This is a genomic window from Burkholderia catarinensis, from assembly GCF_001883705.2.
Classification (GTDB): Bacteria; Pseudomonadota; Gammaproteobacteria; order Burkholderiales; family Burkholderiaceae; genus Burkholderia; species Burkholderia catarinensis.
Genome location: NZ_MDEQ02000004.1, coordinates 56,987 through 170,436, shown reverse-complemented (window position 1 = coordinate 170,436; position 113,450 = coordinate 56,987). Strand labels below are relative to the sequence as shown.

At 66.6% G+C, this 113,450-nt stretch carries 104 protein-coding genes and 8 tRNA genes (2 of these 112 running past the window's edge); 34 read left to right on the top strand and 78 right to left on the bottom strand.

The window, feature by feature from the left end; genetic code table 11:
* A protein-coding gene (gene alr, locus BFF94_RS08000) for an alanine racemase (RefSeq protein WP_128850765.1) crosses the window boundary here: on the bottom strand, window positions 1-734 show its 5' portion. Its footprint begins 337 nt before the window's first position; the window shows 734 of its 1,071 coding nt (coding positions 1-734); the start codon lies at window positions 732-734; its stop codon lies off the left edge, out of view.
* A 218-nt stretch (window positions 735-952) separates the two neighbouring features.
* Between alr and lplT the strand changes: the two genes are divergently transcribed.
* Window positions 953-2,260 (top strand): lysophospholipid transporter LplT, encoded by a 1,308-nt coding sequence (gene lplT / locus BFF94_RS07995; RefSeq protein WP_219139192.1) that lies wholly within the window; start codon window positions 953-955, stop codon window positions 2,258-2,260.
* Between the two features lie 58 nt (window positions 2,261-2,318).
* Complete coding sequence (thiD, locus tag BFF94_RS07990; protein ID WP_128850767.1) at window positions 2,319-3,128, top strand: bifunctional hydroxymethylpyrimidine kinase/phosphomethylpyrimidine kinase; 810 nt, start codon at window positions 2,319-2,321, stop codon at window positions 3,126-3,128.
* A gap of 18 nt (window positions 3,129-3,146) precedes the next feature.
* Here thiD and BFF94_RS07985 read toward each other — a convergent pair whose 3' ends face one another.
* Genes BFF94_RS07985 through tsaB form a run of 4 tightly spaced genes read right to left on the bottom strand, consistent with a single transcriptional unit; the run spans window position 3,147 to window position 6,361 of the window.
* Window positions 3,147-4,112, bottom strand: coding sequence for a DUF1853 family protein (locus BFF94_RS07985; RefSeq protein ID WP_219139191.1), 966 nt, complete (start codon window positions 4,110-4,112; stop codon window positions 3,147-3,149).
* Window positions 4,109-5,110, bottom strand: a complete 1,002-nt coding sequence (locus tag BFF94_RS07980; protein WP_219139190.1) for a uracil-DNA glycosylase — start codon at window positions 5,108-5,110, stop codon at window positions 4,109-4,111. The genes BFF94_RS07985 and BFF94_RS07980 overlap by 4 nt, the downstream gene beginning before the upstream one ends.
* On the bottom strand, window positions 5,097-5,597 hold the full coding sequence (gene rimI / locus BFF94_RS07975; RefSeq protein WP_128850772.1) for a ribosomal protein S18-alanine N-acetyltransferase: 501 nt from the start codon (window positions 5,595-5,597) through the stop codon (window positions 5,097-5,099). The genes BFF94_RS07980 and rimI overlap by 14 nt, the downstream gene beginning before the upstream one ends.
* Entirely contained in the window at window positions 5,594-6,361 is a 768-nt protein-coding gene (gene tsaB, locus BFF94_RS07970) for a tRNA (adenosine(37)-N6)-threonylcarbamoyltransferase complex dimerization subunit type 1 TsaB (RefSeq protein ID WP_219139228.1), read from the bottom strand. The genes rimI and tsaB overlap by 4 nt, the downstream gene beginning before the upstream one ends.
* A gap of 147 nt (window positions 6,362-6,508) precedes the next feature.
* On the opposite strand from tsaB, the gene BFF94_RS07965 reads away from it, so the two are divergent.
* The 3 genes from BFF94_RS07965 to aceA all read left to right on the top strand — a co-directional run bounded on the left by BFF94_RS07965 (window position 6,509) and on the right by aceA (window position 10,382).
* Window positions 6,509-6,778, top strand: a complete 270-nt coding sequence (locus tag BFF94_RS07965) for an acyl-CoA-binding protein (protein ID WP_128850775.1) — start codon at window positions 6,509-6,511, stop codon at window positions 6,776-6,778.
* 361 nt (window positions 6,779-7,139) lie between these two features.
* Window positions 7,140-8,684, top strand: a complete 1,545-nt coding sequence (locus BFF94_RS07960; RefSeq protein ID WP_219139189.1) for a DEAD/DEAH box helicase — start codon at window positions 7,140-7,142, stop codon at window positions 8,682-8,684.
* A 387-nt stretch (window positions 8,685-9,071) separates the two neighbouring features.
* The gene (gene aceA, locus BFF94_RS07955) at window positions 9,072-10,382 is read left to right on the top strand and encodes an isocitrate lyase (protein ID WP_128843954.1); all 1,311 of its coding nucleotides are present in this window, start codon (window positions 9,072-9,074) and stop codon (window positions 10,380-10,382) included.
* A gap of 180 nt (window positions 10,383-10,562) precedes the next feature.
* On the opposite strand, the gene BFF94_RS07950 is transcribed toward aceA, so the two are convergent.
* Both BFF94_RS07950 and BFF94_RS07945 read right to left on the bottom strand, forming a co-directional pair.
* Window positions 10,563-10,997: a universal stress protein gene (locus BFF94_RS07950; RefSeq protein WP_128843955.1), complete on the bottom strand. Its 435-nt coding sequence runs from the start codon at window positions 10,995-10,997 to the stop codon at window positions 10,563-10,565.
* Window positions 10,998-11,156: 159 nt separating this feature from the next.
* Window positions 11,157-12,062 (bottom strand): LysR family transcriptional regulator, encoded by a 906-nt coding sequence (locus BFF94_RS07945; protein WP_128843956.1) that lies wholly within the window; start codon window positions 12,060-12,062, stop codon window positions 11,157-11,159.
* A 155-nt stretch (window positions 12,063-12,217) separates the two neighbouring features.
* On the opposite strand from BFF94_RS07945, the gene BFF94_RS07940 reads away from it, so the two are divergent.
* Together BFF94_RS07940 and aceB are read left to right on the top strand one after the other, a co-directional pair.
* Entirely contained in the window at window positions 12,218-12,979 is a 762-nt protein-coding gene (locus tag BFF94_RS07940; protein ID WP_128843957.1) for a haloacid dehalogenase type II, read from the top strand.
* A gap of 67 nt (window positions 12,980-13,046) precedes the next feature.
* On the top strand, window positions 13,047-14,639 hold the full coding sequence (gene aceB / locus BFF94_RS07935) for a malate synthase A (RefSeq protein ID WP_128843958.1): 1,593 nt from the start codon (window positions 13,047-13,049) through the stop codon (window positions 14,637-14,639).
* A 126-nt stretch (window positions 14,640-14,765) separates the two neighbouring features.
* On the opposite strand, the gene BFF94_RS07930 is transcribed toward aceB, so the two are convergent.
* Complete coding sequence (locus BFF94_RS07930; RefSeq protein ID WP_128843959.1) at window positions 14,766-15,179, bottom strand: gamma-glutamylcyclotransferase family protein; 414 nt, start codon at window positions 15,177-15,179, stop codon at window positions 14,766-14,768.
* 256 nt (window positions 15,180-15,435) lie between these two features.
* Here BFF94_RS07930 and BFF94_RS07925 point away from each other — a divergent pair, with 256 nt between their 5' ends.
* Complete coding sequence (locus BFF94_RS07925; protein ID WP_128843960.1) at window positions 15,436-16,314, top strand: AraC family transcriptional regulator; 879 nt, start codon at window positions 15,436-15,438, stop codon at window positions 16,312-16,314.
* An 18-nt stretch (window positions 16,315-16,332) separates the two neighbouring features.
* Here BFF94_RS07925 and BFF94_RS07920 read toward each other — a convergent pair whose 3' ends face one another.
* The 9 genes from BFF94_RS07920 to gltX form a co-directional block, all read right to left on the bottom strand.
* Window positions 16,333-16,797, bottom strand: coding sequence for a GNAT family N-acetyltransferase (locus BFF94_RS07920; RefSeq protein WP_128843961.1), 465 nt, complete (start codon window positions 16,795-16,797; stop codon window positions 16,333-16,335).
* Window positions 16,798-16,968: 171 nt separating this feature from the next.
* Window positions 16,969-17,045, bottom strand: a tRNA-Asp gene (locus tag BFF94_RS07915).
* Between the two features lie 73 nt (window positions 17,046-17,118).
* Window positions 17,119-17,194, bottom strand: a tRNA-Glu gene (locus BFF94_RS07910).
* A 65-nt stretch (window positions 17,195-17,259) separates the two neighbouring features.
* Window positions 17,260-17,336 (bottom strand) — tRNA-Asp (locus BFF94_RS07905).
* A 79-nt stretch (window positions 17,337-17,415) separates the two neighbouring features.
* A tRNA-Glu gene (locus BFF94_RS07900) sits at window positions 17,416-17,491 on the bottom strand.
* 63 nt (window positions 17,492-17,554) lie between these two features.
* Window positions 17,555-17,631: transfer RNA gene (locus BFF94_RS07895), tRNA-Asp, on the bottom strand.
* Window positions 17,632-17,710: 79 nt separating this feature from the next.
* A tRNA-Glu gene (locus BFF94_RS07890) sits at window positions 17,711-17,786 on the bottom strand.
* Between the two features lie 137 nt (window positions 17,787-17,923).
* Window positions 17,924-17,999, bottom strand: a tRNA-Ala gene (locus tag BFF94_RS07885).
* 128 nt (window positions 18,000-18,127) lie between these two features.
* The gene (gene gltX / locus BFF94_RS07880) at window positions 18,128-19,537 is read right to left on the bottom strand and encodes a glutamate--tRNA ligase (RefSeq protein WP_128842468.1); all 1,410 of its coding nucleotides are present in this window, start codon (window positions 19,535-19,537) and stop codon (window positions 18,128-18,130) included.
* A 275-nt stretch (window positions 19,538-19,812) separates the two neighbouring features.
* Between gltX and BFF94_RS07875 the strand changes: the two genes are divergently transcribed.
* Window positions 19,813-20,736 (top strand): patatin-like phospholipase family protein, encoded by a 924-nt coding sequence (locus BFF94_RS07875; protein ID WP_128842467.1) that lies wholly within the window; start codon window positions 19,813-19,815, stop codon window positions 20,734-20,736.
* A 153-nt stretch (window positions 20,737-20,889) separates the two neighbouring features.
* On the opposite strand, the gene BFF94_RS07870 is transcribed toward BFF94_RS07875, so the two are convergent.
* From BFF94_RS07870 to BFF94_RS07845, 6 genes are all read right to left on the bottom strand, one after another.
* On the bottom strand, window positions 20,890-21,564 hold the full coding sequence (locus BFF94_RS07870; RefSeq protein ID WP_128842466.1) for a C40 family peptidase: 675 nt from the start codon (window positions 21,562-21,564) through the stop codon (window positions 20,890-20,892).
* Between the two features lie 128 nt (window positions 21,565-21,692).
* Window positions 21,693-23,315, bottom strand: a complete 1,623-nt coding sequence (locus tag BFF94_RS07865) for an ABC transporter ATP-binding protein (RefSeq protein WP_128842465.1) — start codon at window positions 23,313-23,315, stop codon at window positions 21,693-21,695.
* Window positions 23,312-24,409, bottom strand: a complete 1,098-nt coding sequence (locus tag BFF94_RS07860; protein ID WP_128842464.1) for an ABC transporter permease — start codon at window positions 24,407-24,409, stop codon at window positions 23,312-23,314. The genes BFF94_RS07865 and BFF94_RS07860 overlap by 4 nt, the downstream gene beginning before the upstream one ends.
* A 48-nt stretch (window positions 24,410-24,457) precedes the next feature.
* On the bottom strand, window positions 24,458-25,501 hold the full coding sequence (locus BFF94_RS07855; RefSeq protein WP_128842463.1) for a microcin C ABC transporter permease YejB: 1,044 nt from the start codon (window positions 25,499-25,501) through the stop codon (window positions 24,458-24,460).
* 52 nt (window positions 25,502-25,553) lie between these two features.
* The gene (locus BFF94_RS07850; protein ID WP_128842462.1) at window positions 25,554-27,434 is read right to left on the bottom strand and encodes an extracellular solute-binding protein; all 1,881 of its coding nucleotides are present in this window, start codon (window positions 27,432-27,434) and stop codon (window positions 25,554-25,556) included.
* A 206-nt stretch (window positions 27,435-27,640) separates the two neighbouring features.
* Window positions 27,641-27,994, bottom strand: a complete 354-nt coding sequence (locus BFF94_RS07845; protein ID WP_128842461.1) for a hypothetical protein — start codon at window positions 27,992-27,994, stop codon at window positions 27,641-27,643.
* A gap of 296 nt (window positions 27,995-28,290) precedes the next feature.
* Here BFF94_RS07845 and BFF94_RS07840 point away from each other — a divergent pair, with 296 nt between their 5' ends.
* The 4 genes from BFF94_RS07840 to BFF94_RS07825 all read left to right on the top strand — a co-directional run bounded on the left by BFF94_RS07840 (window position 28,291) and on the right by BFF94_RS07825 (window position 34,450).
* Window positions 28,291-31,509, top strand: a complete 3,219-nt coding sequence (locus tag BFF94_RS07840; protein WP_128842460.1) for an efflux RND transporter permease subunit — start codon at window positions 28,291-28,293, stop codon at window positions 31,507-31,509.
* Complete coding sequence (locus BFF94_RS07835; protein ID WP_219139188.1) at window positions 31,499-32,674, top strand: efflux RND transporter periplasmic adaptor subunit; 1,176 nt, start codon at window positions 31,499-31,501, stop codon at window positions 32,672-32,674. The genes BFF94_RS07840 and BFF94_RS07835 overlap by 11 nt, the downstream gene beginning before the upstream one ends.
* Window positions 32,667-34,082, top strand: coding sequence for an efflux transporter outer membrane subunit (locus BFF94_RS07830; protein WP_219139187.1), 1,416 nt, complete (start codon window positions 32,667-32,669; stop codon window positions 34,080-34,082). The genes BFF94_RS07835 and BFF94_RS07830 overlap by 8 nt, the downstream gene beginning before the upstream one ends.
* 110 nt (window positions 34,083-34,192) lie before the next feature.
* Window positions 34,193-34,450 carry a DUF4148 domain-containing protein gene (locus BFF94_RS07825; RefSeq protein ID WP_128842277.1) on the top strand — a complete coding sequence of 86 codons (258 nt, stop codon included), beginning with the start codon at window positions 34,193-34,195 and terminating at the stop codon, window positions 34,448-34,450.
* 73 nt (window positions 34,451-34,523) lie between these two features.
* Here BFF94_RS07825 and BFF94_RS07820 read toward each other — a convergent pair whose 3' ends face one another.
* From BFF94_RS07820 to BFF94_RS07810, 3 genes are read right to left on the bottom strand one after another with little or no spacing between them, the layout of a single operon-like run.
* On the bottom strand, window positions 34,524-35,189 hold the full coding sequence (locus BFF94_RS07820; protein ID WP_128842276.1) for a response regulator transcription factor: 666 nt from the start codon (window positions 35,187-35,189) through the stop codon (window positions 34,524-34,526).
* 19 nt (window positions 35,190-35,208) lie between these two features.
* Entirely contained in the window at window positions 35,209-36,600 is a 1,392-nt protein-coding gene (locus tag BFF94_RS07815) for a sensor histidine kinase (RefSeq protein ID WP_128842275.1), read from the bottom strand.
* An 11-nt stretch (window positions 36,601-36,611) separates the two neighbouring features.
* Window positions 36,612-37,286 carry a response regulator transcription factor gene (locus tag BFF94_RS07810; protein ID WP_128842274.1) on the bottom strand — a complete coding sequence of 225 codons (675 nt, stop codon included), beginning with the start codon at window positions 37,284-37,286 and terminating at the stop codon, window positions 36,612-36,614.
* A gap of 218 nt (window positions 37,287-37,504) precedes the next feature.
* On the opposite strand from BFF94_RS07810, the gene BFF94_RS07805 reads away from it, so the two are divergent.
* The gene (locus BFF94_RS07805) at window positions 37,505-37,804 is read left to right on the top strand and encodes a DUF4148 domain-containing protein (RefSeq protein ID WP_128842273.1); all 300 of its coding nucleotides are present in this window, start codon (window positions 37,505-37,507) and stop codon (window positions 37,802-37,804) included.
* A 104-nt stretch (window positions 37,805-37,908) separates the two neighbouring features.
* Here BFF94_RS07805 and cyoD read toward each other — a convergent pair whose 3' ends face one another.
* The 13 genes from cyoD to cysS form a co-directional block, all read right to left on the bottom strand.
* Window positions 37,909-38,241 (bottom strand): cytochrome o ubiquinol oxidase subunit IV, encoded by a 333-nt coding sequence (cyoD, locus tag BFF94_RS07800; protein ID WP_011352504.1) that lies wholly within the window; start codon window positions 38,239-38,241, stop codon window positions 37,909-37,911.
* Window positions 38,242-38,850, bottom strand: coding sequence for a cytochrome o ubiquinol oxidase subunit III (gene cyoC, locus BFF94_RS07795; protein WP_128842272.1), 609 nt, complete (start codon window positions 38,848-38,850; stop codon window positions 38,242-38,244).
* Window positions 38,850-40,856, bottom strand: coding sequence for a cytochrome o ubiquinol oxidase subunit I (cyoB, locus tag BFF94_RS07790; protein WP_128842271.1), 2,007 nt, complete (start codon window positions 40,854-40,856; stop codon window positions 38,850-38,852). Before cyoB ends, cyoC begins: the two co-directional genes overlap by 1 nt.
* A 3-nt stretch (window positions 40,857-40,859) precedes the next feature.
* The gene (gene cyoA / locus BFF94_RS07785; RefSeq protein ID WP_128842270.1) at window positions 40,860-41,747 is read right to left on the bottom strand and encodes a ubiquinol oxidase subunit II; all 888 of its coding nucleotides are present in this window, start codon (window positions 41,745-41,747) and stop codon (window positions 40,860-40,862) included.
* Window positions 41,748-42,015: 268 nt separating this feature from the next.
* The gene (locus BFF94_RS07780) at window positions 42,016-43,545 is read right to left on the bottom strand and encodes an NADH-quinone oxidoreductase subunit M (RefSeq protein ID WP_128842269.1); all 1,530 of its coding nucleotides are present in this window, start codon (window positions 43,543-43,545) and stop codon (window positions 42,016-42,018) included.
* Window positions 43,524-43,913, bottom strand: coding sequence for a hypothetical protein (locus BFF94_RS07775; protein ID WP_158061903.1), 390 nt, complete (start codon window positions 43,911-43,913; stop codon window positions 43,524-43,526). The genes BFF94_RS07780 and BFF94_RS07775 overlap by 22 nt, the downstream gene beginning before the upstream one ends.
* 128 nt (window positions 43,914-44,041) lie before the next feature.
* Window positions 44,042-45,430: a glycosyltransferase family protein gene (locus BFF94_RS07770; protein WP_128842278.1), complete on the bottom strand. Its 1,389-nt coding sequence runs from the start codon at window positions 45,428-45,430 to the stop codon at window positions 44,042-44,044.
* Window positions 45,431-45,629: 199 nt separating this feature from the next.
* Window positions 45,630-45,723 (bottom strand) — tRNA-Ser (locus BFF94_RS07765).
* A 110-nt stretch (window positions 45,724-45,833) separates the two neighbouring features.
* The gene (locus BFF94_RS07760; RefSeq protein ID WP_011352511.1) at window positions 45,834-47,087 is read right to left on the bottom strand and encodes an aspartate kinase; all 1,254 of its coding nucleotides are present in this window, start codon (window positions 47,085-47,087) and stop codon (window positions 45,834-45,836) included.
* 343 nt (window positions 47,088-47,430) lie between these two features.
* A complete protein-coding gene (tilS, locus tag BFF94_RS07755) occupies window positions 47,431-48,837 on the bottom strand; it encodes a tRNA lysidine(34) synthetase TilS (protein WP_219139186.1) in 1,407 nt (468 codons plus the stop codon).
* A gap of 46 nt (window positions 48,838-48,883) precedes the next feature.
* Window positions 48,884-49,855, bottom strand: a complete 972-nt coding sequence (locus tag BFF94_RS07750; protein WP_128845238.1) for an acetyl-CoA carboxylase carboxyltransferase subunit alpha — start codon at window positions 49,853-49,855, stop codon at window positions 48,884-48,886.
* A 103-nt stretch (window positions 49,856-49,958) separates the two neighbouring features.
* Window positions 49,959-50,786 (bottom strand): DNA-3-methyladenine glycosylase family protein, encoded by an 828-nt coding sequence (locus BFF94_RS07745; RefSeq protein WP_219139185.1) that lies wholly within the window; start codon window positions 50,784-50,786, stop codon window positions 49,959-49,961.
* Window positions 50,787-50,829: 43 nt separating this feature from the next.
* Window positions 50,830-52,227 (bottom strand): cysteine--tRNA ligase, encoded by a 1,398-nt coding sequence (gene cysS, locus BFF94_RS07740; protein ID WP_128845240.1) that lies wholly within the window; start codon window positions 52,225-52,227, stop codon window positions 50,830-50,832.
* Window positions 52,228-52,461: 234 nt separating this feature from the next.
* Between cysS and BFF94_RS07735 the strand changes: the two genes are divergently transcribed.
* The 4 genes from BFF94_RS07735 to BFF94_RS07720 all read left to right on the top strand — a co-directional run bounded on the left by BFF94_RS07735 (window position 52,462) and on the right by BFF94_RS07720 (window position 55,203).
* Window positions 52,462-53,184 (top strand): tetratricopeptide repeat protein, encoded by a 723-nt coding sequence (locus BFF94_RS07735; protein ID WP_219139184.1) that lies wholly within the window; start codon window positions 52,462-52,464, stop codon window positions 53,182-53,184.
* Window positions 53,185-53,223: 39 nt separating this feature from the next.
* Complete coding sequence (locus tag BFF94_RS07730) at window positions 53,224-53,799, top strand: peptidylprolyl isomerase (protein ID WP_128845245.1); 576 nt, start codon at window positions 53,224-53,226, stop codon at window positions 53,797-53,799.
* 88 nt (window positions 53,800-53,887) lie between these two features.
* A complete protein-coding gene (locus tag BFF94_RS07725) occupies window positions 53,888-54,379 on the top strand; it encodes a peptidylprolyl isomerase (protein WP_128845247.1) in 492 nt (163 codons plus the stop codon).
* A gap of 23 nt (window positions 54,380-54,402) precedes the next feature.
* Entirely contained in the window at window positions 54,403-55,203 is an 801-nt protein-coding gene (locus BFF94_RS07720; protein WP_128845250.1) for a UDP-2,3-diacylglucosamine diphosphatase, read from the top strand.
* Between the two features lie 48 nt (window positions 55,204-55,251).
* Here the strand turns inward: BFF94_RS07720 and cysE are convergent, their stop codons facing one another.
* Window positions 55,252-56,025 (bottom strand): serine O-acetyltransferase, encoded by a 774-nt coding sequence (cysE, locus tag BFF94_RS07715; protein WP_048248916.1) that lies wholly within the window; start codon window positions 56,023-56,025, stop codon window positions 55,252-55,254.
* A gap of 311 nt (window positions 56,026-56,336) precedes the next feature.
* Window positions 56,337-57,161 carry an RNA methyltransferase gene (locus BFF94_RS07710; RefSeq protein ID WP_128845252.1) on the bottom strand — a complete coding sequence of 275 codons (825 nt, stop codon included), beginning with the start codon at window positions 57,159-57,161 and terminating at the stop codon, window positions 56,337-56,339.
* Window positions 57,162-57,441: 280 nt separating this feature from the next.
* Between BFF94_RS07710 and BFF94_RS07705 the strand changes: the two genes are divergently transcribed.
* From BFF94_RS07705 to BFF94_RS07690, 4 genes are all read left to right on the top strand, one after another.
* Window positions 57,442-58,245: an inositol monophosphatase family protein gene (locus tag BFF94_RS07705; RefSeq protein WP_128845254.1), complete on the top strand. Its 804-nt coding sequence runs from the start codon at window positions 57,442-57,444 to the stop codon at window positions 58,243-58,245.
* A 318-nt stretch (window positions 58,246-58,563) separates the two neighbouring features.
* Entirely contained in the window at window positions 58,564-60,186 is a 1,623-nt protein-coding gene (locus BFF94_RS07700) for an NAD(P)/FAD-dependent oxidoreductase (protein ID WP_128845256.1), read from the top strand.
* Window positions 60,187-60,395: 209 nt separating this feature from the next.
* Window positions 60,396-63,053 (top strand): DNA mismatch repair protein MutS, encoded by a 2,658-nt coding sequence (mutS, locus tag BFF94_RS07695; RefSeq protein WP_219139183.1) that lies wholly within the window; start codon window positions 60,396-60,398, stop codon window positions 63,051-63,053.
* Complete coding sequence (locus BFF94_RS07690; protein WP_128845258.1) at window positions 63,034-64,305, top strand: hypothetical protein; 1,272 nt, start codon at window positions 63,034-63,036, stop codon at window positions 64,303-64,305. Before mutS ends, BFF94_RS07690 begins: the two co-directional genes overlap by 20 nt.
* Here BFF94_RS07690 and BFF94_RS07685 read toward each other — a convergent pair.
* Window positions 64,285-64,827, bottom strand: a complete 543-nt coding sequence (locus BFF94_RS07685; protein WP_128845260.1) for an FKBP-type peptidyl-prolyl cis-trans isomerase — start codon at window positions 64,825-64,827, stop codon at window positions 64,285-64,287. The genes BFF94_RS07690 and BFF94_RS07685 overlap by 21 nt on opposite strands.
* Before the next feature lie 32 nt (window positions 64,828-64,859).
* Between BFF94_RS07685 and BFF94_RS07680 the strand changes: the two genes are divergently transcribed.
* On the top strand, window positions 64,860-66,080 hold the full coding sequence (locus BFF94_RS07680) for a cupin domain-containing protein (RefSeq protein ID WP_128845262.1): 1,221 nt from the start codon (window positions 64,860-64,862) through the stop codon (window positions 66,078-66,080).
* 57 nt (window positions 66,081-66,137) lie between these two features.
* Window positions 66,138-66,383, top strand: coding sequence for a hypothetical protein (locus BFF94_RS38295; RefSeq protein ID WP_075122947.1), 246 nt, complete (start codon window positions 66,138-66,140; stop codon window positions 66,381-66,383).
* Here BFF94_RS38295 and BFF94_RS07675 read toward each other — a convergent pair.
* The 11 genes from BFF94_RS07675 to BFF94_RS07625 form a co-directional block, all read right to left on the bottom strand.
* Window positions 66,311-66,646, bottom strand: coding sequence for a hypothetical protein (locus BFF94_RS07675; RefSeq protein ID WP_162285559.1), 336 nt, complete (start codon window positions 66,644-66,646; stop codon window positions 66,311-66,313). The genes BFF94_RS38295 and BFF94_RS07675 overlap by 73 nt on opposite strands.
* Before the next feature lie 49 nt (window positions 66,647-66,695).
* Window positions 66,696-67,472, bottom strand: a complete 777-nt coding sequence (locus BFF94_RS07670; protein ID WP_128845264.1) for an MBL fold metallo-hydrolase — start codon at window positions 67,470-67,472, stop codon at window positions 66,696-66,698.
* Between the two features lie 4 nt (window positions 67,473-67,476).
* Window positions 67,477-68,622, bottom strand: coding sequence for an NlpB/DapX family lipoprotein (gene bamC / locus BFF94_RS07665; protein WP_128845266.1), 1,146 nt, complete (start codon window positions 68,620-68,622; stop codon window positions 67,477-67,479).
* Window positions 68,623-68,733: 111 nt separating this feature from the next.
* The gene (gene dapA / locus BFF94_RS07660) at window positions 68,734-69,639 is read right to left on the bottom strand and encodes a 4-hydroxy-tetrahydrodipicolinate synthase (protein ID WP_128845268.1); all 906 of its coding nucleotides are present in this window, start codon (window positions 69,637-69,639) and stop codon (window positions 68,734-68,736) included.
* A 46-nt stretch (window positions 69,640-69,685) separates the two neighbouring features.
* Window positions 69,686-70,288, bottom strand: a complete 603-nt coding sequence (locus tag BFF94_RS07655) for a class I SAM-dependent methyltransferase (RefSeq protein ID WP_219139182.1) — start codon at window positions 70,286-70,288, stop codon at window positions 69,686-69,688.
* Window positions 70,289-70,297: 9 nt separating this feature from the next.
* Window positions 70,298-71,500 carry a tryptophan--tRNA ligase gene (locus tag BFF94_RS07650; protein WP_047898472.1) on the bottom strand — a complete coding sequence of 401 codons (1,203 nt, stop codon included), beginning with the start codon at window positions 71,498-71,500 and terminating at the stop codon, window positions 70,298-70,300.
* A gap of 8 nt (window positions 71,501-71,508) precedes the next feature.
* On the bottom strand, window positions 71,509-72,171 hold the full coding sequence (locus tag BFF94_RS07645) for a site-2 protease family protein (RefSeq protein WP_128845270.1): 663 nt from the start codon (window positions 72,169-72,171) through the stop codon (window positions 71,509-71,511).
* Window positions 72,172-72,220: 49 nt separating this feature from the next.
* The gene (locus BFF94_RS07640; protein WP_128845272.1) at window positions 72,221-72,853 is read right to left on the bottom strand and encodes an L-threonylcarbamoyladenylate synthase; all 633 of its coding nucleotides are present in this window, start codon (window positions 72,851-72,853) and stop codon (window positions 72,221-72,223) included.
* A gap of 70 nt (window positions 72,854-72,923) precedes the next feature.
* The gene (locus BFF94_RS07635; protein ID WP_219139181.1) at window positions 72,924-73,754 is read right to left on the bottom strand and encodes a 3',5'-nucleoside bisphosphate phosphatase; all 831 of its coding nucleotides are present in this window, start codon (window positions 73,752-73,754) and stop codon (window positions 72,924-72,926) included.
* Window positions 73,755-73,835: 81 nt separating this feature from the next.
* A complete protein-coding gene (locus BFF94_RS07630; protein WP_219139180.1) occupies window positions 73,836-74,726 on the bottom strand; it encodes an alpha/beta fold hydrolase in 891 nt (296 codons plus the stop codon).
* A gap of 187 nt (window positions 74,727-74,913) precedes the next feature.
* Window positions 74,914-75,765: a ferritin-like domain-containing protein gene (locus tag BFF94_RS07625; RefSeq protein ID WP_128845276.1), complete on the bottom strand. Its 852-nt coding sequence runs from the start codon at window positions 75,763-75,765 to the stop codon at window positions 74,914-74,916.
* A 149-nt stretch (window positions 75,766-75,914) separates the two neighbouring features.
* Here BFF94_RS07625 and BFF94_RS07620 point away from each other — a divergent pair, with 149 nt between their 5' ends.
* The 3 genes from BFF94_RS07620 to BFF94_RS07610 all read left to right on the top strand — a co-directional run bounded on the left by BFF94_RS07620 (window position 75,915) and on the right by BFF94_RS07610 (window position 77,899).
* Window positions 75,915-76,439: a gamma carbonic anhydrase family protein gene (locus BFF94_RS07620; protein ID WP_128845278.1), complete on the top strand. Its 525-nt coding sequence runs from the start codon at window positions 75,915-75,917 to the stop codon at window positions 76,437-76,439.
* A gap of 25 nt (window positions 76,440-76,464) precedes the next feature.
* Window positions 76,465-77,415 (top strand): Hsp33 family molecular chaperone HslO, encoded by a 951-nt coding sequence (gene hslO, locus BFF94_RS07615; protein WP_128845280.1) that lies wholly within the window; start codon window positions 76,465-76,467, stop codon window positions 77,413-77,415.
* A 130-nt stretch (window positions 77,416-77,545) separates the two neighbouring features.
* Window positions 77,546-77,899 (top strand): hypothetical protein, encoded by a 354-nt coding sequence (locus BFF94_RS07610; RefSeq protein WP_128845282.1) that lies wholly within the window; start codon window positions 77,546-77,548, stop codon window positions 77,897-77,899.
* A gap of 89 nt (window positions 77,900-77,988) precedes the next feature.
* On the opposite strand, the gene ftsB is transcribed toward BFF94_RS07610, so the two are convergent.
* From ftsB to BFF94_RS07565, 9 genes are all read right to left on the bottom strand, one after another.
* On the bottom strand, window positions 77,989-78,414 hold the full coding sequence (ftsB, locus tag BFF94_RS07605) for a cell division protein FtsB (protein ID WP_128845284.1): 426 nt from the start codon (window positions 78,412-78,414) through the stop codon (window positions 77,989-77,991).
* An 81-nt stretch (window positions 78,415-78,495) separates the two neighbouring features.
* Window positions 78,496-79,779 (bottom strand): phosphopyruvate hydratase, encoded by a 1,284-nt coding sequence (gene eno / locus BFF94_RS07600; RefSeq protein ID WP_128845287.1) that lies wholly within the window; start codon window positions 79,777-79,779, stop codon window positions 78,496-78,498.
* 106 nt (window positions 79,780-79,885) lie between these two features.
* Window positions 79,886-80,740 (bottom strand): 3-deoxy-8-phosphooctulonate synthase, encoded by an 855-nt coding sequence (gene kdsA / locus BFF94_RS07595; RefSeq protein WP_128845289.1) that lies wholly within the window; start codon window positions 80,738-80,740, stop codon window positions 79,886-79,888.
* Window positions 80,737-82,395 (bottom strand): CTP synthase, encoded by a 1,659-nt coding sequence (pyrG, locus tag BFF94_RS07590; RefSeq protein ID WP_128845291.1) that lies wholly within the window; start codon window positions 82,393-82,395, stop codon window positions 80,737-80,739. The genes kdsA and pyrG overlap by 4 nt, the downstream gene beginning before the upstream one ends.
* Before the next feature lie 168 nt (window positions 82,396-82,563).
* Complete coding sequence (locus tag BFF94_RS07585) at window positions 82,564-83,409, bottom strand: alpha/beta fold hydrolase (protein ID WP_128845293.1); 846 nt, start codon at window positions 83,407-83,409, stop codon at window positions 82,564-82,566.
* 171 nt (window positions 83,410-83,580) lie between these two features.
* Window positions 83,581-86,073, bottom strand: coding sequence for a DNA internalization-related competence protein ComEC/Rec2 (locus BFF94_RS07580; protein WP_219139179.1), 2,493 nt, complete (start codon window positions 86,071-86,073; stop codon window positions 83,581-83,583).
* Window positions 86,074-86,130: 57 nt separating this feature from the next.
* The gene (locus BFF94_RS07575) at window positions 86,131-86,919 is read right to left on the bottom strand and encodes a TatD family hydrolase (RefSeq protein ID WP_128846300.1); all 789 of its coding nucleotides are present in this window, start codon (window positions 86,917-86,919) and stop codon (window positions 86,131-86,133) included.
* Between the two features lie 65 nt (window positions 86,920-86,984).
* Window positions 86,985-87,743: a lipoprotein-releasing ABC transporter ATP-binding protein LolD gene (gene lolD, locus BFF94_RS07570; protein ID WP_372454156.1), complete on the bottom strand. Its 759-nt coding sequence runs from the start codon at window positions 87,741-87,743 to the stop codon at window positions 86,985-86,987.
* Complete coding sequence (locus BFF94_RS07565) at window positions 87,736-88,989, bottom strand: lipoprotein-releasing ABC transporter permease subunit (protein ID WP_128846305.1); 1,254 nt, start codon at window positions 88,987-88,989, stop codon at window positions 87,736-87,738. The genes lolD and BFF94_RS07565 overlap by 8 nt, the downstream gene beginning before the upstream one ends.
* Window positions 88,990-89,151: 162 nt before the next feature.
* Here BFF94_RS07565 and BFF94_RS07560 point away from each other — a divergent pair, with 162 nt between their 5' ends.
* The 5 genes from BFF94_RS07560 to BFF94_RS07540 all read left to right on the top strand — a co-directional run bounded on the left by BFF94_RS07560 (window position 89,152) and on the right by BFF94_RS07540 (window position 95,878).
* Window positions 89,152-90,216 (top strand): regulator, encoded by a 1,065-nt coding sequence (locus tag BFF94_RS07560; protein WP_246637247.1) that lies wholly within the window; start codon window positions 89,152-89,154, stop codon window positions 90,214-90,216.
* A gap of 14 nt (window positions 90,217-90,230) precedes the next feature.
* Window positions 90,231-91,928 carry a single-stranded-DNA-specific exonuclease RecJ gene (gene recJ / locus BFF94_RS07555; protein WP_128851186.1) on the top strand — a complete coding sequence of 566 codons (1,698 nt, stop codon included), beginning with the start codon at window positions 90,231-90,233 and terminating at the stop codon, window positions 91,926-91,928.
* Window positions 91,929-92,080: 152 nt separating this feature from the next.
* A protein-coding gene (gene prfB / locus BFF94_RS07550) for a peptide chain release factor 2 (RefSeq protein ID WP_128851183.1) occupies window positions 92,081-93,185 on the top strand; the annotation gives its coding sequence in 2 pieces (ribosomal slippage) (window positions 92,081-92,161 and window positions 92,163-93,185; 1,104 coding nt in all).
* Between the two features lie 83 nt (window positions 93,186-93,268).
* Window positions 93,269-94,795 carry a lysine--tRNA ligase gene (gene lysS / locus BFF94_RS07545; protein ID WP_128851180.1) on the top strand — a complete coding sequence of 509 codons (1,527 nt, stop codon included), beginning with the start codon at window positions 93,269-93,271 and terminating at the stop codon, window positions 94,793-94,795.
* 348 nt (window positions 94,796-95,143) lie between these two features.
* Window positions 95,144-95,878 (top strand): glycine zipper 2TM domain-containing protein, encoded by a 735-nt coding sequence (locus BFF94_RS07540; protein ID WP_219139176.1) that lies wholly within the window; start codon window positions 95,144-95,146, stop codon window positions 95,876-95,878.
* A gap of 131 nt (window positions 95,879-96,009) precedes the next feature.
* On the opposite strand, the gene iscX is transcribed toward BFF94_RS07540, so the two are convergent.
* From iscX to BFF94_RS07480, 12 genes are all read right to left on the bottom strand, one after another.
* The gene (gene iscX, locus BFF94_RS07535; protein ID WP_128851175.1) at window positions 96,010-96,219 is read right to left on the bottom strand and encodes a Fe-S cluster assembly protein IscX; all 210 of its coding nucleotides are present in this window, start codon (window positions 96,217-96,219) and stop codon (window positions 96,010-96,012) included.
* 19 nt (window positions 96,220-96,238) lie between these two features.
* The gene (gene fdx, locus BFF94_RS07530) at window positions 96,239-96,580 is read right to left on the bottom strand and encodes an ISC system 2Fe-2S type ferredoxin (RefSeq protein ID WP_006478392.1); all 342 of its coding nucleotides are present in this window, start codon (window positions 96,578-96,580) and stop codon (window positions 96,239-96,241) included.
* A gap of 88 nt (window positions 96,581-96,668) precedes the next feature.
* A complete protein-coding gene (gene hscA, locus BFF94_RS07525) occupies window positions 96,669-98,537 on the bottom strand; it encodes a Fe-S protein assembly chaperone HscA (RefSeq protein ID WP_128851173.1) in 1,869 nt (622 codons plus the stop codon).
* 54 nt (window positions 98,538-98,591) lie between these two features.
* Entirely contained in the window at window positions 98,592-99,119 is a 528-nt protein-coding gene (gene hscB / locus BFF94_RS07520) for a Fe-S protein assembly co-chaperone HscB (protein WP_128851170.1), read from the bottom strand.
* A gap of 97 nt (window positions 99,120-99,216) precedes the next feature.
* Complete coding sequence (iscA, locus tag BFF94_RS07515; RefSeq protein WP_014896627.1) at window positions 99,217-99,540, bottom strand: iron-sulfur cluster assembly protein IscA; 324 nt, start codon at window positions 99,538-99,540, stop codon at window positions 99,217-99,219.
* A gap of 62 nt (window positions 99,541-99,602) precedes the next feature.
* Window positions 99,603-100,010, bottom strand: a complete 408-nt coding sequence (gene iscU / locus BFF94_RS07510; protein ID WP_128851167.1) for a Fe-S cluster assembly scaffold IscU — start codon at window positions 100,008-100,010, stop codon at window positions 99,603-99,605.
* A gap of 67 nt (window positions 100,011-100,077) precedes the next feature.
* The gene (locus tag BFF94_RS07505; RefSeq protein ID WP_128851164.1) at window positions 100,078-101,301 is read right to left on the bottom strand and encodes an IscS subfamily cysteine desulfurase; all 1,224 of its coding nucleotides are present in this window, start codon (window positions 101,299-101,301) and stop codon (window positions 100,078-100,080) included.
* 65 nt (window positions 101,302-101,366) lie between these two features.
* On the bottom strand, window positions 101,367-101,906 hold the full coding sequence (gene iscR / locus BFF94_RS07500; protein ID WP_122945788.1) for a Fe-S cluster assembly transcriptional regulator IscR: 540 nt from the start codon (window positions 101,904-101,906) through the stop codon (window positions 101,367-101,369).
* A gap of 114 nt (window positions 101,907-102,020) precedes the next feature.
* Window positions 102,021-102,503, bottom strand: a complete 483-nt coding sequence (locus BFF94_RS07495; protein WP_128851161.1) for a low molecular weight protein-tyrosine-phosphatase — start codon at window positions 102,501-102,503, stop codon at window positions 102,021-102,023.
* A 101-nt stretch (window positions 102,504-102,604) separates the two neighbouring features.
* Window positions 102,605-102,832 (bottom strand): hypothetical protein, encoded by a 228-nt coding sequence (locus BFF94_RS07490; RefSeq protein WP_128851158.1) that lies wholly within the window; start codon window positions 102,830-102,832, stop codon window positions 102,605-102,607.
* A gap of 128 nt (window positions 102,833-102,960) precedes the next feature.
* Window positions 102,961-104,373, bottom strand: coding sequence for a lactate utilization protein B (locus BFF94_RS07485; protein ID WP_219139175.1), 1,413 nt, complete (start codon window positions 104,371-104,373; stop codon window positions 102,961-102,963).
* Window positions 104,374-104,408: 35 nt separating this feature from the next.
* The gene (locus BFF94_RS07480; RefSeq protein ID WP_128851155.1) at window positions 104,409-105,131 is read right to left on the bottom strand and encodes a (Fe-S)-binding protein; all 723 of its coding nucleotides are present in this window, start codon (window positions 105,129-105,131) and stop codon (window positions 104,409-104,411) included.
* Between the two features lie 183 nt (window positions 105,132-105,314).
* Here BFF94_RS07480 and BFF94_RS07475 point away from each other — a divergent pair, with 183 nt between their 5' ends.
* Window positions 105,315-106,124 (top strand): IclR family transcriptional regulator, encoded by an 810-nt coding sequence (locus BFF94_RS07475; RefSeq protein WP_128851150.1) that lies wholly within the window; start codon window positions 105,315-105,317, stop codon window positions 106,122-106,124.
* A gap of 101 nt (window positions 106,125-106,225) precedes the next feature.
* On the opposite strand, the gene pbpG is transcribed toward BFF94_RS07475, so the two are convergent.
* Entirely contained in the window at window positions 106,226-107,392 is a 1,167-nt protein-coding gene (pbpG, locus tag BFF94_RS07470; protein ID WP_128851147.1) for a D-alanyl-D-alanine endopeptidase, read from the bottom strand.
* A 654-nt stretch (window positions 107,393-108,046) separates the two neighbouring features.
* Between pbpG and BFF94_RS07465 the strand changes: the two genes are divergently transcribed.
* Window positions 108,047-108,613 carry a phasin family protein gene (locus tag BFF94_RS07465; RefSeq protein ID WP_128851145.1) on the top strand — a complete coding sequence of 189 codons (567 nt, stop codon included), beginning with the start codon at window positions 108,047-108,049 and terminating at the stop codon, window positions 108,611-108,613.
* Between the two features lie 201 nt (window positions 108,614-108,814).
* Here BFF94_RS07465 and lpdA read toward each other — a convergent pair whose 3' ends face one another.
* From lpdA to aceE, 3 genes are all read right to left on the bottom strand, one after another.
* Window positions 108,815-110,581, bottom strand: a complete 1,767-nt coding sequence (lpdA, locus tag BFF94_RS07460; RefSeq protein WP_128851142.1) for a dihydrolipoyl dehydrogenase — start codon at window positions 110,579-110,581, stop codon at window positions 108,815-108,817.
* A 278-nt stretch (window positions 110,582-110,859) separates the two neighbouring features.
* Window positions 110,860-112,479, bottom strand: coding sequence for a dihydrolipoyllysine-residue acetyltransferase (aceF, locus tag BFF94_RS07455; RefSeq protein WP_219139174.1), 1,620 nt, complete (start codon window positions 112,477-112,479; stop codon window positions 110,860-110,862).
* 70 nt (window positions 112,480-112,549) lie between these two features.
* A protein-coding gene (gene aceE, locus BFF94_RS07450; RefSeq protein WP_128844688.1) for a pyruvate dehydrogenase (acetyl-transferring), homodimeric type crosses the window boundary here: on the bottom strand, window positions 112,550-113,450 show its 3' portion. 1,796 nt of this gene lie beyond the right edge of the window; the window shows 901 of its 2,697 coding nt (coding positions 1,797-2,697); its start codon lies off the right edge, out of view — the gene reads right to left on this strand; the stop codon is at window positions 112,550-112,552.

Sequence of the window (113,450 nt, the reverse complement as noted above, 5' to 3'; positions counted from 1 at the left end):
ATCGTTTGCACCGCGATCAGCTCGGACGCGAGCGTCATCGCGGGCTTCAGACCCGTGTCGGCAATATCGGACGACAGCCCGGACGGCGACGCGCCATACAGCACGATCCCCGGCCGCACCCAGTCGAAATGCGTATCCGGATGCCACAGCACGGCAGCCGAGTTCGCAAGACTGCGCGCGCCGGCGATGCTTGCCGCGCCGCGCTCGAACGTCGCGAGCTGCTCGGCGACGCCGCGCTCGTTGTCCGCATCCGAAAAATGGGTCATCAACGTGATCTGGCCGATGCCGGGGCACGCGCGGGCGCGCTCCCATGCGGCGCGGTATTTTTCCGGCACGTAGCCGAGCCGGTTCATCCCGCTGTTCATCTTGAGCTGCACGTTGACGGGCTTCGACAGCCTCGCCGTCTCCAGCATCCGCATCTGCTCGTCGTTGTGGACGGTCGTCGTCAGGCTGTAGCGGTCGATCACGTCGATGTCGGTCGAGCGGAAGAACCCTTCGAGCAACAGGATCGGGCCGGCCCAGCCGAGCTCGCGCAGCTTCACGGCCTCGTCGATGTCGAGCAGGCCGAAGCCGTCGGTGCCGCGCAAGCCGGGAAACGCACGGGCGAGACCGTGGCCGTACGCGTTGGCCTTGACGACCGCCCAGACCTTGGACGGGCCGGCAAAGCGGCGGACGACGGAGAGATTGTTCGCGAGAGCGGCGGTGTGGATGGTGGCGGAGATCGGGCGCGGCATGGGAAATTTACGTAAAGACGCTTGCGAATCATCAGCTTACCGCGCCTTTTGAGCACCGAAGCCGACAATTTGCGGAACGATCGGGGAATCTTGCTAGTCCGAATTGGCGTATTTTCATGTTATAAAGCCGTGCGCACAACCCATTTCGAACGGAATAAGCCGATCGCATATCAGGCGGCCTACGCGGCCCTGCCGCAGCGACGAAAGCATCGCATCAGATGAAAAAAGGTTTTTACACCATCATGGCCGCGCAGTTTTTCTCGTCGCTGGCCGACAATGCGCTCCTCATCGCCGCCATCGCCCTGCTGAAAGACCTCCACGCTCCCAACTGGATGACACCGCTGCTGAAGCTGTTCTTCGTGTTGTCGTACGTGGTGTTGGCAGCGTATGTCGGTGCTTTCGCAGATTCGCGCCCGAAGGGTCGCGTGATGTTCATCACCAACTCGATCAAGGTGGTCGGCTGCATGATCATGCTGCTCGGCGCCCACCCGCTGATCGCGTACGGGATCGTCGGGTTTGGCGCTGCGGCCTACTCGCCCGCCAAATACGGGATACTCACCGAGCTGCTGCCGGCCGACCGGCTGGTCGCCGCGAACGGCTGGATCGAAGGCACGACCGTCAGCTCGATCATCCTCGGCACCGTGCTCGGCGGCGCGCTGATCAGCCCGCATATCGCGTCGCACGTGATCGCACACACGCCCGCCTGGATCGGCACGCCCGCCGAAGCAGCGATGGCGATCATCATGGCGATCTACGTGATCGCCGCGCTGTTCAACCTGCGCATTCCCGATACGGGTGCCCGCTACCCGAAGCAGGAGCGCGGCCCGGTCAAGCTCCTGACGGATTTCGCCGACTGCTTCATGGTGCTGTGGCGCGACAAGCTCGGCCAGATTTCGCTGGCGGTCACGACGCTGTTCTGGGGCGCAGGCGCGACGCTGCAGTTCATCGTGCTGAAGTGGGCCGAAGTATCGCTCGGCATGTCGCTGTCGGAAGGCGCGATCCTGCAGGCCGTGGTTGCGGTCGGCGTCGCGGCCGGCGCAATCGCCGCCGCGGCCCGGATCCCGCTGAAGAAGTCGCTGACCGTACTGCCCGTCGGCATCATCATGGGCATCGCGGTCATGCTGATGGCGTTCTACACGCGCAACCTGTTCCCGTCGAATTGGGCCGTGCACTTCGGCCACCTGCGCATGCCCGTGTACCTGATCGTCGCTTACATCTTCCTGATCGGTGTCGGCGCGCTGTCCGGCTACTTCGTTGTTCCGATGAACGCACTGCTGCAGCATCGCGGCCACGTGCTGCTGTCGGCCGGCCACTCGATCGCGGTGCAGAACTTCAACGAGAACCTGTCGGTGCTCGTGATGCTGTGTCTCTATGCGGTGCTCGTGTGGCTCGACGTGCCGGTCGGCGTCGTGATCGTGCTGTTCGGCACGTTCGTCTGCCTGACGATGTGGCTCGTGATGCGCCGCCACCAGGCGAACCAGCGTCAGTTCGACTCGGTCGCGCTGATCGGCGAATCGCGGCACTGACGCTACACTTGCCGTTTCCGTCCGCCGGCGCCGGTCTTCGAACCGGCGCGTTGCCCTCATGACGCATCCGATACCCAACATCCTGACGATCGCCGGCTCCGATTCGGGCGGCGGCGCAGGCATCCAGGCCGACCTGAAGACGTTTTCCGCGCTCGGCACGTATGGCGCCAGCGTGATCACCGCGCTGACCGCGCAGAACACGCGCGGCGTGACGGGCGTGCATGCGCCGGACGCCGCGTTCGTGACCGCGCAGCTCGACGCGGTGTTCGACGACATCCGCATCGATGCGGTCAAGATCGGGATGCTCGCGAACGCGGCGATCGTCCACGCGGTTGCCGACGCGCTGCGACGTTACGCGCCGCGCTTCGTCGTGCTCGACACGGTGATGATCTCGAAGAGCTCGCACGCGCTGCTCGCGCCCGACGCGGTCGATGCGTTGCGCGATGCACTGCTGCCGCTGGCGACCGTCGTCACGCCGAACCTGCCCGAAGCCGCCGCGCTGCTCGGCGATACACCCGCGACCACCGAAGACGACATGGTCCGGCAAGGCCGGGCCTTGCTGCAGACGGGTGCGCACGCCGTGCTGATGAAAGGCGGCCACCTGCCCGATGCGGCCGCGAGCCCCGACTGGCTCGTCGATGCGGCGCGCAGCGTGCGGCTCGACGGCCCACGCGTGCCGGTCAGCAACACGCACGGCACGGGTTGTACGCTGTCGTCGGCGATCGCCGCGTTGCTGCCGCAGCAGCCCGACCTCGAAAGCGCGGTGCGCGAAGCGAAGGCCTACCTGACCGGCGCGATCGCCGCGAGCGGCCACCTCGACGTCGGCCACGGCGTCGGCCCCGTCCATCACTTCCATCGCTGGTGGTAAGCGCCGGCTGACCCGGCGTCAGTCGTCCCGGGCCGCGAACGCCTCGGCGCGCGCCGGCCAGTCGTCGGCCACGACGAAGCCGCGTGCCGTCTCGCGCCACGTGCCGTCGTCGCCCTTTTCATGAATGCCGATCAGCGCGGGGGCCTCGCGCGTCGTCAACACGGACGGCAGCTCGAGAGCGGCCGCCAGCGGGTCGGGTTCGAAGCCGACATCGGCGGCAACACGCCGCGGCGCGAGCCACGCAAGCCGAGGCAACACGCTCCATGCGACGCCGGCACGCTGCGCGGCCGCCCACGCCGGCCACTGCGCGTGCGTCAGCCAGAAACCGCGCGGGTGATCCGGCGCGATTTCCGCGGACACCGGCGGCAACGGCGCCCCGTGCGGATAGAACAGCCAGCCCTTGATGAACATCTGCGCGTCGGACGGCGCGCCGTAGCCGAGCCGCGCAAACCCGTCGCGATCGCCGAGTCGCAGCTGGTGGTCGAGCAGCCGGCGGCGCTTGCGGTCAAAGCGGTCGACGAGATTGGGGCCGACGAAATCGGCGAGCGATGCGCCGGCGTGCACCGGCGCGCACAGATAGCACTTCACCGCGAGCTCCCAGTGCAGGCGCTGCCCGTCCGGCGCATCGACGAGAAAATCGACTTCGCCGAGCGTCTTGCCGTTGCTGCGCAGCGGGAGATTCGCCGCGACGAGCCGCAGCGACGGCCCGTGCGTGAGGAAATACTCGAGCAGGCATTCCGCGTAACGGCCGAGCCGTACGGGCCGCAACCCGTCGAGCGCGCGGTGCAGCGGCTCGGGCTCCGCATCGAGCGCGGCGAGCCACGCTTCGACAGCCGACTGTCCGGCCGGATCCGGCCACGGGTGCGCGAGCGGCGCGCCCGGCACCGCGGTCAGCAGGCTCGGGCTCGCGAGCAGCCAGCCCAGATCGCGAACCGCCGTGTCACGCAGCGTATCGACGAATGCGAACGCCGCGCCGGTCGTCATTGCCCGGCCGGGCCGTTCGCGTCGGCACCCTCGGCGCGCTGGAACGTGTCGCGCGCGAGGCACAGGTCGGCCCATGCCTTCGACTTGTCCTGCAGGCTGCGCAACAGGTACGCCGGGTGGTAGGTGACGATCACCGGCACGCCTTCGTACGCATGCACGCGGCCGCGCAGCGACGCAATGCTCGCGTCCGTCTTCAGCAACGTCTGCGCGGCGAAACGTCCGAGCGCGACGATCAGCTTCGGCTTCACGAGCGCAACCTGACGCTGCAGATAAGGCTCGCAGCTTGCGACCTCGTCCGGCTCCGGGTTGCGGTTGCCGGGCGGCCGGCACTTGATCACGTTAGCGATGTACACGTTGTCGCCGCGCTTGAGCGACAGCGACTGCAGCATGTTGTCGAGCAGCTTGCCGGCCTGGCCGACGAACGGCTCGCCCTGCTTGTCCTCGTTCTCGCCCGGCGCCTCGCCGATCAGCATCCAGTCCGCTTCGCGGTCGCCGACGCCGAATACGGTGTTGGTCCGCTTCTCGCACAGCCGGCAGAGCGTGCAGTCGGCCACGCGCGCGGCCAGCGCATCCCAGTCGAGCACGGCAACCGGCGTGGCGGCGGGACGCGATTCGGCAGCCGGCACGGGATCGCCCGGCGGCGTCGCGTCGAACCACGCGAAATCGTCCGCTCCGGCAGGCGGTGCGTCGTCCATCGGCGGCATCGCATCGGCCGATGCGGCCGGCGCGGGCGCGCGATCGCCATCGACGACACGGCGCGCCGGTGCACCCGGCTCGCGAGCCGGCGAGGCATCGATGGCCTGCGGCACCTCGTCTCGCACCGGTACACGCGCCGCGCGCGCCGGTCGATCGGCCGCGATCGCGGAAGCGCTGTCCGCCGCACCGACTTGCGCCGCGGCAGGCACTTCTGCTGCCGCGCCTTCGTCCGCGCGCTGCCCTCGCCGCACCCAGATCTGCGCGAGGCCCATTTCCTCGAGCGCCGCTTCAGCCCATGCCATGCGCGTCCCCCTCGTCCTTGTTCAGCGTCAGACGCATCACGATCGCGTCCTCCCGGCTGCGATGCTTCGCCGGATAGTAGTTCTTGCGCCGGCCGATCGTCACGAAGCCGAAACGCTCGTACAGATGGACCGCGCGCGGATTGGACGGCCGCACCTCGAGCAGCATGCCGTCGAGCCGCTCCGCGCGCGAAATGCGCACCGCCTCGCGCAGCAGCGCAAGGCCCGCGCCCGCGTGCTGCGCGGCCGGCGCGACACACAGGTTCAGCAGGTGCATCTCGTCGACCACGGGCATCAGCACGCAATAGCCGACGAGCGAACCCGTCACGTGCCGCAGGCACACGCCCAGATAACCGTTGCGCAACGAATCCTCGAAGTTGCCGCGGCTCCACGGGAATTCATAGGCGACCTGCTCGATCGCGACGACCTCGTCGAGATCGGCATCCGTCATCGGCGCCAGATAGCGGTCGCTCAGCAGTACACCCGTCATCCCTTCGCTCCGCCCGTCTGCGCGGCCCGTGCCGCGACGCGCTCGGCGGTCGTCTGCGCGACCTTGTCGCGCACGTATTCAGGCGCGGCCTGATCGGCCGGTACCGCCCGCCCGGCGCGGAACGCGCGCAGCGCGGCATGCGCGACCGCCAGCGCATGCGGCATCGCTTCGCCGTCGATCACCGCCGCCCGCGCCGCGGCCGGCAACTGCTCGCCGAACGCGGCGGCCGCATTGCCCGCGAGCGTAAACGGCGCGTCGGGCACGCCGACGACGTCCGGCGCATCGAGCGAAGCCGGATGCAGCGTGCGCCAGTCGCCGGCGCTGTCGTCCCAGACGAAGTCCGCCCAGTAGGCTTCGTCCATCCGCGCGTCCAGCGCGGCAAGCACGCGAGTCGTAGCGGGCGCGCGCAGCCGCGCGTGCTCCGCGCACGCGAGCAGCGTGCCGATCGGCACGACCGGCAGCCCGAGTCCGAACGCGAGGCCCTGGGTAATGCCCGTCGCGGTGCGCAGGCCCGTGAACGAGCCGGGGCCCGCGCCGAACGCGATCGCGTCGCAATCGGCGAGCGTCAGCCCCGATTCGGCGAAGAGTTCCTGGATCGCCGGCAGCACGCGCGTGCTCGACACGGCGCCTGTCGGCTCGTGGCGGACCCAGGTTTGCGGGGTGGAAACGGCGTCATCGGCATGAGCCGAGCGCAGCAGCGCGACCGAGCAGTATTCGGTCGACGTATCGATGGCGAGGAGCACTGTTTGCGTCATGGCCGATATTGTAATGCGGCGCCCCGCTCCCACGGGCGATCGGGCCCGATCTGTGCGTGCGCGCGGCGCCGGCGGCGGTTTGGAAGGATCGCTCGACCCCGCGCGGCGGCCCGCTTGTTAAGATCGCCCGACCTGAAACCCTTACGGAGACACCCGATGAGCGAACTCACCGCCCAATTCGACCAGGCCCAGATCGACGTCAAGCAACTGACGGAACGGCCGGGCAACCTGACCCTGCTGCGCCTGTACGCGCTCTTCAAGCAGGCGACCGACGGCGATGCCCATGGCGACAAGCCGGGCTTCACCGACATCGTCGGCAAATACAAGTACGACGCATGGGACGCGCTGAAGGGCACGTCGCAGGATGCGGCGAAGCAGCAGTACGTCGAACTCGTCGAATCGCTGAAAAACGGCACGGCATCCTGACCGGATCGTCCCCGCCGCAATAGGCAATCAAATCAGTGGCGCAGCGCAGCAAATTTCTTTATAATGCGGCCTGCGTCACCCCCGCGCTCGGCTCGAAAGCCGTTCCGGCCAGACGCCTCGTAGCGTTATGCTCCAATCCGGTTTAGAACCTGTCCCCTCCTGCTTCGACCCTCGCGGTCGTCACTTATCAGGCTGGCGGCCCCGCTCCTGAAGCGCGCCGCACCCAAAACAGCTTCTAATGCCTCATCCGCCGACGGTTCGGCGGATTGCACCCCCGTTTCCCGATTTGCTCGCTGAATCCGACGACTTGGGTATGCGCGATTGGCGCCGACGTTTCACCCACTGTGTTTCAAGGATTGTTATGACTTCGAGCATCAACTCCAGCCCGCTCAACGCGATCGCCGACCAGGCGCTCGGTCTCGACGACGCCGCCGTACCGGCCGCGGTCGAACCGGCGTCGGACGAGCCGAGCTTCGCGTCGCTCGGGTTGTCGCCGGAGATCGTCTCCGCGCTGCAGGCCGCCGGCTATGTGAAGCCGACGCCGGTCCAGCAGCGCGCGATTCCGGCCGGCATCGCCGGCCGCGACCTGCTGGTGTCGAGCCCGACCGGTTCGGGCAAGACCGCCGCATTCATGCTGCCCGCGATCGAACGTTTCGCGCAGCTCCAGAAGGCGCAGGCGCAGGAACCGCGCGCGCCGCGTGAACCGAACCAGGGCGACCGCCGCGCGCGCCGCCCGCAACCCGTCGCGCGCCCGGGCCTGCTCGTGCTGACGCCGACCCGTGAACTCGCGATGCAGGTCACCACGGCCGCAACGACCTACGGCAAGCACCTGAAGCGCCTGCGCACGGTCAGCATCCTCGGCGGCGTCGCCTACGGCCAGCAGCTGATGCTGCTCGCGAAGAACCCGGAAATCCTGGTCGCCACGCCGGGCCGTCTGCTCGATCACCTCGAGCGCGGCCGCATCGACCTGTCCGAGCTGAAGATGCTCGTGCTCGACGAAGCCGACCGCATGCTCGACATGGGCTTCATCGACGACATCGAGACCATCGTCGCGGCAACGCCCGCGTCGCGCCAGACGATGCTGTTCTCGGCCACGCTCGACGGCAAGATCGGTTCGCTGACGGGCCGCCTGCTGAAGGACCCCGAGCGCATCGAGATCCAGCAGCGCCTCGAGTCGCGCACGAACATCGCGCAGACCGTGCACTACGTCGACGACCGCGACCACAAGGATCGTCTGCTCGATCACCTGCTGCGCGACGACGCGCTCGACCAGGCGATCATCTTCACGGCGACCAAGATCGACGCCGACCAGCTCGCCGGCCGTCTCGCCGACGCAGGCTTCGAATCGGCCGCGCTGCACGGCGACCTGCCGCAGGGCGCGCGTAACCGCACGATCCGTGCGCTGCGCGAGCGCCGTGTGCGCGTGCTGGTTGCCACCGACGTCGCGGCACGCGGCATCGACATCCCGGGCATCACGCACGTGTTCAACTACGACCTGCCGAAGTTCGCGGAAGACTACGTGCACCGTATCGGCCGTACGGGCCGCGCGGGCCGTTCGGGCACCGCGGTGAGCCTCGTGCACCACGCCGAGCAGGGCGCGCTCAAGCGCATCGAGCGCTTCGTGCGCTCGCCGCTTCCGGTCAACGTGATCGAAGGTTTCGAGCCGCGCAAGACCCCTGCGCGCAACGGCGGCACCGGTGGCCGCGGCCGTCCGGGCGGCGGTAACGGCGGCGGTCGACGCTTCGGCGGCAAGCCGGGCGGCGGCCATGGCGGCACCGGCCGCAGCTACGGCGGCGGCGGCAACGGCGGCGGCTGGAGCGGCAAGCCGGGCGGCAGCCGTGACGGCGGCCCGCGTCGCGACGGCCAGCGTAGCAGCGGCCCGCGTCGCAGCAATTCCGCGTCGTAAGCACGCACGGGCGGCCCTCGGCCGCCCCACGGATGGCCCGCCCATCCAGCCGACCGGCGCACCTGCGCCGGTTTTTTTTCGTCCCGACGCAAATTTCACGATACGGAAAAATTTTTTGTGTCGTAAAAAATCATGCTGCGCGGCACAATCCATGCGATTGCGGGATGGGAAAAAGCATTTCTCATCTCGAAATTCAATATCCAATCCGTTGATTTAAAACAATTAAAAATTTACGCACGTCCCGAGAAAGTTCCTGCTTCGCTTCCGGCGATTTGTCTAGACTCTTATACAAGACTTCACGAAACGGAACGCATCACTTCCGGCTTCGAGAACAGCCTCACGTCAGATTCGCCCCATTCGGCATCACACCGCATCAAGGAGCTCATCATGTCGCGTCAGCAACAGACACAGGAACTGCAACAGCAATGGGAAACCGATTCGCGCTGGAAGGGTATCAAGCGCGGCTACTCGGCCGAGGACGTGATCCGCCTGCGCGGCTCGATCCCGATCGAGCACACGCTGGCCAAGCGCGGCGCGGAAAAGCTGTGGAGCCTCATCAACAACGAGCCGTTCGTCAACGCGCTCGGCGCGCTGACCGGCAACCAGGCGATGCAGCAGGTGAAGGCCGGCCTGAAGGCCATCTACCTGTCCGGCTGGCAAGTCGCCGGCGACGCGAACGTCGCGGGCGAAATGTACCCGGACCAGTCGCTGTACCCGGCGAACTCGGTGCCGCTCGTCGTGAAGCGCATCAACAACACGCTGACGCGCGCCGACCAGATCCAGTGGTCGGAAGGCAAGAACCCGGGCGATGAAGGCTATGTCGACTTCTTCGCGCCGATCGTGGCTGACGCGGAAGCCGGTTTCGGCGGCGTGCTGAACGCATTCGAACTGATGAAGGCGATGATCGAGGCAGGCGCGTCGGGCGTTCACTTCGAGGATCAGCTCGCTTCGGTAAAGAAGTGCGGCCACATGGGCGGCAAGGTGCTCGTGCCGACGCGCGAAGCCGTCGCGAAGCTGTCGGCGGCGCGTCTCGCGGCTGACGTGATGGGCACGCCGACCGTGCTGGTTGCCCGTACCGACGCTGAAGCGGCCGACCTGATCACGTCCGACGTCGACGACAACGACAAGCCGTTCCTGACGGGCGAGCGCACGGTGGAAGGCTTCTTCCGCACGAAGCCGGGCCTCGAGCAGGCGATCTCGCGCGGTCTCGCCTACGCGCCGTATGCCGACCTGATCTGGTGCGAAACTGGCAAGCCGGATCTCGAGTACGCGAAGAAATTCGCGGAAGCGATCCACCGGCAGTTCCCGGGCAAGCTGCTGTCGTACAACTGCTCGCCGTCGTTCAACTGGAAGAAGAACCTCGACGACGCGACGATCGCGAAGTTCCAGAAGGAGCTCGGCGCGATGGGCTACAAGTTCCAGTTCATCACGCTGGCCGGCTTCCACGCGCTGAACTACTCGATGTTCAACCTCGCTCACGGCTATGCCCGCACGCAGATGAGCGCGTTCGTCGAACTGCAGCAGGCCGAGTTCGCGGCAGCCGACAAGGGCTTCACGGCCGTCAAGCACCAGCGCGAAGTCGGCACGGGCTACTTTGACGCCGTGACGCAGACGGTCGAGCGCGAAGCATCGACGACCGCGCTGCACGGCTCGACCGAAGACGAACAGTTCTTCGACGGCAGCAAGAAGGTCGCCTGACGCGCGCAAGCGGCGCGGCATCGGCAACAGTACAAAAATCAGGGAGGAGACGGCAGGCGCGCGACGCTGATCGCGCGACCGGCCGCGCGGCCTGCGGGCCGCCAGCAACGACGCGCGCCGGCTCTGTCCGGCGCGCCCTTTTTCCAACGCGCCGCCCGCGCGGCTACGGCCGGCGACGCCCTACCGATAGACGATCACCGGAATTTTCGTATGGGTCAGCACGCGCTGCGTCTCGCTGCCGATCAGCAGGCTACCGAGCCCGCGGCGTCCGTGGGACGCCATGAAGATCACGTCGCAGCCGCCGCGTTCGGCCGCCTCGATGATGCCGAGATACGGCGACGGATGCACGCTCGTCCACGTGTCGCAGGCGACGCCCGCCGCCTTCGCGGCTGCTTCCACGTCGTCGAGGTGCGCGCGTGCCTCGCGCTCGCTGCGCGCCCGGAAATCGGCGGGCGGCTCGATGATCACTTCGGAAAACGGCGAGTACGGATATTGCGGCAGGCACGCGTAGGCCGTCACGCGAGCGCTGACCGCGCGAGCGAGGTCGATCGCACCGTCGATCGCCTTCTGCGACAGTTCGGAACCGTCGGTTGGAACGAGGATGTGCCGGAACATCGCGCCCTCCTTCGTCAATCGCACTCCGCGCGCCGCGATCCCATCCTGGCCGGCCGCGACGCGTCGGACATGCCTCTTACGATTGTAGTGTGCGAAACCGCCCGGCCGGCACCGGAAGCGGGTTCGCCCTCATATCGGAAACGCGCGGGCGCGCACCGCCTACTCGCCCCAATAGCCGGGCCGTTCGTACGTATGCTTCAGGTAATCGAGAAACAGGCGCACGCGCAGCGGCAGATGCCGGCGCTGCGGAAACACCGCGTGGATGCCGATCGGCGGCGCGGCGAATGCGTCGAGCACGCTGACGAGCCGGCCGGCCGCGATGTCCTCGCCAACCTCCCACCACGAGCGCCACGCGAAGCCGTGGCCGGCGAGGCACCACTCGTGCAGCACCGCGCCGTCCGAGCATTCCATCGTGCCGTTCACGCGGATCGCCACGACCTTGTCGTCCTCCTGGAACGCCCAGCCGCGTTGCTGGTTCGCGTTCGCCGCAAGCGCGAGGCAGTTGTGCCGCGCCAGCTCCGCGAGCGTGACCGGCGTGCCGCGCCGCGCGAGATACGCGGGGGAAGCGACGCACACACGGCGATTCTCGCCGAGCTTCAGCGACACGAGCGACGAATCGGGCAGTTCGCCGAGCCGCACTGCGCAATCGAACCCCTCGTTGACGAGGTCGACCATCCGGTCGGACAGGTCGAGCGTGACCGACACGTCCGGATGCCCGACGCTGAATTCGGGCACGAGCGGCGCGACGTGCCGCCGGCCGAAACCGGCCGGTGCGGAAATGCGCAGGTGGCCGCTCGCCTTGACGCCGCCGGCGGACACGCTCGCCTCCGCGTTCTGCATGTCGTTGATGATCCGCTGGCAATCCTCGAGGAACGCCGAACCCTCGAACGTCAGCGTGAGCTTGCGCGTGGTGCGCACCAGCAGCTTGACGCCGAGCCGCTCCTCGAGCGCGTCGAGGCGGCGGCCGATGATCGCCGGCGCGACGCCCTCCGCGTGCGCGGCTGCCGACAGGCTGCCTTTTGCCGCGACCGCGGCGAACGTCTCGATCTGTTTGAACCGGTCCATGACTCGCAAGGACGGCGCTGCCGCCCTTCAAATAGCTTAAGCCGCTCAAGATTAGGTATATGAAAGTAAAAGATCAAGTGATGATTAGCGTCTTTTTTAGCACCTACGATCACGAATAGAATCGATCTCGACCTCTGAAACTGGAGCGCAAGGCTATGTCGGCCACAACGACACTCTCCTCTCCCGACGCAATCCTCTTCGACGCATTCGGCACGTTGTTCGACGTGCACGCGGTCGTGGCCGCGGCAGAGCAGATGTTTCCCGGTCACGGGGAACGGTTGTCGCAGCTGTGGCGACGCAAGCAAATCGAATACTCGCAGCTGCGCACGCTCGCCGATCCGGCCGGTGCCCGCTATCGCCCGTTCCGGGACATCACGCTCGACGCGCTGAGGTTCGCCGCGCGCGCGCTCGGCCTCGCGCTGAACAGCGCGGCCGAGAAGCGGCTGATGGACGAATACGCGTGCCTGTCCACCTATCCCGATACGGTGCCCGCGCTGCGCCAGCTGCGCGCGCTCGAACCACGCCCGCCGCTGGCGATCCTGTCGAACGGCAACCCGCAGATGCTCGACATCGCGATCAAGAGCGCCGGCATGTCCGGGCTGTTCGATCGCGTGCTGTCGGCCGACACCGTGCGCGCCTACAAGCCGAGTCCGGCCGTCTACGCGCTCGGCACCGCCGCGTTCGGGCCGAACCCGCGCGGCATCGTGTTCGTGTCGTCGAACGCCTGGGACGTCGCCGGGGCCGCGTGGTTCGGCTACACGACGTTCTGGCTCAACCGCACGGGCGCGCCCGCCGAGGAACTCGGCGCGCCGCCCGACGGCACGGGCACCGGCATGGCCGACCTGCTCGCATTCCTCGCCACCCCGGCTCCGTCCGGCAAGCCCGCAAACCGCACGCGCCCCGGCCCGGGTGCATGACGTTCGCAGCGCTGCCGCCTTCCCCCTTCACCGAAACCGCAACTGACCGACCAAGGAGATGAGACTCATGAGCACCCCGATCACGCTGCCGCAAGGCATGACGATCACCGGCGAAATCAAGCCGGGTTACGAAGCGATCCTGACGCCCGAAGCGCTCGCACTCGTCGCAGCGCTGCACCGCACGTTCGAACCGCGCCGCCAGGCGCTGCTGCAGGCGCGCGTCGAGCGCACGAATCGCCTCGACGCGGGCGAGCGCCCCGATTTCCTGGCCGATACCAAGGCGATCCGCGAAGGCGACTGGAAGGTTGCGCCGCTGCCGGCCGACCTGCAATGCCGCCGTGTCGAGATCACGGGCCCCGTCGAGCGCAAGATGATCATCAACGCGCTGAACTCGGGCGCCGATTCGTACATGACGGACTTCGAGGATTCGAACGCACCGAACTGGACGAACCAGATCGACGGCCAGATCAACCTGAAGGACGCGGTGCGCCGCACGATCTCGCTCGATCAGAACGGCAAGTCGTACCGGTTGAACGACAAGGTCGCGACGCTGATCGTGCGTCCGCGCGGCTGGCACCTCGACGAGAAGCACGTGACGGTCGACGGCCAGCGCGTGTCCGGCGGCCTCTTCGATTTCGCGCTGTTCCTGTTCCACAACGCGAAGGAACTGATCGCGCGCGGCTCGGGCCCGTACTTCTACCTGCCGAAGATGGAAAGCCATCTCGAGGCGCGCCTGTGGAACGACATCTTCGTCGCCGCGCAGGAGGCGGTCGGCGTGCCGCGCGGCACGATCCGCGCGACGGTGCTGATCGAGACGATCCTCGCCGCGTTCGAGATGGACGAGATCCTGTATGAACTGCGCGAACACAGCTCGGGCCTGAACGCCGGCCGCTGGGACTACATCTTCTCGGCGATCAAGAAGTTCAAGAACGACCGCGATTTCTGCCTGGCGGAGCGTTCGAAGATCACGATGACGGTGCCGTTCATGCGCGCGTATGCGCTGCTGCTGCTGAAGACCTGCCACAAGCGCAACGCGCCGGCGATCGGCGGGATGAGCGCGCTGATCCCGATCAAGAACGATCCGGAGGCGAACGACAAGGCGATGGGCGGCGTGCGCTCGGACAAGCAGCGCGACGCGACCGACGGCTACGACGGCGGCTGGGTTGCGCACCCGGGCCTCGTGCCGATCGCGATGGAAGAGTTCGTCAAGGTGCTCGGCGACAAGCCGAACCAGATCGCGAAGCAGCGCGACGACGTGCAGGTCGAAGGCAAGAACCTGCTCGACTTCCAGCCGGAAGCGCCGATCACCGAGGCCGGCCTGCGCAACAATATCAACGTCGGCATCCATTACCTCGGCGCCTGGCTCGACGGCAACGGCTGCGTGCCGATCCACAACCTGATGGAAGACGCGGCCACGGCCGAGATCTCCCGTTCGCAGGTGTGGCAATGGATCCGCTCGCCGAAGGGCGTGCTCGACGACGGCCGCAAGGTCACGGCCGAACTGGTGCGCGAATTCGCGAAGATCGAGCTCGACAACGTGAAGCGCTCGGTCGGCGGCAACACGCAGCCGTACGAACGCGCCGCGGCAATCTTCGAGCAGATGTCGACGTCGGAAGGCTTCACTGAATTCCTGACGCTGCCGCTGTACGAGGAAATCTGACGACGCTGCCCGCTGCGAAAGGCGGCCGGCCACGCGCCGCCGCCGGTCGCAAGCGATGCCGGCATGAAAAAAGCGCCCCGCGGGGCGCTTTTCCTTTTGCGGCAAGACCGGCAGCCGCGCGATCGGTCAGGCGGCTTCCCGCTCGCGCCGGTGCTGGACCCAGTCGCCCGACGCAATGCGCGGACGTTCGGCAACCGCGTGCGCGGCGACCGGATAATACAGGCATGCGTACTGCCGCCCGCCGAGCTCGACTGTCACCTCTTCCGGCCTGAACAACGAGTCGACGCCCGGATAGACGCGCTCGATCTCGTCGAGCACGGGGACGAGCTGATCGTCGACCTCGTAGACGTCGCCCCAGACCAGCGATTTGCCGGCCGGCCCGGCGATCATCCCCGGATACGTGCCGAAATCGTACAGTTCGCCCGGCAGCGCGACCGCACCCAGCAGCGTCGGCGGGACAATCCCGTGTCGCGCGGCCGCATGGCCGATGTCGTTGGCCTCCCCGGCTCTCAAGGTGCCGTAGACGAATACATGGCGCATCCTGGTTCTCCTCTTCGATTCGTTATTGCCGTGTTCGCGCGCGATTCATGCGAAATCGCTCACGCATCGATAGACCACGATATCGGCCCGATGGTTCGAACCCGCAGACGCGCGCGGCCCCGGGCGGCCGCCCGAATTCGCCGGGGTCCATACAAAGTTCATTTGAACGCGGCATGATCGCCCGAAAAACCGCCGCATGCGCTTGCGCGGCGCCTTCTAAAATAACGGCATCGCCGCCGCGCTGTCCGAACCGTCCATGAATCCGCCCGTCCAAGCCGACGTATCGAGCCCATTCGACGTCATCGACATCCCGCCCGAATTCGCGCCGACCGCCGTCCATCCGATGCGCGTGCGCGCACGGCAGGTCGACGCCGGCCGCCGCATTCCGCTGCACACGCATGCGTGGGCGCAGCTCGCGTACGCATCGCGCGGCGTGCTGCGCGTCGCGACGACCGGCACGACCTGGATGGTGCCGCCGTCCCGCGCGATCTGGGTGCCGCCGCGTGTAACGCACGAGGTCGTGATCGTCGAAGAAGCGTATTTGCGCACGCTGTATATCGACGAGTCGGTCGTGCCGGGCGGGCTCGACGCGTGCCGCGTCGTCGAAGTGACGGGGCTCCTGCGCGAACTGATCGTCGCACTCGACGCGCGCGACCTGAGCAGCGCGCGCGAGCGCCTGCTGTGCGGACTCGTGCTCGACGAGCTGAGTCACGCCGAACCGCTGCCGCTCGCGGTGCCGATGCCCGACGAGAAACGCCTGCGCATGCTGTGCGAATCGGTACTCGCGCACCCGGCGCATGCGGAGTCGCTCGAACACTGGGCGAGCGAGGTGGGCGCGAGCACGCGCACGATTTCGCGGCTCTTCAAGCAGGAACTGGGCGTGAGCTTTTCGCAGTGGCGCCAGCAGGCGCTGCTGGCACGGGCGATCCCGCTGCTGAACCAGGGACGCCCGCTGTCGCATATCGCGCGCGAACTCGGCTACCAGAGCCAGAGCGCCTTCTCGGCGATGTTCCGCCGTGCATTCGGCCAAAGCCCGCGCGCGTTCATGCTGCGCGGCTACGAGCACCGCGGCCCGGAAGGCAGCCTTGCGGACGACGAAATACCGGACGACGACGCGATCGGCGCTATCCGTTGACCGCCTCACTCCAGGTCGTCAGACCGGCCGCACCATGTGGCGGATCGAGCCAAGTTGCGCGAGCCGCGGCCCGGATACCCGATAGCCCATGCGCAGGTAGAGACGTGCCGCGGGATTGTCGACGAACACGCGCAATTGCAGTTCGTGCAGCCCGCGCGCACGCGCCCAGCGGTGCGACATGTCGAGCATGTAGGTGCCGGCACCCTGCCCGCGATGGCCGGCCGCGATCTGTACGTCGCGGATATGCAGCGAGTCGCCTTCCTCGGTCACGCGCAGCACGCCGATGCGCTCGCCGTCGGCCTCGAGGATGAAGTTCTCGGATTCGCGCCAGCTCGCATAGAACAGGTCGCTGCGCCACACAAGCCCATGGCGCTTGTAGTAGCCGCCCATGTTGCCGTGCGTCAGCGCTTCGGCAAACGGGAAATCGCCGGGCTCCGCGGGACGGAGCTGATACAGGAGTCGCAGGTCGGTCGGATCGAGCATCGCGCAGGGGTCAAGAACGCATCCCGCCACGATAGCGCAGTCGCGTGCGGATGCAATCGCGAATTTCTCGTAGCAGCTCGGCGCGTGACACCCGGATGCCGCGCGCCCGCCAGCGGGCGCAATCGACGATACAAATGAAGAAGCCCGCACAAGGCGGGCTTCTTCATTTTCTGGCGGAGCGGACGGGACTCGAACCCGCGACCCCCGGCGTGACAGGCCGGTATTCTAACCAACTGAACTACCGCTCCAGTGTTGCTGCTTGCCTGGCAGGCGTCGGTTGCTTCCTGCCGGCGCATCGTTTGTTCGAACGACGCCGAAATCTGGCGTCCCCTAGGGGATTCGAACCCCTGTACTCACCGTGAAAGGGTGATGTCCTAGGCCTCTAGACGAAGGGGACAACGTACTGCTTACATCTTTAACTAAAAAGCCCGTTCAAAAACGTTTTTTGAACGGGCTTCGTTCTGGCGGAGCGGACGGGGCTCGAACCCGCGACCCCCGGCGTGACAGGCCGGTATTCTAACCAACTGAACTACCGCTCCAGCTTTCTGCGCTACCGCCTGCAGGACATCGTCACGTTCCTGCACGCGCTGCGACACTTCTACGAAACGCCGCTGAATCTGGCGTCCCCTAGGGGATTCGAACCCCTGTACTCACCGTGAAAGGGTGATGTCCTAGGCCTCTAGACGAAGGGGACAACGTACTGCTTACATCCTTAATACAAAAGCCCGCTCAAAAACGTCTTGAACGGGCTTCGTTCTGGCGGAGCGGACGGGGCTCGAACCCGCGACCCCCGGCGTGACAGGCCGGTATTCTAACCAACTGAACTACCGCTCCAGCTTTCTGCACTATCGCCTGCAGGACATCGTCACGTTCCTGCACGCGTTGCGGCACTTCTACGAAACGCCGCTGAATCTGGCGTCCCCTAGGGGATTCGAACCCCTGTACTCACCGTGAAAGGGTGATGTCCTAGGCCTCTAGACGAAGGGGACAAAATCTTTTCAGATCTGTCTGACTTTCGCTATTCACTTCTGGTCAACAGCGAAGGCCGGAATTCTAACTGCTTTGAATCATTTTGTGAAGCATTTATTACCACCGCTGCTTCGCAAATCAATCCAGTTCGTTCTGTTGGTGGAGGTAAGCGGGATCGAACCGCTGACCTCTTGCATGCCATGCAAGCGCTCTCCCAGCTGAGCTATACCCCCTTGCAGAACAGAAATGAGATTATATGGACCGACTTTGAACTTGTAAATACCCTTTTTGCGATTCGCGCGAAATTTTTTGCGAAGCTGCCTCGATGTGACGCGCAAACAGCTTCGCTCGCGCACGAACCTCAGACCAGCGCGGCCTCGATGCGAGACACCACCACGTCGCGACCGAACAGCACGAGCACCGCGTCGATCGACGGCGTGTGCGTCGTCCCTGCCACCAGCAGACGCACCGGCATCGCGAGTTGCGGCATCTTCAGCTTGTGCGTGCCGAGCGTCGCCTTCAGCGCAGCGGACACGGCCTCCTTCGTCCAGTCGGCCGCCTTCAGCGCGACGACGAGATCGGCCAGCGCCGGCCGCACCGCATCGGTCACGTGCTGCGCGAGCGCATCGGCTTCCGGCACGGGCACACGGTAGAACATCGCGGCGCCTTCGGCGATCTCCTTGATCGTCGTCGCGCGATCCTTCATCAGCCCGACCACCGCGTCGAGCGCCGGGCCCGTCGCGATCGCCGCGTCGTCGATGCCGAGCGCATCGAGGAACGGCTTTGCGAGCGCGGCGAGGCGCGCGTTGTCGGCTTCCTTGATGTAATGCGCGTTCAGCCAGCTCAGCTTGCTGTGGTCGTACTGCGCGGGCGACTTGCCGAGATGCTCGAGATCGAACCATTCGACGAACTGCTCGCGCGAGAAGATCTCGGCGTCGCCGTGCGACCAGCCGAGGCGCGCGAGATAGTTGACGACCGCTTCGGGCAGGAAGCCCGCGTCGCGGTACGCCATCACGCTCATCGCGCCATGCCGCTTGCTCATCTTCTCGCCCTGCTCGTTCAGCACGGTCGGCAGGTGCGCGTAGACGGGCGCCTCGCCGCCGAGCGCATTCAGGATGTTGATCTGGCGCGGCGTGTTGTTCACGTGGTCGTCGCCACGGATCACGTGCGTGATGCCCATGTCCATGTCGTCCACCACCACGCAGAAGTTGTAGATCGGCGTGCCGTCCGGACGCGCGATCACGAGGTCGTCGAGCTCCTCGTTCGAGATCTCGACACGCCCCTTCACGGCGTCGTCCCACACGACCGTGCCCGTCAGCGGATTGCGGAAGCGCAGCACGGGCTTCACGCCCGCCGGCGGCTCCGGCAGCACCTTGCCGGGCTCCGGACGCCACGTGCCGTCGTAGCGCGGCTTCAGACCGGCCTCGCGCTGGCGTTCGCGCAGCGCATCGAGTTCCTCGGCCGACATGTAGCACGGATATGCGAGACCCTTCTCCAGCATCTGCGCGAGCACCTCGCGATAGCGGTCCATCCGCTGCATCTGGTAGATCGGGCCTTCATCGAAATCCAGGCCGAGCCATTGCATCCCTTCGAGGATCGCATCGACCGCTTCCTGCGACGAGCGCTCGACGTCGGTATCCTCGATGCGCAGCACGAACGTGCCGTTCATCTTGCGGGCGAACGCCCACGGATAGAGCGCGGAGCGGATGTTGCCGAGGTGGATGAAGCCGGTGGGACTCGGCGCGAAGCGGGTACGGACAGGACGGGTCATAAACGGTAACTCGAACGCCTGGGGCGCATGAATGATTCGACGCGGGATCGACGGCGGCAGCCCGGACAGCAACGGGGCCGGCGACGCCCGGAACGGGAAAGAAGCCGGAATTATACTCGCGCCGGACATCGCGCCAAGCGCACCGCTTGCTTTATGATGTGCGCGCCGCGGCCGCCAGCCGACGCGGCGCCGGCCGCACGGAACCCGCCGCGCGGCTGCTCGGAACCTATCGCCGCCGCGGGCCATGTAACCCGCCGCCGCCGGAGAACCATTCGATGTCGTCCCCTCGCCTGTCGCGCCGCCACTTCACGATCGCTTGCGCGTCCGCCGGCCTCGCCGCCTGTACGTCGTTCGGCGGCAAGTCCCGCTCCGACAACGCATCCAGCCCCGCCCCGCACGAGAAGCCCGTGAAGATCGGCATCGCGCTCGGCGGCGGCGCCGCGCGCGGCTTCTCGCACATCGGCGTGCTGAAGGCGCTCGAAGCGCGCGGCATCCCGGTCGAAATCGTCGCGGGCACGAGCGCGGGCTCGGTGGTCGGTGCGCTCTATGCGTCCGGCATGAGCGCATTGCAGATCAACAAGATCGCGCTCGACATGGACCAGGCGTCGATCAGCGACTGGGCACTGCCGTTCCGCTCGCGCGGCCTGCTGCAAGGCGTCGCGCTGCAGAACTTCCTGAACAAGACGCTCAACAACCGGCCGATCGAGAAGATGGCGAAGCCGCTCGGCATCGTCGCGACGGATCTGCAGAGCGGTCAGCCGATCCTGTTCCAGCAGGGCAACACGGGGCTCGCGGTGCGCGCGTCGTGCAGCGTGCCGTCGGTGTTCGAACCGGTGAAGATCGGCAACCGCGAATACGTCGACGGCGGCCTCGTGAGCCCGGTGCCCGCGTCGTACGCGCGCAAGATGGGCGCGAGCTTCGTGATCGCGGTCGACATCTCGGCCCGGCCGGACGGCGCAGCGACCAACAACCCGATCGAGATGCTGCTGCAGACCTTCACGATCATGGGCCAGACGATCAAGACCTACGAACTCGACAAATACGCGGACGTCGTGATCCGACCGAACCTCGCGGCCATGGGCGGCAGCGACTTCAACCAGCGCAACGCGGCGATCCTCGCCGGCGAGGAAGCAGTCGCGCGCATCATGCCGGAACTGCAGCGCAAGCTTGCGGAAGCGCGCGGCACGGCTGCCGCGTAAGCACGTCATTCGCGGGAAGGGGCGGTACGCGCCGCCGCCCCGCGACCGGCGGAACGACTTCCGCCTCGCTGCCCGCGCCGGCCCCAAAACAAAAAACCCTGCCGCCTTTCGGTGACAGGGTTTTTTCGATCCGGCCCGACTGACCGGCGAACGTCAGTTGTTGCCGTTCGCGGAATCGTCGCCGAGCGTCGCGCGCACGCGCTGACGCAGATCCTCGGCCTTCATCGGGAACTCCGACTCGATCCGGCGCGCGCCGGTGAAACGCTTTTCCCAGTAGCCGTTGTCGAGATCGTCGACGCGGACGGTGCTGCCCGTCGACGGCGAGTGCACGAACTTGTTGTCGCCGATGTAGATGCCGACGTGCGAGAACGTGCGGCGCATCGTGTTGAAGAACACGAGGTCGCCCGGCTTCAGGTTGCTCATGCTCACCTTCTCGCCGACACGGCTCATTTCTTCCGCACGACGCGGCAGCGACATGCCGAGCGTGTCCTGGAACACATAACGCACGAAGCCGCTGCAGTCGAGGCCCGAATCCGGCGAGTTGCCGCCCCAGCGATATCGCACGCCGATCATGTTCAGCGCGCCGACGACCACGTCGCCCGCCTTGCCCGCCATGCCGGCAAGGAACGACTTCGCACCGCCGCTCGACGGCTGCGCGCTGGTCTGCTGGAGGGAGGAAGTCGACCCGATTTGAGTCGAATTCGTGACATTCTGGTTAAAACTGCTGACTTCGTCGGCGAACGCGCCGGGAGCTGCTGCGAACAGGGCGCCGATGAACAGCCCGGCGATGGTGCGCGCGCATGCCTGGGTCAGGGATCGATGCTGCATTGGTCGATGGAATTTGCTTAAAAATCAGCTGATTGGCGGAAAATTTCGGTCGATACTAGCCAGCGCGTAATCGTTTGTCAAAACAAATTAATAAATACAATCGAGATGATCAGACCATTGGCGGCTTATCACGCTTTCCAGACCGCTTTCAACAGCTTTTGTGTGTAAGGATGTGACGGTCTGGTGAGGATGTCGGCCACGTCTCCCGACTCGACGACGGCACCGTCCTGCATCACCGCGACACGGTGCGCCATCGCGCCGATCACCTCCAGGTCGTGGCTGATGAATACATAGCCGAGGTTGTATTTCTGTTGCAAATTCGCGAGCAGTTTCAGCACCTGCTGCTGGATCGACACGTCGAGCGCGGAAGTCGGCTCGTCGAGGATCAGGATGCGCGGCTCCAGCACCAGCGCGCGCGCGATCGCGATCCGCTGGCGCTGCCCGCCCGAGAATTCGTGCGGATAACGATGCAGCACCGTGCGGTCGAGGCCCACTTCGCGCAGCACCGCGAGCGACTTCGCGCGGCGCGCATCGGGCGTCATTTCCGGGTGATGCAGCTCGAGCCCCTCGCCGACGATCCGCTCGATCGTGTGACGCGGCGAAAGTGAACTGAACGGATCCTGAAAGACGACCTGCATGTTCGAGCGCAGCGCGGTCTGTTCGCGGCCGCGATAGGTCGACAGCGCGCGCCCCTGGAATTCGATCTCGCCGCCGGCCGTCTTCTGCAGCCCGAGCAGCGCCATCGCGAGCGTCGACTTCCCGGAACCCGATTCGCCGACGATGCCGAGCGTCTCGCCCTGCCGCACCGACACCGATACGTCCGCGACGGCCGTCACGGGCACCGTGCCGAACCAGCCCGCGAAACCCGGCCGCTTGCGCGCGAACTGCACGCTTACGTGGCGCGCGTCGAGCACGACCGGCGCGATCGGCATCACGGGCGCGATCACGCGTTGCGGCCGGCTGTTCAGCAGGCGTTGCGTGTACGGATGCTCGGGTTCGGCGAAAATCCGCTCGACGGCCCCGCTCTCGACGAGCCGGCCGCGCTCCATCACCGCGACGCGATCGGCGAAATGCCGTACGAGATTCAGGTCGTGCGTGATCAGCAGGATCGCCATCCCGCGCTTTTCCGCTTCCTCGCGCTGCAACTCCAGCAGCAGGTCGACGATCTGCGCGCGGATCGTCACGTCGAGCGCGGTGGTCGGCTCGTCGGCGAGCAACAGGCGCGGCCGGCACGCGAGCGCCATCGCGATCATCGCGCGTTGCCGCTGGCCGCCCGACAACTGGTGCGGGTAGCTGTCGACCCGCTTCTCGGGCTCCGCGATGCCGGTGCGCGCGAGCAATGCGATCGCGCGCTTGCGCGCCTCGACGGCCGATACGCCGTCGTGCAGCACGATCGTCTCGCCGATCTGCACGCCGATCGTATACAGCGGGTTGAGCGCCGTCATCGGTTCCTGGAAGATCATCGCGATGTCCGAGCCGCGCAGCCCGCGCATCTCGCGCTCGCTCTTGACGGCCAGGTCCTGCCCCGCGAAGCGGATCGCGCCGCTCATGTCGGCGTCGCGCAGCAACCGCAGGATCGACAGCGCGGTCACGCTCTTGCCCGAACCCGACTCGCCGACGAGCGCGACGCGCTCGCCGCGTCCGATCGCGAGCGTCACGTCGTCCACCGCGACCGTATCGCCGAAACGCACATGCAGACGTTCGAGCGACAGCAGCGGCTCATGCTGTGCCGATACAACCGGTTCGCTCATCGCTGACCTCCCGCCGCGCGCACCGAATCGGCAATCCGCGTATCGAGCGCGTTGCGCAGCGCGTCGCCCATGAAGGTCAGCAGCAGCAGCGTCGTGACCAGCACGCCGAACGTCGACAGCGAGATCCACCAGGCGTCGAGGTTGCCCTTGCCCTGCGCGAGCAGCTCGCCGAGGCTCGGCGTCGGCGGCGGCACGCCGAGGCCGAGGAAGTCGAGGCTCGTGAGCGCGAGGATCGAGCCGCTCATCCGGAACGGCAGGAACGTGATCACCGGCGTGAGACTGTTCGGCAGCACGTGGCGCCAGATGATCTGCCAGTTCGTGAGCCCCATCGCGCGCGCGGCGCGCACGTAGTCCTGCGTGCGGTTGCGCAGGAATTCCGCGCGCACGTAGTCGGCGAGCCCGATCCAGCCGAACAGCGACAGCAGCACGATCAGCAGCAGGAAGCTCGGCTCGAAGATCGACGCGAAGATGATCAGCAGGTACAGCTCGGGCAGCGAGCTCCAGATCTCGATCAGCCGCTGCCCGACGATGTCGATGCGCCCGCCGAAGAAGCCCTGCACGGCGCCCGCGGCGATCCCGAGCAGCGTGCCGATCACGGTCAGGATCAGCCCGAACTCGACCGACACGCGGAACCCGTACACGAGCCGCGCGAGCAGGTCGCGCCCCTGCGCGTCGGTGCCGAGCCAGTTCGCGCGCGACGGCGGCGCAGGGTTCGGCACGTTCGAGAAGTAGTTCAGCGTGTCGTAGTAGTAGCGGTTCGGCGGGTAGACGACGAAGTTGCCGGGCGCCTCGAGCCGCTTGCGCACATACGGATCGAGATAGTCGGCCGGCGTCGGGAAATCGCCGCCGAAGGTCGTCTCCGGATACGCATGGAACAGCGGGAAATAGTATTGGCCGTCGTAGCGCACGACGAGCGGCTTGTCGTTCGACCACAGCGGCGCCGCGAGGCTCGCGGCGAACGCGACGACGAAGATCACGAAGCTCCAGTAGCCGAGCCGCTGCTGCCTGAAGCGCTGCCACACGCGACGCGCGGGCGACGGCGACACGCGCGCGCGCGCCGCGTCGATGCGGGACGACACGACGGCCCGGTTCATCGCGGCCCTCGCCCGGTAACGCCGGACAGGCGGACGGATCGTTTCATGTCAGCGCTCCAGGTTGTCGAATTGAATGCGCGGATCGACCCACACATAGCAGAGATCGGAGATCAGCTTGGTCGCGAGCCCGATCAGCGTGAACAGGTACAGCGTGCCGAGCACGACCGGATAATCGCGCCGCACGACCGACTCGTACGACAGCAGCCCGAGGCCGTCGAGCGAGAACAGCGTCTCGATCAGCAGGCTGCCCGTGAAGAACGCGCCGATGAACGCGGCCGGAAAGCCGACGATCAGAGGCAGCATCGCATTGCGGAACACGTGCTTCCACAGCACGTTGCGCTCGGAGAGCCCCTTCGCACGCGCGGTCAGCACGTATTGCCGGCGGATCTGGTCGAGGAACGCATTCTTCGTGAGCATCGTGATGACCGCGAAGCTGCCGACGACCGACGCGGTGATCGGCAGCGCGATATGCCACAGGTAGTCGAGCACCTTGCCGACGAGCGACAGCTGCGCGAAGTTGTCCGACGTGAGGCCGCGCAGCGGAAAGAGCTGCCAGAACGAGCCGCCGCCGAACAGCACGAGCAGCAGCACGCCGAGCACGAAGCCCGGAATCGCGTAGCCGACGAGCACGACGAGGCTCGTCGCGACGTCGAACGGCGAACCGTTGCGCACGGCCTTCGCGATGCCGAGCGGCACCGAGATCAGGTACGTGAGGAAGAACGTCCACAGCCCGATGCTGATCGACACGGGCAGCTTCTGCACGATCAGCGACCACACGCTCTGGTGGCGGAAATAGCTGTCGCCGAGATCGAAGCGCGCGAAGCGCTTCAGCATCAGCCAGTAGCGTTCGAGCGGCGGCTTGTCGAAGCCGTACAGCGCCTTGAGCTGCGCGAGCTGCTGCGCGTCGACGCCGGTGTGCGCACGCATCCCGAACGGCACCCCGCCCTGCTCCGTCGCGCCCTTGCGCAGCTCGAGCACGGCCTGTTCGACCGGGCCGCCCGGCACGAACTGGATCACGGCGAACGTGAGGGTCAGCACGCCGATGAGCGTCGGGATCATCAGCAGCAGGCGTTTGAGGATGTAGCTCCACATAGGGCGTCGACTCGCGATCGGTAGGCTGGATTGGACGAAGGGCCGGCTCGGTTCAGTGATCGGGCCTGGCCCACCAGGTCGATACGACCCAACCCTCGGCCGAATAGTACAGCGGCAGTGTTTGCGGATACGCGAGCGTGCGCTTGTACGCGATCCGGTGCGTCGCGCTGTACCACTGCGGGACCGTGTAGTAGCCGTGCATCAGCACGCGGTCGAGCGCGTGCGTCGCGTCGAGCAGTTCGTCGCGCGTCTGCGCGGTGCCGAGCGCGTGCAGCAGTGTGTCGACGGCCGGCGACTTCAGCCCGAGGACGTTGTCGGAGCCCGGTTCGTCGGCGAACTTGCTGCCGTAACGCGAGAACTGCTCGGCGCCCGGCACCTGCACGCCCGGCCAGCGGATCGTCGTCATGTCGTAGTCGAACGCATCGAGGCGCTTTTGCAGCAGCGCGTAATCGGCGGTGCGAAAGCGTGCGTCGATGCCGAGCTTTGTCAGATTGCGCTGATAGGCGGCCACCACACCTGTCATCGAAGCGCCCGAATCGTCGAGGATCTCGAACGTGAACGGCTCGCCGTTCGCGTTGCGCAGCGCGCCGTCGCGATAGGTCCAGCCGGCCTGCGCAAGCAGCGCGCGCGCCTTCAGCAGGTTCGCGCGCAGCGAGCCCGGCGGGTTCGTGACCGGCTGCGAGACCATCGGGCCGAACACGGCCGGGTCGAGCTGCGCGCGCAGCGGCTCCAGCAGCTTCAGCTCGCCTGCGCCCGGCATGCCGGTCGCCTGCAGGTCGGTGTCGGCGAAATAGCTGTCGAGGCGCGTGTAGGCGCTGTAGAACAGTTGCCGGTTCAGCCATTCGAAGTCGAACGCGAGGTCGAGCGCCTGGCGCACGCGCACGTCTCGAAACAGCGGCCGGCGCAGATTCATGAAGAAGCCCTGCATGCCGGCGCCGTTGTGCTGGCGGAATTCGCGCTTGACGAGCTCACCGTTGTCGAAACGCTTGCCGACGTCGCGCCGCGCCCAGTTGCGCGCGATGTACTCGACGAGCACATCGTATTCGCCGGCCTTGAACGCCTCGAGCCGCGCAACACCGTCGCCGTACAGCTTGTAGACGATCCGCTCGAAGTTGTTGGTGCCGACTCGCACCGGCAGGTCGGCGCCCCAGTACGCGGGGTTGCGCCGGTAGGTAATCGTGCGGCCATTGTCGTAGCGCTCGATCAGGTACGGGCCGCTGCCGATCGGCTGCTCGAACGCGAGCTGGTCGAACGGGATGCGCGAGCCGTCCGCGCGCAATCCCCACTTGCGCGAGAACACGGGCACGCCGCCGGCGATCAGCGGCAGTTCGCGATTCGCGCTGCGGAACTCGAAACGCACGGTAGCCGGATCGACCACCACGGCCTTCGCGATCTCCGCGAAATACGCGCCGAACTGCGGCGCGGCCAGCTTGCTCTTCAGCGTGTCGAACGAGAACTTGACGTCGTCGGCCGTGACGCGATCGCCGTTCGAGAAGCGCGCGCGAGGATTCAGGTGGAACGTGACCGAACGGCGGTCGGGCGCGATGTCGATGTCGTCGGCCAGCAGCCCGTACGCAGAGGCCGGTTCGTCCGAGCTGCCCGTCGCGAGACTCTCGAACAGCATGTCGATGCCCGGCGCCGAGTTGCCGCGCATCGTGAACGGATTGAACTTGTCGAACGACGTCAGCCGGCTCGGGTTCGCGAGCACGAGCGTGCCGCCCTTCGGTGCGTCGGGGTTGACGTAGTCGAAATGCGTGAAGCCCGGCGGATACTTCGGCTCGCCGTACTGCGCAATGGCGTAGGCCGCGTGCGCGGCCGTGGCAAGCACCGCCTGCATCGCGAACACCGCGGCAATGCGGCCGGCGGCCCGTACGGCATGCAGCGCGCCGAAGCGGACGCGCGCGGCGGCGGCCCGGGGCGAACCCTTCGTCATAGAGGCCCTGTCGGTCGAATGGGGGTAGTAACGTGGGACGATTCTACCCATTCAAACCGGCTTCGAGCCATCCGGCGGCCTTTCGTGCGCGATTTCATGCCGGAAATCGGGGCGACGACCGCCCTCATGCACAAAAGAAAACCGCCTCGAGGGCGGTTTCTTCGCGAACGCGAACGCGCACGCAAGCGGCGTGCGCGGCGCATCGATCAATGCCAGCCGTTGTGGCGGCCGCGATCGTGATCCCAGTGGTCCCGATCGCCGCCCCAGCCGCGGCCATGGCGGCGATACCACTCGTCACGGCCCCAGTAGCGGCGGCCGTCCCAGTAGCGGTCGCCATGCCAGCCGATCACGACCGCAGGCGCATACACGGGTGCCGGTGCATAGACGGGCGCCGGCTGGTAGACGACCGGCGGCGGCGGCGCATACACGGGCGCGGGCGCGACGTAGACCGGTGCCGGCACGCCGACGTTGATCCCGACATTGACTCCCGCCATTGCTGCGCCCGACACGAGCAAGGCCGTCATACCGGTCAAGAGCGAGGCAACACGCAAGGTCTTCATGGATTCCTCTTCTGGTTGTGTCATGTGTGATTCGACTATAACGGCAGGCACCCTCTCCGCATATTTCAAGTTTGTAAGAACTGATGCGCGGCATCGCAACGGAAGCCCGCACTTACGTCTTGTAACAATCGACGCCTGCCGGCCCTCGTCCCGCCCGTTCCTAAAACATCTTTCATCCTGGCCCGCGCCCGGCGTTAAGCGGTGCCACGCACACTGCGCGAGCCGAACCGGGCTCCCGCCGCGTTTCGGCAATTTGCTGACAGGCTGGCGCCCCCGCGCCGGCGGAGACCTCGCCGATGCTGAAACTCGTCCGACTCGCGCTCGCGCGCCCCTACACGTTCATCGTCCTCGCGCTGCTGATCCTGATCGCGGGGCCGCTCGCGGCGCTGCGCACGCCGACCGACATCTTCCCCGACATCCGGATTCCGGTCATCAGTGTCGTGTGGAATTACGCAGGCCTGCAGCCGGCCGACATGGCCGGGCGCATCGTCACCTATTACGAGCGCACGCTCGGCACGACGGTCAACGACGTCGCGCACATCGAGTCGCAATCGTTCCGCAGCTTCGGGATCGTCAAGATCTTCTTCCAGCCGAGCGTCGACATCCGCACCGCGACCGCCCAGGTCACGTCGATCTCGCAAACCGTGCTCAAGCAGATGCCGCCCGGCACCACACCACCGCAGATCCTCAACTACAACGCGTCGACCGTGCCCGTGCTGCAGCTTGCGCTGACGAGCGACACACTGAACGAGCAGCAGCTCGGCGACTACGCAACCAACGTGATCCGGCCGCAGCTGCTGTCCGTCGCGGGTGTCGCGATTCCATCGCCGTATGGCGGCAAGGTACGCCAGGTGCAGATCGACCTGGATCCGCAGGCGCTGCAGGCCAAGGGGCTGTCCGCACAGGACGTCGCAACCGCGCTGGCGCAGCAGAACCAGATCATCCCGGCCGGCACGCAAAAGATCGGCGGCTTCGAATACAACATCCGGCTCAACGACAGCCCGCTGACCATCGACCAGCTCAATGCGCTGCCGATCCGGACCGTGAACGGCGCGGTGATCTTCATGCGCGACGTCGCGCACGTACGCGACGGTTATCCGCCGCAGGGCAACATCGTGCGCGTCGACGGCCGCCGCGCGGTGCTGATGAGCGTGCTGAAAAGCGGTTCGGCATCGACGCTCGACATCATCGCTGGCGTGAAGGCACAGCTGCCGCGCATCGAGGCGACGCTGCCGCCTTCGCTCAGGCTCGTCGTGATGGGCGACCAGTCCGTATTCGTCAAGGGCGCCGTGAGCGGCGTGGCGCGCGAAGGCCTGATCGCCGCCGCGCTCACGTCCGCGATGATCCTGCTGTTCCTCGGCAGCTGGCGCTCGACGCTGATCATCGCCGCGTCCATCCCGCTCGCGGTGCTGGCCGCGATCGCCGCGCTCGCGGCCGCGGGCGAGACGCTCAACGTGATGACGCTCGGCGGGCTTGCACTCGCGGTCGGCATTCTCGTCGACGACGCGACCGTCACGATCGAGAACGTCAACTGGCATCTCGAGCAAGGCAAGGACGTGCGCGGCGCGATCCTCGACGGCGCGTCGCAGATCGTCGCGCCGGCCTTCGTGTCGCTGCTGTGCATCTGCATCGTGTTCGTGCCGATGCTGCTGCTCGATGGCGTGGCCCGCTTCCTGTTCGTGCCGATGGCCGAAGCGGTGATCTTCGCGATGATCGCGTCGTTCGTGCTGTCCCGCACGTTCGTGCCGATGATGGCCCGTTACCTGTTGAAACCGCATGCCGCGCATCCGGCGGCCGTGCTCGCGCCGCACGGCGCGCCGTTCCCGCCGCCACGCGCCCGCAATCCGCTCGTCGCGTTCCAGCAGGGATTCGAACGCCGTTTCGCGGCGCTGCGCGCCGGCTACCGCTCCGTGCTCGGCCTCGCGCTCGTGCATCGCGCGCGCTTCGTCGCGCTGTTCCTGGCCGTCGTTACGCTGTCGTTCGTGCTGGTGCCATGGCTCGGCCGTAATTTCTTCCCGTCGGTCGACGCGGGAGAAATCGCGATTCACGTGCGCGCACCGATCGGCACGCGCATCGAGGAAACGGCCGCGCTGTTCGACCACGTCGAGCACACGGTGCGCGGCGTCGTGCCGCCTCGCTCGCTCGCGAGCATCGTCGACAACATGGGCCTACCGAACAGCGGGATCAACCTCACTTACAGCAACAGCGGCACGATCGGCCCGCAGGACGGCGACATCCTCGTGTCGCTCACGGGCGACCACGCACCGACGGCCGGCTACGTGAAGCAATTGCGTACCGTGCTGCCGCGCGCGTTTCCGGGTGTGACGTTCTCGTTCCTGCCCGCCGACATCGTGAGCCAGATCCTCAACTTCGGCGCGCCCGCGCCGATCGACGTACAGGTGACAGGCCCCGACCAGGCCGCCAACCGCGCCTATGCGACCGATCTGCTGCGGCGCATCCGCACGGTGCCGGGGGTTGCCGACCCGCGCGTACAGCAGGCGTCGACCTATCCGCAGTTCACGGTGTCGGTCGACCGCGCGCGTGCCGCGCAGCTCGGCATCACCGAGCAGGATGTCACCAATGCCGTGGTGGCAAGCCTGTCCGGCACGAGCCAGGTGTCGCCGACCTACTGGCTCGATCCGCACAACGGCGTGTCGTATCCGATCGTCGCGCAGACGCCCCAGTACCGGATGACATCGCTGTCGGACCTGCGCGCGCTGCCCGTCACCGGCCACGCGGGCGCCCCGCAATTGCTCGGCGGCCTGGCGACGATCGTGCGCGGTCAGACCGACGCGGTCGTGTCGCACTACGACATCGCGCCGCTGTACGACATCTTCGCGACGACGCAGGACCGCGATCTCGGCGCGGTCAGCGCCGACATCGACCGCGTGCTGCGCGCGAGCGCTGCCGACCTGCCGAAGGGATCGCGCGTGACCGTGCGCGGCCAGGTGCAGACCATGAACAGCGCATTCGGCGGGCTGCTCGCCGGCCTCGCCGGCGCGGTCCTGCTGATCTACCTGCTGATCGTCGTCAACTTCCATTCGTGGCGCGACGCGTTCGTGATCGTGAGCGGCCTGCCCGCCGCGCTCGCCGGCATCGTATGGATGCTGTTCATCACGCGCACGCCGCTGTCGGTGCCGGCGTTGACGGGCGCGATCCTGTGCATGGGTGTCGCGACCGCGAACAGCATCCTCGTCGTCACCTTCGCGCGCGAACGGCTCGCACATACCGCCGACGCGGCCGTCGCCGCGCTCGAGGCAGGCTTCACGCGCTTTCGGCCCGTGATGATGACCGCGCTCGCGATGATCATCGGCATGGCGCCGATGGCGCTCGGTCTCGGCGACGGCGGGGAACAGAACGCCCCGCTCGGCCGTGCGGTCATCGGCGGCCTGCTATGCGCGACCGTCGCGACGCTGGTGTTCGTGCCCGTCGTATTCAGCCTCGTCCACCGGCGCGATCGCGCGCCTCGTTCCGAATCCCTGTCCCTCACTCCGGGAGAACAGCATGTCCACTGAATTCGAAGTCCGTCCCCCTGGCACGCCGCGTTACCTGAAGCCGCTCGCGATCGCGGGCGCCGTCGCCGCGCTCGCCGTCGCTGCAGCCGGCCTCGTCGCCCGCCTGCACGACGCGCGCGCGGTCGCCGCCTGGACCGTGCAGCAGGCGATCCCGACCGTCGCGACGGTCGCGCCGCAGCCGGCCGCAGCCGATGCGCTCATGCTGCCAGGCCGGCTCGACGCGTACGTCGACGCGCCGATCTACGCACGCGTGCCCGGCTACCTGCATGCGTGGTACGTCGACATCGGCGCGCACGTGAAGGCCGGCCAGTTGCTTGCGTCGATCGACACGCCCGATCTCGACCAGCAGTTGCAGCAGGCGCGCGCCGACCTGCAGAGCGCGAGCGCGAACGAGCGGCTTGCGGCCGTCACGGCCGCACGCTGGGCCGAGATGCTCACGCAGGATTCCGTTTCGCAGCAGGAGGCCGACGAGAAACGCAGCGACCTCGACGCGAAACTCGCGGCCGTCGCGGCGAGCACCGCCAACGTGCGGCGCCTCGAAGCACTCGAATCGTTCAAGCGGCTCACCGCGCCGTTCGACGGCGTCGTGACCGCCCGCAAGACCGATGTCGGCGCACTGATCGACGCGGGCAGCGGCCACGGCGCCGAACTCTTCACCGTCTCGGACGCGCGGCGGCTGCGGCTGTACGTCCATGTCCCGCAAGACGATGCGGCCGCGATCCGGGCGGGCATGCAGGTCGCGCTGACCGTCCCCGAGCGCCCCGGCGCGACATTCGACGCCACGCTCGCGGATTCCGCGCAGTCGATCGACCCGGCTTCCGGCACGCTGCTCGCGCAGTTCTCGATCGCCAACCCGGCCGGCACGCTGTTCCCGGGCGAATACGCGCAAGTGCGGATCGCGATGCGCGGCGCCGCGCATGCACTGACGATTCCGGCCAGCACGCTGATCTTCCGCCACGACGGGTTGCAAGTCGCCGTGCTCGATGCGAACGGGCACGCGCGGCTGCGCAATGTCTCGATCGCGACCGATCTCGGCACGCGCGTCGAGATCGCGTCGGGGCTCGCGGCTGGCGATCGCGTGATCGACAATCCGCCCGATTCGCTCGCGGACGGAGACCCCGTGCGTATCGCCGGCGCCACGACGACGGAGCGTGCGCATGGCTGACCGTCTGCTCGCTGCGTTGCTGGGCAGCGTCGCGCTGCTCGCCGGCTGTTCGTTGGCGCCGACGTATCGCGCGCCGGCGGTGCCGGTGCCGGCCGCCTTTCGCGAAACGGGCCCATGGATCGACGCCGCGCCCGCCGACCGCCTGCCGCGCGACGGCTGGTGGCGCGTGTACGGCGACGCGACGCTCGACCGGCTCGAGCCGCTCGTCGCGCGCGCGAATCCCGATCTCGCCGCCGCCGTCGCGCGGCACGACGAAGCCGCCGCGCTGTTCGACGAGGCCCACGCGGCATTGCTGCCGACCCTCGGCATCGATGCCGAGACCGACCGCGACCGGCAGTCGGCGCGCCGGCCGTTGCGCGGCAGCGGCCAGCCCGACGTCTATGAGTCGAACACGCTCGAAGCAGGATTCGGCTACGACGTCGATCTGTGGGGCAAGGTCCGCAACACGGTCGCGGCCGGCCGCGACGACGCGCAGGCGGCCGGCGACGACCTCGCGTCGGTCCGGCTCAGCCTGGAGGCCGGCGTCGCCAGCACCTACTTCGATCTCGCGGGACTCGACCGCGAAGCGGACACGCTCGCGCAAACGATCGACACCTACCGCCGTGCGTGGCAACTGACGGTCAGCCGCCATCGCGGCGGCCTCGCGTCGGGGCTCGACGTATCGCGTGCGCAAACGCAACTCGCGCTTGCACAAGCTCGCGCGTCCGACATCGCCGCGCGCCGCGCGCTCGACGAGCACGCGATCGCGGCGCTCGTCGGGGCGTCCGCGTCGACGTTCTCGCTGCCGCCCGTCGCTGCGCTGCCGGGCGTGCCGTCGATTCCGACCGGGCTCGCGTCGACGCTGCTCGAACGCCGCCCGGACGTCGCCGCCGCCGAACGCCGCGTCGCGGCCGCGAACGCGCGGATCGGCGTCGCACGCGCCGCCTACTTTCCCGACCTGCAGCTCGGCCTCGACGCGGGGTTCCAGAGCGATACGTTTTCGCCGTGGCTCGCCGCACCGAACGAGATCTGGTCGATCGGGCCGCGTCTCGCGATGACGCTGTTCGACGGTGGCCTGCGCGCCGCCGGCGTACGCAAGGCGCGCGCGCAGTTCGCCGAACAGGGCGCGCGCTACCGGGCCGTCGTGCTGCAGGCGTTCCGTGAAGTCGAGGACGATCTCGCGCAACTGCACCGCCTCGGCGACGAATCGGACCAGGACGACGCGGCGCTCGTCGCGGCGCGGCATTCACTGGCGCTCGCGATGTCGCGCTATCGCGACGGTGCCGTCAGTTATCTCGACGTGGTCACCGCGCAGACGACCGAACTCGATACGCAGATCGCGTCGCTCGACGCTAATGCGCGGCGCCTGCAAGCATCCGTCGGGCTCGTGCGCGCGCTCGGCGGCGGCTGGCACGACGCGCGTTCATGAACGTTTCTTCATCGGCGCGCCGGACGCCCGCACGGGTGCACCCGATAACGTGTTTCCGGCCGGCATCGCACCCGCGACACCGGTCTCCGCCATTCGACCAGGATCACGCCATGAAGACATTGATGTTCGCTACCCTCCTCTGCGCCCTCTGCGTCGTGCTACCCGGCCGAGCCAGCGCAACGCAGCCCGCAACGGCGACCGGGCCGCAGACCTTCGCATCGACCGCGCCCGCACCGTTGTCATCGCAACAGGCATGGAATGCGCCGCAGGCAACGCCGCTGACACGTGCGCAGGTCTATCGCGAACTCGTCCGCGCAGAACACGACGGCCAGCTCGTGCAGCTCAATCGCGAACTCTATTCGCACTGACCGCACGCAATCGAACCTGCCGCGCGACGCGCGGCATCCCTGCCGTCCGCAAGCGTGGCGCGATACCGCACCGTCATCCGCCCGTGTCGAACCTGAACCCGAATCGCGCGACCGTTTCGATGCGCGCGGAAAAAGCGTGCGCGGCCAGCTTGCGCCGCAACCGCACGACCAGCGCATTGACCGTTTCGGGCTCGACATCGGCATCGCCCCATGCATAACGCAACACGGCATCACGCCCGACCGGTCGCCCCGATTCGCGCAGCAGGCATTCGACGAGACGGAATTCCCGTGCGCTGAGCGCCAACCTCCGGCCACGCTCTTCGAGTGCGCGCGTGGCCGTGTCGAGCCGGACCGACTCACGCATCGCGCCGACGCCCGCGCGGCGCCACAGCGCGCGCAACCGCTCGTGCAGTTCCACGAACGAACACGGATGGGCAAGACACACGTCGCAGCCGGCCTGGAGCATCCGCGCACGCTGCGCGGGTGTCGCACCGGCGACGATCGCGGCAATCGTCGCGCCTCCGGCCGATACGGCGAGTCGCGGCAATGCATCGAGGATCGACGTGCCGGCGGCGGCGTCGGGCGCAACGATCACGATTGCATCGAACCGGTCCTGGGTCGCCACGAAGCAGCCGTCGCGCCATCCGTCGACGCGCTCGACGCCGTGCGTGCTCTCGCGAAACGCCTTGTCCAGCCATGCCGCCTCCGGATTCGGCGGGGAAATCAGCAGGATGCGCATCGACCGTTCCCCGGCGCCGTCATGCGAGCGAGCGCGGCCAGCATTCGACCGTGATCGCCGCGCCGGCCAGCGGTGCATCGCCGATCCGCAGCGCGAAGCCGTGCACGCGCATCACCGCCGAGACGATACTCAAGCCGAGCCCCGAGCCGTTCACATGGCGCGTGCGCGCGCCGCGATAGAAGCGTTCGAGCACCGCGTCGCGTTCGCCGGGAGGGATGCCGGGGCCGGTGTCCTCGAACCGGACGAGCGGGCCGCTCGGCGTCGCGTGGAGTGCGACGTGCACGCGACCGCCCGGCGGCGTGAACTTGATTGCGTTGTCCGCGAGATTGCTGAACGCCTCGAACAGCAACGCGCGATCGCCATGAATGCCGTCGACCGGTGCCGCGTCGAGCTCGAACGACACGTCGACGGCTTCGGCCAGCGGCTCGTAGAGCTCGCAGACGCTGCGCAGCAATGCCGCGACGTCGACCGCGGCAAAGCCGCCGCGCCGGCTCAGCGTACCGATCTCGGAGATGCGCAGCATCGCGCGAAAGCGCTCGAGCAGCCGGTCGGTCTCGTCGCGCGCCGACGCCAGCAGTGCCGACGACGCAGGGTCGTCCGCGCAAAACGGCTGCTCCGCGAGCCGAGCCAGCATCGTGTGCACGCGTGCGAGCGGCGTGCGCAGATCGTGCGCGATACCGTCGCAGGTATGACGCACCTCGCCCATCAGCCGCTCGACTTCGTCGAGCATATGGTTCACGAGATGCGCGAGCAGGTCGAGTTCGTCGTAGCGGCCGACCGGCAGCCGCTTGCCGAGATCGCCCTCGGCGATCTGCCGCGTGACGCGCCGGATCGCGGCGACGCGGCGCATCTGCCGCATGCCGAGCATGCTGCCGCCCGCGATGCCCGCGATCAGGATCATCACGCCACCGATCACGAGCCCGCGGATCGCGACATCGCGGATCTGGATGAAATGCGACAGGTCGCGTGCGACAACCAGCGTCATCCCGTTGTCGCGGCGCACGGCCATCGCACGCGTGATCGGCGCGGGTTGACCGTCGAGCGGCACAAGCGTGCGTTGCAGCGTGCGCCCGTGGCGATCCGTGCGCAGCGCGGGCGGCGTCGCGATGTCGCCGGCCACGCGGCGCCCGTTCGCGTCGAACAGCCCGTAGAAACTCGTATGCATGTGCTCGTGCTCGAGCCGCCGGTGGATCGCGAGCGGCAGCTCGGCATCGGGAATCGAATCGAAATAGATCAGTTGCCACGCGAGCACCTCGTCGGTGTCGCGCGTCATCGTGTGCGTCGCGGCAGCGCTGATCACGCCCGCGAGCAGCAGCAGCGAAACCGAGAAGATCGCCGCATAGGCGCACAGCCAGCGAAACGTCGTCGTGTGCCAGCGGCGCGTGAAGTTCGCCGCGCGAGCCGCATCCATCCCCGCCTCCGTCATGCGAGCATGTAGCCCGAGCCGCGCACCGTCTGGATCATCGGGTTCGCGCCGGGCGGATCGATCTTCTTGCGCAACCGGCCCATGTGGACGTCGATCAGGTTGGTGCCGGGATCGAAGTGATAGCCCCATACGGTCTCGAACAGCATCGTGCGCGTGATCGTCTGGCCCGCGTTGCGCATCATGAATTCGAGCACGCGGAATTCGGTCGGCAATAGCGCAATCTCGTCGACGCCACGGCGCGCGCGGCGCGAAATGAGGTCGAGCTCGAGCGCACCGACCTTCAACAGCGTCTGCTGTGGTACGCCCGATGCCTGCCGGCGACGCAGCAGCACCTCGATGCGGGCGCTCAGCTCGCCGGAATCGAACGGCTTCGTCAGGTAATCGTCGCCGCCCGCGCGCAGCCCGCGGATGCGCTCGTCGACATCGCCGAGCGCGCTCAGCATCAGCACCGGCGTATCGATGCCGACCGTGCGCATCGCGGTCAGGATCGCGAGGCCGTCCGCGCCCGGCAGCATCCGGTCGAGCGTGATCGCGTCGTACGATGCGCTCATCGCGCGCAGCATGCCTTCGCGGCCGTTGTCGATCCAGTCGACCTCGAACCCGCGCGCAGTCAGTTCGCCGACGATTTCGTTCGCGGTCACCGCATCGTCCTCGACCGTCAGTACTCGCATGGCTGTCCTCGCAATGAACTTCATGACGGGCACACACGATGCGCCCGCGACTATCGTAGACGCCCCGACCGACGTCCGGCGTTACATGAAAATTGCTTCATCCGGCGCCCTGGCGAGCGCGCGTGAAACATGTTTCATCCGTGCGTCGCCCGCCTCGTCGTGCGCTCCGCCTACGCTGACGTCATGCGGCATCGGGCCGCGAAACCAGGAGCCACCGGATGAAACTGTCGACTACCGTCGCCTGCATGCTGCTCGCATGCGCCAGCACCGCCGCGTTCGCGGCACCGCACCTGACACCGCAGGAATGCAACGCCTATCCGTTCGTCCACACCGGTCACGAGGTCACGCATGCGGACCTCGTGCGCGAGCTGACCGAACTCGAACAGGTCGGCTACGAGCCGGCGCACGCGAGCCCTTACTACCCCGACGATCTGGACGGCGCGAAGCATCGGCTTGCCGCCGAGTACCGTGCGGATTGCACGCATGCGCTGACGGCCGACGCGGGCGCGCAGCACTGACCGCGTCGCGTCGCGCGCCGGGAAAAAGCAAAAAAGGCGGCACTCGCGTGCCGCCTTTTCTTCATGAACGCGCATGGATATCGATCGCTGCGCCGCGATACCGCTCAGCGCGACATCATGTTCATGCTGACGTTGTGCATGACCCACAGCGTGCCGACGATCAGGATCGCCGCGGTCAGCACCGTATAGCTGAATGCCATCACGTTCCAGCGCTGGCCCGACGAACCGTTCATGTGCAGGAAGTACACGAGGTGCACGACGATCTGCACGAATGCGAGCACCGCGAGCGCGATCAGCGACGCATGCGGCGACAGCACGCCGCCCATCACGAGGCCGAACGACGCAGCCGTGAGCAGCACCGACAGGATGAAACCGGCGACATAGCCGCCGACACTGCCGTGCCCTTCTTCGAGTTGAGACGAATGCGAATGGGCCATTTAGATCACGCTCGCGAGATAGACAAAGGAAAACACGCAGATCCATACGATGTCGAGGAAGTGCCAGAAGAGGCTCAGGCACGTCAGGCGTCGCAGGTCGCGATCGGTCAGGTCGCCGCCGCGGAACACGATCTGCCCGGCGAGCACGATCATCCACAGCAGGCCGGCCGTCACGTGCAGCCCGTGCGTGCCGACCAGCGTGAAGAACGCCGACAGGAACGCGCTGCGCTGCGGGCCGGCGCCGTCCGCGATCAGGTGCGAGAACTCGCGCAGCTCCATCGCGAGGAACGCCGCACCGAGCACGAACGTCACCGCAAGCCACGCGAGCAGCGCACCGCGCCGCTGCTTGTAGGCAGCCAGCATCGCGAAACCGTACGTGATGCTCGACAGCAGCAGCGCGGCGGTTTCCACCGCGACGCCCGGAATGTCGAACAGGTCCTTTGCGGTCGGCCCGCCCGCATACTGGTGGCCGAGCACCGCGAACGTCGCGAACAGCGCCGCGAAGATCACGCAGTCGGTCATCAGGTACAGCCAGAAACCGAACACCGAATGCGACGGCGGATGGTCGTCGTGCTCGAGCAGGGTTGCGCTCAAGGTTTTCTGCAACATCAGTTGGCCTCCAGTTCCACGTCGTCGACGCGCGCGGCCACGCGCTTCGTCGGCTGCTTGTCTTCGATCTTCCGCACTGTCGACGCGGGGATGTAATAGCCGTCGTTATTGCGCGAGCTGTAGATCACGAGCGTCGCGACGATCCCGACGAGACCGGTGATCGCCATCCACCAGATGTGCCACACCAGCGCGAAGCCGAGCACCAGGCTGAAAATCGCGACCACAAGGCCCGCGCAGGTATTCGACGGCATGTGAATGTCGCGGATCGCCGCCGGGTTCGGCCGGCCTTCGCCGTGCGCCTTCATGTCCGCGTACGCGTCGAGCGTGCGCACCTGCGGGATCACCGCGAAGTTGTAGTCGGCCGGCGGCGACGTAGTCGCCCACTCCAGCGTGCGGCCGCCCCACGGATCGCCCGTCGTGTCGCGGTATTCGGGCAGGTTGCGGTTGCGGATGCTGACCACCAGCTGCAGCAGCTGGCACGCGATGCCGATCGCGATCAGCACGGCGCCGAACGCGGCGACCAGCAGCCACGGATGCCATGCCGGGTTGTCGTAGTGATTCAGCCGGCGCGTCATGCCCATGAAGCCGAGCACGTAGAGCGGCACGAACGCGACGTAGAAGCCGATCTGCCAGAACCAGAACGCGGCCTTGCCGAGCTTCTCGTTCAGCTTGAAGCCGAACGCCTTCGGGAACCAGTAGTTGAAGCCAGCGAGATAGCCGAACAGCACGCCGCCGATGATCACGTTGTGGAAGTGCGCGATCAGGAACAGGCTGTTGTGCAGCACGAAGTCCGCGCCGGGAATCGCCATCATCACGCCGGTCATGCCGCCGAGCGTGAACGTGACCATGAAGCCGATCGTCCACAGCACGGGCGTCGTGAATTCGATCCGGCCGCGGTACATCGTAAACAGCCAGTTGAAAACCTTCACGCCGGTCGGGATCGCGATGATCATGGTCATGATGCCGAAGAACGCGTTCACGTTCGCACCCGAGCCCATCGTGAAGAAGTGATGCAGCCACACGAGGAACGACAGCACCATGATCGCGCAGGTTGCGTACACCATCGTCTTGTAGCCGAACAGCGGCTTCTTCGCGAACGTCGCGATGACTTCCGAGAAGATGCCGAACGCCGGCAGGATCAGGATGTACACCTCCGGATGGCCCCACGCCCAGATCAGGTTCAGGTACAGCATCGCGTTGCCGCCGGCTTCGTTCGTGAAGAAGTGCATGCCGAGGTAACGGTCGAGGCCGAGCAGCGCGAGCGTCGCGGTCAGGATCGGGAACGACGCCATGATCAGCACGTTCGTGCAGAGCGCGGTCCACGTGAACACGGGCATCTTCATCAGCGTCATGCCCGGCGCGCGCATCTTGATGATCGTCACGAAGAAGTTCACGCCGGTCAGCAGCGTGCCGACGCCCGAGATCTGCAGCGCCCACAGGTAATAATCGACCCCTACCCCCGGGCTGAATTGCAGCTCCGACAGCGGCGGGTACGCGAGCCAGCCCGTCTGCGCGAATTCGCCGATCACGAGCGAGACGTTGATCAGGATCGCGCTGACGGCCGTCATCCAGAAGCTCAGCGAGTTGATGAACGGGAATGCGACGTCGCGCGCGCCGATCTGCAGCGGCACGATCAGGTTCATCAGGCCGACCATGAACACCATCGCCATGAAGAAGATCATGATCACGCCGTGTGCCGTGAAGATCTGGTCATAGTGGTGCGGCGGCAGGTAGCCGGGCGCGTTGTACGCGAGCGCAAGCTGCATGCGCATCATGATCGCGTCCGCGAAGCCGCGCAGCAGCATGATCAGCGCGACGATGATGTACATCACGCCGAGTTTCTTGTGGTCGACCGTCGTCAACCATTCCGTCCACAGCCATTTCCACCGGCCGGTGATCGTCAGCGCGGCGAGAATGCCCAGCACGGCCAGCCCCATGAAGGCGCCGGCCACCATGATGATGGGCTGATCGAACGGGATCGCCGATAGTGTGAGTTTGCCGAACATGCGTTACCCCTTCGTGCCGCAGGCGGCGTCCTTCAGGTCGAGGACGTGGCCATCGTTGTATTTCGCGATGATGTTGTGGAAGAGCCGCGGATCGATCGACGAGAAGTAGCGCACGGGCGCCTTCTCGCTCGGCTGCGCGACGGTGCCGTACACGGTCGCGTCGAGCCGGTCCGGCGACGCCTTCACCTTCTGCACCCATGCGTCGAACTGTTCGCGCGGCTCGGCGAGCGTACGGAACTTCATGTCGGAGAAGCCGCGGCCGCTGAAGTTGGCGGACGTGCCCGCGTAGTTGCCGGGCTCGTCCGCGATCAGATGCAGACGCGTCTGCATGCCGGCCATCGCGTAGACCTGGCCGCCGAGTTGCGGGATGAAGAACGAGTTCATCACCGAATCCGACGTGATGCGGAAGTTCACCGGCGTGCCCACCGGGATCGCGAGCTGGTTCACCGACGCGATGCCGAGTTCCGGATAGATGAACAGCCACTTCCAGTCGAGCGCGACGACCTCGACGTCGATCGGCTTCACCGACGACTCGAGCGGCTTGTACGGGTCGAGCTCGTGCGTGGTCTTCCACGTGAGCACGCCGAGGAACAGGATGATCAGCGTCGGCACCGTCCAGATCACGACTTCGATCGCGGTCGAATGCGACCAGTTCGGCGCGTAGGTTGCGTTGCGGTTCGATGCGCGGTAACGCCACGCAAACCACAGCGTGAGCAGGATCACCGGCACGACGACGACCAGCATCGCCCATGTGGACGTCGCGATCAGTGCCTTTTCGGCAGCCCCCACGCTTCCTTTCGGATTTAGTACATCTAAATTACAACCTGACAGGCTCAGCGCCGCGCCGATTGAAATCAGCGCCGACCGGCCTCTTGAAGCTCTTCTTTTCATCACACAGCCCGAGGGTCATTAAATCCGTTGCGTATGCCTGATGCGCATTCGATCCACGAAAGTGAGCGAATCATACGTCGCGCGAGTGCAATGAAAAACCGATGGATGCGGCAAATCATCATTGCAGAATCCGCTGTGAGACACATTGTCGCGGGGCAATTTCACGCAGCCGAAAGCCGGCCCGGCGCCGCCGGCACCGGACCTCGATCGATGTGTGCGCAACGGGTGTGCGCCGTGCGACGCGGCCTGCTCGCACGGCATACGGCGATCAGTCGTGCGTCGATGCCATGTACGACGGCTGCGGCTGCACGGGACCATCCCCCGCCGGCACCTTCGACCGGCTGGCGTCCTCGATCAGACGTGCGACGGTCGGATCGATCGCGTCGGTAAACGGCTTCGGGTAGACGCCGACCACCAGCACGACCAGCGCGAGCGACGCGAACATCACGATCTCGCGGCGGTTCAGGTCGGCGAGCTTCGCGACACGCTGGCTCGCAACCTTGCCGAACACGACGCGCTTGAGCATCCACAGCGTGTACGACGCGCTGAGGATCAGCGTCAGCGCCGCGATGGCGCCGACCCAGAAGTTGAAACGGATCGCGCCCATGATGACCATGAACTCGCCGACGAATCCCGACGTGCCGGGCAGCCCGACGTTTGCCATGGCGAACAGCAGCGTGAAGGTCGCGAAACGCGGCATCACGCCCGCGACACCGCCGTATGCGGCGATCTCGCGCTGCTGCGTGCGATCGACGAGCACGTTCACGCAAAGCAGCATCGCGCCCGCGACGAAGCCGTACGACACGAGCTGCACGATCGCGCCTTCGACGCCGATCCGGTTGAACAGGAACAGCCCGAGCGTGACGATCCCCATGTGCGCGACCGTCGAATACGCGAGCAGCTTGCCGAGATCGGTCTGTGCGAGCGCGATCAGGCTCGCGTAAACGATCGCGAACAGCGACAGCGCGATCACGGCCGGCGCAAAGAAGTGGCTCGCATCCGGTGTAATCGGCAACGCGAAGCGCAGGAACCCGTAGCCGCCGAGCTTGAGCATCGCGAGCATCAGCGCGGCACCCGTCGGGCCGTCCGTGTAGACGTCGCTCAGCCACGTGTGGACCGGCCACATCGGCACCTTGACCGCGAACGCGGCAAAGAAGCCGAGAAACACCAGCAACTGCGGCGCAAAGCCGAGCTGCAGCGTACGCCACACGGCCATGTCGAACGTATGCGACTGCGCGTACAGGTACAGCATCGCCATCAGCAGCAGCAACGAACCGGCGAACGAGATGAAGAAGAACTTCACGGCCGCGTACACGCGGCGCTCCCGCCCCCACGTGCCGATCAGCAGGTAAAGCGGGATCAGCGTCGCCTCGAAGAAGATGAAGAACAGCAGCCCGTCCTGTGCGGCGAACACGCCGACCATCAGCCCCGACAGGATCAGGAACGACGCGTAGTACTGCGCGACACGCACCGTGACCGACTCCCACGACGCGATCACCACCACGAGCGTCGTGAATGCGGTCAGCACGACCAGCCATAGCGACGCGCCATCGATGCCGACGCGCCATCCGGAACTGAACGCCGCCAGCCAGTCGCGGTTTTCGACAAACTGCATCGCGGCCGAATGCGAATCGAAACCGGCGACAAGCGGAACGACGGCGGCCAGCCCCGCCAGCGCGCCGGCAAGCGCGATCAGTCGGGTCCGGCGCGGATGTTGGTCGGAACCGGCACGCAGCAGGCATGCGCCAACCAGGATCGGAACCCAGATGGCCAGGCTCAGGAAAGGGAAATCATGCATGTCAACAAGACCTTGAGATAGTCGCGCGCTGCGTCGGGGACAGGCGAAACGAAAGGAACGAAATCAAATCGAAAGATAGATTTCGCGAACCGCCAATGTTGGCAAAATGTAAAGTGGCATCCGGGGAAAACTTGACGCCGCTCAATCGCAATCGGGTTAACGAGCATAAAGCGATTGACAATTTTTTGCATCGCACCAGAATCTCGATCTCTGGAATCGAAGCAAGCTGTTGTTTTTGATGGGTAATTTTTCGCATCCGTGATGCCGGACCCCACGAAAAACGACGCAGCGCCGCAATTTTGATGTCGACGGGTCGTTACGGCGGGCAGGAATGTGATGATGGTCGTCGCGACGAGCGGCGATCGCACGGCGCCTGAATCCTTACATCGATACTTTCATTTTTATTTCAATCGATGCGGCTTTGATGTGGCCGGAGCGAATGGCCGCCCCGCCGTTCGGCTTCGCGGCGGGTACGGCACGTTTCACGTCCGTGCCGCTAACGCAGGTGACTCAGACGGTCCCATATGCGCATCGTCACCGCGCGGTAGTGGTTGTGTTGCGCGGGAAAATGGACAAAGCGGCTGTCGCGCGTGGCATAGACCGGCGACGACGCGAGCGTCATCGCATCGACGATATGGCGCGCATCGATCATGCCGGACTGGAGCAGTTCCACATAGATCGCCTGCTGGTCGCCGCCGCTCGCGTAGACCGACGAACGATCGCCGAAACTCTCGATGCGCGCGCAGATGCGCTCGACCAGTTCGCGCATCGGCGCCACGTTGCGCACGCCGATCATGCACGAGTTGATCGCCCACGCCGTGTGATCGGTACCGATCACGAAGTCGCGGCCGTCGATCGTGCTGTCGACAGGCTGACTCTGATCGATCGCCAGGATGTCCGCATCGACCCAGAACACGAATGCGTGATGCGGCAGATGTTCGCGAATCAGATGGAGCTTTGCCCAGTTCGCATCGATGCCGTCCGGCAGAAATGCGGGCGGTTCGCGATACGTGTGGTACGCATAGCCATGCCGCGTGCAGTAGCGAACGAAGTTCTCCTCGTGCAGATCGCCATAGCCCGCGATATGCGACGTATGCAGGCTCACGAACGCAATACGCGCTTGCGGATTCACATGCCGCTCCGCGTCGCGCGTTCGCTGCTGCGCGGCTCGCCAGTCGTTCATTGCGTGCGGGAGATCGCCGCGCTGGAACCGCTCCGCATCGTCGACCAGCGCCAGCACATAGCGGAAATCGTAGTCGGCAGCCGGCGCCCAGACGCCGTCCACCTGCCGCCACTCGGGCGCCTGGTGCGCCACGAGCGGCCGGGCGCCTGCGATCGAATCGATCGCGACCCCGTCGCTCCAGACCGTCTGGGCCGACGCGAAATAGCCGTTCGCGAGCGGCGCGTCGAACGGCAGCGGCGAAAAGTACTCCGCCAGCAGCGTCGCCTCGCACGCGTGTCGCCGCTCCGGAAGGTGCATCGCCCATTTGCCCAGTTCGACCGCCAGCTTGCGCAACCGCTCGCGCACGTCGGGCACGTTGCGGAAGATCATGCCGCTTGCGGCGGGCAGCGCCGACTTCGACGTCTGCGTTGTGACGATCGCATCGTAACCGCGTGCGACATCCTGCAGCGCGTGCGGGTCGAACACGACGGAGAACGGATCGAGCACCAGCAGCAACGCACCCGGCTCCATCGCGACGAGCTGCGCGATGATCGCGTGGTACTTGTGCAGGACCTGCTGGCGCTCGCCATACACGTGCATGCCGTCGACCGCCGCATGCCGGTAACCGTGCAGCCGCGCGTAATGCGCATGGTTATCGACAAGTCCGTCGACAGGTCGATGAGAGAGGACAGTCAGAACGGAATCCGGGCTTGCCAAGAGCATCACCTTGAGTCGAGCCAAACGATACGCGATATGTAGCGCACTATCGTCGCTCAAGTCGAGCACTCATTGCCTGGATTCGCTGCCCCGACCCGGTCCGTCCGCGGATGAGATCAGGCAGCATCGCGTATTTGGCACGCACGGACCGGAAAAAGAAAAAGCCCCGCAAGTCCGAGAACTTGCGGGGCTTTGTCACCGCTTTTGGCGGAGACGGAGGGATTCGAACCCTCGATCCAGGTTTTGGCCCAGATGCTCCCTTAGCAGGGGAGTGCCTTCGACCTCTCGGCCACGTCTCCCAAACCTTCGCTCGCACCAGGGAGGCAGTGCGACGAGAACAAGATCATATAGGGTTTGGAGCCGTTGGTCAATTTCCGCGATGCATTTTCTTCAATGCATCACGAAAAATTCACGATGCCTGGTCGAGTTCGAATGCCTTGTGCAGCGCGCGGACGGCCAGCTCCATGTATTTCTCGTCGATCAGCACCGAAATCTTGATTTCGGACGTCGAGATCATCTGGATGTTGATGCCCTCTTCCGACAGCGTGCGGAACATCTTGCTCGCGACGCCCACGTGCGAACGCATGCCGACGCCGACGACCGACACCTTCGACACCTTCGGGTCGCCCTGCACCTGCTCGGCATTCACATGGCCCTTCACCTGGTTGGTGAGGATGTCCATCGCCTTCTGGTAGTCGCCGCGACCGACCGTGAACGTGAAGTCGGTCTTGCCCTGGACGCTCTGGTTCTGGATGATCATGTCGACGTCGACGTTCGCGTCGGCAACCGGGCCGAGGATCTGATACGCGATGCCCGGCTTGTCGGGCACGCCCATCACAGCAATGCGTGCTTCGTCGCGCTGGAACGCGATGCCGGAAATGACTGCCTTTTCCATGGTCTCGTCTTCTTCAAAAGTAATCAGGGTGCCCGAGCGCATTTCTTCGTCGAGCGCAATCAGCGGATCGGTCAGGCTCGACAGCACGCGCGTCTTCACCTGGAATTTGCCGGCGAACTCGACCGAGCGGATCTGCAGGACCTTCGAGCCGAGGCTGGCCATTTCCAGCATCTCCTCGAACGTCACGCGATCAAGGCGTCGCGCCTCTTCGACGACACGCGGATCGGTCGTATAGACGCCGTCGACGTCCGTATAAATCAGGCACTCTTCGGCACCCAGCGCAGCCGCGACCGCCACCGCCGACGTGTCCGAGCCGCCACGGCCCAGCGTCGTGATGTGACCATCCGGATCGACGCCCTGGAAGCCCGTGATGATCACGACCTTGCCTGCGTTCAGATCGGCCTTCACGCGCTCGTCGTCGATCGAGTGAATGCGCGCTTTCGTGAACGCGCTGTCGGTCTTGATCGGCACTTGCCAGCCCGCATAGCTCACGGCCTCGACGCCGATTTCCTGCAGCGCGATCGACAGCAGGCCGACGCTGACCTGCTCGCCGGTCGACGCGATCATATCGAGCTCACGCGGGCTCGGCTGGCTCGAAATCTCTTTCGCAAGACCGAGCAGACGGTTGGTTTCGCCGGACATCGCCGAAGGCACGACCACCATCTGGTGCCCGGCCTGATGCCATTTTGCGACGCGTTTCGCGACGTTCTTGATGCGCTCGACCGAGCCCATCGAAGTGCCGCCGTATTTGTGTACGATGAGTGCCATTGTCGTTCTGAACTGGAGGAGAAACCGCACGGGCGCGCTGGGCAGGCCGTGTAGCCGTTCGGTCACGCGGCTTGTGGCTGTGGACGGACGACGAGGGGGACGGCTGGGACGCAACGCGCAAGCGTGACGGATTTTGCCCGGAAGGCCGATCAGGCCGCGCAAACCGGGTACGTCACGCGGAAAACCTGCACAAATCGCTCAAAAATCGAGCCGAGCAAACGACTGAGCGTACCCGATAGAAGCCCGCTTGACAAGCCGCCCGCCGTCCCTACAACCGTTCCGGCGCTGTTTACCAAATGGTGAAAATGGGCGCGCCATCGCGCCGCCGGAAGCCTGCCCGCCGTTACGCGATCAGCAGGTCGGGACGCCACTCGATCCGGCGCCACGCGCCATCGCCGGACAAGCCGCCGTCGCGGTTCACGCCAAGGCGCGGCACGTAGATCAGCCGGTCGCCCACGAACAGCAGCGGCACGTCACGCTGCCATGCCGGCACACCGCGCTCCTGGAACAGATTCTTCAGCGTGCGGCCCGGGCCGCCCGGCGACGTGCGCATCCGCTCGCCACCCGCGCGGGCGCGCGCCGCGAGCCGTGCACCGCGCAGCAGCGCCTCCGGCACCGCGCCGGCGCTTCCCGCGTCGGCCAGCGCAAACACGAACGTGCCGCGCCATCCCGGCAGGTGCCAGACGTCCTGCCCGTCCCACCCGAGCGTCGATTCCGGGTGCGGCGTCCCCGTACCGTCGTCGGCCGGTTCGCTGCTGTCGCCTGCTTCCCAGTAGATGACGTCGCGATAGAGCCGCAGGCACTGCCCCGCATGATCGACACGCAGCGCATGCGCGTCGTGCGCGGCACGCAACTGCCGCATCATGTTGGCGAGCCGGGCGGCCGACGCGCCCGGCAAGCCGAGCCGGCGCATCCAGAAACGCAGCAGGTTCGCGCCGCGCGTGTCGTCGAACGCGACCAGCGACTCGCGCGACAGCGCATGTCCGTCATCGCGCGCGGCGACTGCGAAGTCCAGTTCGGCCAGATCGTCGAGCAGCCGCTGCGCAGCGGCCGCATGCTGGGCCGCGCGGCCGAGCGCGTCGCGAAAGCCCGGGAAATGCACGGCCAGCGCCGGCAGCACGTCGATGCGCAGCGCATTGCGCGCATAGCGCGTGTCGACGTTCGATTCGTCGTCGATCCATGCGAGCGCGTGCTGCGTCGCATAGCGCTCAAGTTGCGCGCGCAACAGTCGCAGCAACGGACGCACACGCTCGACGCTCACGCCCTCGGGACGGTAGCGCGGCGCCATCGCGGCCAGTCCCGCGATCCCGGCGCCGCGCAACAACTGCAGCAGCACGGTCTCGGCCTGGTCGTCCGCATGCTGCGCGAGCCACAGCGCAGCCGCGCCGTGGCGTTCGCACATCGCGTCGAGCGCCGCGTAGCGACGCTCGCGCGCAGTTGCCTCGATACCGAGGCCGCTGTCGCGCGGCACGTCGACACGCATCGATTCGAATTCGACGCCGAGCGCGGCTGCACTCGCTTCGGCATGCGCGACCCACGCGTCGGCGTTCGCACTCAGGCCGTGATGCACGTGCAGCGCGACACAGCGTGACGCGCCCGCGACGCGCACGGCCGCGTCGAGCAGCACCGTCGAATCGAGGCCACCGCTGTAAGCGATCGCGATGCGCGCATCGGACGGCATGCCGGAAAGCGCAACGCCGACCGCGTCGAGTACGACGCGGTCGGCGGAAAATTCAGTCGGCGGGATCACGAGATGGACGCGCGCGCAGCGGCGCGCGAATTGAGCATGCGGCCGGTCATGCGCCCGGCGTGGTTTCCTTGAACTTGCCGTAGGCCAGCAGGCGCTCCAAGCGGCGCTCGCGCACCGCGTCGATGCTCATGCCCTGGAACTGGCGCAGCGAATCGGCAAGCGCGCGGCGCAGCAACGCAGCCATGCCCTTCGGATCGCGATGCGCGCCGCCGAGCGGCTCGTTGATGATCTTGTCGATCAGGCCGAGCGCCTTCAGGCGATGCGCGGTCAGGCCCAGCGCTTCCGCCGCTTCAGGCGCCTTCGCGGCGCTCTTCCACAGGATCGACGCGCAGCCTTCCGGCGAGATCACCGAGTAGGTCGAGAACTGCAGCATCATCACGGTGTCGGCCACGGCGATCGCGAGCGCGCCGCCCGAACCGCCCTCGCCGATCACCGTCGTGATGATCGGCGTCTTCAGCTCGGCCATCACGTACAGGTTGCGGCCGATCGCCTCCGACTGGCCGCGCTCTTCCGCGCCGATGCCCGGGTACGCGCCCGGCGTGTCGACGAACGTGAAGATCGGCAGCCCGAACTTCTCGGCGAGACGCATCAGGCGTTCGGCCTTGCGATAGCCTTCCGGACGCGGCATCCCGAAGTTGCGCGCCGCGCGCTCCTTCGTGTCGCGGCCCTTCTGATGGCCGATCACCATGCACGGATGGCCGCCGAAGCGCGCGAGACCGCCAACGATCGACAGATCGTCAGCGAATGCGCGGTCGCCGTGCAGCTCGTGAAAATCGGTAAACAGTTCCGCAACGTAATCGAGCGTATACGGGCGCTGCGGATGCCGCGCGATCTGCGAAACCTGCCACGGCGACAGGTTCGCGTAGAGGTCTTTCGTCAGTTGCTGGCTTTTCTTCGACAGCCGCTCGATTTCTTCCGAAATATCGACAGCCGAGTCGTCCTGCACGAATCGCAGCTCTTCGATCTTGGCTTCAAGTTCGGCAATCGGCTGTTCGAAATCCAGAAACGTGGTCTTCATGTGTTCGAATCCTTGGGTCTTGCGGCAGCGCGTATTCTACCCGCGCCGGCGACGCTCAAAACCGGCTCTCAACTATTGATATTTAAAACCCGATAGTCGCCACTCAGGCGTCGGCGTCGGGCGCATCGAGGCTGCGCCACATGTACCAGGTCGCGACGGTGCGCCACGGTTCCCAGTTGGCCGCGACTTCGCGCGCTTCGCTGCGCGTGACGGGTTCCCCGCTGAAGTAATTGACGCTGATCGCGCGGATCAGGCCCGGGTCGTCGAGCGGCAGCACGTCCGGCCGCGACAGGTTGAAGATCAGGAACATCTCGGCCGTCCAGCGGCTGATGCCGCGGATCTGCGTGAGTTCCGCGATCACGTCCTCGTCGTCCATCGACGTCCATTTGTCGACGTGCAGCGCGCCCGACACGAAATGCTGCGCGAGATCGAGGATGTATTCCGTCTTGCGCTTCGACAGCCCGCACGCGATCAGCTTGTCCGCACCGAGCCGGATCACCGGCTGCGGCGCGAGTTTCGGACAGGCGTCCTCGATACGCGCCCACAGCGACTGCGCGGACGGCACCGAAATCTGCTGACCGACGACCGAACGCGCGAGCGTGACGAACGGGTCGCCGCGCTTCACCAGATGCGCGGGACCGAACTTCGGAATCAGTTTCTTCAGGATCCGGTCGCGCTTGACGAGGTCCGCACACGCCTTGTCCCAGTATGCGGGACGCACGACGACCTCCTCGCCGTCCGCTTCGGACACATGCGTCTTGCGGGCCGCGTCGGCGGCCGGCAGCGCGGCCGCCGGCTGCGCATGACCGTTGAGCGCGCCGTTCGGCACGGCGCGCGTCGCGTCCGCCTTCGCCGCCGGCACGCGCTTCGCTGCCGGACGCGCGGCGACCAGGGTCGCGCGCCTGACCGGCGCTTTTCTAGCCGTTGCCATCTTGCCTCCTACCTGACGGATCGGTCAGTGGAACGCACCGCGCTCATACGCGACGCCATTCGGTCGATCCGCCCGGTTTGTCTTCAAGTGCGATGCCGGTCTCGAGCAGTTCCGCCCGGATCCGGTCCGCTTCGGCATAGTCCTTCGCTTGCTTCGCCGCGACACGCGCGGCGATCTTCGCTTCGATCTCGTCGGCAGCGAGCCCGCCCGCCTGCGCGGCGCCGGACGCCTGCTGCAGGAACGTGCGCGGTTCGCGGCCCAGCAGGCCAAGCAGGCCCGCCAGTTGCTTCAGTTGCCGCGCGAGCGACGCGTCGCGCGTGCGATTCACCTCGCCCGCCAGCTCGAACAGCGTCGCCACCGCGACCGGCGTATTGAAGTCGTCGCTCATCGCGGCCGCGAATCGCTGCGCGTGCGGCTCGTTCCAGTCGAGCGCGAGCGTGTCGACCTCGACATCCTTCAGCGCCGTATACAGACGCGTGAGCGACGCGCGCGCATCGTCGAGATGCACGTCGCTGTAGTGGAGCGGCGAACGGTAGTGCGTGCGCACGATGAAGAAGCGCATGACTTCCGCGTCGTACCGCTCGAGCACTTCGCGGATCGTGAAGAAGTTGCCGAGCGATTTCGACATCTTCTCGTTGTCGACCTGCACGAAGCCGTTGTGCATCCAGTAGTTGACGAACGTCTGGCCGGTCGCGCCTTCGCTCTGCGCGATCTCGTTCTCGTGGTGCGGGAATTGCAGATCCTGCCCGCCGCCGTGAATGTCGAAATGATCGCCGAGCAGCGTGCAGCCCATCGCCGAGCACTCGATGTGCCAGCCCGGGCGGCCCATCCCGTACTTCGACGCCCACGACGCGCCTTCCGGATCTTCCGGCTTGGCGCGTTTCCACAACACGAAATCGAGCGGATCTTCCTTCGCGTCGTTCGCGGCGACGCGCTCGCCCGCGCGGAGATCGTCGAGCGACTTGCCCGACAGCTTCCCGTAGTTCGCGAACTTGCGCACCGAGTAATTGACGTCGCCGTCGGTCGCCTGGTACGCGTAGCCGTTCGTCTCGAGCGTCTCGATCATGCCGAGCATCTGCGGAATGAATTGCGTCGCGCGCGGCTCGAGGTCGGGCCGCTGGATGCCGAGCGCGCTTTCATCCTCGTGCATCGCGCCGATGAACCGGTCGGTCAGCGACTTGATCGTCTCGCCGTTCTCGACCGCGCGGCGGATGATCTTGTCGTCGATGTCGGTGATGTTGCGCACATACGTGACCCGGTAGCCGATCGCACGCAACCAGCGCTGGACGAGGTCGAACACGACCAGCATGCGCGCGTGGCCCACGTGACAATAGTCGTAGACGGTGATCCCGCATACGTACATCCGCACTTCGCCGGAATGGCGCGGCACGAAAACTTGCTTGTCACGCGCGAGCGTGTTGTAGATGCGCAGTGATTCCATAGAGATGAACCGTGAGCCGAAGGAAACCGCCCTGGCGAAGCCAGCCCAGCATGCGAAACGGACGGACCATCTGCTGCGGCGCCAGGCCGAGCGTCCTCGATATCACATGGGGCGGTCAGGCTGCAAGCACAGCGGTGACGGCCACGAGAGGCAAAGAAAGACTGTCTGACGCTCGCCGGAACGCGCAGACGTTTTGTTAGAATGGGTCGGAGTATAACATTCCGATTTACGCCTATGAAACCTCATCGCGGCCGCGCGCAGAGCGCTGCGACCCTCGTTGCGACCACCGTCATGGGCGTCGCGCTGACGCTTTTCGCGGCTCCCGCGGCGCTCGCGCAGAAGGCCCCGGCCACCGCCGACGGCACCCCCGAAGTCGACGCGTCCATCGCCGGCAAGCAGTGGAAGCAGGCGCTCGCGCAGCTCGACGCGCGCATCGCGTCGAACCCGCACGACGTGCAGGCGCAGTTCAAGCGCGGCACCGTGCTGGCCCGCCTGAACCGCGACGACGACGCGATCCAGCAATTCGTCGCGATCACGCAGGCGTACCCCGAACTGCCCGAGCCGTACAACAACCTCGCGGCGCTCTACGCGAAGCACGGCCGCTACGACGAAGCGCGCACCGCGCTCGTCACGGCGACGCAATCGAACCCGAGCTACTCGCTCGCGTACGAGAACCTCGGCGATCTCTACCTGCGCCTCGCCGCCGAGTCGTACAAGCGTGCGCAATCGCTCGGCCGCACGAGCGGCGCGACCGCGCAGCGCCTCGCCGACCTGCAGAAGATCGTGTCGCCGCCGAAGGCCGCGCCGAACGCCCGCGCGGTCACGCCGGCCACGCGCGACTACACCGACCGCGCAGCCGCGAACGTGAGCACCACCACGCTGCCGATGTCGCCGACGTTCCAGTTCAACGGTCCGTCGGGCGCACTGGCGGCGCCGTACGTCGCGCCGTCGCGATAAGCGGCGCGGCCCCCTTTCCTTCCCAACCTGAGGATCGCAATGAAACGTCTGTTGCTGGCGCTTGGCGGCGCCGCCCTTCTCGCGACTGCGCCCGCGTTCGCGCAATCGGCTACCGCGCACCCCGTCGTGCAGCTGAAGACCTCCCAGGGCGACATCCGCGTCGAGCTCTATCCGGAGAAGGCGCCGAAGTCCGTCGCCAACTTCCTCGATTACGTGAAGGCCGGCCAGTACAACGGCACGATCTTCCATCGCGTGATCAAGGGCTTCATGATCCAGGGCGGCGGCTACAAGGCCAACTTCGAAGAGAAGCCGACTCGCGCGCCGATCCCGCTGGAGAGCCGCAATGGTCTGAAGAACCTGACGGGCACGATCGCGATGGCGCGCACGAGCGATCCGAACTCGGCCACCGCGCAGTTCTTCATCAACACGGTCGACAATAACGGTCTCGACTACCCGAACCCGGACGGCAACGGCTACGCGGTGTTCGGCAAGGTCGTGTCGGGTCTCGACGTCGTGAAGAAGATCGAAGGCGTGGCGACGACCTCGCGCGGCCCGATGCAGGACGTGCCCGCGCAACCGATCGTGATCGAATCGGCCAGCATCGTCTCGAAGTAAGAACCTGCCGGCACGTCCGGCGCCTCACGCGGCTGCGTCGCACGACCGGCCGCGTGCCATTTAAACCGCCTCACCGAAGGAATTCATCATGGTTGAACTGCATACGAACCACGGCGTGATCAAGCTCGAACTTGACGCCGAAAAGGCACCGAAGTCGGTCGAGAACTTCCTGAACTACGTGAAGAAGGGCCACTACGACGGCACCGTGTTCCATCGCGTGATCAACGGTTTCATGATCCAGGGCGGCGGCTTCGAGCCGGGCCTGAAGCAGAAGCCGACCGACGCGCCGATCGACAACGAGGCGAACAACGGCCTGAAGAACGACAACTACACGGTCGCAATGGCGCGCACGAACGATCCGCACTCGGCGACCGCCCAGTTCTTCATCAACGTGAACGACAACGACTTCCTGAACCACTCGTCGCCGACGCCGCAGGGCTGGGGCTACGCGGTGTTCGGCAAGGTCGTCGAAGGCCAGGACGTGGTCGACAAGATCAAGGGCGTCAAGACGGGCAACGCTGGTTTCCACCAGGACGTGCCGGCCGACGACGTCGTGATCGAGAAGGCCGTCGTGGTCTGACGCACAGTTACGGAGGCACTTCGATGTTGCAGGAGAGTCCGCCGCGAAGCGTCTCCGCGGGCGTGCCGGGCGAGCGCGAATACGCGCAAGCCGCACGCCCGTTCCTGATTCTCTCCGATCTGCACCTGAGCGCAGCGATTCCGAAGACGGTCGCCGCGTTCGAGCATTTCGTGAAATACACCGCCGACAGCGCCGACTCGGTGTTCATCCTCGGCGACCTGTTCGAATACTGGATCGGCGACGACATACTCGACGACGATCCGTTCGCGGCACGCATGGCCGCGCTGATGCACACGTTCTCGGAGCGCGGGATCGCACTCTACGTGATGCACGGCAACCGCGACTTCCTGCTCGGCCGGCGCTTCATGAAGGCAGCCGGCGCGATGCTGCTGCCCGACCCTTCGCTGGTCATGGCATTCGGCCAGCGCATCGTGCTCGCGCACGGCGACGCGCAATGCACGGCCGACCGCGGCTATCAGGTGTTCCGCCGCTTCGCACGCAACCGCGTCGCGCAATGGCTGTTTCTCGTATGGCCGCTCCGCTGGCGCCGCGCGCTCGCACAGCGCATGCGTTCGAACAGCGAAGCGGGCCGGATGCGCCCTGCTTCTGCGATCTACGACGTTACGCGTGAAGGGGTGGCCGCACTGTTCCGGAAAAGCCGCGCGGGCGTGATCATTCACGGCCACACGCACCGCCCCGCGTGCCACGCCGAACCGGGCGGCATACGCTGGGTGCTGCCCGACTGGGATCTCGACCACGGTACGCCGCACGGCGGCTACCTGCGCGTCGACGCGGAAGGCATCCACGCGATGCCGCTCGACTGACGCCGCCGCTGCCGTCACACCGCCCGGCAGCCGTCGGCGCATATCGCCTTACGCCTGGCGTTCGACCGCCTTTCCTTCCAGCACCGCCGACAGCCTGCGCAGGTCGAGGCGCGCCGCATCGGCACCCTGCAGCGTTTCAAGATGCGTGCCGAGCCGCTCGAGCGCCGCGACGATCTCGTCGACGCGGCGGCTTTCCTTCGCCGCGTGATCGATCAGGCCATGAATCGCGAGCGACATCGGATCGTCGGCATTCGGCGTGATCCCGTATGCGCAGAACGCTGCGCGTTCGGGCTGCGGCTTCGGCTGCGCCGGCATCACGATGCGCGCCGGATTGCCGACCGCCGTACCGCCCGCCGGCACCGGCTTGACGACGACCGCGTTCGAACCGATCTTCGCGCCCGCGCCGACCGTGAAACCGCCGAGCACTTTCGCGCCCGCGCCGACGATCACACCGGCCTCGAGCGTCGGGTGGCGCTTCGCGCCGCGCGTGAGCGACGTGCCGCCCAGCGTCACGCCCTGATAGATCGTGCAGTCGTCGCCGATGATCGCCGTCTCGCCGATCACGACACCCATGCCGTGATCGATGAACACGCGCCGGCCGATCGTCGCGCCGGGGTGAATTTCGATACCCGTCAGGAACCGTCCGGCCTGCGACGCGAACCGCGCGAGCCAGTAGCGCTTCGCACGCCAGCATGCGTGCGCGAAACGGTGCAGCACGAGCGCATGCAGCCCCGGATAACAGGTCAGTACTTCCCAGGCACTGCGAGCGGCGGGATCCCGCTCGCGAATCGTTGCAACGTCTTCGCGCAGTCTCGTGAACATGATCTGATCGGGGAAAAGGCCGGCGCGCACCGCCGGCAATGACCGGCCGTTATCGCGCCGGGTAATTTGCTTATGACGTCCGGCGATTGTAGGGCCAGTCGCGCACCGCCGCACGAGGTCGGGCGTTCACCCCGCCGCCGGCGCGGGTATTCGGGCGGAATGCTCGCTGCTGCGGTGTTCCCGGAATGTTCGGCCAGGCGGAACGAACGGCGCCACGGCGGCTGGCGGCTGGCGGCTGGCGGCTGGCGGCTGGCGGCTGAGGCTGAGGCTGAGGCTGCGCCTGAGCGCCCGGTTGCCGGTGCGCCGGCCGCTTACGCGTCGCCGTCCGGTTTGCCCGTTTTCAGCAGGATGTGCTTCGCGACGCCGCGCAGGATATTGACATCTTCGCGCTCGAGGCCCGTACGCGCGAACAGGCGCCGCAGCCGCGGCATCAGTTTCTTCGGATTGCGCGGGTCGAGGAAATCGAGCGCGATCAGCGCGTTCTCGAGGTGCACGTACATCCGCTCGATCTCGTCGCTCTGCGCGAGCGTGCCGGCCTCGGCCGCCGGTTGCGGCGACAGCTCGCTCGCCTGCTCGAGAAACGCGACGCGCAGCTCGTACGCGAGCACCTGCACGGCCTGTGCGAGGTTCAGCGAGCTGTAGGCCGGGTTCGCCGGGATATGTGCAAGCGCGCTGCACTGTTCGACATGCTCGTTCGCGAGGCCTGTACGCTCGTTGCCGAACACGAGCGCGATATCGCCCGTGCCGACCTGCGCGCACGCCTGCGTGGCGGCAGCACGCGGCGCCAGGCGCGGCGGCCCGTATTCGCGGGTGCGTGCAGTCAGCGCGATCGACCAGTGAACGCCGGACAGCGCTTCACCGAGCGTCGGCACGACATGCGCGGACGCGAGGACATCGTCCGCGCCGCTGGCCATCGCGATCGCCTCGGGGTCGCTCTGCACGTGCGGCACGCGCGGCGCGACCAGCACGAGACGCGAGAAGCCCATCGTCTTCAGCGCGCGGGCGGCCGCCCCGACATTGCCGGGATGGCTCGGCTCGACGAGCACGAAGCGGGTGGACGTAAAGCCGCCGGACGGCGGCCGGGACGAGGCCGCGCCCGGCTCGGACGGCGCGGCGGTGTTCTGCGGAGTTTCCACTACGATACGACTCGGTTCATCAGAATGGCCGTATGGTATCGCCATCGCCGCGGCAAACCCACTCGTCCGGACGGACAGTGGGGGTTTCCCCGCACTCCGGTCGCCTGAAACCGTCAAAAATCGGGTAAAATCATGCCTTTACGCGTCGCGCCTCGTGCGGCGCGGGTCGTACCCCGCTCTTTGTCAATTCGCGTCTCACCTCGCCCGGCACGCTTGCGCCGTTCCAGGCGGTTGTTCCACTTCGTGGCGGCCCGTGCCGCCGGCTACAGGATCCAGGCTCATGCATCCCATGCTCAACATTGCTGTCAAGGCTGCGCGCCGCGCCGGACAGATCATCAATCGCGCGTCCCTCGATCTCGACCTGATCGAGATCCGCAAGAAGCAGCAGAACGACTTCGTTACCGAAGTGGACAAGGCCGCCGAAGACGCGATCATCGAGACGCTGAAGACCGCCTACCCCGACCACGCGATCCTCGCGGAAGAATCGGGCGAATCGGAGAATGAATCCGAATTCAAGTGGATCATCGATCCGCTCGACGGCACGACCAACTTCATCCACGGCTTCCCGTACTACTGCGTATCGATCGCGCTCGAGCACAAGGGCGTCGTCACGCAGGCCGTCGTCTACGACCCGAACAAGAACGACCTGTTCACGGCCACGCGTGGCCGCGGTGCGTACCTGAACGACCGCCGCATCCGCGTCGGCCGCCGCGACCGCCTGTCGGACGCACTGGTCGGCACGGGCTTCCCGTTCCGCGAAAAGGACGGCCTCGACGCGTACGCGCGCCTCTTCACCGAAATGACGCAGGCCTGCACGGGCCTGCGCCGCCCGGGCGCGGCGGCACTCGATCTCGCGAACGTCGCGGCCGGCCGCCTCGATGCGTTCTTCGAACAGGGCATCAATGTGTGGGACATGGCAGCGGGCAGCCTGATGATCACCGAAGCCGGCGGCCTCGTCGGCAACTACACGGGCGACGCCGATTTCCTGCACCGCCATGAGATCGTCGCTGCGAACCCGAAGATCTACGCACAGATGATCCCGATCCTGAACCGCTACAGCCGCATGCATCCGGCGGCGGAGTAAGCCCGGGCCGCGCCCGCATGGCGCGGCTTTCGCGCAAACCGCTCGCGGGTATCGTCATGATGGCGCGCCGTTCGCCTCCCGACCGCTCGGGAGGCGGGAAAATCTTCCGTGCACGAAGGCCGCTTCGTGCGCCTATCCTGAAGTTGCTTGAGTTGTTCGGGCGCGCCGGCGTACTGTCGCTCGTGCCGCTTTTCCCGCAATGACAATGAATGGCTTGCGTCCGGCATGCCCGCGCGGCGGACAACGCCGCCGCCCGCATACCGGCCCCCGCCTGTATCAACACCGCCACGACGCCGTGGCAATCGCATCCGAGTCCCCATGTTACGGCTAAGCGAAATTAAACTCCCCCTCGACCACCCCGAAAGCGCACTCGAAGCCGCGATTCGCGCGCGCCTCGAGGAGCTTGGCGTGGCGGCGGACGAGCTCCTCCGTTACACCGTGTTCCGCCGTGCGCACGATGCACGCAAGCGCTCCGACATCAAGCTGACGTATATCGTCGATGTCGAGGTCAAGGACGAAGCGGCCGCGCTCAAGCGCGTCGCCGGCAAACCGCATTGCGGCGCGACGCCCGACATGGCGTACCACTTTGTCACGAAGGCCCCGGAGCACACCGCTTTCCTGCGCCCGGTCGTCATCGGCATGGGGCCGTGCGGCTTGTTTGCAGGACTTATCCTCGCGCAGATGGGATTCCGCCCGATCATCCTCGAGCGTGGCAAAGCCGTGCGCGAGCGCACCAAGGACACCTTTGGCCTGTGGCGCAAGAGCGTACTCAACCCCGAATCCAACGTGCAGTTCGGCGAAGGCGGGGCCGGGACGTTTTCCGACGGCAAGCTGTACAGCCAGATCAAGGATCCCAACCACTACGGCCGCAAGGTGCTGGACGAATTCGTCAAGGCGGGCGCACCGGAAGACATCCTGTATCTGAGCCGGCCGCACATCGGCACGTTCCGCCTCGTCAGCATGGTGGAAAAAATGCGCGCCTCCATCCATGAACTGGGTGGCGAAGTACGCTTCGAAACCCGGGTTGACGACATCGAAATCGATCAGGGCAAGGTGCGGTCGCTCAAGCTCTCGAACGGCGAAACGCTCCGCTGCGACCACGTGGTGCTGGCCGTGGGCCACAGCGCGCGCGACACCTTCCAGATGCTGCACGATCGCGGCGTATATATCGAAGCCAAGCCGTTTTCGCTGGGTTTTCGCATCGAACATCCGCAGGGGCTGATCGATCGCAGCCGCTTCGGCAAGTTTGCGGGCCACAAGCAACTCGGCGCGGCCGACTACAAGGTGGTCCACCACTGCAGCAACGGACGGGCGGTCTACAGCTTCTGCATGTGCCCGGGCGGCACGGTCGTCGCGGCGACCTCCGAGCCGGGCCGCGTGGTCACCAACGGGATGAGCCAGTATTCCCGCGCCGAGCGCAATGCGAATGCGGGCATCGTCGTCGGCATCACGCCGGAAGACTATCCCGGCGGTCCGCTGGCGGGCATCGCGTTCCAGCGCAAATGGGAAGAACGCGCGTTCGAACTCGGCGGCGGCGATTACCGCGCGCCGGGCCAGCTGGTCGGGGATTTCATCGCAGGCCGGCCGTCGACGTCGCTGGGCTCCGTGGAGCCGTCGTACAAGCCCGGCGTGAATCCGACCGATCTCAGCACCGCGCTCCCCGACTACGTGATCGAAGCCATCCGCGAAGCACTGCCGCAGATCGACAAGAAGATCGCCGGCTTCGCGATGCACGATGCCGTGCTCACCGGCGTGGAGACGCGCACGTCGTCACCGATCCGGGTTCGACGCAGAGACGATTATCAAAGCATGAACGTCGAAGGCCTGTATCCGGCCGGCGAAGGCGCGGGGTATGCGGGTGGCATCTATTCGGCAGCCATCGACGGCATCGAAGTCGCTCAGGCGTTGGCACTCAGCCTGACGTCGGCGCACGCATCCTGATAGGCGGGACAGGATCGGCGCGCGAAGGTCCGTGCGCCGAGTGAAGCCGACTGTCGAATGTCGTCCGGCGAGCGCGATCGACTGAGCGTACAGGGTCGATCGCCGCCGGTCGCGATCTCCGGCAACTGGCCAAACGGCGAACTTCGCGCTTGCACGTCGAAGCCACTGGTAAACTCGGGCAACCCAAGCAACAACTTTCCGCCTGACCTATGACCACGCTGTCGCCCGAGGCCTTCGCCGGCCACACTCCGATGATGCAGCAGTACCTGCGCATCAAGGCCGATCATCCCGACACGCTCGTCTTCTATCGGATGGGCGACTTCTACGAGTTGTTCTTCGAGGATGCGGAAAAGGCCTCACGCCTGCTCGACCTGACCCTCACCCAGCGCGGCGCATCGGCCGGCACGCCGATCAAGATGGCCGGCGTGCCGCATCACGCGGTCGAGCAGTATCTTGCAAAGCTCGTGAAGATGGGCGAATCGGTCGCGCTCTGCGAGCAGATCGGCGATCCGGCCACGTCGAAGGGCCCCGTCGAGCGCAAGGTCGTGCGCGTCGTCACGCCCGGTACGCTGACCGATGCCGCGCTGCTGTCCGACAAGAACGACGTCTACCTGCTCGCGATGTGCACGGGCCACAACAAGCGCGGCGTCGCGGTCAATATCGGCCTCGCGTGGCTGAACCTCGCAAGCGGCGCGCTGCGGCTCGCCGAAATCGAGCCCGAGCAACTCGCTGCCGCGCTCGAGCGCATCCGGCCGGCGGAAATCCTGACGCCGGACGGCGCGACCGACGCCGTGCCGGCAGGCGTGGGGGCTAGCAAGCGCGTGCCGGCATGGCACTTCGACACTGCATCGGGCACGCAGCGCCTGTGCGACCAGCTCGATGTCGCGAGCCTCGACGGCTTCGGTGCGCATTCGCTGACGAGCGCGTGTGGCGCGGCCGGCGCGCTGCTGCTCTATGCCGCGGCCACGCAAGGCCAGCAACTGCGGCACGTGCGCAGCCTGAAGGTCGAGAACGAGACCGAATACATCGGGCTCGATCCGGCCACACGCCGCAACCTCGAACTGACCGAGACGCTGCGCGGCACCGAATCGCCGACGCTATATTCGCTGCTCGACACCTGCTGCACGACGATGGGCAGCCGCCTGCTGCGTCACTGGCTGCATCACCCGCCGCGCGCGTCGGTCGCCGCGCAGTCGCGCCAGCAGGCGATCGGCGCGCTGCTCGATGCGCCGGCGAACGCGAGCCTCGATGCGCTGCGCAGCGCGCTGCGCCAGATCGCCGACGTCGAACGGATCACCGGGCGTCTCGCACTCCTGTCCGCGCGCCCGCGCGACCTGTCGAGCCTGCGCGACACGTTCGCCGCGCTGCCGGCGCTGCGCGAGCGCATCAGCGCGATCGTCGCAAACGCGGATGCGCTCACGCGCGTCGACGCGGCGCTCGCGCCGCCCGCCGAATGCCTCGACCTGCTGACGAGCGCGATTGCACCCGAGCCGGCCGCGATGGTGCGCGACGGCGGCGTGATCGCGCGCGGCTATGACGCCGACCTCGACGAGCTGCGCGACATCTCGGAGAACTGCGGGCAGTTCCTGATCGATCTCGAAGCACGCGAGCGCACGCGTACCGGCATCGCGAACCTGCGCGTCGAATACAACAAGGTGCACGGCTTCTACATCGAGGTCACGCGCGGCCAGACCGACAAGGTGCCCGACGATTACCGCCGGCGCCAGACGCTGAAGAACGCCGAGCGCTACATCACGCCCGAACTGAAGACCTTCGAGGACAAGGCGCTGTCCGCGCAGGAACGCGCGCTGGCGCGCGAGCGCGCGCTGTACGACGCGGTGCTGCAGGCGCTGCTGCCGTTCATCCCCGAGTGCCAGCGCGTCGCATCGGCGCTCGCCGAGCTCGACCTGCTCGCCGCCTTCGCCGAACGCGCCCGCGCGCTCGACTGGGTCGCACCGACCTTCACCGACGAGATCGGCATCGAAATCGAACAGGGCCGCCACCCGGTCGTCGAAGCGCAGGTCGAACAGTTCATCGCGAACGACTGCCGGTTCGGCACCGAGCGCAAGCTGCTGCTGATCACCGGCCCGAACATGGGCGGTAAGTCGACGTTCATGCGGCAGACTGCACTGATCGCACTGATGGCTTACGTGGGCAGCTACGTGCCGGCCAAGTCGGCATGCTTCGGTCCGATCGACCGAATTTTCACGCGCATTGGCGCGGCCGACGATCTCGCGGGCGGCCGCTCGACGTTCATGGTCGAGATGACCGAGGCCGCGGCGATCCTCAACGACGCGACGCCGCAAAGCCTCGTGCTGATGGACGAGATCGGTCGCGGCACGTCGACGTTCGACGGCCTCGCGCTCGCGTGGGCCATCGCGCGCCACCTGCTGGCGCACAACGCGTGCTACACGCTGTTCGCGACGCACTACTTCGAGCTGACGCAACTGCCGGCCGAATTCCCGCAAGCGGCCAACGTCCACCTGTCGGCCGTCGAGCACGGCCACGGCATCGTGTTCCTGCACGCGGTCAACGAAGGCCCGGCAAACCAGAGCTACGGCCTGCAGGTCGCGCAGCTCGCGGGCGTTCCGGCACCCGTGATCCGCGCCGCGCGCAAGCACCTCGCCTATCTCGAACAGCAGTCGGCGACGCAGCACACGCCGCAACTCGACCTGTTCAGCGCGCAGCCGGTGGCCATCGACGATCTCGAATGCGCGGATGCGCCGGCGCTACCCGACACGCCGCATCCGGCGCTCGAAAAACTGCGCGACATCGATCCCGACGATCTCAAGCCGCGCGAGGCGCTCGACCTGCTGTACGAACTGCGCACGCTGGTCCGGTCGCACGATGCCGACAGGCACGCGTAAGCCCATCCTGCACGGCCTGCCGGCCCGCGCAGCCGCCGCGTTCGCCGCGGCGGTGCTCGCGCTCGCGCAGGCCGACGCGCTGGCCGCGCCGCCGAAGCGCACCGCTGCACCCTACTCGTTCGCGGTCGTATCGGGCGTCATCAACGTACCGGCGGACGAACCGGCCGCACAGCGGCTGCTCGATGCGATCGCGCGCGAGCGCAACCTCGCTTTCGTGGTCTATGCGGGGGATCTCAAAGGCTCGAAGGAGGCGTGCCGCGATGCACTGTATTCGCAGCGCGGCGCGATCCTGGATTCGGCACGCGTGCCACTCGTGTTCATTCCCGGCCACGACGACTGGATAACGTGCAATACCGCGGCCGGCGGCGGCTACGATCCGGTCGAGCGACTCGACTTCCTGCGGCAGACGATGCTCGCCGATTCGGCGCTGCCCGACCCCGGCGCGCTGCAGATCACGCGGGAGAGCGAAGTCGCACGGTTCCGGCCGTATCGCGAGAACGCACGCTGGATGCGCGATGACATCGTCTACGTCGCGCTCAACGCGCCGGCGCCGAACAACCACTACCTGACGGCCGGCGGCCGCAACGGCGAGTTCGAGGACCGCATCATCGCGAATGGTTTCTGGATCGACCACGCGGCCGAATATGCGAAGCGACGCGAGGCACGCGCGATGGTGGTGATTTTTGAAGGCGATCCGCAATTCGAACGCTATGAACGCTCGGAACGGTTCGCATGGCTGCGCTTCAACCGACCGCGCGTGCGCGACGGCTTCCGTGAGCTGAAACGAACGCTGGTGAAGGCGGCGGCGACGTTCCGCAGCCCGATACTGGTGATGCACGCGAGCAGCGAACCGCTGGCGAACGGCTTTCTGATCGATCGTCCGCTACGCACCGACAACGGTGAGCTGGTAGGCAACGTGACGCGCGTCGCGATCGGACCGCGCCATCCGGCGAATCAGTGGGTAAAGGTGAGCGTGTCGCCGGCACGGCAGACGATCTTCAACGTGAGCCTGCAGGAGGTGCCGAAGAACCTGCCTGTCCCGCCCGCGCTGCCGCTCGTGCCGCACGACGATGTCCCGCTGCCGCAGATGCCGGAAATCCCCGCGTTGCCCGCGCTGCCCGACTCGTCGTCGGTCGCGCCACCGCTGCAGGGCGACGGAGCCGCACCCGGCGGCCCGTCATGGCCTGCGCCGCCCCCTGCGTCGGGGCCGGCGCCCGGCCTGCCTGCAAGCTCAGTGCAGGGTGCGCCCTGACGGTGCTTCGCCGTCTTCGTCCTCGTCCTCGTCGACGATCTCGAGCCCTTCCGCGCCATGCGCGTGCTCATGCTCGACTTCGTCTTCGGTCGCTTCGCGAACGTCCTTCACGGTAAGCGCGAAACGCAGCGCCATGCCCGCCAGCGGGTGATTGCCGTCGAGCACGACCTTGTCGTCGGCGACGTCGGTGACCGTATAGATCAGCGAATCGACTTCCTCGTCACCGTCTTCCGGCGTGCCTTCGAACTGCATGCCCACTTCGATCGGCTCGGGAAAACGATCGCGCGACTCGATCTTCACGAGTTCGGGATCGTAGTCGCCGAACGCGTCCTGCGGCTCCAGCTGAACCTGTGCCTGATAACCCGGCTCCTGGCCGTCGAGCTGTTCCTCGATCTTGGGGAACGTGCCATCATAGCCGCCGTGCAGATAGACCATCGGCTCGTCGCTTTCCTCGATCAGATTGCCCTGTGCATCCGACAGCTTGTAAGTGACCGACACGACGGTGTTTTTTGCGATTTTCATCCAATTCTCCCAAATACAAGTCTCATTATACGATGCGCAACCGGTCTCAAGCCGAACCGCGGGATGCCGCTGCCGCCTCGCTCGGCGCGCCACCTTCCGATCTTCCCACACCGCTGCTCGGCGGTCTCACGCCGGCGCAATTCATGCGCGGCTACTGGCAAAAGAAGCCGCTCCTGATCCGCCAGGCGATCCCCGGCATCGCGTCGCCGGTCTCGCGCGACGCGCTGTTCGAACTGGCAGCGGACTATGACGCGGAATCGCGACTGATCACCCATTTTCGTAACAAGTGGCAACTCGCGCAGGGCCCGTTCGAACCCGGCTCGCTGCCCGCCGTCTCGCGTAAGGCGTGGACCCTGCTCGTGCAGGGGCTCGACCTGCACGTCGATGCGGCACGCGCGTTGCTCGACCGCTTCCGCTTCATCCCCGACGCGCGCCTGGACGACCTGATGATCTCGTATGCGACGGACGGCGGCGGCGTCGGCCCGCATTTCGACTCGTATGACGTATTCCTGCTGCAGGTCGAAGGCCGGCGCCGCTGGCGCGTCGGTGCGCAGAAGGACCTGTCGCTGCAGCCCGACGTGCCGCTGAAGATCCTCGAAAACTTCGAGCCGAGCGACGAATGGGTGCTGGAACCCGGCGACATGCTGTACCTGCCGCCGCACATCGCGCACGACGGCGTCGCCGAAGGCGAGTGCATGACCTGCTCGATCGGCTTCCGGGCCCCGTCCGCCGGCGAGCTGGGCGCCCAGTTCCTGTACTATCTCGCGGAGCGCGGCGGCCTGCGCGGCGGGTGCGGCGATGATCTCTACCGCGATCCGAAGCAGCCGGCCGTCGACACGCCCGCGCAACTGCCTCCGGCGATGGTCGAGCGCGTCGCCGAGATCGTCGATGCCATCCGCTGGCGCAAGCGCGACGTCGCCGAATTCCTCGGCTGCTACCTGAGCGAGCCCAAGCCGAGCGTCGTATTCGACCCGCCCGCGCGCCCGCTATCCGAGGCCGCATTCGTCAAGCAAGCATCACGCCACGGTGTGCGTCTCGACAGAAAGGCCGCATTGATGTATAACGCGCGCTCGTACTTCGTTAATGGCGAGGAAGAACCGCTCGAGCAAGCCGGCGAATGGCTGCCCGAGCTGGCCAATCAACGTCAGATGGAGGCGAAACGGTTTGTAACACTATCCCGGGTTCCCTCAATGACAGCCTTATTGCACGAGTGGTATCGTGCGGGCTGGATACGGGTCGGAAACCGGAACTAGTTGTGACTCACCCCGTATGCCCGTACGGATCAAATTCTGTATGGGAAAGACAACGTATTGACCCCGCATTTGTCGACGGTCGATAGGAAAGTGCATATAATTTCCGCCCAAGCCGTAGGGAAGATTCACGCTCTAGAAGTGCATCTCCACCAGCGGCCCAGGTCGGTGTTGGAGCACATTACCGGTATTGTTTCGCGCTGTTGCTTACCTTTAACCATAAAAGGACGTGATCATGAAGAAATCCCTCCTCGTAGCTTCCCTGTTGGCTGCTGTTGCACTGGCTGCTTGCAACAAGAGCGCTGATCAAGCTGCTTCGTCGGCTGCAAGCGACGCAGCTGCTGCTGCTTCGACGGCTGCTTCGGCAGTTGCTGGCGCTGCGAGCGACGCTTCGGCTGCTGCTTCGTCGGCAACGGCTGCTGCGAGCGATGCTGCTGCTGCAGTGGCGTCGGCTGCTTCGGCAGCGACGGCTGCTCCGGCTTCGGGCGCAAGCCAGTAAGCCTCAGCGTCAGCTGAAAAAAAACCGGCCTGAGGGCCGGTTTTTTTACGTCTGTCGTTTCTGCGCACATCGCCCGGCAGTCGCACCGGGCCGCCGCCGCAGCAACGGCCCTGCCCCGTTCATCCGAGCATCAGCCAGTCGAAGCCCGCGTCCTGCGTGGCCACGATCACGTCCTCCCCGCTCGTCCCCAGCACACCGCCGAACGCCTGGCGGGCCAGTTCCGGCAGGTTGTTCTGCTGGCTCAGGTGCGCCGCGACCAGGTGCCGGAGGCGGCTGCGCTCAAGCGACGCGAGGATGTCGGCCGCCGCGTCGTTGCTCAGGTGGCCATGATTGCCGCCGATCCGGGCCTTCAGCGACTGCGGATAGCGGCTCGCGGCCAGCATCGCGGTGTCATGGTTGGATTCGAGCACCAGCGCGTCACAGCCGCTCAGGACGGCCGTGATGTGCGGCGTGGCCATCCCGACGTCCGTCAGCACGCCAAGCCGGCGGCTGCCGTCCATAAAGACGAACTGAAGCGGTTCCCGCGCATCGTGAGGAACTGTATAGGGCATCACGGCCAGATCGCGTATCGCGGCCGTCTCGTCGCCCCACAGCACGTGGAGATCGACATCGGCTTCGTCCGCGCCTACCGCGCGCGCGGTGCCCCAGCTCATGTAGAGCGGCAGCGACGCACGGCGGGCGAGCGTCAGCGCACTGCCGACGTGGTCGCTGTGTTCATGGGTAATGAGGATCGCATCGAGATCACCGATGCCGAGATTCAGTCGGCCGAGCCGGCGCTCGACCTCCTTGGCAGAAAAGCCGCAGTCGAGCAGCACGCGGGTGGTCGTCGTGCCGCTCGAGGCCTCGACGACCAGCGCGTTGCCTTCGCTGCCGCTTCCGAGGCTGGCGAATCGCACGCGCTCAGTTCAGCTGCGCGTGGAGCAGCGAAATGATCCGCTGCGCGTCCGACGAGTTGTCGACCTGGCCGTTTGCGCCGACCACCGCGACCTGCGTGCCGCCGCTGCCTTGCGCGCGCACGTTGACCAGGAATTCCCTGCCCGGCTTCGCGGCCGAAGGACCGCCGTAGAACAGCTTGCCGAACAGGCCGTCACGCTTGAGCTCTTCCATCGAATTCGCATAGCGCACGGTGTACACGCCCTTCTCGCGGTCGCGATTGTCGACCGTGAAGTTGGTACGGTCGAGCGCCAGGCCCACACGCAGCCACGCGCGGTCGAACGACTCGGCCAGTTGCAGCGTCGCCGCGCCGCCGTTCGTATCGCTGACCTGCGTCGGGGCCGTCGCGGAGTGCGCGTCGGTCAGCAGTTGCTTCGCCTGCGCGTCGGTCAGGCCGAACTTCTGCATCAGCTTCGACAGGAACACGGCCTCGAGCACCGGGTTGCGCGGACGCTCTTCCCAGCGCGACGACGTGCCGCCCTGCGGGCCGACCATCATTTCCTCCATCGCGCTGTGCGTGATCGAGATGTCGGTGTTGCCGTCCGACGTGCGGTTCACGAGCGTACGGAAGCGGTCGCGCGTGCCGGACGAGTACGCGAAATCGATGACCTTGCCGATCGTGCGGCGGAACCAGTCGTCCGGAATGTTCGCGCGGTTTTCGGCCCAGTCGGTGGCCATGATGCCCGTCGACGGCGCATCGGTCTTCAGCGAGAAGCCGTTCTCCTGCCAGAACTCCTTCAGGATCGGCCACAGTTGCTCGGGCGTCCGGCCATCGACCACGAGCCAGCGGCGATCGCCGTCGCGCTCGATGTGCATGCCGAGCGGATCCTGCGCGCTCGGGATGCCGTCGGTCGCGTTGCCGGCCTGCGTCGTGACCCGCGGCGGCAGCGTGCCGAGCCCTGCGTTGGTCGGCGGCGCGATGAACTGCTGGGTCGTCGGCACCGGCTTCAGGTCGCTCGGCACCGCGAGCGGCGGCGCCGAACCGGTGTTCTTGTAGTTGACCCGGTCGGGGGCCAGATAGTCGTTCAGCGTATCGCAGCCAGCGAGCGCGCCCAGCGCCAGCGCCACCACCGACATCTGGATGGCGCGAGAGGAAAAGGCGAAACGTTTCATGAAATCCTTCGTCTTGCTAGAACGCTCGTCAGGAGCGGCGCCGGACGGAGCCGGCCGGTGCGGGTTGGTCAGGGGTCGAGCCGGCGGCCGCAGGACGCGGCCGCCTAGGCATCAGGCGAGAACGCCGGCCTCGACGAGGGCCGAACGCACGGCATCGTGGCAGCGCTCGTCGAGCGCCGTGAGCGGCAGCCGGATGCCGCCCTGCATCTTGCCCATCGCCTGCAGCGCCCACTTCACCGGGATCGGGTTCGCCTCGATGAACAGGTTCTTGTGCAGCGACAGCAGCTTCATGTGCAGTTCACGGGCGGTCTGCACGTCGCCGGCCAGCGCCGCACGGCACAGCTCGCTCATCGCGCGCGGTGCGACGTTCGCCGTGACCGAGATGTTGCCATGGCCGCCGAGCAGCATCAGCGCGATCGCGGTCGGATCGTCGCCGCTGTAGATCGCGAAATGCTTCGGCGCCGCCTTGATCAGGTGCGCGGCGCGATCGATGTTGCCGGTCGCTTCCTTCACGCCGATGATGCCCGGCACCTGCGCGAGGCGCAGCGTCGTCTCGTTCGCCATGTCCGCGACCGTGCGGCCCGGCACGTTGTACAGGATCACCGGCAGGTCGACCGCTTCGGCGATCGCCCGGAAGTGACGGTACATGCCTTCCTGCGTCGGCTTGTTGTAGTACGGCACGACCTGCAGCGTCGCGTCCGCGCCGACAGCCTTCGCGTGCTTCGTCAGTTCGATCGCCTCGGCGGTCGAGTTGCCGCCCGCGCCCGCGATGATCGGGATGCGTTTCGCCGCATGCTCGACCGCCGTGCGGATCATCAGGATGTGCTCTTCGACGTTGAGCGTTGCCGACTCGCCGCTCGTACCGACCACGACGAGCGCATCGGTGCCTTCCGCGATGTGCCAGTCGATCAGTTTGCGAAACGCCGGCAGGTCGAGACTGCCGTCTTCGAGCATCGGGGTGACGATCGCGGGGATGCTGCCGCGGATTTGAATGCCGTCTTGGGTGCCGTTAGCCATGAAACGCGATTGATTGTGTACCGGTAAACGTTGAGATTGTAGCGGATTAGCCGGGCAGTTCGTAACGTGGAATTCCCGCCCCCGCCTTCGGGGTCGCGTCCTCGCGCACCGCGCAGAGACGCTGGACGAACGCCTCGCGCGGCGCGGCGACGAAACCGTCCTCGTACGCGACCACCCGCAGGCGGCCGTGCACGGCACTCAGCAGCTCGCCCGGGGCGAGCAGGAACGCTGGGTTGGACGGTTTGCCGACCGTTTCGTTTCCTTGCGCGAAGGTTTCGTAGATCAGCATGCCGCCCGGCGCCACCGCATCGAGCAGATGGGGCCAGAGCGGACGATGCAGATAATGGGTGACGATCACGGCCGCAAACCGCTCGCCAGCCGGCAGCGGCCACGGCGCGCCTTCGAGATCGGCATCGCGGGCGTCGACGCCCGGAATCGCGCGCAATGCGGCCAGCGCGGCCGGATCGCGATCGAGCGCAACGACCGGATGCCCGTGCGACGCGAACCAGCGCGCATGGCGGCCACCGCCCGCGGCAACGTCAAGCACCGCGCCGCCGGCCGGAACGAGCCGCGACCATTGCGCGACCCAGCGCGACGGCTCGGCCGGTGCGACGTGGCCGCCCGCGGCGGCGATGACGGATTCGCTCATTCAGTCGGATCAGTTGTACGACAGGCCCATCGCGTCGCGCACGTCGCGCATTGTTTCCGTCGCGTACTTGCGCGCCTTGTCGCAACCGTCCGCGACGATCGCGCGCAACAGCGACGGATCGTCCATGTACTTCTGCGCACGCTCGAGCATCGGCTGCTGCTCGCGCAGGATGCCTTCGATGACCGGCTGCTTGCAGTCGAGGCAGCCGATGCCCGCCGAGCGGCAGCCCTTCTGCACCCATTCGTGCGTCGCTTCGTCCGTATAGACCTGGTGCAGCTGCCACACCGGGCACTTGTCGGGATCGCCCGGATCGGTACGGCGCACGCGCGCGGGGTCGGTCGGCATCGTGCGGACTTTCTTCGTGATCGTCTCGGCGTCTTCACGCAGGCCGATCGTGTTGCCGTACGACTTGGACATCTTCTGCCCATCGAGGCCCGGCATCCGGGACGCTTCGGTCAGGAGCGCCTGCGGCTCGACGAGGATGATCTTGCGTGCGCCTTCGAGGTAGCCGAACAGGCGCTCGCGGTCGCTCATCGACAGGCTCTGCGATTCCTGCAGCATCGCGCGCGCCTGTTCGAGCGCCTCGTCGTCGCCTTCCTGCTGATACGCGTTGCGCAGTTCGTGATAGAGCTTCGCGCGCTTGCCGCCGAGCTTCTTCGCCGCGTCGAGCGCCTTCTCCTCGAAACCGGGCTCGCGGCCGTACAAATAGTTGAAGCGGCGTGCGATCTCGCGCGTCATCTCGACGTGCGGCACCTGATCCTCGCCGACCGGCACGAGCGAGCCGCGATACAGCAGGATGTCGGCCGCCATCAGCACCGGATAGCCGAGGAAGCCGTAGGTCGACAGGTCCTTGTCCTTCAGCTTCTCCATCTGCTCCTTGTAGGTCGGCACACGTTCGAGCCAGCCGAGCGGCGTGCTCATGCCGAGCAGCAGCGCAAGCTCGGCATGTTCGGGCACCTTGCTCTGGATGAACAGCGTCGCCTGCGCCGGATCGATGCCGGACGCGAGCCAGTCGATCAGCACGTCCCACACGTTCTTCTCGATGACCTCGGGAGTCTCGTAGTGCGTCGTCAGCGCATGCCAGTCGACGACGCAGAAGAAGCACGGGTACTCGGACTGCAGCTTCACCCAGTTTTTCAGCACGCCGTGGTAATGACCGAGGTGCAGCGACCCGGTAGGTCGCATGCCGGAGAAAATACGTTCTGGGAACATGATTGTCGTTAGAGAAGCGAGGCAAATGGAGACAGGATGGCGCTCAGGACGGCGTAGCCGACATTGACGAGCGGGCGCAACCAGAAGTTCGTCAGCACGCCCGTCGCGACCAGCGCGAGGACGATGATGAAACCGTACGGCTCGATGCGCGACAGCGCGATCGATTGCTTCGGCGGCAGCAATGCCGCCAGGATGCGGCCGCCGTCGAGCGGCGGCAGCGGAAACAGGTTCAGCACGCCGAGCACGAGGTTCGCGCTGACCCCGGCAAACGCCATCCGCGTGAAGAACGGCTCGTCGATGCCGACAGCAGGCAGCACGAGGGTCAGCAGGCCCCAGATCAGCGCCTGCACGAAATTGCAGGCCGGGCCCGCGAGCGATACCCACAGGCTGCCCCAGCGCGGATTGCGCAGGTTGCCGAACGAAACCGGCACCGGCTTCGCATAGCCGAACAGGAACGCGCCGCCCGTCAGGAAATACATCGCGAGCGGGATCGCGATCGTGCCGAGAGGATCGATGTGGCGCATCGGATTGAACGACACGCGCCCCATCACGTAGGCGGTGTTGTCGCCGAGCAGGCGGGCGGCGTAGCCGTGCGCGGCCTCGTGCAACGTGATCGCGAAGATCACGGGCAGCGCGTAGACGGCGATGGTCTGTATCAGGGAAGCATCCATATCGCGTTATTGTAACAAGCGCACTCGCGCAAAAAATGGAACGGCGCGCTTACGCGGCCGAGAGTCCGAACGGCTCGAGCGCGCCGCGCCCCGCGCGCACCAGCTCCGGCTCGTCGCCGGTCAGGTCGATCACCGTCGACGGCTCGCGCGGGCATGCGCCGCCGTCGATCACGAGATCGACCTGTTTCTCGAGCCGTGCGCGAATGTCGTCGGGATCGTTGAGCGGCTCGTCGTCCGGCGGCAGGATCAGCGTCGTGCCGAGCAACGGCTGGCCGAGCGATTCCAGCAGCGCGAGCGTGATCGCGTGATCGGGCACACGCAGCCCGATCGTCTTGCGCGACGGGTGCGACAGCCGGCGCGGCACTTCCTTCGTCGCCTGCAGGATGAATACGTACGGGCCCGGCGTCACCGACTTGATCTGCCGGTACTGGCGGTTGTCGACCATCGCGAAATTGGCGAGCTCCGACAGGTCGCGCACGAGCAGCGACAGGTGCTGTTTCTCGTCGAGGCCGCGAATCCGGCGCACGCGCTCGACCGCATCCTTGTCGTCGAGATGGCACGCGAGCGCGTAGCTCGAATCGGTCGGCATCGCGATCACGCCGCCCTTGCTGACGATCTCCGCGGCCTGCTTGATCAGGCGCGGCTGCGGATTATCCGGATGAATCCTGAAGAACTGGGACATGGGGCACGTAAAGGGGGAGGAATCGGATGCGCGCGCGGCGGCAACGCGGGCGGCGGGCAGCCGCCAGGTGTCAGAGCCAGCGCTCCCAGACCGGTGTCAGGTCGGACGGCAACGGCGGCAGGCCGCCAAGCTCGACACGGCCCTCGCCCGGCGCATGGAAATCCGAGCCGCGCGACACTTCGAAGCCGAAGCGGCGCGCAACGTCCGCGTATTCGCGGTACTGGTCGGGCGTGTGGCTGCCCGTGACGACCTCGATCGCGCGGCCGCCCAGATCGATGAATTCGCCGAAGAATGCGTCGAATTCGACGGGCGTATAACGGTAACGGCCCGGATGCGCGACCACGGCTTCGCCGCCCGCCGCGCGAATCCACGCGACCGCGTCGGACAGCGCCGCCCAGCGATGCGGGACGAACCCGGGCTTGCCGTCGCCGAGCAGGCGATCGAACACGTCGGACGTCGATTCGGCGTGGCCGTTCTCGACGAGAAAACGCGCGAAGTGCGTGCGCGAGATCAGGTCGGGATTCGACACGTATTTCAGCGCGCCTTCGTACGCGTCGGGGATGCCGAGCGTGGCGAGCTGCGCGCCGATCGCCAGCGCGCGCGCCGCGCGGCCGTGGCGCGTGCGGTACAGGCCGTCGGCGAGCACCGGGTTCGCGGGATCGATGTTCAGGCCGACGATGTGCACGGTGCGCGACGCCCACGTGACCGAAATCTCGACGCCGCTCAGGTAGCGCATGCCGAGCGCTTCCGCCTCGCTGCGCGCCGCCGCCTGGCCGCCGATTTCGTCGTGGTCGGTCAGCGCCCACAGGGTCACGCCGCCCGCATGGGCGCGGCGCGCGACGTCGGCAGGCGACAGCAAACCGTCGGAAACATTCGAATGGCAGTGGAGATCAGCGTTCATTGTCAGCATGGCAGGTAAGGCTTCATTCTACTGCAACGCGGCAATGCGCCGTCCGCCTGCCCCGCCGCCGCTGCCGCACGCTTATGCGCAGAACGCCTCGATCAGCGCCGCAATCTGCTCGGGCTGGTCGTGATGGACCATGTGGCCGGCATCCTCGACGAGCTTCTCGCGCCAGTCGGGGAACGCGTTGAAACGCGCCTTGAATTCCGGCAGCGGGATGTCGCCGGCGAGGTGGGCAAGCGTCGGCGAATTGACGGCCTCGACGTGCAGCACCTTCGCGCGCACCTGCGCCCAGGTCGCCATCACTTCGTCGAGCCGGTACAGCAGCGGGCCCGGCATCTTGTGCGCAGGGTCGGCCAGCAGGTGATGGAGGCCGTCGTCGCCGCGCTTCGACCAGTGCGCGGCGAGGAACGCGGCGCGGCGCGGGTCGAGCCGCGGATTGGTCCTGGTCAGGCGCGCCGCCACTTCGTCGAGAGACGCGTAGGGGCGCAGCGCGGGCGGCTCGCGCAACTCGTCCAGCCAGCCGCGCAGCCGGCGCGGCGCCTGCTCGGCCCGCGCGGGCGCGAGCCCGAAACCCTCGAGATCGACCACGCGCCGTACGCGCTCCGGCCGTGCGCCGGCATACAGGCACACGACGTTCGCGCCCATGCTGTGCCCGACCAGGTTGACTTCGCCGGTCGGCGCATAGTGGTCGACGAGCGCATCGAGATCGCCCAGGTATTCGTGGAACCAGTAGTGGCCGCCGCCCTGCCGCGCGACCGGCCAGTCGGACAGCCCGAAGCCGCGCGCATCGGGCGCGATCACCTGCCAGTCGCCCGCGAGCGCGTCGACGACGAACTGGAACGACGCCGCGACGTCCATCCAGCCGTGCAGCATGAACAGCGTCGGCGCATCGGGCCGGCCCCAGCGCCGGACATGCAGCCGGACGCCGCGCACCATGACGAAATCGGAAACAGAACTCGACGTTTTCATTGCAGCCGCCAGAAAAAAGAATGACCGTTCGATTATAGCGGCGACGCCCCCGCTCCGGCGGCCGGCAATCGAGGCACAACTCTAGCGGCAGGGCGTTCGAGGGCCCGCTGGGAAGCACCGTCGGTCGAGCGCACGGCTGGCTGGCTGGCGGCAGACAAAACGCAGCCGAACGCGATCCGCGATCCGGTTAACGCGCCGCGTTTCCGTCCGCCCCGTCCTGCTCGGCCAGTTCGTCGAGTTCGGCCTGCTCGAATCCGGCGTCGCGCCGCGCATCGAAATTGAACGGCCCCCGCAGCCGCGGCGCATGGTATTGCTCGGCGAGCTGGCGGTAAGCCGGTACCGGATCGCGGCCGGCTTCGTCGCACAGATGCCGGAACCAGCGGTTGCCGATCGCGACATGACCGATTTCGTCGCGCAGGATCACGTCGAGGATCGCGGCCGACGCATCGTCGCCTGCCTGCACGAGCCGCGCGCGGATCGGCGGCGATGCATCGAGCCCGCGAGCCTCGAGCGTGCGCGGCACGAGCGCCATGCGCGCAAGCGCATCGTCCTTGGTCCGCTCGCACATCTCCCACAGCCCGTTGTGCGCGGGAAAATCGCCGTACGCATGCCCGAAAGCCGCAAGGCGGTCGGACAGCAGCGTGAAGTGATAGGCCTCCTCGGCCGCGACCTTCAGCCAGTCGGCATAGAACACGTCCGGCAGGCCGGCGAAACGCCAGACCGCGTCGAGCGCGAGATTGATCGCATTGAACTCGATATGGGCGAGCGCGTGCAGCAGCACGGCGCGCCCTTCGGGCGAACGCATGCTGCGCCGCTCGAGCTGGCGCGGCTCGACGAGCGGCGGGCGCTCCGGACGTCCGGGCAGATCGGCCGGTTCGCGCAGCTCGAGCGAAGGCGCGATCGCGGCCTGCCCGGCCAGCAGTGCGTCGTACAACGAGCGCACCTGCGCGGCCTTGGCCGCGGGTGCGGAGGTGCGCAGCGCGTCGAGCGCCACGCTGCGCACACAAGCCGGCGCATTGCCGAAAGAAGAAGACGCCATGCTCATAAACGGGGACACCTTGCGTACGCGTCGCGGGAGCGCACGCACGCGACGGTTTACAATATGCGATTGTTCCGCGGCGCGATGCGCCGGGCAAACCAGACGCGCCATTCTACCGGCGCCCATCACCGAAGAGACAAGGAGACTCCGTGACGATCTACAAGCTGGGCGATACGGCCCCGACGATCCACGAAAGCGTATTCGTCGCCGATACGGCGGCCATCATCGGCAAGGTCGTGCTCGCGGAGAACGCGAGCGTCTGGTTCGGCGCGACGATTCGCGGCGACAACGAGACGATTGCCGTCGGCGCCGGCAGCAACGTCCAGGAAGGCGCGGTACTGCATACGGACCCCGGCTTTCCGCTGACGATTGCCGAAAACGTGACGATCGGGCACCAGGCGATGCTGCACGGATGCACGATCGGCGAGGGTTCGCTGATCGGTATTCAGGCGGTGGTCTTGAATGGAGCGGTTATCGGCCGCAACTGTCTGGTTGGCGCCGGCGCGGTCGTGACGGAAGGCAAGACGTTCCCGGACAATTCGCTGATTCTCGGCGCTCCGGCGAAAGTCGTGCGCGAGCTGTCGGCCGAAGACATCGCGCGGCTGCGCGCGAACGCGAAGACGTACGTCGAGCGGCGTGCGCATTTCAAGGAGCAACTCGTGCGGATCGGGTGATTCGCACGGATTTCAAGGAAGAAGAGTGAGCGACCAGTTACAGAAATTCATGTTCAATGCGGCGCCCGTGCGCGGCGAGATCGTTTCGCTGCGCAATACGTGGCAGGAAGTGCTCGCCCGCCGCGACTACCCTGCCCCCGTGCGCACGGTGCTCGGCGAGATGATGGCCGCGTGCGCACTGCTGTCCGCGAACCTGAAATTTCACGGCACCCTGATCATGCAGATCTTCGGCGACGGGCCGGTCCAGATGCTGGTCGTCCAGTGCGGTTCGGATCTGTCGATGCGGGCCACCGCGAAGTTCGCCGGCGACTCGGCGCAGACGATCGGCGATGACACGAGCTTCGCGTCGCTCGTCAACGCGAGCGGCCACGGCCGTTGCGTGATCACGCTCGACCCGGCCGACAAGCTGCCGGGCCAGCAGCCGTACCAGGGCATCGTGCCGCTGAACGGCGTAGACGGCCCGCTCGAATCGGTGTCGCAGGTGCTCGAGCATTACATGCATCACTCGGAGCAGCTCGACACGCGGCTGTGGCTCGCGGCCGATCGCGACCGTGCGGTCGGCATGCTGCTGCAGAAGCTGCCTGGCGACGGCGGCATCGTGCCGCGCAACGCCGAAACCGATATCGACACGTGGGAACGCGTCTGCGCGCTCGGCGGCACGCTGTCCGCGAAGGAACTGCTCGAGGTCGAACCGGAAGTCGTGTTCCGCCGGCTGTTCTGGCAGGAGAACGTACAGCACTTCGAACCGGCCGGCACGCGCTTCCAGTGCTCGTGCTCGCGCGAGAAGGTCGGTGCGATGCTGCGCATGCTCGGACATGAAGAAGTCGACAGCGTGATCGTCGAACGCGGTCACGTCGAGATTCACTGCGAGTTCTGCAACCAGCGCTATGAATTCGATCCCGTCGACGTCGCGCAGTTGTTCGCGGCCCCCGGCGTCGAGACCGGCGTCTCGCCCGCAACCGACCAGCGTCACTGAGCGGCGCGCCCGATGCCCGCCGTCCGGGCACGGGCGCATAATGACGCACGAGCGTCGCACGGCTCCGGCGCCGGAGGCTGGCCTTCGGCGCACGCCGCTTCCCGCCGTCGGCGCGCTGCAGGAGAAACTCATGAATCGCCCGTTTCGCACCATCGTCCTGACGAGCGTTGCCGCCGGCACGCTCGCGCTTGCCGGCTGCGCGATGCCGCCGCCGACCTCCACGATCCTGAGCCGCCTGCCCGAACCGGGCGCGTCGGGCGGGCAGCCGCCCGCGCTGTCGAGCGCCGAACGCAAGCGCTACGACGAAATCGACCAGCAGGTCCTGCGCGAACAGAACAGTGCGATGGCGGCCGAGGCGGCCGCGCGCGCATGGGCTTATTACTCGCCGCCGCCCGTGACCGTCTACGGCGGGTATTACGGCGGCGGATGGGGCAATCGCTGGGGCACGGGCATCGGCTACAGCTACCCCGGCTGGTGGTGGTGAGCGTGCATCGCCCGACCGATTGAACACTGGCAGGAAATAAAAAAGCGCGGCATTTCCCGCGCTTTTTTAATGGATTCGAGCTATCGCGCTCAGTGGTGCGCCGCCTTGCCCTTGTCGCCGCCATGATGCCGCGACGGCTTCGCAATCGACTGCGGATTCGGCACGACACGCACCGGCGCCGCGGACACGGCACCGCGCGTCGACGTGCTCGAAGGCGTGTTGTTCAGGGGGCTCGCCGGCGCGTTCGGCGACACGAACTGCACGAATACTTCGCCGTCCTTCACCATGCCCATCTCGTAGCGCGCGCGCTCCTCGATGGCCGCGGTGCCGCTCTGCAGATCCTGCACTTCGCCGGCGGTCCGCTCGTTGCGCAGCTTCTCGTCCGCATTCTTCTGGAGCTGGTCGTCAAGCTGCTGACGCAATTCATGCACCCGCAGCCAGCCGCCGTGTCCCCACCATAGGGGGTACTGAATGAGCGCCAGCAAGGCAATCAGGACGACAGTGACAAGCCGCATGTAAGAGACGCAGATATAAGAAGCGCCGCTCCGCGCACATGCACAGAGCGGCGTCGATATGACGAACCCGATAGTAGCGCGTTAGCGCAGGTTATAGAAAGCCGATTTACCCGGGTAGCTCGCGATATCACCGAGATCTTCCTCGATGCGCAACAGCTGGTTGTACTTCGAGATGCGGTCGCTGCGCGACAGCGAACCCGTCTTGATCTGACCGGCGTTCAGGCCGACCGCGATGTCCGCGATCGTCGAGTCTTCCGTTTCGCCCGAGCGGTGCGAGATCACGGCCGTATAGCCCGCGCGCTTCGCCATTTCGATCGCCGCGAACGTTTCGGTCAGCGTACCAATCTGGTTGATCTTGATGAGGATCGAGTTCGCGATGCCCTTCTCGATGCCTTCCTTCAGGATGCGCGTGTTCGTGACGAACAGGTCGTCGCCGACGAGCTGCACCTTCTTGCCGAGGCGGTCGGTCAGCAGCTTCCAGCCTGCCCAGTCGCTTTCGTGCATGCCGTCCTCGATCGACACGATCGGGAACTTGTCGGCGAGCGTCGCGAGGTAGTCGGTGAATTCGGCCGACGACAGTTGCAGGCCTTCGCCCGCGAGCTGGTACTTGCCGTCGTGGTAGAACTCGGATGCCGCGCAGTCGAGCGCGAGCAGCACGTCTTCGCCCGCACGGTAGCCGGCCATCTCGATCGCCTGCAGGATCGTCGACAGGCACTCGGCGTTGCTGCCGAAGTTCGGCGCGAAGCCGCCTTCGTCACCAACTGCCGTGCTCATGCCGCGGTCGCTCAGGATCTTCTTCAGTGCGTGGAACACTTCCGCGCCGCAACGCAGGGCTTCACGGAACGTCGGCTGGCTGACCGGGACGATCATGAATTCCTGGATGTCGAGGCTGTTGTTCGCGTGCGCGCCGCCGTTGACGATGTTCATCATCGGCACCGGCAGTTGCATCGCGCCCGAACCGCCGAAGTAGCGGTACAGCGGCAGGCCTGCCTCTTCGGCTGCAGCCTTCGCGACGGCCATCGACACGGCCAGCATCGCGTTCGCGCCGAGGCGCGACTTGTTGTCGGTGCCGTCCAGCTCGAGCAGCGTCTTGTCGAGGAACGCCTGCTCCGACGCATCGAGGCCCATGATGGCTTCGGAGATTTCGGTGTTGATGTGCTCGACTGCCTTCAGCACGCCCTTGCCGTTGTAGCGGCCGGCTTCGCCGTCGCGCAGTTCGATCGCTTCACGCGAGCCCGTGGACGCGCCCGACGGCACCGCCGCGCGGCCCATCGTGCCCGATTCGAGCAGCACGTCGCATTCGACGGTGGGGTTGCCGCGCGAATCCAGAATCTCGCGGCCGATGATATCTACGATTGCACTCATGGGTTTCCTCTGAGAATGACGATGGATTCTTCAAACTGCGACGGCGTGCGTGGCGGAACCGCTTTCGCTACTGACGCACGAAGCCGTCGCAAGGTTCATTCGATCTTCAATTGAAATCGTTTTCCAGGAACGGATTGCGCTTCACCGCCTCGTCGAGCGTGACGAGGGTCTCCAGCAGCGCACCCATCCGGTTCAGCGGCACCGCGTTCGGGCCGTCCGACTTCGCCTCGGCCGGATTCGGGTGCGTTTCCATGAAGAGGCCCGCGACGCCCGTCGCGACCGCCGCACGCGCGAGTACCGGCACGAATTCGCGCTGGCCGCCCGAGCTCGTGCCCTGCCCGCCCGGCAGTTGCACCGAGTGGGTCGCGTCGAACACGACGGGAGCGTTCGTCTCGCGCATGATCGCGAGCGACCGCATGTCCGACACCAGATTGTTGTAGCCGAACGAGACACCGCGCTCGCACGCCATGAAGCGGTCTTCCGACAGCCCCGCTTCGCGCGCCGCGTCGCGCGCCTTGTCGATCACATTCTTCATGTCGTGCGGCGCGAGGAACTGGCCCTTCTTGATGTTGACGGGCTTGCCCGAGCGCGCGCACGCATGGATGAAATCGGTCTGGCGGCACAGGAACGCGGGCGTCTGCAGCACGTCGACGACCGACGCGACCTGCTCGATCTCGTCGATCGAATGCACGTCGGTCAGCACCGGCAGGCCGAGCTGGCGCTTCACCTCGGACAGGATCCGCAGGCCCTCGTCCATTCCGAGGCCGCGAAACGACTTGCCCGAGCTGCGGTTCGCCTTGTCGTAGGACGACTTGTAGATGAACGGAACGTTCAGCTTTTCGCAGATCTCCTTCAGGCGGCCCGCCGTGTCGATCGTCATTTGCTCCGATTCGACGACGCAGGTACCCGCGATCAGGAAGAAAGGCTTGTCGAGACCGACCTCGAAATCGCACAGCTTCATGCTTTCACTCCGCGCGCTTGCTTGTTGGCGAGCGCGGCTTCGACGAACGACTTGAAGAGGGGATGACCGTCACGCGGCGTGGACGTGAATTCCGGGTGGAACTGGACGCCGACGAACCACGGGTGCATCGAGCGCGGCAGCTCCATCATTTCCGGCAGATCCTCGCTCGGGGTACGGGCGCTGATGATAAGGCCGCCGGCTTCGAGCTGGGGCACGAAGCGGTTATTGACTTCATAACGGTGGCGATGGCGTTCGTTCACGTCCTTGCCATAGATTTCTTCCGCCAGCGTGCCCGGCTTGATCGGGCAGCGCTGCGAGCCGAGGCGCATCGTGCCGCCGAGATCGGATTCCTCGGTGCGCGTCTCGACCTTGCCTTCGCGGTCGTACCACTCGGTGATCAGCGCGACCACGCGCTCCGGCGTGTCCTGATCGAATTCCGTGCTGTTCGCCTGCTTCAGGCCGACGACGTCGCGCGCGAACTCGATCACCGCGAGCTGCATGCCGAGGCAGATGCCGAGGTACGGCACTTGCGCGTCGCGCGCATGGCGGATCGCCGCGATCTTGCCTTCCGTGCCGCGACGGCCGAAACCGCCCGGAACGAGCACCGCATCGAGGTGCTTCAGGCTGTCGACGCCGTTCGCCTCGACCTCTTCCGAATCGATGTACTCGATGTTGACCTTCGTCGACGTGTGGATCGACGCATGGCGCAGCGCTTCGATCAGCGACTTGTACGATTCGGTCAGGTCGACGTACTTGCCGACCATGCCGATCGTCACTTCGTGCTTCGGGTGCTCCAGCTTCTCGACGAGCTCCGCCCACATCGTGAGGTCGGCGTCCTTCGGCGACAGCTTCAGCTCGTCGCAGATGATCTTGTCGAGGCCCTGATCGTGCAGCATCTGCGGAATCTTGTAGATGCTGTCGGCGTCCCACACCGAGATCACGGCGTCTTCCGGCACGTTCGAGAACATCGAGATCTTCTTCGATTCGTCGTCGGGGATGCGGCGGTCCGCACGGCACAGCAGCACGTGCGGCAGGATGCCGATCTCGCGCAGCTTCTGCACGCTGTGCTGGGTCGGCTTCGTCTTCAGCTCGCCGGCCGTCGCGACGTACGGCACCAGCGTCAGGTGCACGAAGCACGCGCTGTTGCGGCCGAGGCGCAGGCTCATCTGACGCACGGCCTCGAGGAACGGCAGCGACTCGATGTCGCCGACCGTGCCGCCGATCTCGACGATCGCGACATCCGGCTCGCCGCAGGTGGCCGACGCGGCCCCGCGCTCGATGAACGCCTGGATTTCGTTCGTGATGTGCGGGATGACCTGCACGGTCTTGCCGAGATAGTCGCCGCGGCGTTCCTTGCGGATCACCGATTCGTAGATCTGGCCGGTCGTGAAGTTGTTGGCCTTACGCATCTTCGTGCTGATGAAGCGCTCATAGTGGCCGAGGTCGAGGTCCGTCTCCGCTCCGTCTTCCGTCACGAACACTTCGCCGTGCTGGAACGGGCTCATCGTGCCGGGGTCGACGTTGATGTAGGGATCGAGTTTGAGGAGGGTGACTTTCAGACCGCGCGATTCAAGGATCGCGGCGAGGGAAGCGGCGGCAATGCCCTTGCCAAGGGAAGAAACTACGCCGCCGGTGACGAAAACATATTTGGTCATCGCTGGATGCTCGCGGGAAAAGCGGATTATACCGTAAAGCCCGCCTTTCTCTCAGCAGTTGGCGTGATGATCGCGCCCTTTCGCGCGAGCCGCGCGCGCCGGATCGAACCGGCCGGCCGGTCGGCGCGACTGCCCGCGCCAGGGCACGGTCCGGCCGCCCGGCAAGGGTCAGGCGCGCTTCGCCAGCGGGGCACTGCCCTGCGGAACATCGCCCTCCCCCGCCTTCAGCGAATTCAGCATCCGCTGCAATGCGCGGGCGGTCTCGAGCGGCCGCTCCATCGGGAACAGGTGACTGCCCTCGAGCCATTCGACTCGGCCGCGCGCCGCGCGGCGCGTCGCGTCGAGCCCGACCTGCCGCACCTCGCGCGAACGCGTGCCGGCGAGAAAGCCGAGCGGCACCGGCGCGCCGTGCGCGAGCCGCGGGCCGAGCGTGTGCGGCAGCGTCCGGTAGATCAGGTATTCGACCTGCCGGTCGAACGCGAGCGCGCGCTCGCCGTCGGCACCGGCCTGCGGGATGCCGTAGTCGATGTAGTCGGCCAGCATCCGTTCGTCCCAGCGCGCGAACGCGGGCTTCTCGCGGAAGTGCCGCCAGACTTCGTCGCGGCTCAACCAGCGGGTGCGCCGGTTGCGCGTCGCGGCGGCCGGCGACAGCCGCTCGTCGAGCCCTGCCCACTGGCTCGCGCGCAACGCGCCGGCACGCCAGCCCGCGATGATCGGTGAATCGATCATCACGACGCCGCGCACCCATTGCGGCTTCTTCAACGCAGCCATCAGCGACAGGTAGCCGCCGAGCGAATGGCCGACGAGCCAGACGGGACGCTCGTAGCGGCTGCCGATGTCGTCGAGCAGTTGCTCGACGAGATGCGGCCAGTCGCGCGTCACCGGGTAGCGGCGGTCGTGGCCGATCCGTTCGATGTAGCGCAGCTCGTAGTCGTCGGCCAGTTCGGCGAAAATCGTCCGGTACGTCGACGCCGGAAAGCCGTTCGCATGCGAGAAATGGAGGATGTCCTTCAAACGCCGATGTCTCCTTTGTCGGCGGGAGTTAGTGCTTTAGCACTTACTCCCGTCCCATGCTTCGCGGTCGACCGGAGTTAGCGCTTCAGCACTTACCCCCGTCCCATGCTTCGCGTTCTACCGGGCCCCGGCTTCGGGCTTTCTTTCCTGATACCCCGGCCCTCGCCGCGCTCACCGGTCCATCCAGTACCGGCGCCGTTCGTCGCGATGACGCGCGAAGGCAAACCCGCCGTCGGCCGGCGCGACGTCGAACCGGACGGCGCCGTCGCGATCGGTACGCGGCAGCGGAATCCCGCGCGCCTCGTAGCGTGCGAGGACCGTCCGGTGCGGATGCCCGAAACGATTGCGATAGCCTACAGGAAATACCGCGACGCGCGGCCCGACCGAATCGAGGAAAGGCTCGATCGACGACGTGCGGCTGCCGTGGTGCGGAACGACCAGGATCTGCGCGGCCAGCGCGTCGCGAGCAGCGGCCACGAGCTGGCGCTCGCTGCGCGCCTCGACGTCGCCCGTCAGCAGCGCGGACGTGCCGCCCGCGTCGACGCGCAGCACGCACGACTGCCCGTTCGACGCGCCCGTGCCCGGGCCGCCCTGCGGCCACAGCATCGTGAAGACGACGCCGTCCCAGGTCCAGCGCTGCCCGGCCGCGCACGGCAGCCGGTCGGCGACGCCGGCGGCCGCCGCGTCGCGCCACAGCCGGCTCTGCGGCGGAATACCGGCCAGCAGCTGGTGCACGTCGGCAGCCGCATAGACGGCCGGTGCGCCGCCCGCGTGATCGGCGTCCGCGTGACTGAGCACGAGCGAATCGATCGCCGCGATCCCTCGCGCACGCAACGCCGGGGCGACAATCCGCGTACCGGCGTGGGTCGACTCCGCGCCCGGCCCCGCATCGAACAGCAAGGTCCGCCGCGCGGTCTCCACCAGCACCGACGCGCCCTGCCCGACGTCGAGCACGGTCAGCCGGAAGCCGCCCGCCGGCGGCGCATCGGACGCCGGCGCGACGAGCGGCAGCCACGTGAGCGGCGCCGCCCAGCGCAACGGCCAGCCGCGCGGCATCAGCGCCCATGCGACGCCCACGCATGCCAGCGCCAGCACCGGCCAGTCGGGCATGCGCAGCCAGAACACGCCGGCCGGCCAGTCGGCGAGATATCCGAGCAAGGTCATCATCGGCTCGAGCGCCGCGTGTGCGAGCCGGAACGCATACGCATCGAGCGGCGCGGGCAGCGCGATGCCGGCCAGCACGACCGGCGTCACGACCGAGCTGACCCACGGAATCGCGAACGCATTGCCGAACGGGCCCGACAGGGAAATCTGCGCGAACCATGCGGCCGTCAGCGGTGCGAGACCGATCGTCACCGCGTACTGGACGCGCGTGGCCTCGGCGATGCGGCGTCCGGCGCGCGTGCCCCACGCGCGCAACCGGCTCGACAGGGCGGCCGTACCGCCACCCTCGCCACCCTCGCCGCCCTCCGCGTCGACCTCACGCGCCGCGCGCCAGCCGGCGACGGCCAGCAGGATCACGGCGACCGCCCCGAACGACAGCCAGAATCCGGCCGACAGCACGGCCCACGGATCGGCAAGCAGCACGCCGCCGAGCGCCGCGCACAGCACCGCGGACGTCGGTACGCTGCGTCCGGCCAGATACGCGATGCCGCCGGCCGCGATCATCCACCACGCGCGCTGTGCCGGCACGTTGAAGCCGGCGAGCGCCGCATAGCCGGCCGCTGCCGCCAGCGCGGCAAGCGCTGCCGCATACGGTGCCGGCAACACGAGCGTCGCGGCCCGGGCGCGCCAGCGCAGTCGGCGCCAGACCATCGACACGAGCCCGCCCGCGATCGCCCCGACAAGCCCGACATGCAGGCCGGAAATCGCCACCAGGTGACTCGTGCCCGTGTTGCGCAGCACGCGCCAGTCGTCGTCGCCGATGCCCGACTGGTCGCCGATCGCCAGCGCGGCAACGATCCCGCGATGGCCGGCGTCGCCACCGAGCGTCTCGCCGATGCGCGCCCGCAGCGCGTCGCGCAGCCGATCGATCGACGCACGCCAGCCCGCTGCGCGCGCATCGAGCAATACCGCCCGCCGGGGTGCGCTGACATAGCCGATCGCGCGAATGCCCGCGGCGAGCCACGCCGCCTCGCTGTCGCGCACGCCGGGATTGGCCTCGGCATGCGGGCGCTTCAGGCGCACGACGAAATGCCAGCGCTGTGCGGCATGCAGATCGGGAAGCGCTTCGCGCGTCGCGGCTGCGCCGTACGCGCGCCACGACAGCCGGATCAACGGCGGAAAACGGGCCAGCCCCGCATCGTTCGACTCGACCGCGAACAGCAGCCGCGCGCCGGTCTCGTCGACGACGGGCAGCCCCCGGATCACGCCGGTGACGACGATGTCGCGCCCTTCCCACTCGGCGGGCAGACTGTCGCTCAGCCGCCATTCGGCCCGCGCGGCCGCATAGCCGAACCCCGCCACGCAGGCCGCGAGCGCGCACAGTACCCATCCGAGCACGACGGTCGTGCGCGTGCGCCGGCGACGCATGCCCCACGCGCCCAGCGCCGCGCAGCCCGCGAGCACGGCTGCACCGGCCGTCCATGCAATCGCCCCCGGCAACGCCGCCTGCCGCTGCAGCACGACGACGCCGAGCGCGAACGCGATCCACCACACGCGCATCCCGCCTCCTCGTCGACCCGGCGCCGCCATCACGAATGCGGCGCCTTCCGGCAACGATTATGCGGACGAAAGTGCGAGTCGCGGCAGCGCGGCGAGCGCGTTAGCCGAAGTGCATAGGGACAGCGCGCCGGCGTCGAGCCCGCGCAGTTCGGCGAGCACGTCGCCGATGCGCGGCACCTGGTCGGGCGTGTTGCGGGATTGGTACGCCCATTCGGGCGCGATGTCGGGCGCGTCCGTCTCGACGACGATCGCGTCGAGCGGCAATTGCGTCGCGAGCCGGCGGATCTGCAGCGCGCGCGCGAAGGTGACGTTGCCGCCGAAGCCGAGACGCAGCCCCTGCGCGAGATACGCATCGGCCTGCTGGAAACTGCCGTTGAATGCATGCGCGATGCCGCGCCGCACGCCGAAGCGGCGCAGTCCGGCAAGTACGCGGTCCTGCGACTTGCGCACGTGGCACAACACGGGCAGGTCGAATTCGCGCGCCAGCTTGAGCTGCCCCTGGTAGAAGAACTGCTGCCTGCCCTCGTCGAGCCCCGGCACGAAATAGTCGAGGCCGATCTCGCCGATCGCCACGAAGCGAGGATCGTCGAGGCTCGCCTCGATCTCCATGCGCAGGCGGTCGAGATCCTCGTCGCGCGCCTGCGGCGTATACATCGGATGGATGCCGAGCGCATAGACCGCGCCCGGCGTGCGCTGCGCGAGTTCGCGCACCGTCGTGAAGTTGTCGCGCCCGATGCTCGGGATCACGATGCGCGACACGCCGGCCGCGCGCGCCGCTTGCGCGACCGCGTCGCGGTCGGCATCGAACTCGGCGGCATCGAGATGGCAGTGCGTATCAATCCACATGGCGGCATTCCTGCGCCCTTCGCGCCGCACCGGGACGAACCCGGCGCCTCGCGAAGGGCATGCGTTCACACCGGCAATGCCGGCTCCTCGTACAGCACGCCGTCGCGCAGCCGCATGATGCGATCGCAGCGCGCGGCGAGATCGGGATCGTGCGTGACGATCACGAAGCTCGTTTCGAGCGTCTCGGACAGCTCGAGCATCAGGTTGAACACCGTATCGGCCGTCGTGCCGTCGAGGTTGCCGGTCGGCTCGTCGGCAAGCACGCACGCGGGCTTCGTGACCAGCGCGCGGGCAATCGCGACGCGCTGCCGCTCGCCGCCCGACAGCTCGCCCGGCCGATGCTTCGCGCGCGGGCCGAGACCGACCCGTTCGAGCATCGTCTGCGCCTGCGCGCGCGCGTCCTCGGTCGTCATCCGGCGGATGCGCAGCGGCATCGCGACGTTGTCGAGCGCGGTGAATTCGGGCAGCAGGTGATGGAACTGGTAGACGAAACCGAGCGCGCGGTTGCGCAACTCGTTGCGCTCGCGCTCGGCGAGTTGCGTAAATGGCTTGCCGAGCAGCGACACCTCGCCCGCGCTCGGCTCGTCGAGCCCGCCCAGCACGTGCAGCAGCGTGCTCTTGCCGGAACCCGACGCGCCGACGACCGCGAGCTTCTCGCCGCGCCGCACCGTCAGCTCGGTATTGTTGAGCACCTGCACGTTGAAGCCGCCCTGCACGAACGCCTTCGTGACCCCGCGCGCCTGAAGCACGTATTCCTGCATACCTGCCGAATCCTGTCTGTTGTGTTGTCGTGAATCCGCCAATGCGGTCGCGCGGTCATTCATAGCGGAGCGCCTCCGCCGGCTTCACCTTCGCGCCGCGCCAGCTCGGATAGAGCGTCGCGACCGCCGACAGCACGAACGCGATCAGCCCGATCCGGATCACGTCGCTTGCGACGAGCTCGGACGGCAGCTCGCTGATGAAGTACACGGACGGCGGCAGGAACTGCACGCCGAACAGATGCTCGATCATCGGGATCAGCCACGGGATGCTCCACGCGATCAGGCAGCCGAGCGCGACGCCCGACGCCGTGCCGACGAAGCCGATCGTCACGCCCTGCACGACGAAGATCTTCATGATCGACCCCGGCTGCGCGCCGAGCGTGCGCAGGATCGCGATGTCGGCCTGCTTGTTGGTCACCGTCATCACGAGCGACGACACCAGGTTGAACGCGGCCACCGCGATGATCAGCGTGAGGATGATGAACATCATCCGCTTCTCGATCTGCACGGCCGAGAACCACGTCTTGTTCTGCTGGGTCCAGTCGCGAATGTACAGGCTGCCCGACAGCGTATGCGACAGCTCGACCGCGACCTGCGGCGCCTTCTGCATGTCCGTCAGCCGCAACCTCACGCCGGTCGGCGCGGCCATCCGGAACAGCGCCTCGGCGTCGCGGATGTTGATCATCGCGAGCGTGCTGTCGTATTCGTAATGCCCCGACTCGAACACGCCGACGACCGTGAACTGTTTCAGGCGCGGCATCATGCCGGCCGGCGTGATCGAGCCTTCGGGCGCAACGAGCGTGACCTTGTCGCCGACCGTCACGCCGAGGTTGCCGGCAAGCGCGTCGCCGAGCACGATGCCGAACTGGCCCGGCACGAGCGCGCCGAGCTGGCCGGCCTTCATGTCCTTGCCGATGTCGGACACCTGCGGCTCGAGCGTCGGCTCGACGCCGCGCAGCATCACGCCGCTCACCGCGTCCTGGCGCGTGAGCAGCGCCTGCGCGTCGACGTACGGCGCCGCGCCGGTCACCGACGGATTGCGGCGCGCTTCCTGCGCGGTCAATTGCCAGTCGGGCATCGAGCCCGTCGGCGAGAATACCTCGACGTGCGCGAGCACCGACAGCATGCGGTCGCGCACTTCCTTCTGGAAGCCGTTCATCACCGACAGCACGACGATCAGCGCCGCGACGCCGAGCGCGATCCCGAGCATCGACACGAGGGCGATGAAGGAAATGAAGCCGTTGCCGGTCGTGCGTTTGCCGGCGCGCGTGTAGCGCCAGCCGATCTGCCATTCGTACGGAAGTTTCAAGCGAATCCTTTCTGCTGGTTACGGCGGGGAGGCGCCCCGCGGCCGGACCGCCGCCCGGCGGCCACCACCGGCCCGGGCGCGGTCGAAAAACGGCCGCCGGACGCGAACGGGCCGTCGGCCGGCCCGATCACGCGCGCAGTTTGCCATACAATGCGCACCATCATGCACGACCGACGCCTCCATTTTCTCGTTCCGTTCGCGCTGCCGTCGGCGGCCGATGCGGCCTCGTCCCTGCACACGCTGGACAGCCCCGCGCTCGAAAAGTTGCTCGCCCGCGCCAGCCTCGTCGAGCGCGTGGCCGGCGAGGACTTCCAGCGCACGCTGCCGCACGAGCGCTGGCTGGCCCGCCAGTTCGGCGCGACCCAGGGCAACGCCGCTGACGAGGCGCCGCTCGCGCCCTACATGCTGCTGGCGGACGGCGGCGACCCCGGCGCGCACGCGTGGGCGTGCGTCGAGCCCGTACACGTCGAAATCGCGCACGATCACCTGGTGCTCGTCGATCCGGCGGCCCTCGCGCTCGACGACGGCGACGCGGCCGCGCTGCTCGCGGTCGCGCGGCCGCTGATCGAGGAACTCGGCGTGCGGCTCGAAGCGCCGAACCCGGCGCGCTGGTACCTGTCGAGCGAACAGCTCGCCCGGCTCGCCGGCGCCGCGCCGCTGCGCGCGAGCGGCCGCAACATCGAGATCTGGCTGCCGCACGAGGCACGCACGGGCGAGCGCTCGCGGATGTGGATGAAGCTGCAGAACGAAGTGCAGATGGCGTGGTTCCAGCACCCGGTCAACGAAACCCGCGAAGCGCGCGGCCTGCCGGCCGTCAATTCGATCTGGTTCCATGCACAGGGCACGCTGAAGCCGGTCGGCGCGCCGTTCGCGCGGGTGCTGTCCGCGTCGCCCGCGGCGCTCGGCCTCGCGCGCGCCGCGCAGATCGACGCCGGTGCGCCGCCGGCCGCGTTCGGCGCGCTGCCCGCCGCCGCCGGCGCGACGCTCGTCGAACTGCCGGCGCTGACCACCCCGTTCATCGAACAGGACTGGGCGCGCTGGCACGACGGGCTCGCCGCGCTCGAGCGCGACTGGTTCGCGCCGGCGCTCGCCGCGCTGCAGAACGGCGAGCTGGCGAGCGCCGATTTCACGCTGTGCGGCGACACGAGTTCCGTGACGCTGCACGCGACGCGCGGCGACCTGCGCAAATTCTGGCGCCGCCGCGCGCTCGCTTCCCTGTTCGAATAACAAGCAGACCCCGTATGACTCGGATCGTTACCCGCCCCGTCGCGTCCGCCGACGCCGAAGTGCTCGCGCGTCACGGCCTGCATCCCGTCCTCGCGCGCCTGTACGCGTCGCGCGGCGTGCAATCCCCCGCCGACATCGAGACCGCGCTCGCTCGCCTCGTCCCGCCCACCGAGCTGAAAGGCTGCGCCGACGCGGCATCGCTGCTCGCCGACGCGATCGCCGACAAGCGACGCCTGCTCGTCGTCGCCGACTACGACTGCGACGGCGCGACCGCGTGCGCGGTCGCGGTGCGCGGCCTGCGGATGTTCGGCGCGCAGATCGACTATCTGGTGCCGAACCGCTTCGAATACGGCTACGGCCTCACGCCCGAGATCGTCGAGCTCGCGGCCGCGCGCAAGCCCGACCTGCTGATCACCGTCGACAACGGCATCGCGAGCGTCGCGGGCGTCGAAGCCGCGAACGCGCGCGGCATCGACGTGCTCGTGACCGATCACCACCTGCCCGGCGACGCGCTGCCCGCCGCCCGTGCGATCGTCAACCCGAACCAGCCCGGCTGCGGGTTCCCGAGCAAGCACATCGCCGGCGTCGGCGTGATGTTCTACGTGCTGCTCGCGCTGCGCGCCGAGCTGCGCCGCCGCGGCGCATTCGCGAGCAAGGAAGCCGAGCCGCGCCTCGACGGCCTGCTCGACCTCGTCGCGCTCGGCACCGTCGCCGACGTCGTGCGGCTCGACGGCAACAACCGCGTGCTGGTCGCGCAGGGGTTGCAGCGCATCCGCAACGGCCGCATGCAGCCGGGCATCGCCGCGTTGTTCCGCGCCGCGGCGCGCGAAGCGCGCACGGCGTCGGGCTTCGACCTTGGTTTCGGCCTCGGCCCGCGGCTCAACGCCGCCGGGCGGCTCTCCGACATGTCGCTCGGCATCGAGTGCCTGATCACCGACGACATCGGCCGCGCGTGGGATCTCGCGCAGCAGCTCGACGTGATGAACCGCGAGCGTCGCGAGATCGAGGCCGGCATGCAGCAGCAGGCGCTCGCCGATCTCGCCGACGTCGACCCGGCCGACGCGTGCACGATCACGCTGTTCAATCCCGAGTGGCACCAGGGCGTGATCGGCATCGTCGCCGGGCGGCTGAAGGAGAAATTCCACCGTCCGTCGTTCACGTTCGCGCACGCCGACGAGGAAGGCCGGCGGGTCAAGGGTTCGGGCCGGTCGATCGCCGGCTTCCACCTGCGCGACGCGCTCGACCTCGTGTCGAAGCGCGAGCCGGACCTGATCGTCGCGTTCGGCGGCCACGCAATGGCGGCCGGCCTCACGCTCGACACCGAAAACGTGCCGCGCTTCGCGGCCGCGTTCGAAGCCGTCGCGCGCGAATGGCTGTCCGACGACGCGCTCGCCCGCGTGATCGAAACCGACGGAGAGCTCGAGGACGCCTACTTCACGCCGCAGTTCGTCGGGTTGCTCGACGAGGCCGTCTGGGGGCAAGGCTTTCCGGCCCCGCTTTTCTCGGGCGAATTCGACGTCGTGTCGCAGTCGCTCGTGAAGGAAAAGCACCTGAAGCTGCAGCTTGCGCGCGGCCGCCAGCGCTTCAATGCGATCTGGTTCAACCACACCGAGCCGCTGCCGGAGAGCGCGCTGATCGCGTACCGGCTCGTCGCCGACACGTGGAACGGCGTCACGCGCATCCAGCTGATCGTCGAACACGCGACCGGCTGAGCGCGGGCTGCCCGGCCCGCGACGCCCGCCCCTGCATGCACGCCGCGCGGGACGGGGTCCCGGCGCGCGTGCGAGCACCGTCTGCGTCACCGGGCAACCCTGCCGATCGGCTATAATTCCGCTTTTTTACGAAGCAAGAAAAGCGAACGATCATGGAAGCGGAACGTCTCAACGCGATCGAAAGCTCCCTGCTCGACCTGCGCAATCGCGCGGGCGAGCTTCGGGGGTATCTTTGACTACGACGCCAAAGCTGCGCGTCTGACCGAAGTCAACAAGGAACTCGAAGACCCGAACGTCTGGAACGACTCGAAGAACGCCCAGGCGCTCGGTCGCGAGAAGAAGCTGCTCGAAGGCGTCGTCATGACGCTCACTGCGCTCGATAGCGACCTGCGCGACGCGCTCGACCTGTTCGAGCTGGCCCGCGAGGAAGGCGACGAGGACACGCTCGTCGCGTCGGAAGACGACGCCGCGAAGCTCGAGGCACGCGTCGGCGACATCGAGTTCCGCCGGATGTTCTCGAACCCGGCCGACCCGAACAACTGCTTCATCGACATCCAGGCAGGCGCCGGCGGCACCGAGGCGTGCGACTGGGCGTCGATGCTGCTGCGCCAGTACCTGCGCTACTGCGAACGCAAGGGCTTCAAGGCCGAGGTGCTCGAAGACTCCGACGGTGACGTCGCCGGCATCAAGAACGCGACGGTCAAGGTCACGGGCGAATACGCATACGGCTTCCTGCGTACCGAAACGGGCATCCACCGCCTCGTGCGCAAATCGCCGTTCGACTCGTCGGGCGGCCGCCACACGTCGTTCTCGTCGGTGTTCGTGTATCCGGAAATCGACGACTCGATCGAAGTCGAGATCAACCCGGCCGACCTGCGCATCGACACGTACCGCGCATCGGGCGCGGGCGGCCAGCACATCAACAAGACCGACTCCGCGGTACGGATCACGCACATGCCGACCGGTATCGTCGTGCAGTGCCAGAACGACCGCTCGCAGCACCGCAACCGCGCCGAAGCGATGGCAATGCTGAAATCGCGCCTGTACGAAGTCGAGATGCGCAAGCGCCAGGCCGAACAGGACAAGCTCGAATCGAGCAAGACCGATGTGGGCTGGGGCCACCAGATCCGTTCGTACGTGCTCGACCAGAGCCGCGTGAAGGACCTGCGCACGAACGTCGAAATGAGCAACACGAGGGCTGTCCTCGACGGCGACCTCGACGACTTCATCAGCGCGAGCCTCAAACAGGGCGTGTAAGCGCCGCGGCGCGGCCTGGCCAGGTCGCGCCACCCTTGCCCTTCCCGTTTGCGTTGCCGCACCCACTCCGAATTCCGACCATCATGACCGAACCGACTCAAACGCAGCCCGCCGTCGCAGCGGACGAAAACCAGATCATCGCCGAGCGCCGCGAAAAGCTGCGCGCGTTGCGCGAGCAAGGCGTCGCCTACCCGAACGATTTCCGGCCGACGCATCACGCCGCCGATCTGCAGGCGAAATTCGCCGACTCGGACAAGGCCGCGCTCGAAGCGAACCCGGTCGAGGTGTCGGTCGCCGGCCGCATGATGCTCAAGCGCGTGATGGGCAAGGCGAGCTTCGCGACGGTGCAGGACGGTTCGGGCCAGATCCAGTTCTTCGTGACGCCGAACGACGTCGGCGCCGAAACCTACGACGCATTCAAGAAGTGGGACCTCGGCGACATCGTCGCCGCGCGCGGCGTGCTGTTCCGCACCAACAAGGGCGAGCTGTCGGTCCAGTGCAAGGAGCTGCGCCTGCTGTCGAAGGCGCTGCGGCCGATGCCGGACAAGTTCCACGGGCTCGCCGACCAGGAAATGCGCTATCGCCAGCGCTACGTCGACCTGATCGTCACGCCGGAAACGCGCGACACGTTCCGCGCCCGGACCAAGACGATCGCGTCGATCCGCAAGTTCATGGATTCGGCCGACTTCATGGAAGTCGAGACGCCGATGCTGCACCCGATCCCGGGCGGTGCGGCCGCGAAGCCGTTCGTCACGCATCACAATGCGCTCGACATGCAGATGTTCCTGCGCATCGCACCGGAGCTGTACCTGAAGCGCCTGATCGTCGGCGGCTTCGAGCGCGTGTTCGAGATCAACCGCAACTTCCGGAATGAAGGCGTGTCGCCGCGTCACAACCCGGAATTCACGATGATGGAGTTCTACGCCGCGTACACCGACTATCGCTGGCTGATGGACTTCACCGAGCAACTGATCCGCCAGGCGGCGATCGATGCGCTCGGCACCGCGACGATCCAGTACCAGGGCCGCGAACTCGACCTCGCGAAGCCATTCCATCGGCTGACGATCACGCAGGCGATCCAGAAGTACGCGCCGCAGTACACCGACGGCCAGCTGTCGGACGACGCGTTCGTGCGCACCGAACTGAAGCGCTTCGGCGTCGACGTGTCGCAGCCGGCGTTCCTGAACGCAGGCATCGGCGCGCTGCAGCTCGCGCTGTTCGAGGAAACGGCCGAAGCGCAGCTGTGGGAACCGACGTTCATCATCGACTACCCGGTCGAGGTGTCGCCGCTCGCACGCGCATCGGATACGGTGCCGGGCATCACCGAGCGTTTCGAGCTGTTCATGACCGGCCGCGAGATCGCGAACGGCTTCTCGGAGCTGAACGATCCGGAAGACCAGGCCGCGCGCTTCAAGAAGCAGGTCGAGCAGAAGGACGCGGGCGACGAGGAAGCAATGTTCTACGACGCCGACTACATCCGTGCGCTCGAATACGGGATGCCTCCGACCGGCGGCTGCGGGATCGGCATCGACCGTCTCGTGATGCTGCTGACCGACAGCCCGACGATCCGCGACGTGCTGCTGTTCCCCCATCTGCGCCGCGAAGACTGACGGCCGCAACCGCGTGTGCGCCGCGCCCCGTGGCGCGCACGCATCAGCTTTGTAACGACGCGTAAATCCCGCCAGCCGGCGTCCGCCGGCTTTCGATCCTCCCCTGTTTTATTCCCTCGTCGCGACGACGTGCCCCGGGTTTTCCCGACAATGACCGGCGACGCCCCGCTGCAATTCGTTACACCTTGATACGGCGTGCTTTTTGTCGGTGGACGACACTCCGTTTGCGTCACCACGCATGACCACGGGACCAGAACAAGGCGCAGGAGCGCCAAGTCTGATCGATCCCGAGCGTGGGATCCGGCCCGGCGCCGCAGTGCCGATCCGGATCGACATCGGAGAGAAAAAATGGACAACCAGAATCAGACCACGCCGCAAAAGCAACGCCTCCACCCGCTCGTCGCCACCGCCGCCGGCGCTGTCATCGTCGCCAGCCTCGCGGCGACGGCAGCGATCACGGGCGTGTTCCCGAAGGCCACCAGCAGCAACGAACAGAACGGCCAGACCCAGGCCGCGCTGATTGCGTCGCAGCCGGCGGTCGACACCGCAGCCGCCGCGAGCGCCGCGCTTGCCGCGCAAGCGCAGCAACAGGCTGCCGAACAGGCCGCCGCGCAACAGAAAGCCATCGCACAGGCCGAGCCGAAGCCGGCACCGCGTCCGGCGACGACGCACCGTCGCCACACGCCGGCGCCGCAGCCGCCGCAATATGCGCAGCAGCAGCCGTCCGGCTCGGCGCAGCCGGCCTACTGCCAGACCTGCGGCACGGTCGTCTCGATCACGTCGGTCCGCACGCCGGGCCAGGGTTCGGGCATCGGCGCAGTCGGCGGCGCCGCCGCGGGCGGGCTGCTGGGCAACCAGTTCGGTCACGGTAACGGCCGCACCGCGATGACGATCATCGGCGCGCTGGGCGGCGGACTTGCCGGCAACCAGGTCGAGAAGCAGGTGCGCGCCGAAACCGACTACCAGGTGCAAGTGCAGATGGAAAGCGGCGCGACGCGCACGTTCACGTACCACAACCAGCAGCCGCCGTTCGGCCAGGGCCAGCGCGTGCGGATCGAGAACGGAACGCTGGTCGGCGCGTGATCGCATGATCGTCTCGCGCCCGCGTATCGGGCGCGGACAAGAGGCCAGGAAACGAAAACGGCTCGTGAGCAATCGCTCACGAGCCGTTTTCTCATTTTGAACCGCATGCGCGATAGCGGCGCACGCCGTGCTCAATCGTCGTCGTCGAAGTCCGATTCGTCGATCCAGTGCGCCTGGATCGCCTCGAGGATCTTCTCGCCGGAGTGCTTCGGATCGTCGTCGAAACCGTCGAGTTCGAGCACCCACTGGCGCAACTCGACGAAATTGATCCGCTGCGGGTCGATGTCCGGGTGCTTCTCCGCCAGCGCAATGGCTACTTCACGCGAATCGGTCCATTTCATCGCCTGCCTCCGGTTCCAGTCAGTGGTTTTCCTTCGCGTGGTTGATCGAGTACTTCGGAATCTCGACCACCAGGTCCGAATCTTCCTTCACGATCGCCTGGCACGACAGGCGCGACGTCGGCTCGAGGCCCCACGCCTTGTCCAGCAGATCGTCCTCGTCCTCCTCGGACGGCGTCAGATCGTTGAAGCCTTCGCGGATCACCACGTGGCACGTCGTGCACGCGCACGACTTCTCGCATGCATGCTCGATCTCGATCCCGTGGTCGAGCAGGTTGTCGCAGATACTCTTGCCGGGCGTCGCGTCGATCACCGCGCCATCCGGGCACAGTTCGACGTGAGGCAGCACCACCAGTTGAGGCATGTCCGTTCCGTCAGTCAGGGTACGGCGCCAGGCGCCGCACGGTTCATTATCGCGCGGGCCGTCGCCGGCCGATGCGCAGTTCGTGGGTTCAGATCTCGTCGAGCCGGCGACCCGACAGCGCGCGCTTGATGCTCTTGTCCATCCGGCGCGCCGCAAATTCGTCGGTGCCGTCGGCCAGCGCCTTGGTCGCCGCTTCGATCGCGTTCGTATCGTCGCCTTGCGCGACCGCGCGCAGCGCCGCGGCGAACGCGTCGACCTGCGTGCGCTCGTCCGCATCGAGCAGTTCGCCGTCGACCGCCAGCGCGGCCTGCGTCGCCTCGAGCATCCGCTCGGCCTCGACCTGCGCTTCGCGCAGCGCGCGTGCGCGCATGTCGATCTCGGCGGTCTTGAAGCTGTCTTCGAGCATCTTCGCGATGTCGTCGTCGGCGAGGCCGTACGACGGCTTCACGACGACCGACGCCTCGACGCCCGACAGCTGTTCGCGTGCGAACACCGACAGCAGGCCATCCGCGTCGACCTGATACGTCACGCGAATGCGCGCGGCGCCGGCCGTCATCGGCGGAATGCCGCGCAATTCGAAGCGCGCAAGCGACCGGCAGTCGGCGACGAGCTCGCGCTCGCCCTGCACGACGTGGATCGCCATCGCAGTCTGGCCGTCCTTGAAGGTCGTGAATTCCTGCGCACGCGCGATCGGAATCGTCGAGTTGCGCGGAATGATCTTCTCGACGAGGCCACCCATCGTCTCGACACCGAGCGACAGCGGAATCACGTCGAGCAGCAGCCAGTCGTCGCCGGTGCCGCGGTTGCCCGCCAGCAGGTCGGCCTGGATCGCCGCGCCGAGCGCGACGACCTGGTCCGGATCGAGGTTGACGAGCGGCGGCTGGCCGAAATATTTCGCGACCGCATCGCGGATCACCGGCATGCGCGTTGCGCCGCCGACGAGCACGACGCCCTTGATGTCGGCCGGCGTCACCTGCGCGTCGCGCAGCGCCTTGCGCGTGGGTGTGAGCGTGCGCTGCACGAGCGGCTCGACGAGCGCTGCGAACGTGTCGTGCGAAATCGTCTGCACGAGGTGCGCGCCGCCCGACAGCGTCACGTCGAGCGACGCCTGCGGTGCGGACGACAGCGCTTCCTTCAGCACGCGCACACGGTCGAGCAGCAGGCGCACGTCCTCGGGCGCGAGCGTCTTCGCGTCGATACCGGCCTGCGCGAGCACATGACCGAACAGCGCGTGGTCGAAGTCGTCGCCGCCGAGCGCGGAATCGCCGCCCGCGGCCAGCACTTCGAACACACCCTTCGTCAGCTTCAGGATCGACAGGTCGAACGTGCCGCCGCCGAGGTCGTACACCGCATAGAGGCCTTCGGCCGCGTTGTCGAGCCCGTAGGCAATCGCCGCGGCGGTCGGTTCGTTCAGCAGGCGCAGCACGTTGAGGCCCGCGAGGCGCGCGGCATCCTTGGTCGCCTGGCGTTGTGCTTCGTCGAAATACGCGGGCACCGTGATCACCGCGCCGACCAGATCGTCGCCGAGCGAATCTTCCGCCCGATAGCGCAGCGTCGCGAGAATCTCGGCCGACACTTCGACCGGGCTCTTCACGCCGTCGACGGTACGGATCTGCACCATGCCCGGCGCATCGACGAATTCGTACGGCGCGTTCGCACCACCCTCGACTTCGGCCTTGCCGCGGCCCATGAAGCGCTTGACCGATACGATCGTGTTGCGCGGATCGGTCGCGGCCTGCTCTTTCGCTTCGTGGCCGATGCGGCGGCCGCCCTTCTCGAGATAGCGGACCACCGACGGCAGCAGCACGCGGCCCGCTTCGTCCGGCAGTACTTCAGGCACGCTGTTGCGCACGGCCGCGACGAGCGAGTTCGTCGTACCGAGATCGATCCCGACGGCGAGTCGCCGCTGATGCGGCGCCGGCGCCATGCCCGGTTCGGAAATTTGCAGTAAAGCCATCTTGGTTCGTTCGGGCGCTTGGCCCGTTTGCTGCGCGTGCCGCAAGGCACGCGGTTAGGTTTCGAGGCGCTCGATCTGCGCGCCCACTTCCGACGCGACCCGTTCGATGAACATCAGCTGGCGCACGGCCTCGGCGGCCGCCTGATCGGCACCGCTGTCGAGCAGCGTGCCGAGGCGCTCGACACGCACGCGCTTCTCGTCGCGCAACTCGGCGAGCAGCGCGTCGAGCGCATCGACGTTGCGGGCGGCCGCGGCATCCTCGATGCCCTCGCGCCATTCCATCTGCTGCATCAGGAACGCAGGCTCCATCGCGGTGTTGTTTTCCGCCCCGATGTCGACGCCGCGCAGCGACAGCAGATAGGACGCGCGCTTCAGCGGATCGCGCAGCGTGCGGTATGCCTCGTTCGCGCGGGTTGCCCATTGCATCGCGATGCGCTTCTGCGCGTCGCCGGCCGCCGCGAAGCGGTCCGGATGCACCTGCGTCTGCACCGTCCGATAGGCAGCGTCGAGCGCCGTATCGTCGAGCGCGAATTGCGCCGGCAGGTGAAACAGGTCGAAATGGCTGTCTTTCAGCGAGACCATCGTCGCGTTCAATTCCGGTTCGTCGCGCGGCAAACGCCGCACATTAAAAAGGCGGCCCGTGCCGCCTCTTGCCCGCATCGCGCGGAGATCCGCTTCGTCACACGCGGAACGATTCGCCGCAGCCGCACTCGTCCTTCACGTTCGGGTTGTTGAACTTGAACCCTTCGTTCAGGCCTTCGCGTGCAAAATCGAGCTCGGTGCCGTCGATATACGCGAGACTCTTCGGATCGACGATGACCTTCACGCCATGGCTCTCGAACACCTGATCCTCGGGAGCCAGCTCGTCGACGTACTCGAGCTTGTACGCGAGCCCCGAGCACCCGGTCGTGCGAACGCCAAGCCGCAGGCCCACACCCTTGCCGCGACGGACGAGGTATTTCTGGACGTGCTGTGCTGCTTTTTCGGTCAGTGTAATTGCCATGATGTCCTTGCCGCGGCGCGCCACCGGGGCCCGCCGCGTTCCTTCAAGCCGCTCGATGCCGCTCAGGCTGCTGCCTGATCGCCTTCCTGGGTGTCGTGGCGCTTCTTGTAGTCGGCCACGGCTGCCTTGATCGCGTCTTCTGCGAGGATCGAGCAGTGAATCTTCACCGGCGGCAGTGCGAGCTCTTCGGCGATCTGCGTGTTCTTGATCGACAGCGCTTCGTCGAGCGTCTTGCCCTTCACCCATTCGGTCACGAGCGAGCTCGACGCGATCGCCGAACCGCAACCGTACGTCTTGAACTTCGCATCTTCGATCACGCCGTCCGCGCCGACGCGGATCTGCAGCTTCATCACGTCGCCGCAAGCCGGCGCGCCGACCATGCCCGTGCCGACCGTGTCGTCGTCCTTCGCGAACGAACCGACGTTGCGCGGGTTTTCGTAGTGATCCAGAACCTTGTTGCTGTAAGACATGACTCAGACTCCTTGACTCGTTACGTCTGCGTGCGCCAATCCGCCCGCGGGTGCATTCAATGCGGTATTAGTGTGCGGCCCATTCGATCGTCGACAGATCGATGCCTTCCTGGTGCATTTCCCAGAGCGGCGACAGTTCGCGCAGCTTCGCGATCTTGCTGTTCAGCAGATTGACCACGAAGTCGACTTCCTGCTCCGTCGTGAAGCGGCCGACCGTGAAGCGGATCGAGCTATGCGCGAGCTCGTCGTTGCGGCCGAGCGCACGCAGCACGTACGACGGCTCCAGCGACGCCGACGTGCACGCGGAACCCGACGACACCGCGACGTCCTTGATCGCCATGATCAGCGACTCGCCTTCGACGAAGTTGAAACTGATGTTGAGGTTGTGCGGGACACGGCGCTCCATGTCGCCGTTCACGTAGGTTTCCTCGATCTGCGACAGGCCGCGCAGCAGCTTGTCGCGCAGCATGCGGACGCGCTCGTTCTCGGTCGCCATTTCTTCGCGCGCGATGCGGAACGCTTCGCCCATGCCGACGATCTGGTGCGTCGCCAGCGTGCCCGAACGCATGCCGCGCTCGTGGCCGCCGCCGTGCATCTGCGCTTCGATGCGCACGCGCGGCTTGCGACGCACGTACAGCGCGCCGATGCCCTTCGGGCCGTACGTCTTGTGCGCCGAGAACGACATCAGGTCGACCTTCAGATTCGCGAGATCGATCCCGACCTTGCCGGTCGACTGCGCGGCGTCGACGTGGAACACGATGCCCTTCTCGCGACAGATTTCACCGATCGTCTCGATGTCCTGGATCACGCCGATCTCGTTGTTCACGTGCATCACCGACACGAGGATCGTGTCCGGGCGCAGCGCAGCCTTGAACACGTCGAGGTCGATCAGGCCGTCATCCTTCACGTCGAGGTAGGTGACTTCGAAACCGTCGCGCTCGAGCTCGCGGCACGTGTCGAGCACGGCCTTGTGCTCGGTCTTCACCGTGATGATGTGCTTGCCCTTGCCCTTGTAGAAGTTTGCGGCACCCTTGATCGCGAGATTGTCCGATTCCGTTGCGCCGGACGTCCAGATGATCTCGCGCGGATCCGCGTTCACGAGCGCGGCCACCTGCTCGCGCGCTTCCTCGACCGCGCGCTCCGCGTCCCAGCCATAGGCATGGCTGCGCGACGCCGGGTTGCCGAACTGCTCGCGCAGGTACGGCACCATCTTGTCGACCACGCGCGGATCGACCGGTGTCGTCGCGCTGTAATCCATATAGATAGGCAGGTGGAGAGTCTCTTGGGTCATCTGTCGCTCCGGGTATTCTGTGCAGGGACTATGTGCGTTATGGGGTATGGCGGGCGCCTTCGCGCTCACGAACTCGCGATGTTGAACACCGAATTGGGGCCGAGCGGCATCGTGCGCACGGGCTCGGCCGGCGCGGCAGCGGGCTCCGGCGTGCGCCGGTCGCGCAGCACCGCGGGGGCGCCCTCGCGTGCACGCTGCTGATCGACGAGATCCTGCAGCGACACCGAATCGAGGTACTCGACCATCTTCTGGTTCAAGGTCGACCACAGCTCGTGCGTCATGCAATGGCCGTCGGGCTGCTTCGAGCCGTCGCACGTGCCTTTGCCGCCGCACTGCGTGGCGTCGAGCGGTTCATCGACCGCGATGATGATGTCGGCAACGGTGACGTCCTGCGCGCGACGCGCGAGGTTGTAGCCGCCGCCCGGGCCGCGCACGGATTCGACGATTTCATGCCTGCGCAGCTTGCCGAACAGCTGTTCGAGATACGAGAGCGAAATCCGCTGGCGCTGGCTGATGCCTGCAAGCGTCACCGGGCCCTGCTCCTGGCGCAGTGCCAAGTCAATCATCGCCGTGACGGCGAAACGGCCTTTGGTGGTGAGTCTCATGGTGTCTAGGGGACTACAATCTTGACGATTTTGGTCAAGTATAAATATTTGACGAATTTAGTCAAGTATCCACGTCTTTGAAAGGGTATTCGCAGACCGCTGAATACCGCGCGATCAGCGCTCCGTGCGGGCCCGGAGCGTTTCCAGCAAGCCTGCGCACGCGCGTTCGACCTGATCGAGCACCTGCTCGAAGCCCTGTGCGCCGCCGAAATAAGGATCGGCCACTTCGGTTTCGGTCGAGCCCGGCGCGAACTCCATCAGCAGGCGCACCTTGTCGCGATGCTGCGGCGGACAACGGCGGCGCAGTTCGGCGAGATTGGCTTCGTCCATCGCGAGCAACAGGTCGAAACGCTCGAAATCCGCCGGACTCACCTGCCGCGCGCGCAGCGCCGACAGGTCGTAGCCGCGGCTGCGCGCAGCGGCCTGCGCACGCGTATCGGGCGACTCGCCCACGTGCCAGTCGCCCGTGCCGGCCGAATCGACTGCGATCCGGTCCGCCAGCGCGGCCGCGCCGACCTGGTGGCGCATCACGCCTTCCGCGGTAGGCGAACGGCAGATGTTGCCGAGACAGACGAAACAGATCGCAACACGGGTCATCGCACTATCGGAAAGCCGCGGCGGGCCGCGTGGGGGAAGAGCGCGCCATTATACAAAGGCGGCCGAAATCGCGCCGCCGCGCAAAGCGACGGCACCGTGCATTACAGCGCCTTCGGCGCGGCGAGCACGACGTTGCCCGATGCCGCCGGCAGCGGCTTCGCCACGTCGCCGACCAGACCGAACGACACCGTGCGCGCCAGTTCCGCAGACGCCTGGTGAACCGCGAGCGGGCCGCGCGACGGCGCATCGGCCATCGCGTGCAGATAGGCAGTCGCGGCCAGCGGGACGACGATTGCCAGCGGCCAGTACATCGATATTGTCTTTCTCATGATGCGACCTCGTTGACCTCGTACCCCGAAACCCAATTCCGGGGACTACAGACCAAATTCTATAGACCGCATCTATCGAGATAAATATGTAAATAGCGAACGCACTGTTGCCGCCCGATGAACAGTCGTCAGCCGAGGTGGCTTTGCGAGGCCGCGTACAGTTCGCGGAACGTGCGCCCGGTCGGCGTCGGCATGTCGCGCGTATCCATCCAGCCGCCCATCATCGGCAGGCGCCGCAGCGTGCCGCCGTTGCCGCCCAGCCGCTCGAGGACGCGCACCGCGAGCTTGGTCGTCAGCGCGTACAGCATCGGCCGCCGCGCGAAGAAACCCCACGCGGCGAGCGCCGCCCGCTCGCGCCACGGCCGCAGGTGCCGCTCGACCTGCTTCTCGCGCAGCGTGCGCAACAGGTGCGACAACGGAATCCCGACCGGGCACACGCTGTCGCATTCGCCGCATAGCGTCGCAGCCTGCGGCAGGTCGAGCGCGCGGTCGAGCCCGACGTAGCTCGGCGTCAGCACCGCGCCCATCGGCCCCGGGTAGACCCAGCCGTACGCATGGCCGCCGACCTTCTGGTAAACCGGGCAGTGATTCATGCAGGCGCCGCAACGGATGCAGCGCAGCATCTCCTGGAACTCGCCGCCGATCAGCCCCGTGCGACCGCCGTCGACGAGCACCACGTAGTTGTGCTCGGGGCCGTCCTCGTCGTCCGGCCCGCGCGGCCCGGTCAGCAGAGAGAAATAATTCGACGTCTTCTGCCCCGTCGCGGAGCGCGGCAACAGACGCATCGCGGTCGCCAGGTCCTCGAGCGTCGGCAGCACCTTCTCGATGCCCGTTACCGCGACATGCACGCGCGGCATCACCGTGCACATCCCCTCGTTCCCTTCGTTCGTCACGATCGCGACCGAGCCCGTCTCGGCGATCACGAAGTTGCCGCCCGTCACGCCCATGTCGGCCGACATGAAATGCGGCCGCAGCACCTCGCGCGCCTCGCGCGTCATGTCCGGAATCTCGGTGAGCCGCTCGCGATGGTGCGTGCGCGCGAACAGGTCGGCGATCTCGTCCTTGTCCTTGTGCACAACGGGCGCAATGATGTGGCTCGGCGGCTCGTTGTCGTTGATCTGCAGGATGTATTCGCCGAGATCCGTCTCGATCGACTGCACGCCCATCTCCGCGAGCACCGCGTTCAGGCGCATTTCCTCCGACACCATCGACTTGGTCTTGATGACCTTCTTCACGTCGTGACGACGCGCGATGTCGGCCACGAGCCGCGCGGCGTCCTCGGTCGTTTCGGCGAACAGCACCGTCGTGCCGCGTCGCACCGCCTCGCGCTCGAACGCTTCGAGCCACACGTCGAGGTTCTCAAGCGCGCGGTTGCGGCGCTCCTTGAGCGCGGCGCGCGTGGCCGGGAAGTCGATCGAGGTGATCGCGTCGGCGCGCGCGGACACGAACTTCGTCGACAGCTTCTTCAGGTTCTGCTGCAGGCGCTGGTCGGCCAGCTTCTGGCCGGCGCGCGCCTTGAAATGCATCGATTGGACTTGCATCGCGGTATCGGGGGAAAAGTGAGCGGAACCGGGCGTCAGACGTCGCCCGCCAGCACCTGCGCGACGTGCAGCACGCGCGTGTCGCGGTCGCCGGTGCGGCGCAACCGCCCTTCGATGTTCAGCATGCAGCCGAGATCGCCGAGCACCACGGTGCCCGCGCCCGATGCGCGCACGTTCGCGCATTTCTCGTCCGCGATAGCCGCGGAAATATCGCCGTACTTGATCGCGAACGTGCCGCCGAAGCCGCAGCAGTGCTCGCAGTCCTTCATCTCGGTGACCGCGATGCCGCGCTGCGCGAGCAGCGCGCGCGGCTGCGCCTTCACGCCGAGTTCGCGCAGGCCCGAGCACGAGTCGTGATAGGTGACGGGCCCGGCGAACTCGCCCGGCGTGAGCGACACTCTGGCGACGTTCGCGAGGAAATCGGTCAGTTCGTAGACTTTCTGCTGGAACCGCGCGTAGCGCCCCATCAGCTCGGGATCGTCGCGGAACAGATCGCCGTAGTGCGCGCGGATCATCCCGCCGCACGAACCCGACGGCGCGACGACATAATCGAACTGCTCGAACTCGCGCAGCGTCTTTTCCGCGAGATCGCGCGCGAGCGCGCGCTCGCCCGAGTTGTAGGCCGGCTGGCCGCAGCAGGTCTGCGCGGGCGGCACGATCACCTCGAAGCCGGCGTCGCGAATCAGCTTGAGCGCCGAGAAACCGATTTCCGGGCGCATCAGATCGACCAGGCAGGTCACGAACAAACCGACTCGCATACGTGCTCCTTCGAGAAAACGGCTCTCATTATCCGCCGTTTGGCCGACAAGACCAACGCCGCTTCGCGCGCAAGCCCGCCGTGCGCGAAACGAGGACTTCCTCGAACGGCGTTCGCTTTTTTCACAATACGAGATACAATCGTTGCAATACCGCTTGACGCGTCAACCGATTTCTCCCCCGACATGAGCCAACCCACCCCGGATTCAAAAACGTCGATCCAGGTGATCGAACGCATGATGCGGCTGCTGGACGCGCTCGCCGCGCACAGTGACCCCGTCAGTCTGAAGGAACTCGCGCAGCGGACGGAGCTGCATCCGTCGACCGCGCACCGCATCCTCAACGACATGGTGACCTGTCGTCTGGTCGATCGCTCCGATCCCGGCACGTACCGGCTCGGCATGCGGCTGCTCGAACTCGGCAACCTCGTGAAGGCGCGCCTGTCGGTGCGCGACGCGGCGCTGATGCCGATGCGCGAGCTGCACCGCCTCACCGGGCAGACCGTGAACCTGTCGGTACGCCAGGGCGACGAGATCGTCTATATCGAGCGCGCGTATTCGGAGCGCTCGGGGATGCAGGTCGTCCGCGCGATCGGCGGCCGTGCGCCGCTGCATCTGACGTCGGTCGGCAAGCTGTTCCTCGCGGCCGACGAAACGTCGCGCGTGCGCGCCTATGCGACGCGCACGGGGCTGTCCGGCCATACGCAGAACAGCATCACGGACATCGCGAAGCTCGAGCGCGAACTGACGATCGTTCGCCAGCAATCGTGCGCGCGCGACAACGAAGAGCTGGAGCTCGGCGTGCGCTGTATCGCGGCCGGCATCTACGACGACTCGGGCAAGCTCGTCGCGGGCCTGTCGCTGTCGGCCCCGGCCGATCGCCTGCAGGATGCGTGGCTCGGCCAGTTGAGCCGTACGGCCCTCACCATCTCGGAATCGCTCGGCTACCGGCCGGCGCCCACGAAGGACGCGGACGGGCTGCAGCGGCTGGCGTAAGCCGCTCTCGGCGGCCGCTGCGCCCCCGAACGAAAAAAGCCCCGCGATTGCGGGGCTTTTTCTTGCAGCCATCGGCGCGACGGCGAACCGCCGCGACACGATCAGGTCCCGCCGTTCGGCGTGTTGGCCGCCGTCAGGCGCTCGCCACCGCCGGCATCGAGCCAGTTGCGCAGGCGCGCCGCGTCGGCGAAGCGCGAATACTTGCCGAACGAATCGAGCAGCACCATCACCATCGCCCGGCCGTGGATCGTCGCCTGCATCACGAGGCACTCACCCGCTTCGTTGATGAAGCCCGTCTTCTGCAGGCCGATGTCCCACGAGCCGTTGCCGCGGATCAGCGCGTTCGTGCTGTTGTAGACCAGATTGCGCTTGCCCGTGTACACCTCGTAGGTACGATCGGTCGAGAACTGGCGGATCGTCGGGTACTGGTACGCCGCATTGACCATCTTCACGAGGTCGCGCGCGCTCGACACGTTCGAACTCGACAGGCCCGTCGAATTCTCGAAATGCGTATCGGTCATGCCGAGCGACTTCGCCTTCGCGTTCATCGCGGCGATGAACGCCGGACGGCCGCCCGGGTAGTAACGCGACAGCGCGGCGGCCGCACGGTTTTCCGACGCCATCAGCGCGATATGCAGCATGTCCTCGCGCGACAGCACCGAGCCGACCGACAGGCGCGAGCCCGTGCCCTTCTCGTAGTCGCGGTCTTCGTCGGTGACTTCGATCTGGTCGGCCATCGGCGACTTCGAGTCGAGCACGACCATCGCCGTCATCAGCTTCGAGATCGACGCGATCGGTACGACGGCGTGCGAATTCTTGTCGAACAGCGGCTCGCCGGAATTCTGGTCGACGACGTACGCGACGCTCGAACGCAGCGCGAGCGCGTCGGGCGTGTCGTGCAGGCCGAACGCCTGGCCGACCGTCGGCCGGCGCGGCTGGAACGCGACCTTGCGGACCGCGCCGCGGTGGCCGCCATGCACGTTCGCCGCGAGCGTCACGCGTTTTCGCGACGCCTTCGCACGCGGCGCATCGGCCGCGGCGACCTTGGCGGATTTGTCGGACGCTACCGTGGCCGACTTCTTCTTCGCGGACGAAGCAGGAGCGGCGGCCTTTTTCTTGGCGGCTTGTTGGGTCTTCGCAGTGGCGGCAAAGGCGTCAGCGGGCGCGACGGACGCGGTGGTCGCCAGCAAGGCGACTGCGACCGACACAGCCGTGCCGAGCGTCATGCTCTGCAACAATCTGCGCGGTGAAAACGATTCGGCTTTCATTGGGGTCTGGACAAAGCGGGCGGGAGGTTTCCGCAAGTGTAGTTAAAGCTGAAAAAAAGAGCAATATTAGGCACTTACCGATCGTCGTTAAACCGGAATGTAAGGGTCGACCAAACTTCGGTCGATCGACCCTCCCGCCCCCATCGAAAAAACTCATGGGATACGCTGCCCAACAGCACCCGCCTCCCGATTACCACACGGTTAATTGAGATAACGTCACTTTGGAGGCGATTTAAAGCGGGGAAACTACGTATCCGGCGCTCGGCGTGCCAGCGGCACCGGTCTCGACCGTGGCGGCGGCACGTCGCCACGGCACGCGCATCGAAACGGCGCGTTTTTCGACAGGAACAGAAGGATAACGTTCCACAGCCCTGTCAGGTTTACCTGTGCATGATCATGGTGCGCCGTGTCTGCCTCGGGGTCGTGCGCACCATTTGGGATTTCGCGTGAAACCGGTTCCGAAAGCTCACGATAACTCGTTGTTTTATCGATAATTTGTCGCGATTGTGCAACGCACAAAAAATACTTGACAATGGTTTTCTCTGCCCTAAAATAGGCTTCATTGCTGCGTTGCACAAAGCACGCACATCCGAGATTCCCCAGCGTAGTGCCCTTTACCCTGCGATCGACGCGATCGCTTTTCAGGAGCTTGACATGTCCTTGCTGACCCCCGAGCAAATCGCCGCTGCACAGAAAGCCCACCTCGAAAGCCTGTTCGGTCTGACGACCAAGGCGTTCGAAGGCGTCGAAAAGCTGATCGAACTCAACCTGCAGGTCGTGAAGTCGACGCTAGCCGAAGGCCAGGAAAACGCACAGCGCCTGCTGTCGGTGAAGGACGCGCAGGAACTGATCGCACTGCAGGCCAGCCTGTCGCAGCCGGTCGCGGAAAAGGTGCTGTCGTACGGCCGTCACCTGTACGAAATCGCATCGTCGACGCAAGCCGAGTTCACGAAGGTTGCCGAAGCGCAACTGGAAGAGCAGAACAAGAAGGTCCAGGCACTCGTCGACAACGTCGCGAAGAACGCACCGGCTGGTTCGGAAACGGCTGTCGCCGCGCTGAAGTCGGCACTGAACGCTGCGAACACCACGTACGAAACGGTTCAGAAGGCAACGAAGCAAGCCGTCGAGATCGCCGAGACGAACTTCAACGCCGCTGCTGCCGTCGCAACGAAGGCTGCTACCGCCGCTGCCGCACGTCGTTCGAGCAAGCCGGCCGCGTAAGCGTCCCCTGCTCCTGAAAGAGCCGCGCCCAGCGCGGCTTTTTCGTTTCTGGCGCCGGAACACACACGAACCGGCAGCCGCCTGCCGGTCTCGAACGATCGTTTGATCGCCGGCCGCGGGCCAAAGAAAACGCCGCCGCCCGGGTAATCCGGGCGGCGGCGTTTTTTCGTGGCCGGTGCGTGACCGGCCGTGCCGGTCGCGTTACTTCTTGCGTTGCGGCGGCAGGTCCGTACAGACGCCTTCGTACAGCTCGGCAGCCATGCCGACCGATTCGCCGAGCGTCGGGTGCGGATGGATCGTCTTGCCGATGTCTTCCGCGTCCGCGCCCATCTCGACGGCGAGGCACACTTCGCTGATCAGGTCGCCCGCGTTCAGGCCGACGATTGCACCACCGATCACGCGATGGGTTTCCTCGTCGAAGATCAGCTTCGTGAAGCCTTCGTCGCGGCCGTTCGCGATCGCGCGGCCCGAAGCGGCCCACGGGAACACGGCCTTGCCGTACTTGATGCCTTCGGCCTTGCACTGGTCTTCCGTCTTGCCGGCCCACGCCACTTCCGGATCGGTGTAAGCCACCGACGGGATCTGCAGTGCGTCGAAGTACGCCTTCTCGCCATGCGCGGCTTCCGCGGCGACGTGACCTTCATGCACGGCCTTGTGCGCGAGCATCGGCTGGCCGACGATATCGCCGATCGCGAAGATGTGCGGGACGTTCGTGCGCAGTTGCTTGTCGACGTCGATGAAGCCGCGATCCGTGACGGCAACGCCTGCCTTGTCGGCGCCGATCTTCTTGCCGTTCGGGCTGCGGCCCACCGCGACGAGCACGAGGTCGTAGCGCTGCGCTTCCGCCGGCGCCTTCTCGCCCTCGAACTTCACGTAGATGCCGTCTTCCTTCGCTTCCGCGCCGACCGTCTTGGTCTTCAGCATTACGTTGCCGAAGCGCTTCGCGTTGTACTTTTCCCAGACCTTCACGAGATCGCGGTCCGCGCCCATCATCAGGCCGTCCATCATTTCGACGACGTCGATCTCGGCGCCGAGCGTCGCGTACACCGTGGCCATTTCGAGGCCGATGATGCCGCCGCCGATCACGAGCATGCGCTTGGGCAGCTGGCGCAGTTCGAGTGCGCCCGTCGAATCGACGACGCGCGGGTCTTCCGGCATGAACGGCAGCTTCACGGCTTGCGAGCCCGCGGCGATGATCGCCTGCTTGAACTTGACGACCTTCTTGCCGTTTTCGCCCTGCACTTCCATGTGATACGGATCGACGAATGCGCCGACGCCGGTGACGACTTCGACCTTGCGTGCCTTCGCCATGCCGGCGAGGCCCGTCGTCAGCTTCTTGACGACGCCGCCCTTGAAGTCGCGCAGCTTGTCGAGATCGACCTCCGGCTTGCCGAACGTGATGCCGTGCGACGCGAGCGCCGCGGCTTCGTCGATGACGAGTGCCGTGTGCAGCAGCGCTTTCGACGGGATGCAGCCCACGTTCAGGCACACGCCGCCGAGCGTCGAGTAGCGTTCGACGAGCACCGTCTTCATGCCGAGATCGGCTGCGCGGAACGCGGCCGAGTAACCGCCGGGGCCGGCGCCGAGCACGAGCATGTCGCACTCGATGTCCACCGCACCGGCATAGCTGCCGGCTTGCGGCGCGGGCGACGGAGCGGCTGCGACCGGTGCCGGCGCTGCTGTTGCGGGCTTGGCCGGTTCGGGTGCTTTTGCGGGTGCGGCGGCGCCTGCCGATGCTTCGACGATGGCGATCACGGTGCCTTGCGAGACTTTCTCGCCGGCTTTGACCTTGATTTCCTTGACCGTGCCGGCGACGTCGCTGGGCACTTCCATGGAGGCTTTGTCCGATTCGAGCGTGATGAGCGTCTGCTCTTTTTCGATCACGTCGCCCGGCTTCACGTTGACTTCGATGACATCGACGCCGCTGAAATCGCCGATATCCGGAACCTTGACTTCGATGAGACTCATTACTGTCCCCTTCTTGATTAGCTGCAGACAGAGAGGGAGAAACCCGCGAAAGAACCCGACTACGGCCTGACAAGAAAACGCAAACCTAGGCAGAACCACCTTTGCTGTCCGCCCAAGGACGCGCCTTTCTTTTGGTTACTTTTCTTTGGAAGACAAAGAAAAGTGACCGCCGCCCCGCGCAGGGGCGACGTTAGCAGACCGTTAGCGAAACAGGTTCAACGACAGGGCGCAAATCACAGACATCAACCCCACGCCCCCGCGAGCAATCTCCCCGCTCATCAAAGAATGATGCGACGGAAATCGCCGAGCAACGCGCCGAGATACGCATTGAACCGCGCGGCTTCCGCGCCATCGATCACGCGATGGTCATACGACAGCGACAGCGGCAGCATGAGACGCGGCACGAACTGCTTGCCGTCCCACACCGGCTTCGTCTGGCCGCGCGACAACCCGAGGATCGCCACTTCCGGCGCGTTGATGATCGGCGTGAAGTTCGTCCCGCCGATCCCGCCGAGCGACGAGATCGAGAAGCAGCCGCCCTGCATCTGGTCCGGCTTCAGCTTGCCTTCGCGCGCGGCCTTCGACAGGTCGCTCATTTCCTTCGCGATATCGACGAGGCCCTTCTTGTCCGCATCGCGGATCACCGGCACGACGAGACCGTTCGGCGTATCGGCCGCGAAACCGACGTGGAAGTACTGCTTGAACACGAGGTTGTCGCCGTCGAGGCTCGCGTTGAAGGTCGGGAATTTCTTCAGCGCGGCGACGACCGCCTTGATCACGAACGCGAGCATCGTAAACTTCACGCCCGCCTTCTCGTGTTCCTTGTTCAGCTGCACGCGCAGCGCTTCGAGCTCGGTGATGTCCGCTTCGTCGTTGTTCGTGACGTGCGGGATCATCACCCAGTTGCGATGCAGGTTCGCGCCCGAGATCTTCTTGATGCGCGACAGCGGCTTCGCCTCGAACGGGCCGAACTTCGAGAAGTCGACCTTCGGCCACGGCAGCAGGTTCAGCTCGCCGCCGCCTGCCGGCGCGGCTGCCGCGGCCGGCGCTGCGCGCTGGCCCGTCATCACGCCCTTCACGAAGCCCGTGACGTCTTCTTTCGTAATGCGGCCCTTCGGACCCGAACCCTGCACGCGTGCGACTTCGACGCCGAGTTCGCGCGCGAACTTGCGCACCGACGGCGACGCGTGGCTGGCGCGGTATTCGCCCGACGGCGCCGCGGCCGGCGCGGCGGCAGCCGGTGCCGGTGCGGCCTTCGCGGGTGCGGCGGCAGGTGCCGGAGCCGGCGCGGCAGCGGCCGGAGCCGGTGCGCTTGCCTGCGGTGCGGCAGCCGGTGCGCCTGCGGCTTCGAGCAGCACGATCAGCGTGCCTTCCGACACCGAATCGCCCACCTTCACCTTGATATCCTTCACGACGCCGGCAGCCGGGCTCGGCACGTCCATCGTCGCCTTGTCCGATTCGAGCGTGACGAGCGACTGTTCCTTCTCGACCGTGTCGCCAACCTTCACGCCGATCTCGATCACCGGGACGTCCTTGTAGTCGCCGATGTCGGGCACCTTCACTTCGAGCGTGCCGCCCGACGCAGCCGGTGCGGCTGCCGGTGCCGCAGCGGCCGGCGCTGCTGCCGGCGCAGCCGCGCCGTTCACCTGCGCCGCGGCGCCGCCTTCGAGCAGGATGATCAGCGAGCCTTCCGACACGGAATCGCCCACCTTCACCTTCACTTCCTTGACCGTGCCTGCTGTCGGGCTCGGGACGTCCATCGTCGCCTTGTCCGACTCGAGCGTGACGAGCGACTGCTCGGGCTCGACCGTGTCGCCCGCCTTCACGAGCACTTCAATGACAGGCACGTCCTTGTAATCGCCGATATCCGGCACCTTCACTTCGATCGCTTGACTCATCTTTTTGTGTCTCCATGGCCGCGCGCGCCCCTCCCGGAAGCGGCGCGCGGCATCACACGGCGCGTGTGCGTTAAACGGTCATCGGGTTGGGCTTGGACGGATCGAGGTTGTACTTGGCGATCGCGTCCGCGACCACCTTGCGCTCGATCGTGCCTTCGTCGGCCAGCGCGTTGAGCGCCGCGACGGTGACCCAGTGACGGTCGACCTCGAAGAAGTGACGCAGTTTCTCGCGGGTATCCGAGCGGCCGAAGCCGTCCGTGCCCAGCACGACGAAGCGGCGATCGACCTGACCGCGGATCTGGTCGACCAGCGCGCGAACGTAGTCGGTCGATGCGATGACCGGACCTTGCGTGTCCTTCAGGCACTTCTGCACGTGCGACAGGCGGCGCTCCTCGGTCGGGTGGAGCAGGTTCCAGCGCTCGACCTGGTGGCCTTCGCGCGCGAGTTCGGTGAAGCTCGGCACGCTCCACAGGTCGGCGGCAACGCCCCAGTCGTTCTTCAGCAGGTCGGCGGCAGCGATCACTTCGTTGAAGATCGTGCCCGCGCCGAGCAGCTGGACGCGCGGCGCCTTCTTGTCGGCGTCGGCCTTCCTGAACGCGTACATGCCCTTGATGATGTCGGCCGCCACGTGCTCGCCCTGCGGAATCGCCGGGTGCTCGTAGTTCTCGTTCATCACCGTGACGTAGTAGTACACGTCTTCCTGGTCCTGCACCATGCGACGCAGGCCGTCCTGGATGATCACGGCGAGCTCATAGCCGAAGGTCGGGTCGTAGCTCACGCAGTTCGGCACCGATGCCGCCCACAGGAGCGAGTGACCGTCTTCGTGCTGCAGGCCTTCGCCGTTCAGCGTCGTACGGCCTGCGGTGCCGCCGAGCAGGAAGCCGCGCGAACGCATGTCGCCCGCGGCCCATGCGAGGTCGCCGATCCGCTGGAAGCCGAACATCGAGTAGAAGATGTAGAACGGCACCATG

Coding starts and splice junctions, on each gene's coding strand:
- pyrG (WP_128845291.1), bottom strand. CDS start 82,395: ATGACCAAATATGTTTTCGTCACCGGCGGCGTAGTTTCTTCCCTTGGC.
- BFF94_RS07650 (WP_047898472.1), bottom strand. CDS start 71,500: ATGTTCCCAGAACGTATTTTCTCCGGCATGCGACCTACCGGGTCGCTG.
- BFF94_RS07805 (WP_128842273.1), top strand. CDS start 37,505: ATGAAACTGTCGACTACCGTCGCCTGCATGCTGCTCGCATGCGCCAGC.
- aceA (WP_128843954.1), top strand. CDS start 9,072: ATGTCGCGTCAGCAACAGACACAGGAACTGCAACAGCAATGGGAAACC.
- BFF94_RS07830 (WP_219139187.1), top strand. CDS start 32,667: ATGGCTGACCGTCTGCTCGCTGCGTTGCTGGGCAGCGTCGCGCTGCTC.
- iscU (WP_128851167.1), bottom strand. CDS start 100,010: ATGTCTTACAGCAACAAGGTTCTGGATCACTACGAAAACCCGCGCAAC.
- BFF94_RS07700 (WP_128845256.1), top strand. CDS start 58,564: ATGTTACGGCTAAGCGAAATTAAACTCCCCCTCGACCACCCCGAAAGC.
- BFF94_RS07630 (WP_219139180.1), bottom strand. CDS start 74,726: ATGAAAACGTCGAGTTCTGTTTCCGATTTCGTCATGGTGCGCGGCGTC.
- BFF94_RS07635 (WP_219139181.1), bottom strand. CDS start 73,754: ATGAACGCTGATCTCCACTGCCATTCGAATGTTTCCGACGGTTTGCTG.
- BFF94_RS07945 (WP_128843956.1), bottom strand. CDS start 12,062: ATGGACCGGTTCAAACAGATCGAGACGTTCGCCGCGGTCGCGGCAAAA.
- dapA (WP_128845268.1), bottom strand. CDS start 69,639: ATGGCTAACGGCACCCAAGACGGCATTCAAATCCGCGGCAGCATCCCC.
- eno (WP_128845287.1), bottom strand. CDS start 79,779: ATGAGTGCAATCGTAGATATCATCGGCCGCGAGATTCTGGATTCGCGC.
- BFF94_RS07645 (WP_128845270.1), bottom strand. CDS start 72,171: ATGGATGCTTCCCTGATACAGACCATCGCCGTCTACGCGCTGCCCGTG.
- BFF94_RS07930 (WP_128843959.1), bottom strand. CDS start 15,179: ATGCGCCATGTATTCGTCTACGGCACCTTGAGAGCCGGGGAGGCCAAC.
- cyoA (WP_128842270.1), bottom strand. CDS start 41,747: ATGAAAAGAAGAGCTTCAAGAGGCCGGTCGGCGCTGATTTCAATCGGC.
- kdsA (WP_128845289.1), bottom strand. CDS start 80,740: ATGAAGCTGTGCGATTTCGAGGTCGGTCTCGACAAGCCTTTCTTCCTG.
- BFF94_RS07720 (WP_128845250.1), top strand. CDS start 54,403: ATGTTGCAGGAGAGTCCGCCGCGAAGCGTCTCCGCGGGCGTGCCGGGC.
- cyoD (WP_011352504.1), bottom strand. CDS start 38,241: ATGGCCCATTCGCATTCGTCTCAACTCGAAGAAGGGCACGGCAGTGTC.
- cysS (WP_128845240.1), bottom strand. CDS start 52,227: ATGGAATCACTGCGCATCTACAACACGCTCGCGCGTGACAAGCAAGTT.
- BFF94_RS07480 (WP_128851155.1), bottom strand. CDS start 105,131: ATGCGAGTCGGTTTGTTCGTGACCTGCCTGGTCGATCTGATGCGCCCG.
- cyoB (WP_128842271.1), bottom strand. CDS start 40,856: ATGTTCGGCAAACTCACACTATCGGCGATCCCGTTCGATCAGCCCATC.
- BFF94_RS07610 (WP_128845282.1), top strand. CDS start 77,546: ATGAATCGCCCGTTTCGCACCATCGTCCTGACGAGCGTTGCCGCCGGC.
- BFF94_RS07985 (WP_219139191.1), bottom strand. CDS start 4,112: ATGACGACCGGCGCGGCGTTCGCATTCGTCGATACGCTGCGTGACACG.
- BFF94_RS07860 (WP_128842464.1), bottom strand. CDS start 24,409: ATGAACCGGGCCGTCGTGTCGTCCCGCATCGACGCGGCGCGCGCGCGC.
- lpdA (WP_128851142.1), bottom strand. CDS start 110,581: ATGAGTCTCATCGAAGTCAAGGTTCCGGATATCGGCGATTTCAGCGGC.
- BFF94_RS07655 (WP_219139182.1), bottom strand. CDS start 70,288: ATGAGCGAATCCGTCATCGCCGCCGCGGGCGGCCACGTCGCACCGGCC.
- iscR (WP_122945788.1), bottom strand. CDS start 101,906: ATGAGACTCACCACCAAAGGCCGTTTCGCCGTCACGGCGATGATTGAC.
- cysE (WP_048248916.1), bottom strand. CDS start 56,025: ATGTTCACGAGACTGCGCGAAGACGTTGCAACGATTCGCGAGCGGGAT.
- BFF94_RS07680 (WP_128845262.1), top strand. CDS start 64,860: ATGCGCAACCGGTCTCAAGCCGAACCGCGGGATGCCGCTGCCGCCTCG.
- lolD (WP_372454156.1), bottom strand. CDS start 87,743: ATGAATGACCGCGCGACCGCATTGGCGGATTCACGACAACACAACAGA.
- BFF94_RS07580 (WP_219139179.1), bottom strand. CDS start 86,073: ATGCGCGTGTGGTGGATCGCGTTCGCGCTCGGCGTCGTCGTGCTGCAG.
- gltX (WP_128842468.1), bottom strand. CDS start 19,537: ATGACCCGTCCTGTCCGTACCCGCTTCGCGCCGAGTCCCACCGGCTTC.
- BFF94_RS07505 (WP_128851164.1), bottom strand. CDS start 101,301: ATGACCCAAGAGACTCTCCACCTGCCTATCTATATGGATTACAGCGCG.
- BFF94_RS07750 (WP_128845238.1), bottom strand. CDS start 49,855: ATGAAGACCACGTTTCTGGATTTCGAACAGCCGATTGCCGAACTTGAA.
- ftsB (WP_128845284.1), bottom strand. CDS start 78,414: ATGCGGCTTGTCACTGTCGTCCTGATTGCCTTGCTGGCGCTCATTCAG.
- BFF94_RS07925 (WP_128843960.1), top strand. CDS start 15,436: ATGAATCCGCCCGTCCAAGCCGACGTATCGAGCCCATTCGACGTCATC.
- BFF94_RS07825 (WP_128842277.1), top strand. CDS start 34,193: ATGAAGACATTGATGTTCGCTACCCTCCTCTGCGCCCTCTGCGTCGTG.
- BFF94_RS07495 (WP_128851161.1), bottom strand. CDS start 102,503: ATGACCCGTGTTGCGATCTGTTTCGTCTGTCTCGGCAACATCTGCCGT.
- BFF94_RS07980 (WP_219139190.1), bottom strand. CDS start 5,110: ATGGCATGGGCTGAAGCGGCGCTCGAGGAAATGGGCCTCGCGCAGATC.
- recJ (WP_128851186.1), top strand. CDS start 90,231: ATGACTCGGATCGTTACCCGCCCCGTCGCGTCCGCCGACGCCGAAGTG.
- BFF94_RS07640 (WP_128845272.1), bottom strand. CDS start 72,853: ATGTCCCAGTTCTTCAGGATTCATCCGGATAATCCGCAGCCGCGCCTG.
- BFF94_RS07840 (WP_128842460.1), top strand. CDS start 28,291: ATGCTGAAACTCGTCCGACTCGCGCTCGCGCGCCCCTACACGTTCATC.
- pbpG (WP_128851147.1), bottom strand. CDS start 107,392: ATGAAAGCCGAATCGTTTTCACCGCGCAGATTGTTGCAGAGCATGACG.
- BFF94_RS07820 (WP_128842276.1), bottom strand. CDS start 35,189: ATGCGCATCCTGCTGATTTCCCCGCCGAATCCGGAGGCGGCATGGCTG.
- BFF94_RS07690 (WP_128845258.1), top strand. CDS start 63,034: ATGCCGACAGGCACGCGTAAGCCCATCCTGCACGGCCTGCCGGCCCGC.
- cyoC (WP_128842272.1), bottom strand. CDS start 38,850: ATGTTGCAGAAAACCTTGAGCGCAACCCTGCTCGAGCACGACGACCAT.
- BFF94_RS07845 (WP_128842461.1), bottom strand. CDS start 27,994: ATGAAGACCTTGCGTGTTGCCTCGCTCTTGACCGGTATGACGGCCTTG.
- BFF94_RS07560 (WP_246637247.1), top strand. CDS start 89,152: ATGCACGACCGACGCCTCCATTTTCTCGTTCCGTTCGCGCTGCCGTCG.
- thiD (WP_128850767.1), top strand. CDS start 2,319: ATGACGCATCCGATACCCAACATCCTGACGATCGCCGGCTCCGATTCG.
- BFF94_RS07760 (WP_011352511.1), bottom strand. CDS start 47,087: ATGGCACTCATCGTACACAAATACGGCGGCACTTCGATGGGCTCGGTC.
- iscA (WP_014896627.1), bottom strand. CDS start 99,540: ATGGCAATTACACTGACCGAAAAAGCAGCACAGCACGTCCAGAAATAC.
- BFF94_RS07950 (WP_128843955.1), bottom strand. CDS start 10,997: ATGTTCCGGCACATCCTCGTTCCAACCGACGGTTCCGAACTGTCGCAG.
- BFF94_RS07675 (WP_162285559.1), bottom strand. CDS start 66,646: ATGTGCGCAGAAACGACAGACGTAAAAAAACCGGCCCTCAGGCCGGTT.
- BFF94_RS07875 (WP_128842467.1), top strand. CDS start 19,813: ATGTCGTCCCCTCGCCTGTCGCGCCGCCACTTCACGATCGCTTGCGCG.
- BFF94_RS07490 (WP_128851158.1), bottom strand. CDS start 102,832: ATGAGAAAGACAATATCGATGTACTGGCCGCTGGCAATCGTCGTCCCG.
- iscX (WP_128851175.1), bottom strand. CDS start 96,219: ATGAAATGGACCGATTCGCGTGAAGTAGCCATTGCGCTGGCGGAGAAG.
- bamC (WP_128845266.1), bottom strand. CDS start 68,622: ATGAAACGTTTCGCCTTTTCCTCTCGCGCCATCCAGATGTCGGTGGTG.
- BFF94_RS07465 (WP_128851145.1), top strand. CDS start 108,047: ATGTCCTTGCTGACCCCCGAGCAAATCGCCGCTGCACAGAAAGCCCAC.
- BFF94_RS07725 (WP_128845247.1), top strand. CDS start 53,888: ATGGTTGAACTGCATACGAACCACGGCGTGATCAAGCTCGAACTTGAC.
- BFF94_RS07850 (WP_128842462.1), bottom strand. CDS start 27,434: ATGACGAAGGGTTCGCCCCGGGCCGCCGCCGCGCGCGTCCGCTTCGGC.
- BFF94_RS07810 (WP_128842274.1), bottom strand. CDS start 37,286: ATGCGAGTACTGACGGTCGAGGACGATGCGGTGACCGCGAACGAAATC.
- fdx (WP_006478392.1), bottom strand. CDS start 96,580: ATGCCTCAACTGGTGGTGCTGCCTCACGTCGAACTGTGCCCGGATGGC.
- BFF94_RS07685 (WP_128845260.1), bottom strand. CDS start 64,827: ATGAAAATCGCAAAAAACACCGTCGTGTCGGTCACTTACAAGCTGTCG.
- BFF94_RS07770 (WP_128842278.1), bottom strand. CDS start 45,430: ATGCTCTTGGCAAGCCCGGATTCCGTTCTGACTGTCCTCTCTCATCGA.
- BFF94_RS07730 (WP_128845245.1), top strand. CDS start 53,224: ATGAAACGTCTGTTGCTGGCGCTTGGCGGCGCCGCCCTTCTCGCGACT.
- mutS (WP_219139183.1), top strand. CDS start 60,396: ATGACCACGCTGTCGCCCGAGGCCTTCGCCGGCCACACTCCGATGATG.
- BFF94_RS07780 (WP_128842269.1), bottom strand. CDS start 43,545: ATGCATGATTTCCCTTTCCTGAGCCTGGCCATCTGGGTTCCGATCCTG.
- rimI (WP_128850772.1), bottom strand. CDS start 5,597: ATGACGGGTGTACTGCTGAGCGACCGCTATCTGGCGCCGATGACGGAT.
- BFF94_RS07625 (WP_128845276.1), bottom strand. CDS start 75,765: ATGGCGTCTTCTTCTTTCGGCAATGCGCCGGCTTGTGTGCGCAGCGTG.
- BFF94_RS07705 (WP_128845254.1), top strand. CDS start 57,442: ATGCATCCCATGCTCAACATTGCTGTCAAGGCTGCGCGCCGCGCCGGA.
- aceF (WP_219139174.1), bottom strand. CDS start 112,479: ATGAGTCAAGCGATCGAAGTGAAGGTGCCGGATATCGGCGATTACAAG.
- BFF94_RS07865 (WP_128842465.1), bottom strand. CDS start 23,315: ATGAGCGAACCGGTTGTATCGGCACAGCATGAGCCGCTGCTGTCGCTC.
- hscA (WP_128851173.1), bottom strand. CDS start 98,537: ATGGCTTTACTGCAAATTTCCGAACCGGGCATGGCGCCGGCGCCGCAT.
- lysS (WP_128851180.1), top strand. CDS start 93,269: ATGACCGAACCGACTCAAACGCAGCCCGCCGTCGCAGCGGACGAAAAC.
- BFF94_RS07960 (WP_219139189.1), top strand. CDS start 7,140: ATGACTTCGAGCATCAACTCCAGCCCGCTCAACGCGATCGCCGACCAG.
- lplT (WP_219139192.1), top strand. CDS start 953: ATGAAAAAAGGTTTTTACACCATCATGGCCGCGCAGTTTTTCTCGTCG.
- BFF94_RS07485 (WP_219139175.1), bottom strand. CDS start 104,373: ATGCAAGTCCAATCGATGCATTTCAAGGCGCGCGCCGGCCAGAAGCTG.
- aceB (WP_128843958.1), top strand. CDS start 13,047: ATGAGCACCCCGATCACGCTGCCGCAAGGCATGACGATCACCGGCGAA.
- BFF94_RS07835 (WP_219139188.1), top strand. CDS start 31,499: ATGTCCACTGAATTCGAAGTCCGTCCCCCTGGCACGCCGCGTTACCTG.
- BFF94_RS07920 (WP_128843961.1), bottom strand. CDS start 16,797: ATGCTCGATCCGACCGACCTGCGACTCCTGTATCAGCTCCGTCCCGCG.
- BFF94_RS07940 (WP_128843957.1), top strand. CDS start 12,218: ATGTCGGCCACAACGACACTCTCCTCTCCCGACGCAATCCTCTTCGAC.
- BFF94_RS07965 (WP_128850775.1), top strand. CDS start 6,509: ATGAGCGAACTCACCGCCCAATTCGACCAGGCCCAGATCGACGTCAAG.
- BFF94_RS07870 (WP_128842466.1), bottom strand. CDS start 21,564: ATGCAGCATCGATCCCTGACCCAGGCATGCGCGCGCACCATCGCCGGG.
- BFF94_RS07855 (WP_128842463.1), bottom strand. CDS start 25,501: ATGTGGAGCTACATCCTCAAACGCCTGCTGCTGATGATCCCGACGCTC.
- hscB (WP_128851170.1), bottom strand. CDS start 99,119: ATGGTCTCGCTGAAAGACAGCCATTTCGACCTGTTTCACCTGCCGGCG.
- BFF94_RS07815 (WP_128842275.1), bottom strand. CDS start 36,600: ATGGATGCGGCTCGCGCGGCGAACTTCACGCGCCGCTGGCACACGACG.
- BFF94_RS07475 (WP_128851150.1), top strand. CDS start 105,315: ATGAGCCAACCCACCCCGGATTCAAAAACGTCGATCCAGGTGATCGAA.
- BFF94_RS07575 (WP_128846300.1), bottom strand. CDS start 86,919: ATGTGGATTGATACGCACTGCCATCTCGATGCCGCCGAGTTCGATGCC.
- BFF94_RS07540 (WP_219139176.1), top strand. CDS start 95,144: ATGGACAACCAGAATCAGACCACGCCGCAAAAGCAACGCCTCCACCCG.
- BFF94_RS07735 (WP_219139184.1), top strand. CDS start 52,462: ATGAAACCTCATCGCGGCCGCGCGCAGAGCGCTGCGACCCTCGTTGCG.
- BFF94_RS07745 (WP_219139185.1), bottom strand. CDS start 50,786: ATGGCAACGGCTAGAAAAGCGCCGGTCAGGCGCGCGACCCTGGTCGCC.